The 104,239-nt window shown below is 34.3% G+C and carries 68 protein-coding genes and 1 pseudogene; 51 read left to right on the top strand and 18 right to left on the bottom strand.

Annotation, left to right across the window (positions count from 1 at the left end; translation table 11 throughout):
* The 4 genes from F0000_RS28095 to F0000_RS07400 all read right to left on the bottom strand — a co-directional run.
* Positions 1-183, bottom strand: a 183-nt coding sequence (locus tag F0000_RS28095; protein ID WP_223148884.1) for a hypothetical protein, incomplete at its 3' end; no start/stop codon positions are given.
* 424 nt (positions 184-607) lie between these two features.
* A complete protein-coding gene (locus F0000_RS07410; protein WP_149624082.1) occupies positions 608-1,501 on the bottom strand; it encodes a DUF4157 domain-containing protein in 894 nt (297 codons plus the stop codon).
* Between the two features lie 156 nt (positions 1,502-1,657).
* Entirely contained in the window at positions 1,658-2,935 is a 1,278-nt protein-coding gene (locus F0000_RS07405) for a DUF4157 domain-containing protein (RefSeq protein ID WP_149624081.1), read from the bottom strand.
* A gap of 255 nt (positions 2,936-3,190) precedes the next feature.
* Positions 3,191-6,328 carry a CRTAC1 family protein gene (locus tag F0000_RS07400; protein ID WP_149624080.1) on the bottom strand — a complete coding sequence of 1,046 codons (3,138 nt, stop codon included), beginning with the start codon at positions 6,326-6,328 and terminating at the stop codon, positions 3,191-3,193.
* Positions 6,329-6,612: 284 nt separating this feature from the next.
* Between F0000_RS07400 and F0000_RS07395 the strand changes: the two genes are divergently transcribed.
* The 26 genes from F0000_RS07395 (at position 6,613) to F0000_RS07275 (ending at position 40,143) form a co-directional block, all read left to right on the top strand.
* The gene (locus tag F0000_RS07395) at positions 6,613-8,106 is read left to right on the top strand and encodes a T9SS type A sorting domain-containing protein (protein WP_149624079.1); all 1,494 of its coding nucleotides are present in this window, start codon (positions 6,613-6,615) and stop codon (positions 8,104-8,106) included.
* A 206-nt stretch (positions 8,107-8,312) separates the two neighbouring features.
* Entirely contained in the window at positions 8,313-8,864 is a 552-nt protein-coding gene (locus tag F0000_RS07390) for a TetR/AcrR family transcriptional regulator (RefSeq protein ID WP_149624078.1), read from the top strand.
* Positions 8,865-8,918: 54 nt separating this feature from the next.
* Positions 8,919-9,779, top strand: a complete 861-nt coding sequence (locus F0000_RS07385; protein ID WP_149624077.1) for an SDR family oxidoreductase — start codon at positions 8,919-8,921, stop codon at positions 9,777-9,779.
* A 1,246-nt stretch (positions 9,780-11,025) separates the two neighbouring features.
* Positions 11,026-16,620, top strand: a complete 5,595-nt coding sequence (locus tag F0000_RS07380) for a copper oxidase (protein ID WP_149624076.1) — start codon at positions 11,026-11,028, stop codon at positions 16,618-16,620.
* Between the two features lie 18 nt (positions 16,621-16,638).
* Complete coding sequence (locus F0000_RS07375) at positions 16,639-18,555, top strand: YncE family protein (protein ID WP_149624075.1); 1,917 nt, start codon at positions 16,639-16,641, stop codon at positions 18,553-18,555.
* Positions 18,556-18,592: 37 nt separating this feature from the next.
* Positions 18,593-19,747 carry an SCO family protein gene (locus F0000_RS07370; RefSeq protein WP_188112046.1) on the top strand — a complete coding sequence of 385 codons (1,155 nt, stop codon included), beginning with the start codon at positions 18,593-18,595 and terminating at the stop codon, positions 19,745-19,747.
* A gap of 14 nt (positions 19,748-19,761) precedes the next feature.
* On the top strand, positions 19,762-21,306 hold the full coding sequence (locus tag F0000_RS07365; protein ID WP_149624073.1) for a c-type cytochrome: 1,545 nt from the start codon (positions 19,762-19,764) through the stop codon (positions 21,304-21,306).
* Between the two features lies 1 nt (position 21,307).
* On the top strand, positions 21,308-22,768 hold the full coding sequence (locus F0000_RS07360; protein ID WP_149624072.1) for a type I 3-dehydroquinate dehydratase: 1,461 nt from the start codon (positions 21,308-21,310) through the stop codon (positions 22,766-22,768).
* On the top strand, positions 22,769-23,185 hold the full coding sequence (locus F0000_RS07355; protein WP_149624071.1) for a hypothetical protein: 417 nt from the start codon (positions 22,769-22,771) through the stop codon (positions 23,183-23,185).
* Positions 23,186-23,201: 16 nt separating this feature from the next.
* Positions 23,202-23,579, top strand: a complete 378-nt coding sequence (locus tag F0000_RS07350) for a hypothetical protein (RefSeq protein WP_149624070.1) — start codon at positions 23,202-23,204, stop codon at positions 23,577-23,579.
* A gap of 3 nt (positions 23,580-23,582) precedes the next feature.
* The gene (locus F0000_RS07345) at positions 23,583-24,779 is read left to right on the top strand and encodes an acyl-CoA dehydrogenase family protein (RefSeq protein ID WP_149624069.1); all 1,197 of its coding nucleotides are present in this window, start codon (positions 23,583-23,585) and stop codon (positions 24,777-24,779) included.
* A gap of 9 nt (positions 24,780-24,788) precedes the next feature.
* Entirely contained in the window at positions 24,789-26,291 is a 1,503-nt protein-coding gene (locus tag F0000_RS07340; protein WP_149624068.1) for a hypothetical protein, read from the top strand.
* A 20-nt stretch (positions 26,292-26,311) separates the two neighbouring features.
* Positions 26,312-27,898 (top strand): glycosyltransferase, encoded by a 1,587-nt coding sequence (locus F0000_RS07335; protein ID WP_149624067.1) that lies wholly within the window; start codon positions 26,312-26,314, stop codon positions 27,896-27,898.
* Between the two features lie 19 nt (positions 27,899-27,917).
* Complete coding sequence (locus F0000_RS07330) at positions 27,918-28,874, top strand: glycosyltransferase (protein ID WP_149624066.1); 957 nt, start codon at positions 27,918-27,920, stop codon at positions 28,872-28,874.
* Positions 28,875-29,003: 129 nt separating this feature from the next.
* Positions 29,004-30,029: a hypothetical protein gene (locus tag F0000_RS07325; RefSeq protein WP_149624065.1), complete on the top strand. Its 1,026-nt coding sequence runs from the start codon at positions 29,004-29,006 to the stop codon at positions 30,027-30,029.
* Positions 30,026-30,577 (top strand): NADPH-dependent FMN reductase, encoded by a 552-nt coding sequence (locus F0000_RS07320; RefSeq protein ID WP_149624064.1) that lies wholly within the window; start codon positions 30,026-30,028, stop codon positions 30,575-30,577. The genes F0000_RS07325 and F0000_RS07320 overlap by 4 nt, the downstream gene beginning before the upstream one ends.
* Positions 30,578-30,832: 255 nt before the next feature.
* The gene (locus F0000_RS07315; protein WP_149624063.1) at positions 30,833-31,207 is read left to right on the top strand and encodes a hypothetical protein; all 375 of its coding nucleotides are present in this window, start codon (positions 30,833-30,835) and stop codon (positions 31,205-31,207) included.
* Positions 31,208-31,735: 528 nt separating this feature from the next.
* Entirely contained in the window at positions 31,736-35,302 is a 3,567-nt protein-coding gene (locus tag F0000_RS07310) for a T9SS type A sorting domain-containing protein (RefSeq protein ID WP_188112045.1), read from the top strand.
* Positions 35,303-35,444: 142 nt separating this feature from the next.
* Entirely contained in the window at positions 35,445-35,930 is a 486-nt protein-coding gene (locus tag F0000_RS07305; RefSeq protein ID WP_149624061.1) for a hypothetical protein, read from the top strand.
* A gap of 347 nt (positions 35,931-36,277) precedes the next feature.
* Positions 36,278-36,676: a hypothetical protein gene (locus F0000_RS07300; protein ID WP_149624060.1), complete on the top strand. Its 399-nt coding sequence runs from the start codon at positions 36,278-36,280 to the stop codon at positions 36,674-36,676.
* Complete coding sequence (locus F0000_RS07295; RefSeq protein ID WP_149624059.1) at positions 36,603-36,866, top strand: hypothetical protein; 264 nt, start codon at positions 36,603-36,605, stop codon at positions 36,864-36,866. The genes F0000_RS07300 and F0000_RS07295 overlap by 74 nt, the downstream gene beginning before the upstream one ends.
* A gap of 130 nt (positions 36,867-36,996) precedes the next feature.
* Entirely contained in the window at positions 36,997-37,146 is a 150-nt protein-coding gene (locus tag F0000_RS27650) for a hypothetical protein (RefSeq protein WP_188112044.1), read from the top strand.
* A gap of 69 nt (positions 37,147-37,215) precedes the next feature.
* The gene (locus F0000_RS07290) at positions 37,216-37,440 is read left to right on the top strand and encodes a hypothetical protein (protein WP_149624058.1); all 225 of its coding nucleotides are present in this window, start codon (positions 37,216-37,218) and stop codon (positions 37,438-37,440) included.
* A 45-nt stretch (positions 37,441-37,485) separates the two neighbouring features.
* Positions 37,486-38,001 carry a hypothetical protein gene (locus F0000_RS07285; protein ID WP_149624057.1) on the top strand — a complete coding sequence of 172 codons (516 nt, stop codon included), beginning with the start codon at positions 37,486-37,488 and terminating at the stop codon, positions 37,999-38,001.
* Positions 37,973-39,436 (top strand): hypothetical protein, encoded by a 1,464-nt coding sequence (locus F0000_RS07280; RefSeq protein ID WP_149624056.1) that lies wholly within the window; start codon positions 37,973-37,975, stop codon positions 39,434-39,436. Before F0000_RS07285 ends, F0000_RS07280 begins: the two co-directional genes overlap by 29 nt.
* Positions 39,437-39,636: 200 nt before the next feature.
* Complete coding sequence (locus F0000_RS07275; RefSeq protein WP_149624055.1) at positions 39,637-40,143, top strand: T9SS type A sorting domain-containing protein; 507 nt, start codon at positions 39,637-39,639, stop codon at positions 40,141-40,143.
* 342 nt (positions 40,144-40,485) lie between these two features.
* On the opposite strand, the gene F0000_RS07270 is transcribed toward F0000_RS07275, so the two are convergent.
* From F0000_RS07270 to F0000_RS07255, 4 genes are read right to left on the bottom strand one after another with little or no spacing between them, the layout of a single operon-like run.
* Positions 40,486-44,031, bottom strand: a complete 3,546-nt coding sequence (locus tag F0000_RS07270) for an efflux RND transporter permease subunit (RefSeq protein ID WP_149624054.1) — start codon at positions 44,029-44,031, stop codon at positions 40,486-40,488.
* Between the two features lie 6 nt (positions 44,032-44,037).
* Positions 44,038-45,204: an efflux RND transporter periplasmic adaptor subunit gene (locus F0000_RS07265; protein WP_149624053.1), complete on the bottom strand. Its 1,167-nt coding sequence runs from the start codon at positions 45,202-45,204 to the stop codon at positions 44,038-44,040.
* An 8-nt stretch (positions 45,205-45,212) separates the two neighbouring features.
* Entirely contained in the window at positions 45,213-46,571 is a 1,359-nt protein-coding gene (locus tag F0000_RS07260) for a TolC family protein (RefSeq protein WP_149624052.1), read from the bottom strand.
* A 2-nt stretch (positions 46,572-46,573) separates the two neighbouring features.
* Positions 46,574-47,173 carry a TetR/AcrR family transcriptional regulator gene (locus F0000_RS07255; protein ID WP_149624051.1) on the bottom strand — a complete coding sequence of 200 codons (600 nt, stop codon included), beginning with the start codon at positions 47,171-47,173 and terminating at the stop codon, positions 46,574-46,576.
* Between the two features lie 265 nt (positions 47,174-47,438).
* Here F0000_RS07255 and F0000_RS07250 point away from each other — a divergent pair, with 265 nt between their 5' ends.
* Positions 47,439-48,413: a polyprenyl synthetase family protein gene (locus F0000_RS07250; RefSeq protein WP_149624050.1), complete on the top strand. Its 975-nt coding sequence runs from the start codon at positions 47,439-47,441 to the stop codon at positions 48,411-48,413.
* A 129-nt stretch (positions 48,414-48,542) separates the two neighbouring features.
* On the top strand, positions 48,543-49,709 hold the full coding sequence (locus F0000_RS07245; RefSeq protein WP_149624049.1) for a hypothetical protein: 1,167 nt from the start codon (positions 48,543-48,545) through the stop codon (positions 49,707-49,709).
* A 456-nt stretch (positions 49,710-50,165) separates the two neighbouring features.
* Here the strand turns inward: F0000_RS07245 and F0000_RS07240 are convergent, their stop codons facing one another.
* Together F0000_RS07240 and F0000_RS07235 are read right to left on the bottom strand one after the other, a co-directional pair.
* On the bottom strand, positions 50,166-50,558 hold the full coding sequence (locus F0000_RS07240; RefSeq protein WP_149624048.1) for a hypothetical protein: 393 nt from the start codon (positions 50,556-50,558) through the stop codon (positions 50,166-50,168).
* A gap of 365 nt (positions 50,559-50,923) precedes the next feature.
* Positions 50,924-51,445, bottom strand: coding sequence for an alpha-ketoglutarate decarboxylase (locus F0000_RS07235; RefSeq protein ID WP_149624047.1), 522 nt, complete (start codon positions 51,443-51,445; stop codon positions 50,924-50,926).
* 115 nt (positions 51,446-51,560) lie between these two features.
* Here F0000_RS07235 and F0000_RS07230 point away from each other — a divergent pair, with 115 nt between their 5' ends.
* From F0000_RS07230 to lpxD, 3 genes are all read left to right on the top strand, one after another.
* Entirely contained in the window at positions 51,561-54,344 is a 2,784-nt protein-coding gene (locus F0000_RS07230) for a 2-oxoglutarate dehydrogenase E1 component (RefSeq protein ID WP_149624046.1), read from the top strand.
* Positions 54,345-54,404: 60 nt separating this feature from the next.
* Positions 54,405-55,625: a 2-oxoglutarate dehydrogenase complex dihydrolipoyllysine-residue succinyltransferase gene (gene odhB / locus F0000_RS07225; protein ID WP_149624045.1), complete on the top strand. Its 1,221-nt coding sequence runs from the start codon at positions 54,405-54,407 to the stop codon at positions 55,623-55,625.
* 400 nt (positions 55,626-56,025) lie between these two features.
* Entirely contained in the window at positions 56,026-57,015 is a 990-nt protein-coding gene (lpxD, locus tag F0000_RS07220) for a UDP-3-O-(3-hydroxymyristoyl)glucosamine N-acyltransferase (protein ID WP_149624044.1), read from the top strand.
* Positions 57,016-57,333: 318 nt separating this feature from the next.
* On the opposite strand, the gene F0000_RS07215 is transcribed toward lpxD, so the two are convergent.
* From F0000_RS07215 to F0000_RS07200, 4 genes are all read right to left on the bottom strand, one after another.
* The gene (locus F0000_RS07215; RefSeq protein ID WP_149624043.1) at positions 57,334-59,826 is read right to left on the bottom strand and encodes a glycoside hydrolase family 9 protein; all 2,493 of its coding nucleotides are present in this window, start codon (positions 59,824-59,826) and stop codon (positions 57,334-57,336) included.
* 287 nt (positions 59,827-60,113) lie between these two features.
* Positions 60,114-61,046 carry a GYDIA family GHMP kinase gene (locus F0000_RS07210; RefSeq protein ID WP_149624042.1) on the bottom strand — a complete coding sequence of 311 codons (933 nt, stop codon included), beginning with the start codon at positions 61,044-61,046 and terminating at the stop codon, positions 60,114-60,116.
* Between the two features lie 456 nt (positions 61,047-61,502).
* Positions 61,503-67,781 (bottom strand): glycosyl hydrolase family 8, encoded by a 6,279-nt coding sequence (locus tag F0000_RS07205; protein WP_149624041.1) that lies wholly within the window; start codon positions 67,779-67,781, stop codon positions 61,503-61,505.
* 467 nt (positions 67,782-68,248) lie between these two features.
* Positions 68,249-69,565, bottom strand: a complete 1,317-nt coding sequence (locus F0000_RS07200) for a hydroxymethylglutaryl-CoA reductase, degradative (protein ID WP_149624040.1) — start codon at positions 69,563-69,565, stop codon at positions 68,249-68,251.
* A 782-nt stretch (positions 69,566-70,347) separates the two neighbouring features.
* On the opposite strand from F0000_RS07200, the gene F0000_RS07195 reads away from it, so the two are divergent.
* The 4 genes from F0000_RS07195 (at position 70,348) to F0000_RS07180 (ending at position 76,320) form a co-directional block, all read left to right on the top strand.
* A complete protein-coding gene (locus F0000_RS07195) occupies positions 70,348-72,519 on the top strand; it encodes a S9 family peptidase (RefSeq protein WP_149624039.1) in 2,172 nt (723 codons plus the stop codon).
* A 16-nt stretch (positions 72,520-72,535) separates the two neighbouring features.
* Entirely contained in the window at positions 72,536-73,924 is a 1,389-nt protein-coding gene (locus F0000_RS07190; RefSeq protein WP_149624038.1) for a peptide MFS transporter, read from the top strand.
* 8 nt (positions 73,925-73,932) lie between these two features.
* On the top strand, positions 73,933-75,681 hold the full coding sequence (locus tag F0000_RS07185) for a peptide MFS transporter (protein WP_149624037.1): 1,749 nt from the start codon (positions 73,933-73,935) through the stop codon (positions 75,679-75,681).
* A gap of 99 nt (positions 75,682-75,780) precedes the next feature.
* A complete protein-coding gene (locus tag F0000_RS07180) occupies positions 75,781-76,320 on the top strand; it encodes a thioredoxin fold domain-containing protein (RefSeq protein WP_149624036.1) in 540 nt (179 codons plus the stop codon).
* 20 nt (positions 76,321-76,340) lie between these two features.
* Here the strand turns inward: F0000_RS07180 and F0000_RS28230 are convergent.
* Positions 76,341-76,523: pseudogene (locus F0000_RS28230) on the bottom strand (IS1595 family transposase); the annotation flags it as partial.
* A gap of 747 nt (positions 76,524-77,270) precedes the next feature.
* Between F0000_RS28230 and F0000_RS07175 the strand changes: the two are divergent.
* Together F0000_RS07175 and F0000_RS07170 are read left to right on the top strand one after the other, a co-directional pair.
* Positions 77,271-78,470, top strand: coding sequence for a hypothetical protein (locus F0000_RS07175; RefSeq protein WP_149624035.1), 1,200 nt, complete (start codon positions 77,271-77,273; stop codon positions 78,468-78,470).
* 580 nt (positions 78,471-79,050) lie between these two features.
* Complete coding sequence (locus F0000_RS07170; protein ID WP_149624034.1) at positions 79,051-79,389, top strand: hypothetical protein; 339 nt, start codon at positions 79,051-79,053, stop codon at positions 79,387-79,389.
* 186 nt (positions 79,390-79,575) lie between these two features.
* Here the strand turns inward: F0000_RS07170 and F0000_RS07165 are convergent, their stop codons facing one another.
* Complete coding sequence (locus F0000_RS07165; RefSeq protein ID WP_149624033.1) at positions 79,576-80,043, bottom strand: hypothetical protein; 468 nt, start codon at positions 80,041-80,043, stop codon at positions 79,576-79,578.
* Between the two features lie 329 nt (positions 80,044-80,372).
* On the opposite strand from F0000_RS07165, the gene F0000_RS07160 reads away from it, so the two are divergent.
* Complete coding sequence (locus tag F0000_RS07160) at positions 80,373-81,656, top strand: serine hydrolase (RefSeq protein WP_149624032.1); 1,284 nt, start codon at positions 80,373-80,375, stop codon at positions 81,654-81,656.
* 11 nt (positions 81,657-81,667) lie between these two features.
* Here F0000_RS07160 and F0000_RS07155 read toward each other — a convergent pair whose 3' ends face one another.
* A complete protein-coding gene (locus F0000_RS07155; RefSeq protein ID WP_149624031.1) occupies positions 81,668-83,728 on the bottom strand; it encodes a ComEC/Rec2 family competence protein in 2,061 nt (686 codons plus the stop codon).
* Positions 83,729-84,427: 699 nt separating this feature from the next.
* On the opposite strand from F0000_RS07155, the gene F0000_RS07150 reads away from it, so the two are divergent.
* The 6 genes from F0000_RS07150 (at position 84,428) to F0000_RS07125 (ending at position 96,735) form a co-directional block, all read left to right on the top strand.
* Positions 84,428-84,961 carry an OmpH family outer membrane protein gene (locus F0000_RS07150; protein ID WP_149624030.1) on the top strand — a complete coding sequence of 178 codons (534 nt, stop codon included), beginning with the start codon at positions 84,428-84,430 and terminating at the stop codon, positions 84,959-84,961.
* A 432-nt stretch (positions 84,962-85,393) separates the two neighbouring features.
* A complete protein-coding gene (locus tag F0000_RS07145; RefSeq protein WP_149624029.1) occupies positions 85,394-86,014 on the top strand; it encodes a hypothetical protein in 621 nt (206 codons plus the stop codon).
* Between the two features lie 25 nt (positions 86,015-86,039).
* A complete protein-coding gene (locus tag F0000_RS07140; RefSeq protein WP_255452659.1) occupies positions 86,040-86,741 on the top strand; it encodes a hypothetical protein in 702 nt (233 codons plus the stop codon).
* A 139-nt stretch (positions 86,742-86,880) separates the two neighbouring features.
* A complete protein-coding gene (locus F0000_RS07135; RefSeq protein ID WP_149624028.1) occupies positions 86,881-92,010 on the top strand; it encodes a hypothetical protein in 5,130 nt (1,709 codons plus the stop codon).
* A 6-nt stretch (positions 92,011-92,016) separates the two neighbouring features.
* Positions 92,017-96,393 (top strand): RHS repeat domain-containing protein, encoded by a 4,377-nt coding sequence (locus tag F0000_RS07130; protein WP_149624027.1) that lies wholly within the window; start codon positions 92,017-92,019, stop codon positions 96,391-96,393.
* Positions 96,394-96,405: 12 nt separating this feature from the next.
* Positions 96,406-96,735: a hypothetical protein gene (locus tag F0000_RS07125; protein WP_149624026.1), complete on the top strand. Its 330-nt coding sequence runs from the start codon at positions 96,406-96,408 to the stop codon at positions 96,733-96,735.
* Positions 96,736-97,230: 495 nt separating this feature from the next.
* Here the strand turns inward: F0000_RS07125 and F0000_RS07120 are convergent, their stop codons facing one another.
* Positions 97,231-97,560 (bottom strand): helix-turn-helix domain-containing protein, encoded by a 330-nt coding sequence (locus F0000_RS07120; protein ID WP_149624025.1) that lies wholly within the window; start codon positions 97,558-97,560, stop codon positions 97,231-97,233.
* Between the two features lie 133 nt (positions 97,561-97,693).
* On the opposite strand from F0000_RS07120, the gene F0000_RS07115 reads away from it, so the two are divergent.
* From F0000_RS07115 to F0000_RS28225, 7 genes are all read left to right on the top strand, one after another.
* Positions 97,694-99,304, top strand: coding sequence for a hypothetical protein (locus tag F0000_RS07115; RefSeq protein ID WP_149624024.1), 1,611 nt, complete (start codon positions 97,694-97,696; stop codon positions 99,302-99,304).
* Between the two features lie 39 nt (positions 99,305-99,343).
* Complete coding sequence (locus F0000_RS07110; RefSeq protein ID WP_149624023.1) at positions 99,344-100,300, top strand: tyrosine-type recombinase/integrase; 957 nt, start codon at positions 99,344-99,346, stop codon at positions 100,298-100,300.
* The gene (locus tag F0000_RS07105) at positions 100,293-101,174 is read left to right on the top strand and encodes a tyrosine-type recombinase/integrase (RefSeq protein WP_149624022.1); all 882 of its coding nucleotides are present in this window, start codon (positions 100,293-100,295) and stop codon (positions 101,172-101,174) included. Before F0000_RS07110 ends, F0000_RS07105 begins: the two co-directional genes overlap by 8 nt.
* A gap of 201 nt (positions 101,175-101,375) precedes the next feature.
* Positions 101,376-101,666: a hypothetical protein gene (locus tag F0000_RS07100; RefSeq protein ID WP_149624021.1), complete on the top strand. Its 291-nt coding sequence runs from the start codon at positions 101,376-101,378 to the stop codon at positions 101,664-101,666.
* A gap of 89 nt (positions 101,667-101,755) precedes the next feature.
* Positions 101,756-102,784, top strand: a complete 1,029-nt coding sequence (locus tag F0000_RS07095; RefSeq protein WP_149624020.1) for a YhcG family protein — start codon at positions 101,756-101,758, stop codon at positions 102,782-102,784.
* 7 nt (positions 102,785-102,791) lie between these two features.
* Complete coding sequence (locus F0000_RS27645; protein WP_188112043.1) at positions 102,792-102,953, top strand: hypothetical protein; 162 nt, start codon at positions 102,792-102,794, stop codon at positions 102,951-102,953.
* Positions 102,954-102,958: 5 nt separating this feature from the next.
* The gene (locus F0000_RS28225) at positions 102,959-103,081 is read left to right on the top strand and encodes a hypothetical protein (protein WP_255452658.1); all 123 of its coding nucleotides are present in this window, start codon (positions 102,959-102,961) and stop codon (positions 103,079-103,081) included.
* Positions 103,082-104,239: the final 1,158 nt, after the last annotated feature.

The raw sequence follows: 104,239 nt of genomic DNA, 5'->3' as shown, positions 1-104,239 counted from the left end.
CACAAAATCGAGTTGAAATGAAAAAATAACGATCATTTTTGAAAGTAAAAATATAGCAGAATAGATATAGAATATTTTTAAAAACCAATTAATAGAGGTCCCCATAAGATTAATTATTCCGCAAATTATTAGAATTAAATAAAGTAAACCTGCCAATCTTGCCGTCTTGTCTCTTTTGTTCATATGCTTAGTTTATAAATAGATTTCTATAAAAAAAGACACCGATTTTTTGGAATTGGTTGCCTGTCATTATTAAATACCTTAGAGTATGTTTAAAAAGAATACAAATTGAAAATCAATAGTTTGAGGTTCTGAATATACTTCAAATGGTGAGTATATCGAGATATTTACATTAATTTGAAGTAACCTCACGGTTCTTAAAATATTTGTTTTCAAGAAGTAAGGTTTTTAAACAAGCTCTTAGATTTTATTTCAAAAGAAATTAATAGTGTTTCCTTATATAGTGAATTACAGCAACGGCAAACCCAACCGTTTCTTGATCGCCTTTCTCCAGAACCTTTTTTAGATTTTAAAAAAAAAGAAGTAATATCGGTTCTTTCATATCTGGATGGGATTAGATTTTAGGTTCTGTTATCAGGGATTACTATTATTTAATAGGTTTTTTCGCCATTTGAAGGACTAAGCCGGCATTTCTTGCATTAGCAGGATCATTTAATACTTTTGAATCTCTAATATTATTAGTTGCATGGTCGAGTACTCTTTGTCTTAAATCTGCAATTAATCTAGACCTCAGTACATGTCTGAATTCATGGTGCTGTCCAGGGCTCATAGCTTGATCATGAGCAAGTACTTCTGCACGGGAGGCAGGACCTCCCGGGAGACCACCACTTGTAATTAGTTTTATCGCTTTTTTGGCTTTTCTCTTTAAATTTTTTCTATGACTAATGTTTCTTTGATTTTGAAAGACGGTTGTGCCTCCAGGTGTAACTCTTTGTAAATTTGAGTGTTTTGTACTATGTTGCTTTCCATATTTTTGAACAGCTTTAATTCCCATTACATCTGCTTCTTTTTCTAAATGAACATTATCATTAATAGCTACTCCATTTTCTTTGATGGTAGGATTTACACGACCTTGCTTTTGTTGTACTATGTGCCAGGCTTCATGAGGCAGGTGTTTTTCTTGTCCCGGTGCCAGGTGGATTTGGTTACCTTGCGCATAAGCGTGTGCTTGTAGCTGCGCAGGCTTAGAAGAATTATAATATACACGGGTATCACTCATATCCATGCCAGATAAATTTTCGATACCATTTTTTAATCGATCTGGTAACCCTGTTTTATTCTTCTTTTTTTGAACATGAGCAGTTATCGTATCTAATTGAGCACGTTGTGCAACAGATTTCGGACTTTGACCAATCAAATCCTGTAGCTGCGTGTGATAAGAATTTACAGCCCTATTATCCTTATATTGAATAGCGGGAATACTCTTTTGTTTATTTAAAGAAAAAGAATCTTTTTTATATCGTTGTAGAGAGCTATACATATTCTTACTAGATTAAAGAATTACTAAGGTACTGGAAAAGATATGTATGTGGTATGGGGAAAAGTACCTGTTTTTTAATCAAACCGTGTGATTAAAAAGTTATTAAATGCTATCCAAAATAGGCATATAATAGATAAAATGGTTGCTTTTTAGACTTTAGATATGTAAAAAATCTCCATATTTCTCATGCTCGTATGTAGAGCTTACCAACGATTTATTCCCTTGAGGAGCATATTTATTTTTGTCATACTCGCTATGTCCTTTTTTATCAGAGTCCACCTCAGAGTTAAAATACATAGCATCCATTATTTCATCTTTAGTGAATCCTTTTTTGATCATATCAACCATATGATTATACTCTGGGTGTTCGCCTCTTGCTAATGCACGATGTTGTGTCTTGGAATTCCAAACACCACCCTTTTTATAATTAGCTTTTGATATGTTATGTCTGCTACTAGAAGATTTAGATGTATTTTGGACTAAATCAATCTCATCGGCAAATGCAAGACCATGCAAGGTGATTTCGTGAGCCAATGTTTGTAGTAATTTTCCTTTTTTACCAAATACTTCTTTATTTTTATTTGGATTAATAACAATTTCAATTCTGGATTTTCCATTTGGTTTTACTTGCTTCATTTCGTCCTTGGTTAACGGAAGTTGTTCCATAGTGCCATTTTTTAACTCCACTTCGCCACTTGTTGCACCATAACCACTATCAGCTTTACCAGAAAAAACTAAGGTGTTTTTATTTAGTTTAAATTTGTTATAAAAAGATGGCCATTCATTTTTTAAAAGTGCTACTATATCACGAACAGCTTCTACTCCAGCAACTCCATCTACTTTATTAAGACTCTTCTTGATTGATATTTTTCTTTGTACTGTCCCTGCCTGTGATGATTGCTGATTATTATGTGTTTTGGTAAAAGTAGATGCTGATTGTAATGCTTTGGCTCCCATGACATCAGCTTCGTGTTCTAAACCTGCATTGTCATTAATTTTTACTTTTCCTTTCATTTGCATGGTAGGTTGTACTCTTCCTTGCTTTTGTTGTACTACGTGCCAGGCTTCATGAGGCAGGTGCTTTTCTTGTCCCGGTGCCAGGTGAATTTGGTTACCTTGCGCATAAGCATGTGCTTGTAGCTGCGCAGGCTTAGAAGAATTATAATGTACACGGGTGTCACTCATATCCATGCCAGATAAATTTTCGATACCATTTTTTAATCGGTCTGGTAACCCTGTTTTATTTTCTTTCTTTTGTATAGGAGCAGTAGAGGCATCTATTTTGGCGCGTTGTGCAACAGATTTTGGACTATGTGTAATAGATTCTTGTAGATGAGTATGATAAAAACTTATGGGTCTATTATCTCTAAACTGGATAGATGGTGTATAATTGTTTTTATCTTTAGTAAAAGTTTTTTTTGATTGTATATACATGTTTTTACTGATTAAATAAAGTACTAATATATTTAAAAAATGGGATTTTTCCCTTTTTTGAAATGACTTTATCTTTTTTATTATGTGTAAATATCCAAAGGGATTAAGGATAAAATATCATTTTAGAACTTGAAATCAGGAGCTAAAAAATTATTGAATTTTATGATAAAGTAGCGATGAAGATGAGTGTTTTTAGTTCAGTAAACTATCTTGTGGTAAGTCTCGGAGCATTCAAATCTCGATTATCTAGTAAATTTAGAGTGTAAGTGGTTTTATTATATTGGGGTAAGAAATTACATAAGAAGTATTAGCTTTCAGGTTTTTTATAGAATAAGATTCTCCATTACTCCACCTGATTTCAATATTGGTTTTAGTATCTGTGCCTAATCCAAAGTGTTGAATTTTAGGATGTACCGATAGATATCCTGTAGTACTATGAATTTCGCGCCAGATATTTTTATGATGTTTGCTATTCAAAATTAAAGAAGACCCTATTGCATCTTTATTGATTTTTGCTTCAGGGCTACCTATAAGCTTTATTTTGATCCAATTATTTGTATTTGAAGCCTTGTTTTCCAGTATATTAGCACTGTCGTGATAGTTGTTTACGATAATATCCAGATCACCATCATTGTCATAATCAAAATACGAAGCGCTTCTGGCATTGCTGTTAATAGCCACTCCGAGTTCTGAAGCTTTGTCGAGTAATTTACCACCTTCATTTACAAAAAACACATTTTTTTCTCTGTGACTTTTGGCATACACAATGGATTTTGATTGCTCCTGTCTTTCAAAATAAAATGGATTTTCACTGGAATACACACTAAAATCGTTCATTCCATTCAGGCAATATAAATCCTCATCGCCATCATTGTCATAATCAAAGAAATCTGCATCCCAGGACCAACCTGTGGCAGAATAACCTCTTCCTATATCTGTAGATAATTGATAGCCTTGTAAGCTATTCTTTTCGACCCTGGATAAAAATAAATCATTTGCTTCTATTGTTCTGATATTTGCCATTTTTTTTGGATCAAATTTCATTTCCGTATCTTCATTAGGGTTGACATATTTCTCATCCTTTTGCATCACGACAATATTAGAGATATACAAATCAGGATATAGATCCCGGTTTAAATCTGTAATCCCTACATTCATTGTATACGAAGGTTTATCAGTACCTAATTCCTTACTCGCCTCTATAAATATTCCTTCTGCTGTATTCAGGTAATATTTGTTAACACCGAAATCATTTCCTACAACGAGATCCTGTAATCCATCCTGGTTAATATCCGTGTGACCAAGTGCTTGTGTCCACCCGGAATTAGAAGCTGTATTTTTAGTAAAAGTCACTTCTTTAAAAACAAAATTTCCTAAGTTTCTGAATAATTTATTGGGCATTCCATTTTGATTGTCCCTGCTTAGCGTAGGTAAGGTACCCTTGACATAATTTCCAAAATATCCTATAAAAATATCCAATAATCCATCATTGTCATAGTCAATGGCTGTAGCAGGACCTGCCACTCCGTTTTTGCCTCCAAGGTTAGAGGAGGTACTAACATCTTTAAATCGGGCATTGCCAATATTTTTATACAACTTATGATCATCATTGACATAGGTGATAAAAATATCCTGATTTCCATCATTATTAAAGTCTGCAATAATAGGTTGCCTGGGCTCGCCATAAGAAGTAAGCGTACTGTTCCAGGAATTGATATTGCTGGTTTCTGTAATATCGGTAAAGTAGTTACCTTTTTTAGAATTAAGAAATAATTTGTTTCCGAAACCACCTAATAAAAGTACATCAATTAAGCCATCATTATTTAGATCTTCGCAAGCAACTCCGGATCCGCCAAAAGCAGGTGGAATCGCTAATTTTATTTTTTGTTCTTTATAAGAAGTAGTATAACTCCGAATGAGTCGATTGAGCCAGTCGGATGATTTATGTTCAAAATGAATCGCAGTTTCGTCATTTACTTCTTCGAATCCGGTATTAGAAATAGCATGTGATGTAGAAACGATAAAATTATTTGGTGTAAGGGGTGGGTAAGATGGATAGGAGTCTATTAAATGTTGAATTTTTTTGAATCCCTGAGTAATATCTTCTATATCCAATGTTGTTTTTTGCTGTTCGTGAGAGTGTTTTCCTGCCAATCGTAGTACCAGAACACCCATCTGAGCAATACCTTCTACCATAAGTTCAGCAGCATTTGGATCCAGAGATTGAAGTGATTTCTTTTCTATATCATTCAAAGAATAGTCCAGAATATTCCAATGAAAACCACTATCACGAAACGAATCTAGGTCATAAGACTCTATGGTTACCTTTTGATCTGTATTGTTAGGAAAAAAGGTGACATCTTCAAAGGTGTTGGTATTTGAAGGAAGAAAATCATTTAAGGCAGATTGTACATTAGCCACCCTGATTAAAGCATTTTTATTTTTAATCGCATCGTCGTGAGATCTTAGCAATACTGTATTTGAGAATTGAACCAGAGATTCTAAGTAGTAATTTTTTAAGGTCGCAGAAATGAGGGAGTCTACAGGCCACTGTTGTTTTGCAAAATATACTTGTATGTTTCTCAAAAAGACAGGAGCATTTATCTGATTGTATTTTTGATAAGAAATTAATTTTTGTTTGATAATTGCTTTGATAATGTTGTTACTGCTATTTTTTACGGGTTTATTAGCAGTGATTTTGGGGTATTCTAGTGCTGGAGCAAGACTTTTAGGTTCTTTGGACTGTTGTAATACAAGTATCCAACTATCCTTAATCAACGCTTTAGAAATGTTTTTTTTATTTTGATTGCGAGCAATATTATCAGCTATTTTGAGCGTGACCAGAGTAATCAGGTTTACATAATCATTTACCAGCGATATAGCTTTCTGATCAAAAGATAGCAAGTCAGTCTTTAGAAAAAACAAGGCGTCTTGCTCTACAGATAATAAAGATCTGTAAGTATAGGAAACGGACGAATATTGTTCAAAATCTTTTTGTAAGATTTCAATATGTTTGTTGTCAAACTGATACAGGTAATTACCGTCTTTGTTTCTGCCAAATATAGATAGTGAATCAATTGTGTTCCTGAGATGATTGGGCATAATAACTTTTGCATCGTTAGCAATGGCATTTTTAGATCCTTTTTTCTTAAGATAAAGTATTAATTCTTTTTGAATTTCAATTTTAAAATTTCGTGCTTGCTCATCAAGTGGTGTTCCATACATAAAATCTTCGAGACGACTGGCAGTAGCATAACATTTGGGGTCTTTGTCCTTTTCTAATTCCTGTATTTTTTGGATGATTTCAGAAAAACTGGTATTTTTTTGAGGAGTAACAAAAAGCGGAATAAGAATGCATAGCAGAACGGTAAAAGGTGTAATCTGATAGTGCATAGTGCTGATCTTTTAATAATGACATGTAAAAATACCAATATAAAGATTCACTGTAATAAGTTATTACAGTTTTTAATCATATCTTCCTGTATTTTATAAGAATTATAGAGTGTAATATTTTCTGACTTTAGTGGTTGATGCTTTTTTGAGTTTTTAATATAGTGATATTTTGATAAATAGAAAGTTAAGATAAATATACTCTTGAGAATTACTAAAAATAGTACGATGATATTGCGGTAATAATTGTATTTTTGTCGAGTAATTTAACCTTTTGACTTATCAATATGAAAATACAACTACTCTATGTGGCAATATCAATTGTTGCCATTTCTACAATTTCGGCACAGGAAGATGGAGATATTCTTGAAAAACAATTAATCGCAGATGATTTATTTGTGCAAGGTTCCTTAGGGATTGGTCTCAATATTGTTAATAATCAGGCTTTTGGTTCTGATACGTTCATTATGAAAGAAGATAATTTAAGAATGTTTTTTGATGACAATTCGGGAACAGGATCTTTTCCTGCGAATGATTGGCGTTTTACATTTAATGACACGACTAATGGAGGCGATAACTATTTTTCTATTGATGATGCTACTGCTGGTAATGTTCCTTTTAGAATTGATGCCGGAGCGGGTAACAATGCATTGCGTATTGAATCAGGAGGGAATGTAGGGGTTGGAACTGATAATCCTGCGGTTAAATTTCAGGTAACGGATGGTAATAGCCCTGTAATGCGATTGGAGCAGGATGGATCTGATGGATTTACCCCACAGAGCTGGGATCTGGCTGGTAATGAAGCTAATTTTTTTATCAGAGATGTAACGAATGGGTCTAAACTTTCTTTTAGAATCCAGCCTAATACACCCGAAAATACATTAACATTGAGAGCAAGTGGTACCGTAGGGATTGGAACGTTTGGGCCGAATACCAATGCTTCTATTCATATGAATTCAACATCAAAAGGACTCCTTATTAATAGAATGACCACAGATCAGCGTACTACTTTTGGAGGAACTTTGGCTGCCGGAGATAATGGGATGATGGTTTTTGATAATGAAGAAAATAAATTATATCTGTGGGATGGTACGCAGTGGATAACGAATACTGATGATCAATCACTCAGCATAGCAACCAATGTATTGGCATTAGAGGACGGGGGATCTGTGGATTTATCTTCATTTTTGGACAATACGGATAACCAGGAACTTTCATTGGCAACAAATACACTCAGTATTTCTGGTGGTACAAATACAGTGGATCTTTCTGCATTTGTAAATACAGATAATCAGGATTTAACATCAGCTACACTTACGAATAATCAGTTAACAATAGCTATTGAGAATGGTAATTCTGTTCAGGTTGACTTATCAGCAATATTGACCCCGCTTCAGACAGAGAATGCGACACAACAAGCGCAGATAGATGATTTAATTACCCGTATGGAAACTTTAGAAGCTTGTGCTTGCCAGGTTCTAAATGTTAACGAAAATGAGAATCCCGATGGAAAGGCAAATAAGTCTATTTTATATCAGAATATTCCAAACCCATTTAATGGCACGTCCTCCATTAAGTACTATGTGTCTCACCATGCTAATAAGGCAACAATAGTATTCAGTAATAATAGTGGACAGGTAATGTCTACCGTAAAATTAGAAACATTGGGAGAGGGAGAGTTACAAATTAATAGCGACGGACTTGCTACAGGAATCTATTATTATACATTATATGTCAATGGGCGAAAAGCTGCGGATACCAGAAAAATGATAATAGAATAAGCACAAAGAAATTCATAATAAAAGAGCTAAAGTAATAATGATACTTTGGATTTTTTATTAAACATTAGAGCTGTTCATTGTCTACTATCAATTAGATAGAGTGTAATAGCCTACAAAAGAAATGCTGCATAAAAAAGTGATAAATTTTGTAATAAAAAACAATACAACAATTGGAATAATCATTCCAATTGTTGTATCTTTGGGTGGTGAATAAAAAAGAATCTATATTAGTATCAGCTGTAGAGCTTCTTGCAGAAAAAGGAGTTCATAATACACCGATGTCTGCTATTGCACGTGCTGCAGGTACAGGTATGGGAACTATTTATAATTATTTCCCCAATAAAGAGTTGTTGATTAATGAAATTTATAGAAGTATTAAAGAGAAAGAAAAATCTGTATTTGCAAATTTCCGGCTAAACAAACCGATTAAGACACAGTTTGAAGATTATTTTGCATCTATAGTTACTTTTTTTATCGAAAATCCGGTTTATTTTAAATTTATGGAACAACTGCAAGCCTCCCCAATTATTAGTGACGAAAGCAGGGAAGAAGGTTTTAAATCAGTTGCTGTTGTATGTGAATTATTGGAGAAAGGAAAAGAAGACAGCATTATTAAAAGTATAGCAATTGATGAATTGTTAATGTTTATAGGCGGTGCCATATTATCTTATTTGCGATGGTATTTTAATCAACCAAAAATAAAAACCCCATCATTTACGAATCAGATAGAAATGGTTTGGGATGCGATTAAGAATTAAAAAAAATTATATAAATTATGGAATGAATATTCATTCTAATATAAAACAATGATTATGAATAAAAATGTATTAATTACTGGAACATCAACTGGGGTAGGACTAGAAAGTGCAATATTGTTTGCAAAGAATAATTATAAGGTATATGCCACGATGCGGAATCTGGAGAAGGGAGAAGCCCTTAGAAAGAAAATTGAAGAAGAAAACTTGAATATAGAACTATTACCTCTTGATGTAACAAATATTGGTTCTATTCAATCTGCGGTTAATACCGTTATAGAAAAAGACGGACGAATAGACGTGTTGGTTAATAATGCAGGAGCGGGATTTGCTAAAACAATAGAACAATCGACTGAGGAAGAAATAAGATGGGTGACAGATGTAAACTATCATGGGGTTGTGTTTTGTACACAAGCTGTTTTACCTTTTATGAGAAAACAAAAGTCAGGTCAAATAATTAGTATAACCTCTGTAGGTGGTTTAGTGGGACAACCATTCAATGAATTATATTGCGGAGCAAAATTTGCTGTAGAAGGTTTTATGGAAAGTCTTGCTACCTATGTCAGTGACGCTTTTAATATTAAAATTTCTTGTGTAGAACCAGGAGGAATAGCAACAGAATTTATGACTTCTGCCGTAGAAAAAACAGCAGTTGATGGTAAATTAGCGTCTGGAGAATACCTACCTATTTTTGAGAGATACATGGCTGGTAATCAACAACGAGCGAATGAGAGCAAAGAACAAGTATATCAAACTGGACTAGAAGTGGCTGGAATAGCTCTGGAAGTAGCGCAAAATGAGAATCCACCTTTACGGGTACGTACTTCAAAGTGGGCAGAAGATTTTTGTATGTTAAAAACGCAAGCAGATCCAGATGGGACTAAGTTAGTAAATGAGATTAAGAATAGTTTTTTGTAAAAATAGTAGTTCTAAAATAGTATTAGTGAAGGTTATATAAGCCCTAAAGTATTCAAAAAACAATGCTATCACGATTTCTTGAAGCATAACTTTTTAAATTGTAAAATTTACAATGAACTCATCTTATATTCACTATGCTACCTGATATTAAATGACATAAATCACGAATAAGCATTGTGTTTACAAATGTTATCTTATTTAATAATTGTCATTTAATATCGTGTAGCATTTACAAAGCTCGATTTGTTTTACCTGCGTTTAAAACCGGTTCTTTTATATTTGATTTGTAATCGTATACGTAATACGATTTGTGATTAAAAAATTCGTATAAATTCATTGAATTATTTTTTCTTTATACAAGACAAAAAAATCAAGCATAGCTATAGCTACGGTTTATTTTTTAAATGAAGTAGAAAGGAAAAAGAAACGATGAATATGCGAAATTTTTAGTTATAAATCGTATAAGAGATATCTTGTCCATCTAGATTGTGCAGTTTAAAGGTAAAAAAATGAAGAATTCAGACATCTTTTTACATTGCGGTCAACTATTAATCCCAATGGATTGAGGGTTAGATTCCCATTTTGATAATTTTTTTTGAAGATAGCGAAGCTTGTTGCTTAAAACCTGCATGTTTCTCGGAAAACTTCTCGCACACCCAATATACATGGTATTATATACCTTTTAATACCATGTATATTTTTAGAAAATTTATTATAGCCTGAAACCACTGTAAAATCTAACTCTTTATTATCTTTTCAAATTTCATAACCAAGTTCAAAAGGCATAAAAACGGATTTAATATTCTGTATACCTAGAATTCATCAGGTCATTAAACATTCCCTCTAAATCTTCTAATTAAAATTTTCAGAAATTGAAACTCATACACCTCTTTATTGCGGTTAACCCTTATTAAAATAAAGGATTAAAATCAATGTAAATTATTAAAAAACAGGTATTTATACGGGTGTAAATGAATTGATTTTCTGGCTATATTTAGCATAGTGAATTATGATTCTTGTTCTTTTTAAATCAAGGATTTCATATATTATTTCAGACTATTCTTAGCAGTATTTGTTAAAATAAATATACCCCAAACAAGAATTTACTATTAAATATAATTGATCAATCTAATCAAATTGTTTGATTAGATTTTCGGTCCATTCATATGATTGAAAACTTATAAAATAATCGATACATGCTATTTATAAATATTCGCAATCAATATAATAACGTAAATCAAAAATTATGGTAGTTTCAATTCTTAGACCCACCAATTTTTTAAAAGTCTGTATAATCATATTTTGTATTGGCATAACGGATCTGGCACAGGCACAAATACAAGATACGGTCTATGTAGAAATGGCTGCAATCAATCAGCCATTTATGTACAATAGATTAGGAGCAGCACAACCTACCGGGATGGTATTTGCCTTAATAAGTGATCTGGATACAGATATCACCTATCCAGTTCCTGGTACTATTCTTGGAAAAGTGCGGCTTAGATCTGATAAAAGACCACGGCCAATAGTTCTAAGGGCCAATAAAGGAAACATATTAAAGATAAAATTCACCAATTTATTAGCTCCTTATAATAGTAACGAAATTGTGAATGCATATGGAACAGCCCAACCGGGGACTGTGGATCAAAGTCAAGCAGCAGGAATTTACCCAATGACCAGAGCTGCAGGAGTCCATATCCTTGGAACAGAAATGGCTAATAACATTAGTTCTGATGGTAGCTGGTCAGGAGCTAATGATTCTAGCTTAGCTAATCCAGGAGAGACAAAGGAATATATAGTAAGAGTGCCAGAAGAAGGAACCTTTATGTTATATAGTACAGGAGCAACTGTTGCCCCTGGAGGACAAGCTGGAGGACAATTAACGAATGGTTTATTCGGTACTCTAAATGTACAACCAGAAGGGGCTGAATGGTATCGAAGTCAGGTTACTGAAGAAGATTTAGATAAAACGATTACACATTATGAACAACTTTCAGAATATGCTAACACACCAAATATCCGCGTAAAGAAAAGTGATGTATCCAATATTTATGATATGGAAAGGACATTTCCTATTATAGATTACAATAAGAAAGATGCTAATGGAAAGCCAATCTTAAAAATGTATACAGAACAGGAACATGCTGATGGTAGTGTAACCAGAACCATAGTTCATACGGATTTAACAGCGATAATTACAGGTCCAGATGCGGGAGATTTCACGGGAGAAAGCCCTTCTTTTTTTGAGGTTCCTGCTTCTCCAGACAGAAGAAGACCTTATCGTGAGTTTGGAATTCATTATCATGAATCACCGTGGACTGTACAAGCATTTCCTATATTCTATCAGGATAATAATTTTGCCAACAAATTTGGAGGAGATAGTCTGGCTCTTAAAAACACATTAGCAACCGGAAAAGATAATTTTTCCATAAATTATGGATCGGGAGGGATTGGAGCTGAGATTTATGCCAATAGAATTGGAGTAGGACCGATGGCAGATTGTGATGATTGTGCCTATGAAGAGTTCTTTCTAAGTTCCTGGTCAGTTGGAGATCCGTCTACTATCGTCGACATTCCTGCAAATTCTGCATCTATCACTGCACAGAATGTTACACAACAGAATCAGTTCCTGAAAAATTCTAATCCAGCAGATTCTATACAATTAGAACCTCTTAAAATACCTAAAGCTAAAAAAGTATTATATCCTGATGATCCGTCTAATGTGTATCATAGTTATATGAATGATCACGTAAAATTTAGAGTTACTCATGCGGGAGCAGGTCTTACGCACGTGCATCATCAGCATGCACATCAATGGTTACACTCTCCTAATAGTGATGAAGGGCATTATCTAGATAGTCAAACAATCAATCCCGGATCATCTTATACCTTAGAAATGGTATATAACGGGAGTGGAAATTTAAATAAAACCGTAGGAGATCAAATTTTTCACTGTCATTTCTATCCTCATTTTGCACAGGGTATGTGGGCCATGTGGCGAGTACACGATGTATTAGAACTAGGAACAAAATTAGATGCTAATGGAATCGCAGCATCAAATTCCAGAGCGTTACCGGATGGTGAAATATCGGCAGGAACTCCTATCCCTGGATTAGTTCCTATCCCAAAAAGAGCGATGGCTCCAGTACCTTCTAAAATTCATATAGAGGATGGAGAAATAGTCATAGATGATCTTACAAGAAATCCAGGATTTCCATTTTTTATACCAGGAGTTTCAGGAAGCAGACCACCACATCCTCCGCTGGATTTTGCAAAAGGAGCCATCTATAATGCCGTAGGAGATTCTATTGGGTATGGCCCCCTTAATGGAGGACTTCCCAGAAATGTAATCTATCAAGCAGCTGTTCCTTTTGAAAATCATACCCCTTATGACTGGACAAAAATTATAGAAGAGATTGAAATTATTGAGTTACCAGAAGATGGTACAGAAGTAGAAAAAGTAGCCATGGCAACTCATGCGATACGAAATCATGCAACGATGACTCCAGAAGGTGATAGCGCGACTTTTATCCTAAACGGTTTGCCTCCGGTATCAGGTGCTCCATTTGCTGACCCAGCAGTGGATCTTAACGGTAATAAAGTAGGTACAAAAAGAACGTATAAGGCAGCAAATATTCAACTAGATGTCGTTCTTAATAAAAAGGGTTGGCATTATCCTCAACAAAGAATTATTTCACTATGGGGAGATGTATCTTCTAATATTCAGGGTGAAAAACCTCCTGAACCATTTTATTTTAGAGCGAACTCCAGAGAATATATAGAATTTTGGCATACCAATTTAATTCCTGAGTATTATGAACTAGATGACTATCAAGTGCGTACTCCAACAGATATTATTGGACAACATATTCACTTGGTAAAATTTGATGTTACTTCTTCTGATGGAGCTGCAAACGGATGGAATTATGAAGATGGAACACTCGCTCCTGATATGGTAACACATCGTATTGATGCAATCAATGATGGAGGAAAGAGATATACCTATGTATATCAACCAGGAAAACCAATTACAGATGTAGCTTCTTACTCAGTTAATGAAAATCTATTAACCCCACATGAACCAAATCCAATATGGGGTAATGCTCCTGAGGGACAAGATTGGAAAGGAGCACAAACTACGATTCAACGATGGTATTCGGATCCATTATTAAATAACAGAGGTGAAGATCGAACACTTAGAACGGTATTTACTCATGATCATTTTGGCCCTTCAACTCATCAACAGATCGGACTGTATGCAGGGCTATTAATAGAACCTTTTAAATCAAGATGGATAAACCCGATTACAGGAGAACCTTTGGGTATCGCAAACAATGGAGTAAAACGTCCCATTACCGTAAATGGAATGCAGCGAGAAGTAAGTGATGGAGGCCCTACAAGTTGGCAAGCAAATATTATAACAGAAAACACAGAAGAGAGTTATCGAGAATTTATGTTAGAATTTCAGGATACGCAACAAGCATATTTACCAGATAGTAGAGAAACTCCTGATGTTTATCCAAAATTTCCTAAAGATTATTCTGGACAAGCAAAAGTACAATTCATTGATTCAGTTAATGCATATACGGGATGGATGGATCCTGATAAAGTTATTAGTAATCAGGCATATCCTGAATTAGTATCATTTGGTTTTAGAGGTACATATTCTATGAATTATAGAAATGAACCACTACCACTGCGAGCATCTACACCTAATGCTAGTGGCAATTATACACAGGCTCCTAACCCTGCCGGGAATTTAGCTTATGTATATAGCTCAATGACTAACAGAGCAGATCCGGCCTTTAACACACAACCAGTAGGAGGTTTTTTAATTCCGGGGAGTAATACTTTTAGGTTTCCGGTAAATCCTATAGGAGCAGGCATGCAACCAGGCGATCCATATACTCCCCTGTTTAGAGCATATGAAAATGACAAAATCCAAATCAGAACTCTAGTAGGCGCACATGTAACTTCACACTTCTTCAATGTACACGGAGTTAACTGGCTTTTTGAACCTTCTAATCAAAACTCTGGTTTACGATCTACTCAAAATATGGGGTTATCAGAACATTTCGAGATGAATTTTCAATTACCTGTAACTGATAAAACAGTCAACACTAATGAATTTACAGATTATCTATATGAAGCGAGTGCAGATGCTACGGGCAGACAGGCTGGTCTTTGGGGATTGATGCGTGCATATGATACTGCGCAAACAGATATTGTACCGCTACCAAATAATAATGTTTTAACAGATCCGATAAAATCTTTGCCTAAGAATTGCGGTTGTCCTGCTGAAGCTACTAAGAGAACTTTTAATGTAACTGCTATTTCTGTAGATCAATTAGGGGGAGTTCTTGTGTATAATGAACGATTTGGTAATAAGGAAGATGATGCGATTGTGTTTATAAAAGATGAACAACTGGCTTCCAAAACCTGGAAACAGGAGCCCTTAGTATTGAGAGCGAATGCTGGAGAATGTGTAGTTGTAAATCTTACCAATAAGATTACCAAAGGGTTCCAAACTAATCCTGGTACCTATAGTTATAAAAGTAAAAGTGGAAAAGGGATAAGTACGAGTTTAGTTGCTTCTTCTGATGTTGGATTGCACGCAGAATTGTTATCTTATGATGTTGGAAAAAATGATGGAGCCAATATAGGACTTAATCAATCTCAGACTGTATCTATTGGAAATAGCAGAACTTATGAATGGTATGCAGGAAAATGGCAAGGCAACACTCCAATTCCTGTCGAATTTGGATCAGTCGTCCTTTCCGCTCCTGATCCTCTGGAACAATATGTAAAAGGGTTGTTCGGAGCTCTCATTATAGAACCAGAAGGAACTACATGGGTAGAAGATATAAACTCATCTCATTCTGCTAATATTTATGATAGCGAGCAAAAACTATTATTCCGTGAGTTCGTAATGCAATTTCAGGATAATATTACTGTGGCTACAGATTCAACAGATACTGCAGGTTTTGGAATAGTGTCCTATGCTCTTAATTATAGATCAGAACCTATGCAAAGTAGGTTACCTGATCCAAAGAATAATAACAATCTAAATACTAATGATTTAGCAGGAATTACTTCTAATGATAGTTCTGGTGATGGTTATTACCCTGCAACTCCTCACTTTATAGCAAAAGCAGGCGTTCCGCTACGTCTTCGCCTACTACATCCTGGAGGTAATGGAAAAACAGAAACCTTTAATCTACACGGACATATATGGCAGGAAGAACCTTATACCGATAATTCTACCCAATTAGGATATAATGATACATCACAATGGTTCGGGTTTAGAGATCAAGTTGGCCCGTTAAACAGTTTTGATTTATTGATTAATAGTGCAGGAGGTGATAATAAGGTGACAGGAGATTATTTGTATAGTAGTATGCTCAATCAAAGTTTTAATGGAGGTATTTGGGGAATTATGACAGTTACCGATGATTCTGATTATCTCTATGTAGAAAACGTACAAATCAAAAAAGGAAAAACTGCTGTTTCTGGAATAGCTTCTGTTGATCCATCGACAGGAAAGTTACCAGAGTACGTTTTATTAAAAGCGAATGGAAAACAAATATCAAAAAAAGAATTGAATCCTAATGGAACTGGAAGCTGGGAATTTAAAAACATAAGTAATAAGACCATAGCAAGTGGTTTTGAGATAGTATCTTCTGAAGGAGCCATATTAAAAGCAGATAAAAAATCATTAGAACGTATAGAAAAATCTAACAGACTTATTTCTAAAGTAATACAAAAAAGGATACATCCACTTCTTCAAGAAGCTGGTGTAAAACCCGATCGTGTAGAAAGTAAGAAAGTGAAAATGAATTAATTGAAATATATACCGATGATGAATTTCAAAATAAATCAAACGAACTGGAGATATCTTGTATACTGCTTCCTGTTTTCAGAGTTGATAATAGCTCAGGGATCTTATCATAAATCAGTGGTCAAAGAAGGTATCAAAGTAGATTTTTCACTAGCACATCTTGCGAAGGATAAAGTTGATGGAGAGTTTAAGGAAGGTGATCATTTAGTATTTCAGTTTAAAATTTCTGATACCATTACAGGAAAACCACTTTCAGGCTCTTTTCCTGCCGCTTGGATGGATAAAGTGAATAAAAAGAAGTCTGTAGATTGCGGTAAAAAAATTGTTTCTTTTATAGAAGGAGGATTACTATCCCGACCAGAATTGGATCTTAATGTCTATTATGTCTTAACATTAAATGATGACAATACTATTAATGTGGTTGATCCTCTATTTAATTTTGGAGGATCACAATTATTAACCCAAATACAAATCCCCAGTACGGGATATGATTGGGTGGTAAAAGAGAATCAAACAATGGTATATGTATCCATGCCGGATACTAATCAGGTAGCATTTATAAATACTTCAGATATGAAGAATACATACAATGTTGAAATACCTGGACAACCTAAAGATATTATTTTACAAAAAGATGAACGGTACTTATGGGTAACCTATGATAATCCGGGAAAGTTTGAAACCACCTCGGGAGTAGCTGTAATTGATACTGAAAAAAAAATACTCGTAACAAATATTCAAACAGGAAGCGGAGCACACGATATTGTCACAGGTGATACTAATAAATATGTGTATATATCCAATCAAAGCAGTAGAACTATCTCTGTAATCGATATTCAATCTCTTAAAAAAGTAAAAGATATTCTGGTTCCGGATGCGCCAATATCATTAGACTATTCTCATAAAGCAGATGCATTGTATGTGGTAAATAAAATAAGTTCGATGGTCACAGTTATAGATAGTAAAACGCATCAGATTATTGAAAACATCCAAACGACAAAAGGAGTAAATAAAATAACTTTTGCACCAGACGGCAGACTTGGTTTTATTTTAAACCCAGAAAAGCATATGATACATATTTTGGATGTTGCTACGAATAGGATTGTACAATCTGCCGATGTAGATGAACAACCAGATGAGGTAAGTTTTTCTGATGAACTTGCCTATGTTAGACATTTAGGTAGTGAAACAGTATGGATGATCCCCCTGGATGTTATTGGAAAAGAAGGAACAGAAGTTCCATTAATTGATTTTAGTGGAGGACAAAACCCTCCTGCACTGGGAGCTGCTATAAATGATGCTCCAGGCATTGTGCAAGCACCTGGAGCCAATGCCGTATTGGTTTCTAATTACCTGGATAAATCCATTTACTATTATACTGAAGGAATGGCTGCCCCCAGCGGACATTTTAGCACCTACGGGAAAAGACCTAAAGCGGTATTAGCTATTGATAAAAGCATTGAAGAGGTTACACCGGGAACATATGAAACAACAGTTCAATTAAGAACCCCGGGAGATTATGAAGTAAGTCTTTTCATGGATGTTCCCTCTTTTATGGAATGTTTTCCCGTGACTGTACTACCCAATAAAGAAAAAGAAAAGGAACGTTTAAAAAATAGTTTGGGATCATTATCGATAAACTATTTATCTCCCAATACCCATCCTAAAATAGAGAATGAAGTTTCTGTAATCTTTGAATTATTTGATATCAATACACAGAAAAAAGTTTCAGAGTTGAGAGATGTTAGAATAATGACTATGAATAGTGGAGGAAGAGGACACCATTCATTGATAGTAAAAGAGTCTGAATCCAAAGGGATTTATGAGACCAGTTTAAAATTTAAAGAAGAAGGACTGCACTACATATATGTAGAATGTTTATCAAGAGGGTTGACGTATAATAACCCTCAGTTTTTGACACTTTATGCTTACAAATAAAAATATCGGATCACTAAAAAACAAATCATCATCTACTATGAAAAATTTTAAAATTAGTATACTCTTAATGATAATAATAGTATCACAACCTGTATTATCTCAGATAGCTAAAGATGGTAAAAAAGCTGCTTGTTGTGTTATGTCTGATAAAGGAGCCGAAAAAGAAAATTGTACTCAGAAGGGATCAATGAGTCCTGATATACCACTACTGAATCAATATGGAGAATCTGTAAATTTCCAGGACCTGATCAAAGAAAAAGTAGTAGCTCTTAATTTTATTTTTACCAGTTGCAAAACTATTTGTCCTCCCATGGGAGCTAATTTTGCGCAGCTTAAAAAAATAATGAGTAAACGGGTAGAAAATTCAGAATTGGTTATGCTCACAATTAGTATTGACCCCACCACTGATACCCCTGAACGCTTATTAGAATGGAGTAATAAGTTTGAAGCAGGATCGGGATGGACCTTACTTACCGGAGAAAAGAAAAACGTCAATACAGTATTAAAAGAACTGGAGGTATATACAGCCTTAAAAGAAGAACATGCACCTATTATATTATTGGGTAAAGGAGGAGAAAACAAATGGATACGAGCTAATGGATTGGCAGAACCTAAAGAGCTCGCAAAGACATTGAATACTTTTTTTGATTCTCCCACACTAGGACAAAATAATATCAAAGAAAAAAAAGAAGAAGCCTTTAATCGGGATGAGAATTATTTTACCAATGTAGAACTGATTAATCAACATGGGGATACGATGAGGTTATATACCGATTTAATGAAGGATAAAGTCGTCATTATTAATCCCTTCTTTTCCGAATGCAAAGGAGTTTGCCCATTAATGAGTAGCAACCTCGAGAAAATTCAGGAATATCTGGGAGATCGTTTAGGCAATGATGTACACATCATTTCTATGACTGTAGACTATAAAACAGATCAGGAAGAGGTTTTAAAAACATATGCAGAAGCATATAATGCTCGTGATGGTTGGTATTTTGTAACAGGAAAAAAAGAAAATATTGAATTTGCATTAAAAAAATTAGGAAAAAATGTCACTACCAGAGAAGGTCATGATTCCATTTTCCTGATTGGAAACCTAAATACTAAGCTTTGGAAAAAAGTAAATGGATTAGCATCTGTAAATGATATTATCGCTCAGGTAGATAGTGTTGTAAATGATCAAATCGATTAAGCCTTTTTTAAAAAATGAAAAAAAAACTCCTCTCATACCTGTTTTTCCTGTTTTTTGTATGTACAGCTGCTAAAAAAACAACCGTTTCGCGTATAGATCAGGAATTAACCTATCAGCAAAAAATAGGTAAGAGGATCTATACTAAAGGTATTGGTGGAACTAATATAAAAATAATGGCAGAAATGTCTGGTGTGCAAGTCCCTGCTACAATCATGCCCTGTGTCAATTGTCATAGAGCAGATGGGAGAGGAAATCCTGAAGGAGGTATTGTCCCTTCAAATATTACTTGGGCAGAGCTGACCAAAAGCTATGGTGGAGAACGTCTGGATAGTCAAAAGAGACCTCCATATACCAAACAATCTTTAAGAAAAGTAATCACAACAGGAATCGATCCTGCCGGGAATCACCTTAATACCGCCATGCCAAAATACAATATGAGTATGGAGGATATAAACAATCTGATTGAATACATAAAAATCTTAGATTCTGATAAGGATGCAGGACTCACAAATTCAAGGATTGAACTTGGTATTGTTTTACCTGAAAAAAGAACTACCGCCTATAACAAAAACAGTACTGTAAAAAAACTTGTCAATGCATATTGTATGGCAATAAATTCTACGGGAGGAATATATAATAGAAATATCATACCCCATTTTTTTGAGGTGGATGAATTACAAAATAAACAGGACTTCTTCATGATACTGGGATTCAACGATAAAAGAATAACTGAAAACATAAAACATAAAAACATTCCAACACTTTTATCATTTTCTAGTAAGAAAGCTTCTAAAGGGCTTCAAAATCCTTACACTTTTTATACATATCCAAGCTTAACAGCCCAAAGCTTATCATTAGTTGATTTTTCAAAACAAAAGAAAATTGCAAAAAAAGGGACAAAAGCAACGATCCTGTATTATAATGATCCTATCAGAAAAGAAATCGCAGAGGAAATTGCAAAATATTACTTCAAACATTTTAAAAAGCATCCAAATGCCATATCCATCACCTCAGAAAATATCATAGAAAATGTAAAGAATGCACAAATCCAATCTAACGAACCTATATATTTTATAGGACCTAGTGGGCTAGGAAATCAACTGCTCCTTACTCTAGACAATCTAAACAAATCGGCATATGTCTTAATCCCTGGGAGTCTTTCGGGGATAGATATATTTACTATGCCAGAGACATTTAAGGATAAAGTTTTTATAGGATATCCTACCTGGATTTCAGAACAAACAAATGAAGGCTTACAAGCATATGAAGAATTGGCAAAAAACTATAACCTGGATCACAAATGGCGGCGCGATCAGCTTGATATGTTATCTATGTTATTCACAACAGAAGAATGCTTAAAACGTATAGGAAGAAACCTTAGCAGAGATAAATTCATCAAAACCATGGAAAATTTCTTTGAATATTCTAATGGAATAAGCCCTTCTATTACCTATAATCTTAATAAACGCGTAGGAAATTCTAATGTATATATCATCGGTTTTGATACAGCAGAAAAAAAAATGGAACTGATAACCACAGTTCATAGCAAAGAACAATAATATGGAGAAAAAAATCAATATTGTTACAACAATTACCAGGCAAGATCAATTATATAATCTACACGACCTTCCTCTTTCTGTATCATTACTAGAGATAAGAGCAGATCTTTTATACAATACACAAGGAATTAAAAATAGCACGGCTATACCATTAGTCTATATTTTAAGAAGTAAAAAAGAGGGGGGAAAATTTGAAGGTTCTAAAACAGAAAGGCAACTCCTCCTCATAGAAGCTTCTTATATATATGATTATATAGAACTTGAAGGCGAACGTGATTTAATCCCCGAGCTATTAGATATAATCCCAGCAAAAAAAAGAAGAATTGCATGGTATGGAGCTCCTAAAAAATATACAGCCCTATATCAACAAGTATTGAAATACCTAAAAACGCCGGCAAATACGTATAAAATTGTCGTAACTGCGACTAATCATAAAGATTCTACACTGATAATACGTTTGTTAGACGCTATTAATAATAGACAAGTAATTGGATATGCTGTTGGAAAAACCGCAGAATGGACACAAATTCTGGCTCCCTTTATGGGGGCTCCAGAAGTTCCTTCAGTCATGGATTATCAAGATCAATCAACTCCTTATTTCACTCCTAACCAATTAATAGGAGATTATGGTTTGCCTAATGTTTACCGGGTAGAACAGCTTTTTGGGATTGTAGGTAATCCGGTATTAGGATCCATCTCACCCAGTCAACATAATAGTGCCTATCAAAAATTAGGTTTGCCTTATTTATATCTTCCGTTTGAAACAAGGGATTTTTCTTCTTTTATGAATGAAATTATGGAAAACAATTCTATTCCGATTCCCTTATCCGGAGTGACAGTAGTTGCCCCCTTTAAGAGAGAAGGCTATATGGCGTCAAAATATAATAAAGGAATTAATAATAAGGTGTTTGGAGTCTGTAATGGTATGATTAAAAAAGACCAGGAATGGATAAGCTTTAGCACAGATGCATCAGGAGCCATAGCAGCATTAGAACTCATCACAACAGATTGGTATCAAAAAAGCATTGCAATTATTGGGTGTGGAGGTACAGGCAGAACTATTGCAGCTTCACTTAAAAAGTTTACTTCAGAAATTACTTTAGTCAATAGAACACTTGCAAAAGGAATAGAAATTGCAGCAGCCATCAAACTGCCATTTATAGCATTGCATGAATTTAATGCTGGTAATTTTGATATAATCATCCATGCAACACCTTTAGGTAAACATGAAGAAGAAACTCCTTTTGAGCTAACTGATTTAAAATCAGATAGTATTGTTATTGACCACTCATATTCATTAAGTAAAGAAACAGCACTTGTACGATACTGTAAGTTATGTAATATCAAAGTAATTGATGGAATCGAAATAGCACGTCTTCAGATCAATCAACAATTTAAATTTTTAACGGATAAAGAAGAGTCAATTATAAACGTAACTGATCAAAACCTTAAAATTAATTAGATGCAAACAACAGATATAGCGTATACTAAAAAAGATGATATCGTATCAGAGTTCTACCATGAATGGGGAACAGAAATAGAAGCATTACTGGGTTTCTGGAAAAATGTAAACCCTAAGACAGGACAGATTGCACGTATTGAAGTAATCGATAATGATGACAACGTATCACTACACTGCTTTGGGAAATTAGATCAAGGAGAAAAAGATTGGGGAATTACTCCTTGTGAGTTATTTAGTTCTAATGTAGGATCTCCAGAAATTGAAGGTTTCATCTGTAGTTATGATTTTAATTTTATGCAGATTCAAATTGCAGGTAACATGAAATATGGCGTGATGGTGATCCAATCCTATAATACTTTCAATGATGGAAGCAATCGTAATAATTATTTCTCACGAGAATTCTTCTGTAAATACTAATAATTAAACAGCTACCATGGAACTAAAAGAACAAAAACATACAGCAACTCTTTCTTATTATCTAGGCACGTGGGCTAATTCCAATGAAAAAGCAAGATTAATAGATTCGTTTACTTTTTTTGAAACTGATGGAGAGTTGCGAATGACTATTAAAAACTCTGAAACTGGTTTTTACAAAAATGATTGGGGTACAGGACTTGTGAAGCCTCATTCTTATGGGCCTGATACTCATGATATTGTTGCTTTTCAAGCACATTTCAGCAGAGAAGATATAGATGCATTTTTGGCTATAAATGAGAATAAAGGATTGCTCATTATCGCTGGATATATCACTTTTAAAAATGATGAGGATAGATCGGACTGTTTTGTTCGGGAATTCTTTCGTAAACAATAAAATATGAGGCAGCAACTAACGATAAAACCAATCGACAAATTCAGTATTCTTAAAAAACTTACAATAGAAGAGTTTGCTCCCCGTGCCAATGAGTATGATACCACGTATACATTTCCGAAGGAAAATTTTCAGGCATTATTTCGTACAGGACTTAATGCTCCAACTATTTCTGCAGAATTTGGTGGTCTGGGATTAGGAAATAACAGAGCGAATATCCGAGACCTCTGGACTATGACGACAGAAATTGCTAAAGCAGATATGGCTACAGCTCGTTGTTGGGAAGGACACGCAAATGCTCTGATGTTGTTGGATAATCTGGCAACCTATGCGCAAAAAGAAAAATGGTTTACTGGTATAGTACAACGCGGTGATATCTGGACCGTCTGGAGTGGAGAACCCTTACTTAAGATACCTGGGCAAACTCAAAAAATAGGAACTACTGTCATTAAAACAGAGGAAGGGTATATCATCAATGGTTCCAAAGTATTTTGTTCTAGTGCATCAGGTGCAAACTGGGCTAATTTACTAGTAAATTTAGAAGGATCAGGAGGAGCCCGTCATGCGGATGGATCTCCAGAATCTGTAATTATGTTAGCTTGTGATCTTTCTGATCCTACCATTTCTTTTGATGATTCCTGGTGGAAACCTATGGGAATGAGAGGTTCTGTAAGTTACAAAGTGAATTTTAACAATACTTTTATCCCTTTTGGAAATCAAATTGGCAAACCAGGTCAGTTTTTATTAGAAGAATGGCAAACACGTTGGATTCCGCAATATGCAGCTACTTTTTTAGGAGGAGCTCAAGCGGCCTATGAATATACTCTTACCCATATAGAAAAGCAACAAAGGCAACAGGATCCATTTATCCAACATCGCATAGCAAAAATGGCTATCAATATTCAATCAGCACATATGTGGCTAGATAATGCTGCAAATTTATGGGATAAAAACAACATAGATGCTGCTCAGGCGATAGGTAATATGGTACGCTATCAAGTAGAACAGCTGGCTTCTCAAACACTGGAGCATGCTATTCATTCTTGTGGTGCCAGGTCACTAATCCAACCGAGTCCCTTAGAGCGAATCTCCAGAGATCTTACACTCTATACCAGGCATGATAATGATGATCAGCTTCTTGCTACTATAGGAAAATCAGTATTAGGAGCATCACACGACAGATCATTTTTTAAAACTAAATAAAGACAGCCTATGAAAAAAGTTACACCTAAACAAAAACTTAGCATTTGGGTCTTAGCATTAGGGTATTTTGCCTTTTATGTACCTTATAGTGGTATGACCAAAATCTTATCCAAAGGATTATTCTCTGATACTGGGATGTCCATTTCTGGAGTAAAAATATTACCTATGGTATTAGTAGGAACGGTACTTGGGTTTTTATGCATACTTTTTATCACAGGTTGGTGGAAACAAGCTGGAAGGATTCAAGTATTTGGAAAAAATATTCCATTTGCATCGAATGCATATACTTTTTTATCCGGTATTGCAACAGCGGTTATTATAGCCACTACAACTCTGGCCTACAGTTTTACAGGTATTTCTATTGTATTTGCTGCATTATTAATGAGGGGTGGTGTCCTCATTATGGCCCCCTTCATTGATACTGTATATGGTAGAAAAATACATTGGTATTCTTGGCTTGCTTTTGGTCTTACCTTATTTTCTTTATTAATCGTCTTTTCAGAAAAAGTAGGGTATACTATAGGGATTGTTGCTGGTATAAATATTGTTGCATATCTGTCAGGTTATTTTTTTAGGCTACAATTCATGACCTATACGGCCAAATCTGATGATATCTCTCATACACATAGATATTTTGTAGAAGAAATGCTTTCTGCTATGGCTGTGATCTTGTTTATTCCCCTACTTTTAGCCTTAATTGGACAAGGAGAATTCATGCTACTACTAAGATCTGGCTATACTTCATTTTTTAGTTCAGGATTTATTCTTCCAGCATTATTGATAGGGTTACTATACGCAGGTCTTTACATTTTTGGCTCCCGTATTTATCTTAATAATCGAGAAAATACTTTCTGTATCCCAATTAATCGTTGTGCAAGTTTATTAGCTGGTGTCACGGCAGCTATTGTATTATCAATAGTATTTGAAGGAAAGTTTTATACTAATATTCAAGTTATTGGTGCCCTCATTTTGCTGATGGCTATTGCTGTTCTCAGCATACCTAAAATAATTAAAATCATACAAAGAGATTCAGAGATCAAACAACGAGTATATATGTTTATTTGTCCCGGGAATACAGGAAGATCTCCTATGGCTCAGGCAATTTGCATGAATAAAATGATGAATCTTTTAAGATCAGAAGGAGAATTTACTTCTCCTAATAATGTGCAAATATTGAGCGCAGGGATCACTGCCGAAGAAGGTGTTTCTATGAGTGAAGATGCACGTACTGCCTTAGAACATTTAAAAATGAAAATAATGCCTCATAGTTCTCGAAAATTAAGGAAAAATGATATCTCTCTGGTAGATAAAATTTGGTGTATGTCATCAAAACATAAGCAATCTATTTTGGAGAAATTCCCTGAAGCTGTAGGCAAAGTAAATTGCCTTGATGTAGATGATCAGATTCCTATACCTCATGGGAGAGGTGTTAGAGCGTACATAGAATGTGCACGAAAATTAGAAATACTGATAGATGGTTTAATCCATAAAAAAGAGATAGAAATTTCTTAATTAATATAGGATTAATATTTATGGAAGATGAATATCAAATCTCGGTTATCATTCCTTCTTATAACAGAGGATATGTTATAAAGGAAGCTATTGATAGTGTTTTTCAGCAAAATATCCCTGATATTCAGGTTATTTTAATTGATGACGGTTCTACAGATAATACACAGGAAGTACTTGTCCCGTACTATGATAAGATCACCTATGTTTATCAGGAAAATCAGGGGCAATCTGTAGCAAGGAATCTTGGGATTGATCTGGCACGAGGAAAGTATATTTGTTTTCTGGATTCTGATGATGTATTTACAAAGGGAAAATTTAAAAAAGAATTAGCGCTATTTGAGCAATATCCAGAAGTAGATTCTATTATTACAGATGCAAAATTCTGGTTACTGAACAAATATTCTGAACGATCAGGTTTGCATCCTAAATTGAAATCCCATGCACATCCGGTTTTACTATCTGATTTTCCTGCCTATTGGCATTACGGGATTATTGCCGCGACTTCCTGTCATAATTTTAAACGGAAAATACTGAGCAATCTAGCCCATCCTTTTTTTGATCCCAGATTACCAACCTGGGAAGATTGGGATTTTTTTGCTAAAATATACCATCATTCTAATACATTAGTAGTTCCAGAAATAACTGCAGAAGTACGGCGTTTTTCTGATAATACCAGAAAAGAGCGTCATATCCCAGGTATAAAATGCACTATAGATCAAGAAATATTCATGCATACCTATAGAGATATTGTAACCAAAAAAGTAGCCACTATGGTAGGAATAGATTATACGAAATCATCAAATATCGAATCAGCCATCTCTGTAAAGTATCAACAGAATGGTTATTACTCTCCAATAAAAGTACTATCCGAGAAAGAACTGAATTACTATCGCAAGGCATTCTTACATCAAAAAGAAATGCTAGGAGAAAACATGGCTCATAATCAACTTGTTCAATTACACTTACACTTTTCCTGGGCTTATAAACTGGTGACACATCCTGTTATTCTCCAATATTTAGAGCCAATACTCGGGCCTAATATTTTGATACATGGATCTACTCTTTTTTATAAAAAACCCAATACCAAAAAATATGTTTCATGGCATCAGGATGGATATTTCATGAAATTTTCATCACCAAAATATACCACTGCTTGGATTGCCTTTGAAGATAGTACAAAAGAAAACGGCTGCCTTCAGGTAATCCCGGAATCACATCAGCGTTTATATACCCATGATTCTATCCCCTCAGAAAATAGTATGCTACCCTCTGGATTATCCGTTGTTGAGGCATTCAATAAAGAAACTGCCGTAAATATAGAATTAAAGGCAGGAGAAATGTCTCTTCATCACGTAAATATTATTCATGGGTCAACCCCAAATATTAGCAAAAAACCGAGAATAGGCTTTGCTATCAGATATATTTCTGCAGAAGTTACGCAAGAGTTATATCATCATGAAGTCTTACTGGCAAAGGGTAAATATGATGGAAACCATTATAAATTATTAAAGAACCCTCCAAAGCACAATAACCTGTTTTCTGTTGAAAGTCAAAAGGAAGCACACATCGAATATGTCAGGAAACGAAATGCTAGTCAAGTTACATAAAATCAATAGTTAAAACCGTATGCAAAAAACTACTATTAATGTATATGCAAAACCCGGAATCACTCCCTGGCTTTTTGATGATCTTAAAACACATTTTAAAAAACTAAAGTTAAAAGATATCCAAATCGTCACTAGCGAATATCCTGACCAAAATGCAGATGCCTGGATTGCAATCAGAACTGCTGAAGCAATCTTAGCTCCTGATTTAGAAAAAACAGTTGCCTGTATCCATGATCTCTATGCACATGACAATATGTACCAAGCTGATGGATTGAGAGCCATTGTGAAAAAAGTAAGAGGACTTGTTTTGTGTCATCCAAAACAGAGAAAAATTCTTTATCAGGCTGGAATTGATCTAACAGAGAAGAAAATTCTTGAACGCCCACTAGGAGCATTATCAGGTTTCTCTCCTGGCGATAAAATACCTGAAAAATTCACAATTGCCTGGATAGGCAGAAATCATTGGAGAAAACGTATCACATGGTTTATCGAAGCAATACAGAAATTAGCACTACCTAAAAATCAATTTAACATAGTATTACTTGGAAAAGGGATTAGTGAAAGTGCCAAATTATTACAATCCTTAGGTTTTGCGTGCACCGCATATCCTAAAGATACGTATACGATAGCATCATATCCCGAATTATATCGTGCGATGAGTTGTCTGGTGATAACCAGTATCACAGAAGCAGGTCCTCTTACACTATTTGAATCTCTTGCAACAGGAAATCCTGTAATTTCAACAAAAGTAGGGTGGAGCCCATTAATAAAAACGGATGCGATTACCTTGGTTGATAATCCAGATGAAATTAGCAGTGCCTTATTACAATTATACAGAAAACAAGAAGATAATTTCCTAAAACGATATAGAATTAGTAAACTTGTTACACACGTTACACTAGAAAGTTGGATTGAAGAAGTTGTACAATTAGCATATTCATTAATCAATTATAAAAAAAATGTGTCGTTATCCTAATTATTACTCTAAATCTAATGAACGCATCTTTACTCGATAATCCAGATTTAAATGCTCCGAGGCTTGCCTCGAAATCAAAATGAGGTTCAATAACAGCATACAGTCAAAAAAATATAATTAAACATATTTATGAGCCATATTTTTATAAAATATTACAGATCCTTTATACCACATAATAAAAAAACTGTTGGAGATGATGATTGGGCTACTTTTGAGGATCTATTGAAGTATTGTCTGCAAAAATTGGGATATGATTTTAATTCAGAAGTAAGTACTTCGCCTAAAAATGGAATGCCTGATGCTATAATGAGTGCACATCATAGTAAACTAACAGATGCTACTTCTGATATTTTTTATAAACAAATGCATTTAAGTCATCTCTTTACGATTGATACTAATGGATGGGGTCCTCAACATTCTTTGATGCAAAGTATTCCCTCTTTTCACACCGTTAATAAACAAAAAGCAACTCAATTTTGTAAAAATCTTAGTTTGGATTTTCTCACTAAAGGATATTCTAAACAAAAACAGCCTCCGATAAATTCGCTTCTTCCTACTCCAGATGATTTTATTTTTGTTCCGCTGCAACGACCAACAGATGTAATGATTAAAAACAATTCTCCTATCTCTGTTCGGGATTTTATTACTACAGTAAGTATTTGGGCAGAAAAGAACCAACGACATATAGTGTTTAAATTACATCCTGGGAATTATATGGATCCAGAAATTGTAGTTCAAGTAGAAGACTGTTGTCAAAACAGTGCATATGTGCGTGTATTAGACGGAAATATTCACGGTTTGATAAAAAAAAGTAAAGGAATTATGTGTATAAATTCTGGCAGTGGTTTTGAAAGTCTAATTCATGGAAAACCTGTTGTTACTTTTGGGAATTGTGATTATCGATGGGTTACTTTTAATGCAACTACAGAACTATTACAAGAAGCTAGTAGGTATATTGACACTTATACAAAAACAGCCAGTGTTATAGGATATCAACTGGTCTATTATTACTATCATCATCACGCATATTCTATAAAAGAAGAGGAGCGAACTGAATCGATTGAACGGCTATTAAATTATTTAAAAAATACACTTAAGCTTATCATTTCTGATAGAGAGATCTATGACATAACCAAAGAAAAGAATATCATATGAAAAAAATCACTGTCATATCCGGATCGATAAGGGAAGGACGGAAGAGTCATTTTGTAGCACAGTTTGTGAATAAAAGACTGAATGATATTGACGAGGTTAACTCACATCTCCTTGATTTAAAAGAATATCCTTTTCCTATTATGGAAATCCGAATGAATCTTGCTGAAAGTCCACCGCATAGAATGAAAGAGTTCAGTGATTTATTATCAGAATCAGATGGTATTATAATCGTAAGTCCAGAATACAAAAATGGTATTCCCGGAGCATTAAAAAATGCTTTAGATTACCTCAATCCACAAATTTTCAAACACATCCCACTTGGTTTTGTTACTGTATCATCCGGAGGTTTTGGTGGATTATATTGCTTGTCACAATTACGACTGGTAGGATTAGCACTAGGAGGTATACCCATTCCCGAAAAATTATGTGTTTCTATAGTTCAAGAGGTATTTGACACCTCAGGAATGCTAAGAGATAAGTCTTTTTCAGAAAAAACAGTTAAATTTCTACATGATTTTTTGTGGTATGTACAGCGCTTATCTACTTGAACTTTTCTTGGGTTGTTATGTTTTCCTGAAGATTTAAACGCCTTATAGTGATTCAATTTTAAAAAGATTAAATATTGGCTTATTTCATTAACAAACTTATAATACAGGCGTTCTAACAATCTTAAATCTTGAGTTACTATATGAGCAGTACCCAGGTATTACCCATAGTTTTTAGAGAATATTTATCTTTGTCAAAATCCATACGCAACCAAGAACCAAGAACCGCATCTAAGAAATAAATATGATAAGAGAATAATGAAGAGAGTACTTTTTATACTAATGATGTGTGTTGCTGCCTGCAACCTGTCTGAAGATGAAACTATAGATCCTGTTTTCTGCACAGAAGAAGCTGTTGCAGGGTTAGAAATTACTGTGAGATCCAGTGCTTCCAGTGATTTTCTGATTGATGGAATTACAGTAGTTGCCAGAGATAATGATTATATAGAAACCTTGAAGAATATTATAAATACTACTACTTTTTCGGGAGCAATTGAGAGAACAGGAATATATACAATAACAGTGCAAGGTATAGATTATGAGTCTTTTACCTTTCCAGAACCTATTGTAGTAGAAAGTGATGAATGTCATGTAATTACAGAAAGCAGGGAAATAAAATTAGCTTCTGATTAATTTTTTGCGTGATTCTTATTTATGGCACCCGATCATTCACCAGTTATAGGAATTAGCTGTATTTTTGAGGCTCACTTCATAGGATTTTTTGTTTGAATTCTCAAATATTCATCTTTCAGGATATAAAAAATTTATTGAAAAGAGCGCTATTATCTATTTTAGAGTGAGGCTTCACTGCATTGTTGTAATCATACTTTTAAATTTTGTTATATCATAACTATAGCATAAGGATCAATATTGATCCGTAAGTTAACACAAAATCATACTGAATTGTCTATTTTTTCTTACGTAAAACTGAGGTTTGTAAGGTTTTTTTCAAAAGTTTAACACAACTTCTTGTTTTTTAATTTATTTTTGGGATTCACACAAAATTAAACTAAAACTATGCATTCGTCATTATCCAAATTTAGAGGCAGTTTCTGCACTCTTGCTTTGTTGGCTTTATGTTTTTCGGTCAACTCGCAAACACTCAAAACACAAGTACAAAACACAAAAATCAAAAAAAATCAAGTCTACAAAAATCAAAAAATGTTTGATAGTAAGACTGGATCTACGGACTCAAAAACACCCATAGAACGGCAGGCAGATAATGCTGTCGAGCGAGCAGCTTTTGAATTCATGAGGTTAAAAGATCCTAATTCAGGAAAAATACCGACTGGTATCAGAAAAGCAGAACTTCAATTCACGAGTAAGATTGCAGCAGGAGATGATTCGAGAAAATCACTTAGTACAGCTGCAAAATCTTCAAAATCAAATAGCTTCTCTTATTGGAAAAATAGAGGGCCATTTAATGTTGGAGGAAGAACCAGAGCTTTAGCCATTGATAGCAGAAATGAAAACATAATTCTTGCCGGAGGGGTCTCTGGTGGATTATGGAGAACAGAAAACGGAGGAGCTAGCTGGAGAAAAGTAACAAGATCTTTTCAAAATCCGAGTATTACCGGAATAATACAAGATCCCAGACCAGGAAAAAGTTTTACCTGGTATTATATTTCTGGAGAACGCTTAGGAAATTCTGCAGGAGCAAGAGGAGCTTTTTATTCAGGATCGGGAGTTTATAAATCTCAGGATGGAGGACGTACTTTCGAATTGTTACGCGCAACTGCTGATGGAAGTCTTCAATTTGCATCGCCTTTCGATATTGTTAACTCAATTGCAATAAACCCTGTAAATGGAGATGTATATGTGGCTACTTTTAATGGAATTCATAGATCTCAGGATGGAGGTAATTCATTTACAGAAGTTTTAGAAGGGGGATTTGATAACATTACAGAGATTGTAATTAGTGCTACAGGACGTTTATATGCTACCATAGATTCTGGTGGAGTTCCTAATGCAGGCTTTTTTACATCTATAGATGGAGATACCTGGACAAACATTACGCCAGAAGGATTTATACCTGCATATGGAAGAACTGTGATGGGAATTGACCCTTCTAATGAAGATACAGTGTATTTCCTTACACGTGATCTAAGCCAAACAAATGAAGCTGTTTTGTATAGATATAATGCATCAGCAACAACGCAAGAAGAGGCCTGGACAGATTTAACAATTAATTTGCCGTTAGCATCAATTGGAGGGCGCGTTGGAAATCTTAATTTACAAACAGGGTATAATATGTTTGTAAAAGTACACCCTACAGATAGTAATACTGTGTTTGTTGCAGGAACTAATGTATATAGATCAACCACAGGCTTTACTACTCCGGCAGGACAAGAAAGCTGGGTTGCTGGATATTCTCCATTAAACAATGTAAGCTTATATACCAATCAGCATCCTGATCAGCACGCATTGGTGTTTTTTCCTTCAAACCCTAACAAGGCACTATCAGCAAATGATGGAGGTGTTTTTGTAACAGAAGATATTACGGCTACAAATGAAGGTATTGAACCTGTGAGTTGGACATCTTTGAATAATGGATATCTCACTACGCAACCTTATCATGTAGCATTTGATCCAGAACCGAATACAGATGATTTGGTAGCTGGTTTTCAGGATAATGGTACCTGGTTTACAAACTCTACTGATTCTAATGCTACCTGGGAAGATGATTTTGGGGGAGATGGTGCTTATAGTGCTATTGCTGATAATGGTAGAACACGTTATGTCTCTTCTCAACGAGGGAATGTTTTTCGTCTTAATTTTGATGAGGAAGGAAGTTTTGAATCTTTTACATCTGTAAGACCTGCGGGACCTGCGAATAATGATTTTTCTTTTATTAATCCATTTATTTTAGATCCTAATAATGATAATGTAATGTATCTGCCAGTTCAGAATAGAATATGGAGAAACAGGAATTTGGATGAGGTACCGTTATTTTCTAATGCTCCGGCAACTGTAAATTGGACAAATATAGAAAGTTCGTCTACTCCTGATGGATCTACAATTAGCTCTTTAGGTATTTCTGAATTTCCTGTTGCTAATCGATTGTATTATGGAACTAGTTCCGGGATTGTACTTAGAATGGAAAATGCCAATATTGATAACCAGCCAGCAGTCGATATTACGACAGGAAAAGGATTGCCTACAGGGTTTGTCAATGATATTAATGTAGATCCTTCTAATGCAGATCGTGTAATTATCACGTATTCTAACTATGGAATTCCAAGTGTATTTATTACCGAAGACGCAGGAGATACTTGGACCAATATTAGTGGTAATTTAGAAGAAAATGTAGATGGAACTGGTAACGGTCCTTCTGTAAGAAGCACAGCATTTCTTGGAGGTAGTCAGGGAAGACTTGGTGCCAGGTTACAGAGAATATTTGCTGCAACCAGTACAGGATTATATTCTACTAATAGATTAAATGGACAAAATACGGTTTGGAGAAAAGAAAATTTTGCTATTGGTAACTCTGTTACGGATGAAGTAGTCACCAGAAAAGATGGATTTATTGCAGTAGCAGCTCACGGTAATGGATTATTTAGTGCCCGTTTCCCGATAATCGGAAACCCATTGCCTGAGTCTACATTAAGTACAGCATTTTTATTAGGAGATCTTAGAGTATTTGAGAATACTCAGGAAACTACAGAAATAGATATAACAGGGTTATTTGTGCACTCAGAAGGAGCACCGATTACCATTGAATTAACAAATTCTAACCCTGAATTAGTAACAGCGACATTGACAGATAATATAATATCATTGTCCTATGCTTCGGATTCTCTGGGGGCAGCATCTATAGCACTAATAGCTACTTCTGGTGAAGAGCAGGTAGCCGAAGGTTTTACAGTGACTGTAGCTGAACCTTCTGTTTATGAACAAATAAATCCGCAGGTAACTACATTACCTTCTCAAAATTTTATAGATTTTAATGGATTGGCACAAGTAGCAGATGACTTTACGATACCAGAGGGTAATACCTGGAATATTGAGAGAGTAGTAGCCTTTGGAGGAGCTAATGGTACACGTTCTTTTAGTAATGTAACTATAGCAATTTTTGAAAATAATGCAGGAGCGCCAGAAGAAGAAATATATAACAGTGGCGAGATTGCACCTATATCAGAATTAGATGATTCAAACTTAAATATTGTACTACCAGAAATTCTAACCTTAGAAAGTGGGACATACTGGATATCGGTTTATGTGAATTTAGCATTTAATCCAGGAGGTAATCAATGGCTCTGGCAATCACAGACAAATGTTGCCGGAGAAGAAAGTCATTTTAAGGATGAGGCAGATCTTTTTGGTTCAGGAGCAATAGATTGGACTGCCGCTTCTGTTGCCTTTAGTGATAGAGATCCTTTGGATCAAAGATATCAGATTTTTGGTGATATTATAGGAGTAGAAACGCAATCTGATGATACAGAATCTGTTCAGAATGAACCTTTAATTACATTAAACTCTGGAATTAATTCTCTAATATGGCCTAATCCATCTTCAGGTCAATTCAATTTTAATTTAAAAACATTATCATTGGATAAAGAAGCATCTCTTTCTATATTTGATATATCTGGTAAACTGGTACATCAAAATGCAAACATTGCCTCAGATGCTAATTATATTTGGGATGCGTCAGATATGACGTCAGGTTTTTATTTTGTAAGTATTGACGGAGCAACTGTTTCCAAACGTTTTAAAATCGTAAAACAATAAAGGAGTAAATTAAAAAAATAACCTATAAGGTGGTCTAAATAAGTTTTTTTAAATTTAGATCACCTTATTTATTTTAGTATGATTCATATTTACGGTCTCAAGTAAGAATTGATGTTACCAGAATTTCTTAAAATTAAGTTATATGTATTCTATAAAATATTATGTATCATATATATATTGTTTTTTATTAGTATTTCTTTTTGTTTCCTGTAAACCAACATTAGTGGCACAAGAAAATATGGAGAAAAAGAATGAAAAACCAAAGGTAGAGAAACCTAAATTTACAGGTTTGGATAGTCATACGCCTATAGGGGAGGATCCTAATACAATTCGGTTCATAGGAAAGGTAGTAGACGTTGTAAAGTCTCAAAATGTATGCAATATATCACGTTCTACAGCGATAATTAAAGTCGAAAAAACAGAAGGTTCAGGTTCAGGTATTGTCAATATGATCAATACAGGACAAACCATAATATTAGTACTAAATACGGCGTTTGCACTGGATATTGAGAATTCAAAAATTAATATGGAAAAAGGAATCAAAGGTTCTTTTCTCATTAAAGAAGGTCTATGCCAGGATATGGCTCAGACTATTTATGAAATGCTAACGTTTACTCCTGTAAATTAGCTACTATTAATTTGATGAGTACAGTGTGCTATATAATTATATTTAATAAACTTAGATTACACATTTTTTCTATCCTGCTATTTTTTTTAATGAATGTCAAATTGTTATAGATATTTAAGCACATCTCTCAATTAGCCATAACGGTATCATTTTCTTTCCTCACACCGTAGAATTTTTTTTGAGAAATTTTGGTTGTAACTCGTAAAATATGAGTTGAAAATAACTCTAAAATTTAATAGAAAAGGCACTATACATTGAACTTGTAGTATTCCTGAAAATATTTACTATATAAAACCTAAACATATTTTTTGGGATAAGTTCTAAAAAATTTTCAAAACAATCATATTATGAAAAATTCAGTATCATTCAAACTCAGAGTCAGTCTTTGCACTTTGGTTTTGGTTGCTATGTGCTTTTCGGTAAACTCTCAAACACCTGTAACACCAGCACAAAACGCTACAACCAGCAAAAAACAGATCTATAAAAAACAACAAATGTTTGATAGTAAGACCGGGGTTACAGATTCAAAATCAAAATTACAACATCTTACGGATAATGCTATCATGAGAGCAGCGTATGAGCATAGGAGATTAAAAAACCCTACTACAGGAAAGATCCCTGACAATATCAGAAATGAAGAGCTTCAATTTTCAAGTAAGATTGCGGTAGGAGTTGACTCAAAAAAATCACTTTCCAGAGCTTCAAAATCAAAAAAAATCAGGAGATTATTACTATTGGAGGAATAGAGCCCCCTTTAATATAGGAGGCAGAACGAGAGCTCTGGCAATAGATCGTGTAAATGAAAATGTAATACTTGCAGGAGGAGTTTCTGGAGGATTATGGCGAACAGAGGATGGAGGAGTCAACTGGAGAGAAGTAACCAGATCTTTTCAGAGCCCAAGTGTGATACGATTTGTGATTAAAAAATTCGTATAAATTCATTGAATTATTTTTTCTTTATGCAAGGCAAAAAAATCAAGCATAGCTATAGCTACGGTTTATTTTTTAAACGAAGTAGAAAGGAAAAAGAAACGATGAATATGCGAAATTTTTAGTTATAAATCGTATGACTGCTATTGTTCAGGATCCAAGACCAGGGAATAGTCATATCTGGTATTATGGTTCTGGAGAAATTTTTTGGGGTAGTACTTCTGCAGGAGGTGCAATTTATCAGGGCAACGGAGTCTATAAATCACAAGATGGTGGTCGTACCTAGGAACAGCTGAGCGCTACAGAAAACACAAATGTAATAGAATTTAACTCGGATTTTGACTTTGTTAATTCTATGGTTATCGATCCGACTAATGGAAGTTTATATGTTGCAACATACAATGGTCTTTTCAGAACAAAGTATGGAGGAAACTCGTTTGCCAAAGTACTTCATTTTCAGGGAGGAGAAGATAAGCTTGTTGAAGTTAGTATCACCTCTACAGGTAGGATTTATGTTACCTTTCCAACAGATGGAGAACCCAGTAAAGGTTTTTTTACCTCTGCTGATGGAGATATCTGAACGAATATTACCCCTTCTTTTATATCAAAATATAGTAGAGCCTTGATGGGGATTGACCCTTCTAATGAAAATATAGTATATTTTTTTACTAATGAGAGTTCAAAAGGTGCTGCACTCTACAGATATGATGCTTCTGCTATATCAATAGAAGAAGCCTGGGTAGATCTGACTGCTAATTTACCATTTTCATTTGGAGAATTATTTCTGGGGAATCTGGAACTACAGAGAGGGTATAATATGTTAGTAAAGGTACATCCTACAGACTCAAATATTGTATTTATAGGAGGTACTAATTTATATAGATCTACAACAGGGTTTACAACACCAGCAGGAAAAGAAAGCTGGGTAGCTGGATTTTCTCCTTTGAATAATTTTAATTTTTATACTAATCAGCATCCTGATATGCATACATTAGTATTTTATCCTTCAAATCTTGATAAGGCACTATCGGGAAATGATGGAGGTGTTTTTGAAACAGAAGATATTACAGCTACAAATGGTATAGAACCTGTGAGTTGGGCATCACTAAATAATGGGTATATCACAACACAGCCCTTTTGATCCAGAACCTAATACGGATGATTTAATTGCAGGATTTCAGGATAATGATACCTGGTCTACTAATTCGTCAGATTCTAATGCTTTCTGGGTAGATGAATTAGGAGGAGATGGAGCCTATAGTGCGATTGCTGACAATGGTAGAACGCAGTATATGTCTGCACAAGGAGCAGCTATTATAAGGCAAAATTATGATGATGACGGAAATTCTGAATCTTTTTCATTTGTGAAACCTGCAGAACCTTCACTTTTAGATTTTTCTTTTATTAACCCTTTTATTTTAGATTCTAATAATGATAATATAATGTATCTGCCAGTAAAAAATAATATCTGGAGAAACAGGAATTTGGATGAGATACCAGTATTTACTTCCGGTACTGGTCGGGCAACTGTAAATTGGAAAAAATTAGAGAACTCCTCGACACCGGACGAATCTATAGTAACTCCTTTAGGGACTTCTAAATTTCCTATAGCTAATCGATTGTATTATGGGACTGATTCTGGGGTGGTTTTTAGAATGGATAATGCAAATATGGATGATCAACCGGCAGTAGATGTTACTACAGGAAAAGGATTGCCAACAGGATTTATCAATGACATTAATGTAGATCCTTCTGATGCAGATCGTGTAATTATCACCTATTCTAATTATGGACTTCCAAGTGTATTTATTACAGAAAACGGCGGGGAAACCTGGACAGATATTAGTGGTAATCTAGAAGAAAGTACAGATGGAACCGGTAATGGACCTTCTGTAAGAAGTACTGCATTTCATGGCGGGAGTAAAGGGAAAGGAGGTTTCCCGAAAAGAATATTTGCTGCTACCAGTACCGGACTTTATTATACATTTAGATTGAATGGGCAAAATACGGTTTGGACAAAAGAAAATTTTGCTATCGCTAACTCCGTTACAGATGAAGTGGTGACTAGAAAAGATGGACTTGTCGCAGTAGCAGCACATGGTGCCGGAGTATTTAGTGTCCGTTTTCCAATAGATAAAAGTTCACTACCTGAGTCTACATTAAGTACAGCATTTTTATTAGATGATTTTGAACTACTTAAAAATACCCAGCAAACTAAGGAAATTGATATTACGGGGTTGTTTATACAATCACAAGGATTGCCCATAGATATCGAAATGATAAATTCTAATCCCGAATTAGTAACAGTTACATTGTCTGGTACTATGGTAAAATTAGCATACACTCCTGATGCTAGTGGAACTGCTTCTATCGGTTTTATTGCTACCTCTGGAGAAGAGCAGGTATCAGAAGGGTTTACAGTAAGCATTTTAGAGCCGTCAATTTATGAACAAACAATTATTGGACCAGGCAGAGTACCTTCTCAAAATTTTATAGATTCTAATGCATTGGCACAAGCGGCAGATGACTTTACTATACCAGAAAAGGGGATATTTGGAATATTGAGAGCGTATTAGCTTTTGGAGTAGCTAATGGAAGACCTTCTTTTACTAATGCGACGATTGCAATTTATAAGAACAATGGGGGAGTACCAGGAGAAGAAATATATAATAGCGGAGAAATTGTACCCATATCAGAATTAGATGATTCAAACCTAAATATTGCCCTACCAGAGACCCTGACCTTAGAAAGCGGTACTTACTGGATATCGGTTTATGTGAATTTAGCAATTACTTCGGGAAAGAACAAAAAAGAATGGTTTTGGAAATCACATAATAATGTTATCGGAGAAGAAACCCAATTCAAGGATGAGGCAGACTTTTTTAATATGGGTGCTATAGACTGGACTGCTGCTTCTGTTGTATTTCGTAATAGAGGTATAGGTCCTTTAGATCAAAGGTTTCGAATTTTTGGGAATGTTATTGGTACTGATATTCAGTCCGATGAGAATGAAACGTTAGCAATTTTGGATTCAGAAATTAGTTCTCTTGCCTGGCCAAATCCGTCTTCAGCTCAGTTTAATTTTAATTTAGAAACACAGGCATTAGGTAAAAAGGTAACACTTTCTATATTTGATATATCTGGTAAAATAGTGCATCAACATGTAGATCTTGTGGCAAAGAATAATTATGTATGGGATGCATCTGCTATGACACCAGGTTTTTATTTTGTTAAAATAGATGGAGAAAATACTTCCAAACGTTTTAAGATTATAAAACAATAATATCATAGAATCAGAAATTGAAAATCTATTAATACCAGCTTTAGATAAAATCACCGTAAACAGAGTCAAAAAGAACTGGTAACCTGAGTTCGATTAATACAAAATGCGTCAGTTTGAGTAAAATTCTGATAAGAATTTTGTATAGAAAACAAGCATTTTGGGATCAAAAACCTATTCTCGATACACTTTTCCTTCGTCAAAGCACTCGAATTGAAGGTTTTGAATGATCTGTCATAATAATTGAACTCAGGTTGGCATAATTTAGTTTGTAGTATATAGACAAAAACCATCTGACAGTATACTGCCAGATGGTTTTTAATTATCAGTATGTTAGTAAAAATTTTATGTTGCTGAAGGAATAGCCAATTCATCATCATTAATTTCTGTATTGGTATCCAGATCCGATGCTATCTGATTTTTTACAGTTTTTTTTCTTCCAAACCATGCCTTAATTCTATGTACGATATAGAATAGACAAGGTACAATAATTAGTGTAAGGAAAGTGGCAATGATTAATCCATAAATAACCGCCCAGGCCAAAGGCCCCCAGAAAATTACATTATCTCCTCCTATATATATTTTAGGATCAAAATTAGAGAATAGTGAAAAGAAATCAATATTAAAACCGATCGCTAATGGAATCAAACCTAGTACTGTAGTAATCGCGGTAAGGATTACAGGTCTTAAACGTGCTCTACCTCCTTTTATGATAAGTTCTATAACATCCTCGTGTGCCAGTAGTGCGTCTTCGGGTACATTGAGGGCTACTTTTTTACGATCTATGAGTAGCTGTGTATAATCCAGAAGTACCACTCCATTATTTACTACAATTCCAGCTAATGAAATAATCCCCATCATAGTCATCATAATTACAAATGGTGCTCCCGTAATTAATATACCTCCAAACACTCCAATAAAACTTAGGAATATAGCAATCATAATAATAGTAGGTTTAGAGATAGAACCGAATTGAAATATAAGAATGAGCATGATTAATCCAAGTCCGGCAAAGAAAGCTCCCATCAAAAACTGCATTTGTTTACCCTGTTCCTCGATCTGACCAGTATAATCAATTTTTATACCTCTTGGCAACTCAATAAAACTAGCCATTTCTGTTTGGATCTGAGATACAATTGCTCCTGCATCGGTATACCCTGGTTGCAAACCGGAGTATACAGTAACGACTCTTTTGGTGTCTTTATGTTTTATAGCGCTAAAAGAAGAGGTATTCTTTTTTGAGGCTACGGCTGCTACCGGGACTTCTTTTAATCTGCCTGTTGCCTGATCTCTAAAGGTGATGTTCTGGTTAAATAATGAACTGGTATTATACCTGTTATTTTCATCAAAACGGACATAGATATCATAATCTTCTCCAGCTTTTTTATAAACTCCGGCTTTTTCTCCAAAAATTGATCTACGCAACTGATTTCCTACTTGTCCAGCGGCAACACCAAGTTCTCCGGCTTTTTCACGATCCACAACGACTTGCATAGCAGGTTTTCCTTTGTTAACATCAATTTTTAATTCTTCAATACCTGGAATGTTCTTTTCATTAATGAAATTACGCATTTGTTCTCCAATAGCAATCAATTCATTATAATCAGAACCTTCTATTTCTATATTGATAGGGTATCCGGCAGGTGGTCCTACAGCATCTTTTTCTACAGAAATAGCAACACCGGGATATATCCCTTTTAATGCATCCTGTACTTTTTGTCGCAATTCTTCAGAATCTTTTCCTTTTCTGAATTTATATTCTCTCATAGCAGAAACGATCTTGGCACGATGTGGCATTTCTGCACTACTACCTCCATCTGTCTGTGGATTAAATGCCCCTTCACCTACCTGAGAAACTGCGGCTTCTACTAAGAAATTGTAATCTTTACCTTCTATGTATTCTTCATCATTTAGGACCGCATATACGCGATTTTCGATTTCCTTGGTAATTTTATTTGTTTTTTCAATATCTGTTCCTTGAGGATATTCAATATAGACAATAATTTGATTGGGTTTGTTGTCTGGGAAAAATTCAATTTTGGTTCGCTGACTGCCTACAGACGCCCCAAACATCATAAAAACTAATATTAGTAAAAACCCTGTTCCTAGAGAAAACACTACAGATCTCCACCCTTTTAAGGCAAATTTTAAAAACCGCTGGTAGGTATTCTCCAGCCATAGTAAAATTTTTCTCTGGAAAAGATTAGCAGCTTTTTTTAGTAGATATTTGTAGATCCAGAACATAATCGCCGTAAATATCATCAAACTACCGAGTCCGCTTACAGGACCTCCAACAATTAAGATAAATACCCCAAATCCTACCAGAATAATACTTAATCTGATAAGTTGTTTTACTGTCAATACTTTTTCTCCTACTTCCATAAACCTGGAAACGAGCATAGAGTTAATAAAAATAGCAACAAATAAAGAAGAACCTAATACTACAGAGAGTGTGATGGGGAAATAAATCATGAACTGCCCCATAACTCCCGGCCACATTCCTAGCGGGACAAAAGCAGCTACCGTAGTTGCAGTAGAGATAATAATAGGAAAAGCAATCTCTCCGATTCCTTTTTTAGCAGCTTCGATACGAGACATACCTTCTTCTTCCATCAATCGATATACATTTTCTACAACGACAATTCCATTATCGACAAGCATTCCTAATCCCATAATCAGGGCAAAAAGAATCATTGTATTCATCGTATAGCCTAACAGGGATAATATCATAAACGACATGAACATAGACATAGGAATTGCAAACCCTACAAACAATGCATTTCTGAATCCTAAAAAGAACATGAGAACACCCACTACTAATATAATCCCAAAGATGATATTATTTACCAGATCGTCTACCTGATTAATAGTTTTGGAAGATTGATCATTGGCAATACTAATTTTGAGATCAGTAGGGAATACATTTTCTTCTGCATCTGCTACAATCAGGTTTATTTTTTCTGCAGCCTCTACCATGTTTTTTCCCGAACGTTTTTTAACCTCTAGCATAACTACATTATCTCCAAACTCTCTTGCATAGGTAGTTTTGTCTTCTTCCTTAAACGTTATTTTGGCGATATCACGCAGGTATATGGCTCCGTTTTCAGATTTTACTACAAAATTGTCTAATTCTGATGGTTTGTCAATTTCTCCCAGAATTCTAATGGTTCTTCGTTGTCCACTACTAATCATATTTCCGGCAGACATTGTGACATTTCCATTTTTGATCGTATTGATCACATCATCAAAACTTACTTTTGCTGCCATCATTTTATAAATATCGACTGCAACCTCTACTTCTTTTTCTTGAGCTCCTCGTATATCTACTCCTTTAATTTCTTTTAGATCTTCAATCTCTTCCTCGAGGTGCTCACCAAATAATTTTAGTTTTTCTACAGGATAATCTCCGGTAATATTGATATTCATTATCGGAGTTTCTTCAGAAATACTAAGATCAAATACATTAGGTTCTACTTTGGCTCCATTAAAAGTAGGCCAATCTTCATTGGATTTTTCAGAATCTACTTCATCTTTTACTTTTTGTTTTGCTTCTGCTACAGAAAGATCTTCATCAAACTCTACTGTAATAATACCATAATCTTCTTGAGAGGTAGAGACTATTTCGACAACATTACTAACGTTTTTTAATTTATCTTCTAATGGATCTATAATCAGTCGTTCTATATCTTCTGCTGTATTACCTGGGTAAGGAACACTGATATAGATTTTGGTTTCGTTAATTTCGGGGAAATTTTCCCTAGGCATAGAGAAATATGCTGATAAACCCAATACCAAAAATATGCCAATCATGACATAGATTGTGGTGTGATTGTTTATCGCCCAGGAAGATAATCCGAATTCTTTATCTACTTTTTTATTATTGACTTCCATAAGACTTTAGTTTATGATTTCTACCTTTTGACCATCTTTTACACTTCTGGCACCTTCACTAATCAATGCATCACCATTTTTGATTCCCTCAAGGATCTCAATAAAATCTCCTTGTGTTTTTCCTGTTTTTATTATGACTCTTTTAGCTTCAGCAATATTTTTTGCATCCTTACCAGAGGTGACATAAGTATATTGATCTCCTTCAGAGTTTTCTGATATAATACTTTGCGGAATCAAAATCGCTTTCTGACTGGTATAGTCATTGATTTTTACTTTTGCTGTTAAGTTAGGCTTGATAAGACCATCTTTATTAGGGACTGCTACTTCTACTGTAAAAGAACGATTATTTGGATTTATATAGTTTCCAACCTGTCGAATTTTAGTATCGATAGTAGTTCCTAGTACAGGGAAATGTACTTTTGCTTCTTTGCCTTTTATTATATTAGAAATATAACTTTCCGGGACTTCTACTTCTATATACATATCATCCAGATTAATAATGCGAATTAATTGTGTTTGTCCCGGTGATACGACACTACCTTGTTCTGCAATAATATCATCAACAATTCCCGAAAAAGGAGCAGTAACAGTAGCTTTGGCTAATTGTCGTTTCATTTGATTTACTGCATTTTCCTGAGATTCATAGCCGGCTTTTGCCTGTAGATACTGGATTTCAGAGCCTATTTTTTGATTCCAAAGTTTTTGCTGTCTTTCAAAAGTAGTTTTGGCCAATGCAGCCTGAACTTCCATCTGGGCAACCTGTTGCCCCAGACCACCATCATCAATTCTGGCGAGTACCTGACCTTTAGATACTTTTTGACCTTCTTTAACATACACTTTGAACAATGTCCCGCTTGTTTCAGGATACAATACAATATTCTTTTTTGTTTCTACACTTCCTTGTAGCTCTAAGTAATGATTAAATAATGAATCTTTTGCTAAAATGGTAGTTACTAATGGAAGTTTTTTAACGCTGTCTAAGGATGCAATTGCTTTATCCAACTGTTTTAACTTGTCTGCAATTGTTTGTTGTTCTGCTACAATTTCACTTCTTTTAGAGCGTATAGCTTGTAGATCACCCTTTTCAATGATCTTATCTATAGATTTTGCGCCTTCTTGCCCACAAGAAATTATAAGAAGGGATACGGATAATATGGTAAGTATCTTTTTCATGGGTTTAATTAATTATTAGGTGTATTTAAGATGGTTTCTAATTCTGCTTTTTTGGTAATAATATTGAGCATAGCTTGTAATGTTTCTTGCTGTACGCCATATAGCTGTAATTGAGCTTGTCTTAATTCTAAACTGCTGGCAAGTCCTTCGGTGAATTTGACTTGATTTTTCTTTTCAATCCTTTCTGCCAATGCAAGATTTTGTTTGGAAGTTTCATAGGTTTCTATAGAAAACTGATAATCATTGATAGCAGTATTGTACTGGAGTTGGATTTGTTGTTGCGTCTCAATAAAAGTGGTGTTAGCTTGCTCAAAAGCAATTCTGGCCTGTTTTGTTTTTGCACTTCTTCCCAAAGAGCTAAAAATTGGAATATTTAAATTAACTCCCAAGATAGAAGACTGAAACCAAAGCTGATCATTTTCTAAAAAAGAGAAGGAATCACTATTTGCCTGTGTACCATAATTTACAAAGGCTGAAAGCGTAGGCAATGCCTTGGATTTTTCCAGTTTTAGTTCTAATCTTCTTTGTTCTGTTAATAAATAGCCTAATCTATAATCCACATTATTTTCTATGGTAAAAGGTTTATTCGCCATAGAGGAGTCAAGATTTTTCATCGTTAAGCTATCAAGATCATCTGATAGTGTGGTAGAAGAATTCACATCTATACCAATTGCCAAATTAAGCATTTGTGATGCTATTTTTTGTTGTCGAATCGCATTATTGAGCTGATTTGTCGTCTGTAATAAGGTGATCTGTAATTGCTCTACATTTTCTTCTTCATTCAATCCAGCTTCAAATGTCTTTTTTGCTTCCTGATAATTTTTTTCAAGTGCTGCTTTATTGCTCTGCTGTATGCTTACATTTTCCTGAGCTACGAGAACACTTCCGTAGGCATTGATTACAGTTTTACGTACTTCTAATTTGGTTTTTTCCTCAGAATCATTATTGAATTGTAAGAAACTCTTTGCGGCCTCTAATCCTACCAGATATGATCCGTCAAATAAGAGTTGAGATAAGGTGGCAGTTGCAGAGGCTTGTTCTTTTGTTCCAAAAACTACAGGGACAAATGTACCAGGAGTTCCTCCAGAAAATTCACCTGGAATAAGAGTTACGGGTTGTTTTAATTGATTTTGATAAGCTATGGCAGCATCAATTTGCGGAAGTCCTGTGGCTGTAGCTTCCCACTTTCTTTTTAATGCCTTAGCAACATCACGTCTTGCATTGATGGATTGATAATTGTTCTCTAATGCAAATTCTATTGCCTCATCCAATGTAAATGAATATTGAGAGGAAACAGGAGTCTGCTGAGCAAAGGCAAGCAAGCTGAATAAGCAACAGAAACATAAAGAGCAAAAGTTGTTTCTCATAATTATTGTTCTTTGATTAAATTGTTTAAAATGGTTTGTCCTTTTTCAGTGACAATACCTCTAACATGATATTCGAGATATTCAGTCATTAATTTTGAAACAGGGAATGATTGCCTAGGAAACATTTCCTGATCTTTGATTCCCATCATTCCTATAAAGTATATTCTTGATATGATTTCGATATTAATATCTGCTCTAAAAACTCCTTTTTTTATGCCCCTTACCAGATTTTCGATCACACATTCCTGCATAGCTTCAAATTGCTTTACTTTAAGAGTGTTATGTATTTTTGGATAGTATTTTTGAAGCTGATATTGAGGAGAGGTTTTTTCATCTTTTAGGTGATACATCAAGAAGGCTTTTATAGCATATAATTCTTCAATAGGTTCTTTGTTCTCTTCTAGAATTGAATCAATTCCATCACACACACAGCAAAATAAAAAATCTGTAGTTGCTTCAACTAATTTTGTTTTATTCTGAAAATGCGTATAGATTGTTTTTTTTGAAATTCCCATTTCTGAAGCAAGGTCATCCATGGTCACACTTTTGAAACCAAAGTTTAAAAACATATCATTCGCTTTTTCAATAATTTTCTCTTTCATTTAACGAAGTTAATTTTCGAGTGCAAATGTATAGCAGGAAACTATAAAAACATTAAAAGTTTCCCAAGTTTCACAATTATTTAACATTGTTTTTAGATTCATAAAAAAATAGAAGCCGTTATTTTATATCAGGCTGATAGCATTATTTCTTAGTGCGTAAAATTATAATTGTCTATGGTGAGACGAATATGGATTCTTTATTAGGACATATTAGAAGAGGTATGCTTCGTAAATTTTATTTTACCTTAGCAAAAAAAAATTGACAGTGCATACAGTTTCAGATTATCAAAATTATTTTTTAGAATATCTTTCAGAAAAAGCAATAGTAAAAGAACCGAGAAATTTATATGAGCCTATTTCGTATATATTACATCTGGGAGGGAAACGATTAAGACCTGTATTGGTTTTAATGACTTCAGAGATTTTTGGAACTTCTCATAAAGAGGCACTTGATGCCGCGCTGGCGATAGAGGTTTTTCATAATTTCTCTTTAGTTCATGATGATATTATGGATGATGCACCATTGCGAAGAGGAAGCGAAACCGTTCATGAGAAATGGGATGTTAATACAGGTATACTTTCTGGAGATGCCATGTTGATTAATGCCTATCAGTTGTTTGAAAATTATGACGGAAGCATTTTTAAGGAATTGGCAAAATTATTCACTAAAACTGCGATTGAGGTATGCGAGGGGCAACAATATGATATTGATTTTGAAACTAGAGATAATGTAACAATTCCGGAATACCTGAAAATGATAGAGTATAAAACAGCTGTACTGGTAGGAGCTGCTATGCAAATGGGGGCAATTGTAGCCGGGGCATCAGAAACTTGTAAATCTTCTATTTATGATTTTGGTAGATTGCTTGGTATTGCTTTTCAATTACAGGATGATTATTTGGATGCTTTTGGAAATCCGGAAACTTTTGGAAAACAACTAGGAGGTGATATTATAGAGAATAAAAAAACCTTTTTATATCTTAAAGCTTTAGAGTATACTGACACGGATCATAAAAAGCAACTAGAAAGTCTTTTCTCTCTGAATCCAGAGAATCCATCAGAGAAAATAAATACAGTAAAGCATATTTTTGAAACTACAGGAGCAAAAGAAAGAACCAGGTCAGAGATCAAAAAATATACAGAACAAGCTTTTAAGGTTCTGGATAATTTATCTATCTCAGAAGAGAAAAAGAAAGTTTTACAAGATTTTGGAAATCAATTAATGAATAGAGATGTATAGTGATTTATGGTAAATTTGATACGCTGTTATATCAGAAATCAGGGGATACAAATTCACTGAAAGCAGGGTGATATTTCTCCTCTTCTACATCTAATTTTGAGTTATTATTAATTCAAAATTATTTTAATTATGACTATTTCTAAAACAATAACCAGATTGTGTTTAGGACTCATTACTGGTCTATTTATTTTTTCTTGCGAAAAAGAAGAATTTCAAACAGAAACTCTTGATGCCTCTCAATCCACAATAATACCAGCTCCGATCTCCTTTGATGAATTAGAACGTAAGGCACTTGGTGCAAAAGAATGGATAGAGACCAAGACCGCTTCTGATACTGTGATTACCTGGGCAAGTGTTGATGGCTTTTATTATGAAAGATTTGGCAATACTATTAACGGTAATCCTGATACAGGAGTTGGTGAAACATACAGTATATGGTTCGAAGATGCCAATTATATCTATGTTATAAAGGATGCAGATGGCGAAAATGTAGCATTGCCAAAATGGGATATCAATACGTTGAGGTTTTCATTTGTATATAATTTTACAGAGAGTAGATGGATAAGAAGTAAAGAAGTACGGTATACGCGCTATGCTTCAAGCTCAGATTTTGTTATTAATATTATAAATATACCTTCATCTCATATCAATTTTGCCTGGTTTGTAAACTCTCGGGAGTTTTATGATGATTATCGGTATGATATATTTGTAGATAACGAAAAAGTAGTAGAAAATTTAACATATACTAGTTATAGAAATCACATTGTGTCGGGACTAGAACCAGATACTAATTATGATATTAAAGTTATAGCAAAGAGTCAAAGAAGTGATGCAGGTTTACGAATAAAAAACTTTAGTATAAAAACAGATACAAGGACGTTAATATCTAAATTTGAAGTTCGATTAGTAGAAGTAACACAACATAGTGTAACACTAGGTTATAATATTCCAGAAGTAACAAACTCGCCTACAGTAAACGAAATTGAAAGATTTGAATTTCGTTATCTTTCTGGTAGTACCAATATTCGTTTAGGATATGCTGATGGTGATAATACAGAAGTAACTTTTGAGTTTATAAGAAATGCTAATGGAGATATTACCGCGATATATTCTCCTGAAACAAGATCGAGTTGGTTAGGGACAGTCTATGGGGTGTCTCGTGTATTTGACACTCCAATACCTAGTACAGAAGAGATGAGAGTACATCCATCTGCTTTGGTTCGTACTAATGATCCTGATGAGTCGACATTTACTAATAGTAGAAGTGGCAATACTATTAACTTTCAGTTGTTGTAAAATTTAGAGAGGTATATCAAATTATACCATTTTAGCTTTAAAATTACCCAAATAAAATACAGTTGTTTTTCTTTAGGCAAAAAAGAAAAGTTCAGTATAACCTAGTCTATGGTTAATTTTTATTTTGAAGCATAAGGGGAAAAGAACAAGTTTTGGTGGGTGATTTTAAGGTAGAAATGGTATTATCTAGTCCTAAAAAAGAGGATATCTGATTTTTTAGATTTCCTCTTTTTCTTTAAAATAAAAAAACCATTTGATCTATTGATAGCCAATAGATCAAATGGTTTATATGTAATGATACATGTATTTTTTAACGCATAAGAATAGCAAGCAAAAAATTAAAAGAGTTTTACAAGATCTTTGAAAACAATTAATGAATAGAACAGATAAGATTTCTATTAAAATTCAATACACAGTAATTAACAAATAGAGATTTCTATAGCTCTATTATATCAATCATAAATTCGTAATTATTTTCTTGCTTTCTTTTGGTTTTTCATAAATGTTTACGGCTTCAAATTTGTGATTTGCAGTGGCAATATAATTTTTACCAGTTTTGACATTCGCAAACCTCCAATGATAGCCACTTTTGGTTTTTGTAATCTTAGATAAAGCAATGTCATTCATATCACTTGTTGTATGTTTTTGGATAACATTATATGCTTTTAATACAATCTCTTTAGAGTTGACATGTCCAGTAACAGCTTTTTGATTCTTTTTTTTGACCTTATAATACTTATAAGTGGCATCCGCATCTGCCGAAGGAATCTCTTTTGATCCAGAACAGGAGTAGAAGCAAATAGTGCAAGTAAAAATTCCTAAATAAGCTAAGAGTGTAAAGTTTTTCATAGTATATACTTTTATGTGTTTCCATTGTATTATTTAATCAAAAAAATAACCAAACACTCTTTTTCCTTTACAGCTGGAACTTAGAATATCCATTATTTATAGAACTTTTCTTAAATAATCATTAGGGTAGAAATGGATGTATATTTAGTAACTATATAGGTTTATCTAAATAAAAGTTAATTTGTGTGTTTCTAAACGTATATAACGAACCTCCCTACCTTTTATTATATAAATTTATCCCAAATATAGCTTTTATCCTCTTAAATTACTTTTTATGCTTTATTTTTTTACGGTTTTTAACTCGACACTTAATTGTTCTAAAAACGATAATAACATTAAAAAAGTCCTGTCAAGAAGTAATACTATTAAAAAAATATCCTTACAAAAGGGGCATAAGCACTAGTATATATACTCGTATTCTCATCATACAATGTGTCATATCTAAGCCCTACACTTATAAAGCCTACTCTGTAACCAACACCGATGAACAATGCGGGATACCAATAATCTTCATTAAAATCAGATCCATTAAGATCAAAACTTCTACTCACTCCCATCTCTTCAAACTCTGCCGAGAGCTGTAAGCTCGGAAAAGGGTTGTATAAAGTAATGATACTAGCTCCATAATTGGTCGCAGTGAAGTTTTGACCATCTGTATATCCAAAATTAAGTCCTAAACCTGCACTGAATTGATTACTAAAATTATAGATAGCCGCAGGAGCAACTACAGCACTAAAGGAGTTATTAGAAAATCCAATTCCGATATTTCCCCCAATACTAATGTGCGACCAAAAATTTTCATCTTGACTATAATTTTTTTGTAAGGAACATAAAATTATAGAAACTAAGATGAGTGATTTGATATTCTGAATAAGAATCATTTTCATTGTTAAATTTCTAAAAAAACGTCATAATAAATATATATAATTCGATACTCAATATACTGTAATTGTTGTATTTTTGTATCGTTTTGTCAATAAAAAAACGATTGAGGACATATATATGGATAAATATTCATTTTTAAATGCGGCTAATACCGCATTTTTTGCAGATTTATACGACCAATATTTGCAAAATCCCGATGGTGTAGAACCAAGTTGGAGAGCATTTTTTCAAGGGTTTGATTTCGGTATAGAAAATACCGATGGCTCAATAGAAACAGTCTACGTTGAAAAATCATCAGGAGAAACAGTTGCTGTTCCAGAGAATGTACAAAAAGAATTTCAGGTAGTAAGACTTATCGATGCATATAGAACACGAGGACATTTATTTACGAAGACAAACCCGGTTAGGGATCGAAGAAAATATAATCCTACCTTATCATTAGAGAATTTTGGGCTGAGTCAGGCAGATCTCAATACTATTTTTAATGCTGGTGAAATTATTGGGTTAGGACCAGATACATTGAGTAATATTATTGTTCATCTGGAACATATATATTGTGATGCTACAGGTATAGAATATATGTATATCCGTAATCCTGAAGAAAGAAAATGGATACAGGGGCGTATAAATTTTAATACTAATAAAACTAAGTTTTCTGGAGAGCAGAAAAAACATATTCTTAAAAAACTAAATCAGGCAGTTGCTTTTGAGAGTTTTTTACATACCAAATACGTAGGACAAAAACGTTTTTCTCTGGAAGGAGGAGAATCATTAATTCCAGCTTTGGATGCTTTGGTAGAAAAAGCTGCTACAATGGGCGTTAAAGAATTTGTCATGGGGATGGCGCATCGGGGTCGTCTCAGTACATTAACAAATATATTTGGTAAAAGCCCAAAAGATATCTTTAACGAATTTGATGGTAAAGATTATGAAGAAACGGTATTTGATGGGGATGTGAAATATCATTTGGGGTGGACCTCAAAAAGAGAGACAGATTCTGGGAAAGCGATTAATATGAACATTGCACCCAATCCCTCTCATTTAGAAACAGTAGGAGCTGTTGTAGAAGGAATCACCAGGGCAAAACAAGATACGCATTATAAAGATAATATTTCTCAGGTTTTACCAATAGTTGTGCATGGAGATGCTGCAGTTGCTGGGCAAGGTTTAGTCTATGAAATTGTACAGATGGCTCAATTAGATGGATATAAAACCGGAGGGACCATACATATAGTAGTAAATAATCAAATTGGTTTTACTACTAATTATCTGGATGCACGTTCGTCTACCTATTGTACAGATGTTGGTAAAGTAACATTGTCTCCTGTATTACATGTTAATGCAGATGATGCAGAAGCAGTAGTACATGCAGCTAATTTTGCCTTAGATTTTAGAATGAATTTTGGGAGAGATGTATTTATTGATCTCTTAGGGTATCGCAAATATGGTCATAATGAAGGAGATGAACCTCGTTTTACACAACCGAAATTATATAAAGCAATTGCTAAACATAAAAACCCGAGAGATATTTATGCAGAGAAATTAATTGCAGAAGGAATTATAGATAAAAATTATGTAGCTACCTTAGAGCAAGAATACAAAGCTTCTCTTGAAGAGGAACTAGAAGATTCTCGTAAGCAAGAGAAGACTGTTATAACCCCGTTTATGCAGGATGAATGGGCAGGTTTTGTTAGAGTACAGGAAGATGAAATGATGGAAGTGGTAGATACTACCTATTCAAAAGAAGGACTTACAGAAATTGCAAAAGTCATAACGAAACTTCCGGAAGAGAAAAAATTTCTACGAAAAATACAAAAAATTGTAGAGAAACGACATGAAATGTTTTTTGAGACTGATAAATTAGATTGGTCGATGGGAGAATTACTGGCGTATGGTTCTTTGCTTAAAGAAGGATATGATGTAAGGATGTCTGGGCAAGATGTGGAAAGAGGGACTTTCTCCCACAGGCATGCTGTTATAAAAGTAGAAGATAGCGAAGAAGAAGTTTTATTACTTAATAATCTAAAAGGAGATCAAGGGGATTTTTATATTTATAATTCATTACTTTCTGAGTATGCAGTCGTTGGTTTTGATTATGGATATGCCATGGCAAGTCCTCAGACATTGGCTATATGGGAAGCACAATTTGGAGATTTTAGTAATGGTGCTCAAATTATGATTGATCAGTATATATCTTCTGCAGAGGATAAGTGGAAATTACAAAATGGACTGGTGATGTTATTACCTCATGGGTATGAAGGACAGGGGGCAGAACATTCGTCAGCTCGTATGGAGCGTTATCTGCAACTATGTGCAAAGGATAACATGTTTGTGGCAGATGTCACTACTCCTGCTAATATGTTTCACCTGCTCCGTAGACAAATGAAAGCATCGTACCGTAAACCATTGGTTGTTTTTACTCCCAAAAGTTTATTGAGAGATGAAGAAGTGGTTTCTACGGTAGAAGAGTTTGCTAATGGTAGTTTTCAAACCATAATTGATGATACTAACGTAAAAAAAGCAGATGTCAAAACTTTAGTTTTTTGTACAGGTAAGTTTTATTATGATTTATTAAAAGAAAGAAGAAAAACTGAACGAAAAGATGTTGCTTTGGTACGTATAGAGCAATTGTTCCCGCTGCCTGCTCGAGAGATGGATACATTGATTAAGAAGTATAAGGCTGATGAAGTTGTTTGGGCTCAGGAAGAACCTAGGAATATGGGTGCATTAAGTCATATTCTAATGCATTATGATAATGCTAAAACATTTAGATTTGCAAGTAGGAGACCATACGGTGCCCCTGCTGCAGGTAGTGCTACCAGGTCTAAAAGAAGGCATCAGGAGGTAATTGACTATGTGTTTGATAAAACAAAAGATAATCAAAGACGTAAAAAGAAATAGTAAAGTAAGTATAAATAGAAGATTTTCACGAAAGTGTGATATATATATAAAATTAGAATTATGGCTTTAGAAATGAAAGTCCCTTCTCCGGGAGAATCCATTACAGAAGTAGAAATTGCTCAATGGCTCGTAGAAGATGGTGATTATGTAACAAAAGATCAGGCTATTGCAGAAGTAGATAGTGATAAAGCAACATTAGAATTACCCGCAGAAGAAAGCGGTATTATTACCTTAAAAGCTGAAGAAGGGGATGCTGTAGCTGTTGGTCAGGTAGTATGCCTTATTGATACAGATGCAGCTAAGCCAGAAGGAGGAGGTGATGAACCGGTAGAAAAAACTCCTAAGGTAGAAGAAAAGAAAGCTGTAGTAGCTACACCAGCTACACCTGCCAAGACAGAAACATATGCTACCGGAACGGCTTCGCCGGCTGCAAAAAAGGTGTTGGCAGAAAAAGGAATCAATACTTCTCAGGTGCAAGGTACTGGTCGAGACGGACGTATTACTAAAGAAGATGCAATAAAAGCTACTCCTTCTATGGGGACTCCTGGTCCCGGACAGAGAGGAGAATCACGTTCTAAATTATCAATGCTTCGCCGTAAAGTAGCAGAACGCTTAGTTTCGGTTAAAAATGAAACGGCAATGTTAACTACTTTTAATGAAGTAGATATGCAACCAATTTTTGATCTTAGAAAGCAGTATAAAGAAAACTTTAAAAGTAAGCATGGGGTAGGTCTTGGATTTATGTCTTTCTTTACATTGGCTTGTGTGAGAGCATTAAAAATGTACCCTTCTGTAAATTCTATGATTGATGGTAAAGAAATGATTTCTTATGATTTTCAGGATATTAGTATTGCAGTTTCCGGGCCTAAAGGTTTGATGGTGCCAGTTATACGAAATGCTGAGAATCTAAGTTTCAGAGGTGTAGAATCCGAAGTGAAAAGATTAGCAATAAGAGCTCGTGAAGGTCAGATTACAGTTGATGAAATGACAGGAGGAACTTTTACAATTACTAATGGAGGGGTTTTTGGAAGTATGTTATCAACCCCTATTATCAACCCTCCTCAAAGTGCAATTTTGGGGATGCATAATATTGTAGAACGACCAATAGTAAGAGAAGGTCAGATTGTTGTCGCTCCTATTATGTATGTGGCATTATCATATGATCATAGAATTATTGATGGTAAAGAATCAGTAGGATTTTTGGTTGCTGTTAAAGAAGCGTTGGAAAACCCGGAAGAACTACTAATGAATAATAATATAAATAAAGCATTAGAGATGTAATACGTACTTTCTTTAAAGTGCTAACAAAACCTCAATTCCTTGTGAGTTGAGGTTTTATTTTTTACGAAACTTTTTAAAATATTTGTTAGACAAGCAACTTTCTGGGAAAAATAACGTTGATGCCTTGTATAACAGATCAAAAACTGCGTTATGTCAGTGCTTATATGAAACGGCTATGATATAAAATTGAATTATTTTGATTTTAGATAAAGAATGATATTAATTGACAACATCTAATAATAATAAAAGAGGATTTGTTAAAAATTAACTAGATTGATTCTTTTGTATAGTTTTTAATACTTCATTACTTCTTATAGCATTATTATTTACAATGACTGTGTAAGTTTTGCAAAAAAAAATGATAGATCAAATATATTCAATAATTACTTAATAAAAAATAATGAAATCGTTTACTATAGAAGAAATCAATACTATTTTGAAAGGAAAGTTAGTAGGTAGTACTAATAAAAAAATAACAGGTCTAGATCAATTGAAGAATGCTAAAAATGATCAGGTCACCTTTATTGGAAGTTCAAAATATGCACGTTTATGGGAAACCTCTGGCGCCTGTGCTGCCATTGTTAATGAAAACTTAACTATTGAGCCTGGTGCTGACCGAGCATTTATTATGGTAAAAAATGCAGATTTAGCAATGTCCAAATTGTTAGAATTATTTCGTCCTGAAGACCCGGTTTTTGATACAGATATTCATCCTACGGCCGTAATTCATAAATCAGCAGTTATCGGAGTTGGGTGCAAAATTGGAGCAGGTTGTTATATTGGAAAAGATGTTGTTTTAGGAGAAGGTGTTGTGTTTTATCCCAATGTAACTGTTTTTGACGATTCTGTAGTAGGGAATCATAGTGTTATTTGGTCGGGGACAGTAATTCGAGAACGTTCTAAAATTGGGAGTCATTGTATTTTTCATAATAATGTGAGTATTGGAGCTGATGGTTTTGGCTATCGTCCTAGCGAAGACGGCCGAGGACTTGTGAAAATACCGCATATCGGAAATGTCGTTATTGGAAATGGTGTTGAAATAGGAGCAAATTCTTGTGTGGATCGCGCTAAATTTAGTTCTACTATATTAGGTGATGGTTGTAAAATTGATAATTTGGTACAGATCGGTCATAATTCTGTGTTGGGACGTTTTTGTATTATGGCAGGTAGCAGCGGTTTAGCAGGTTCGGTTACCCTGGGTGATGGAGTTGTTATTGGAGGCAGTGCTTCTATAAAAGATCATACAACAATTCATTCGGGTGCTGTGGTCGGAGCAGGGTCAGGTGTTATGAATGATGTTCCGGCAGGAAAAACAGTTCTAGGATATCCTGCTTGCGATTCCAGAGATATGCTTAAGCAATGGGTGGCTTTGCGTAAGCTTGGTAGATAATATGTCTTCTTTTAAATTAGATGTTTTTTGATTCAGACGCCAAAGAAAATTCAGCAATAGCAGCGAGCGCTATTGATATTTTTTATTCTGAAACTGGGTGAAAAAAAGGATATTTTATTCCAGTAAATTCAAAAGATGAATAAGGCATATCTATAGCTAAGACCTCTTTTTGTTTTTAAGTATAAATGAAAAGAACCAATTTGAATTATAATTTTAAATCAGCAGTAGTAAATTAAAATATAAAACCTCTAAGCTTACACTGTGTTATTTTTCAGAATTAAGCTTAAAGGTTCTTGAATTGTTAAAGCGAATAGATACTTATTTCTTTAAGATTTTTGCTGTATACTTATGGGTTTTAGTAGTTATTTTTGCTAAATAGAGTCCTGGTGACAGATTGGTAATGTCTATTGCAGAATCAGTATCCTTAAGCTGTTTTGAAAATATTTTTTTACCCAGTATAGAATACAATTCAATATTTGGAGAAGTATTAGTAATAGCTGTTTTTATATGTAATACTTTATTTGCAGGATTGGGATAAACTTCAAATATATTTTCTAAAGTTTCGTCAAAATTATCAGTAACAGATAGTACAGATGATTCATTTTGATAGTTGTATAAAGCATGTATTGAGTATACTAATGGAGCATTCCAGTTAATGGTTATTTCGTTTGTAGAATAAGAGCAGTAATTATCAACAAAAGAAGAAGCTGGATTTGCATTAGGATATCCACTACAAGAATCTTGTTGACCAGGATGAGGTCCTCCTACAATCATTCCTGGTACTGGTTGAGCAATACCATCAGAAACAGATATTCTATGGTGTGGATCAATTACTTTTCTATTTCCAAAACCGGTCACATAGCAATATCCTGTGCCGTTACGACCAAAGATATAATCCATAGATTTATAAGTAGCACTTAGATAAGATTCATCACCTGTCAATTCATATGCTCTTATTAAAACAAATAATTGATTTCCTATCTGCCCATTACTTCCCCAAACATAATCTGGGGTAGTCATCGTAATATTCATAGGAGAGCTGTCAACATTGTTTTTTAATACATTGGCGGTTTCTAAAAGCTTGTTATTAGCTGCTGAGACATTAATATCACCCGATAGTTCTGAAGCATGATGCGCTATAGAAAACAGAGCAAGCATGGATGAACTTGACCAGGTAGGTACTTGAGCGTTAATATTGGCAATATTAATATCATTTTTATATTGAATATCTTTAGTAGAGATAAATAATTCTACCGCCGCCCACTGAAACTCATCTGTTACATTGTTATCTCCATATTCCCCAGTTTTAACATCCGATGGTTGTACATAATACACAGTAGGATTTGCTTTTGCCCAGGAATATGCATCTTTTGAAGCCTGAAGTAGTGTTGCACTATATCCAGGTTTTTCTGCTTCAAAATCTGCAAATATTCTAGAAGCTACTGCTGTTACCGCGGCAAAATTTAGAGCGGCAGCTGTGGTCTTCTGAACGACATAGCGATCAAAGGTATATTGATCAGGCATTATATTTCCAGAAAAATTCAGTCCTGTCAATTTATGATAGACTCCACCGTCATTAGGATCTTGCATAGCTAGCATCCAATCCAGATTCCAAATGGTTTCGTCCAGAATATCGGGAATGGCATTTCCTTTTTCCGGGATATTAAATTCTAAGTTTTTATAATAGGTGTCATAATGTTCATAAGCTGCCAATAATGTGTAAGTGCTAATCCCGCTATTCACTATATATTTATTATAATCTCCCGCATCATACCAGCCTTTTGGAGCAGCTATTTTGGTTCCTGCAGGTCTTGCTGGAGAAGCAGCAGATGCGTGTATAATTACATCTGTGTCTGGATGACCGGCATTTCTGGCATATATACCTGCATAGTCAGCAGTCAATGAGGTTGACGCTCTATTGTAATAATAATACTTAAAAGCTTGCTCTCTGATTTCCTGATATCCATCGTTGTTTATAGTAAAGTTGATCTCAAGCTCATCAATAACAAATCTATAAGTTCCTTCTGTGTCAATTGAGGATACATCAACTGTAGCAACATATTCTCCAGAATCACTCCAGAGTACTGATGTATCTGTTGTACCAGAAATGATAGCATTATCAGCACTGTCGTAAACAGTGTAAGATTTGCTGGAAAAACTATTAATACTGACGATATTGATCAATTTATCCCGTCCTTTTAGATAAGATACCTGGTTGTATCTTATATCAAATTCTGGAGCAGAAGGGATATCTTCCAGCGGTGCTCCAAGAGAAATCCATTCTATTTCTATGGTTCCATTATATCCACCTACTCCCGGGTTTATAAACATTTCCAAATTAGAAATTTGTGTTGCATCTACAGGGCAAGGAGCATCTGCTGGAAGGCAAGGTCCTCCATATCCACCATCCAGTAGCTTACCTTCATAGTTTAATTCATAAATTTTGAATTCATCAATAAGAACCGTAGACTGTCCAGAGAAATTTGTAACATATCCATTAGCATCTCTTAGATCAATTCTTAGGTTAGGAAGGTCAGTGCCTTTTGCTTTTATATATAATTTAGGAACTGCAGAAGCATCAGTATTCGAATCAACACCATCCATATGTATTTTGTAGGATAGAGATTCCCATAGATCAGCTGATCCATTTGCTGTTAGTAATAACATGTTATTTGATAAAGATGGAGTATATCCAGGAGAGGAATTAATGCTTAATATGCCCTTGTCAAAGTCATCACTATATGTGATTTGGGCTTTGATGCTTGATCCAGCTAGCAAAGCTAAAGATAAGAATGATAATAATGTTTTCATTAAGAATAGTTTTAATAAAGTATTAAGGGTTTAATAAATAGATAACTGGGGTTATACAGGTATATTTTATGCCTGAACCTTAACATTATATATACTGTGGAATATTGAAATTTTAAAAAGGCAAAAATTATTATTAAATACCTGAAAATAAATATATTAAGATTTTTTAGAAATATTCTTTAGAAAACCATATTGTATAGATTATATATATAACAGATATAGCCTGTTTTTGCAACTTGATTTGGGATATAACTTGCGTTTATTCTTTGTGAAATTTTTAGAAAACGCTATGAAAAAGCCATTTCTGAGTACGGGATAATGGTAGTGTACCCCTTGTTCCTAAAATAATTCATATCTGTAAAAGTTCCTGTAGCTAAAATAAAATCACCACCCCAACCACCAAGACTTTTGATACTATTTGTATAATCTTCAAATAATCTGGATTTTACAGTGGGAGTTTTAATAATGTCAGATATAATTTGTTCGTGACTGTCAATTAATTTTTCGAATTCATTTAATTCTTGACTGACTATTATTTTTTCTGTGATCGCGTTAATTGATTTTTCGGCTTTATCAAAATCTTTTAATGATAGAGATTGATAATGCTTAATTGATTCTTTACTGTTTTGTTTCTGATTAAGATATATGAAGAATATGTCATTCTTAAATGGAGGATTAAATAAAGCTTTATTTATAATAGGAGTATTTCCGTTTCGGGTGTATCGTATTGGAGTTTCATGTTGAGCACACGCAATATCATATCCGCTACCACCAAAACTTTTTTCTAATAGTGTAAAAGGGTTTACTTCTGCCCATTGAGCAATGTTGTTAATTAATGTAGATGATGATCCCAAACCCCATTGTTGATCAAACTCTAATCGGGTCTCAATAGTATATCCTTGATGCGATAAGAATTTTGAGTTTAATGCTCTGGCAGAAGAGAATATTTTTAGCAATGTTTTTGTAACTTCTGGTGAAGTTTGTGTGTTATTTTCTGAAAGGGGATGAAATTCTTTGTCGTTTATTTCAAAATTTGATTGAAACCAGCAATTTCCGTGTGCATCCAGACTTCTCCAGCTAATCATATTGCTATTGTTCTCTTCAACTGTTAAATATTGTCCTTTTCTGGTAGGTATAGCCAAAGCAGTTACACCATCAAGAACGAGGTATTCGCCAGTAATTAAAAGTTTACCATGACTGTAGAAAGTTTTTTTTGGCATATGTTGTATAATAAAACTATGATAAAAGTAATTATTTTCTGTTAATTCTATTAAGAACTTATCTAAAGTAGTGCTTTTGCCTGCAAAATTCGCCTATCTTTTTACTTCAATCAAAAAAGTGTAAACTAATGGTAGTATAAATTAAAGAATATTAGCCTTTTCTACAAATGTATTGTGTCTTTTTAATATAAATCCCAACCTGAATTTACTCGATAATCGAGATTTAAATGCTAAAGGAGGGCATGCCTCTAAATCAAAATGTTTTTTTCAATAAATGCCTCGCGGACTTGCCCCGAGGTAGTTTGTTTACTCGATAATCGAGATTTAAATACTAAAGGTGGACTTGCCTCCGAAGTAGTTTACTTTTTAAGAAAGCAAAATGTTTTCGTCTATTGCAAAAAATCCAGTTTTATCAAGTAAACTTACGTTGGAAAAGAGATATCAAAGTCTGAGGTATTATCGTATCAGACTAAAATGTCCCTGTTGGTAGGTTCCGTCCTGTAATTCAGCTTTAAACCAATACTCAGTAGATGGTAATAATTTTCCATTAAATTCGCCATTCCAACCAGTACCTTGGGGGGATAATTGTTTTAATAATTTTCCCTGACGATCAAATATCCAAATAGATAATATCTGATCCCTGAAGTTGGCATTTGCGTGCCAATCGTCATGAAAGCTATCTCCATTTGGAGTAAAATATGGAGGAAATAGCGGAGGTGTATTTCCTGCAGAATCATTATCGAAAATAGTACCAATCCCAGCATCAGAGTGTGTCGCTACTGTACCTGATAGAACCTCTGCCACTTCTAATCTAAAAGTTTCATCAGATTCTTCCTGATCATCATCACGGGTGGTAATTGGAACAAAAACAGTTACTTCACCCGCAGGAATCGTAATTTCTGTAAGTATAATTTCATAATCCAGAGCGGTAGTCGTTTCATTAATGTATGAAAAAGATATTGTAATATCTTCTGATGACGGTCTTGATAATGTAATAGAAAATTCTAAATCAGTACCTTCTTCTGCACTTTCATCTGATATAAAAATTTCTATAGAGTCATTATCAATGATGGTTGCAATTCCTTCATCTGTACTATCACTAACAGTCCCATTGTCAACAGATATAACGCTTACGACAAAGGTTTCAGGATTTTCTAATAGCAAGTCATCTGTAGTTTGTATAGAGAGTATTGTGTCTGTAGTTCCTGCCAGGATAGTGATAGTTTGATTTGTGGTATCATAGTCGGTATCATCTGTTTCTACATTTGTATATCCAATAGATAAGGTAATGTCATCAATTGCAGGACGACTGAGGGATATTGGTATTTGTAATATTCCGCCTTCTGTAATAGATGCATCATCGATTATAATGCTTGGACCTGCATCATTATCAGTGATTGTAGCGATCCCTTCATCTGCACTTACACCAACAGTTCCGGTATCGACTGAAGCAACTCCTATACGGAAGGTTTCGTCATTTTCTATTAACGCATCATCCGTTGTTTGGATAGAAAGTATGGCATTGATGTTTCCTGTAGCAAAAGTAACAGTCTGAACAACTGAATCATAATCAGTGTTGTCTGTGTCTACATTAGTGTATACCATAGTAAGTGTGATATCATCTATGGCAGGAGAGGTTAAGGTAACAGGGACTTCTAAAATTCCTCCTTCTTCTATTGTGGCATCTCCAATAATAATGCCTGGTAATCCATCATCATCAAAAATGGTTGCGATCGCTGTATCAGAAATGTCTCCTATAGTACCTGATACTATGCCAGCTATTGAAACTTCGACAGTTTCACTATTTTCCATAATAACATCTTCGGTTGTATCTCTAAAAAAGCTAACTGTTGTATCTCCTGCAAGTATTGTAATGTTTTGAGTAGCAAGGCTTAGATCATTTTCATCAGCACTAATCCCTGTAAAGTCAATAATAAGCTCAATATTAGTGACAAAAGGTTCACTTAAGGTAAGAGTTATCTCTATGCGATCTCCTTCTACTACAGAAGTAGCATCAATTTGGACAGAAGGAAGAGGATTTACTGTGACGGATAGTTCAAAACGATTATTACTACAGGTACTTGTAGTAGTTGGAGTAATAATATAGGTTACTACCTGTGGCACATCAGTAGTGTTTATTAGTATATCATCAATAACAGAAGTTGCAGTATCTGTAGTCGTTTCTCCGTCTACTATATTGTTTGCCAGAGCCGACCATATAAAATCACCTGCTGTTAATCCAAAACCGAGCGGAATATCATATTGTACAGATTCGCTACTTAGGATGGTAATAGCATCAGTGATCGCCGTACTGGAGTCAATTACCTCCACAAGGAAGGGAATGCGTATGCTCTCGCATCCATTACCATCTTCCTGACTTATATAATAGGTAGTACTGGAAGATACAGAGGTGTCAACTGTAGGTTTTATAATTGGAGGACTGGTAGGGGTATCACTCATGTACCATATAACGGTCTCCGTAGCAGTGATAAAAGTGTCCAGGTCTATTACGGTAGGATCATTCAAACAAAAAGATGCATTTGTCGAAGAAGGAGGTAGTGTTTCAATAACTTCTACTATGATGGGGATACGGTTACTTTCGCATCCATTACTATCTTGTTGAGTTATATAATATGTAGTATTGGATGCTACAGTCGTGTCTACAATCGGTTTTGTAATAGGTATTACCGAGGTGTTACCTGCATACCATACAATAGTTTCTGTTGCGGTAATAAAGGTGTCCAGATCTGTTGCAGTATCATTTAAGCAGAAGGTCGCATCAGTAGCTACAGGATCTGCAATTGTTATTGTCGCACAAATATCTACTCCAGAACAATCAAAAAGTGCTTGTGCAGCAATACTATTCGTAGGAACTCCCAGAATATTGGTATAGCCTATATTCACAATTTGAGAAGTACTTGCCGGGCAACTATCGATTGTCGCGGTCCAGGAATACGTTATAATTTCTCCTGCCAAAACTGGTCCGGGAATTAAAGGGTAGGTAACAATTCCAGAAGTATCAACGCCAGAATCAGAAGCCGAAACAAAAGAGACTTCTGTAGGTATTGGATCTGTAATTTGCAAATTGAATGCAGAATCCATACTGGTTTTAAATCGTGATACGGTATGTGTTCCAAAAGAATCACTACCATCAGGGAATGCATTTATAAAACCGTAATTGCCAACTCGTACTGGTAATCCGGTTACTGACCACGTAGGTGTTGGATTTGTCGTATTGCCCAACCAGACGTTTAGCTGATCACCATTTAATAATAGTTTAATATCCATTGGGTTTCCGGGAAAACCTAAAATAGTTTGATCTATCTGTGTAGTTCCATCAAATACTCTGGTATCAACAGATCCACCTCCCGGATTAGGTTTAAAAACAATGTATAATCCATTTCCAATATTTCCTCCTGTATGACGCAATGCGAATCCAAAGGCAGCACTTGGAGTAAAATCTATAGTTGCTTCTAGAGTCCCGTTTGTACCGTGAGAGAAATTATAAGTAGACACACTTGAATTATTAGAAACCGAAGTCAGAGATCCTCCAGTAACAGGCATGGCTGTACCGCTTTGTGAAGTCCAGTCACTGGCATTTGTGAGTCCTACTTCTATAGGAGAGCCATCTGTATTCTCGTAAGATAAGGTATAGATAACCTGATCTCCTACATCACCAGATGCGGGAGTAGCAATTTTTGTCATTGAAGATGGTGGTGGTGGTAAAATTATAGGGTCACAGGTAACCGTAACATCAACAGAACTGATAATAGGAGATTCGTTTAGAGCTTCTATAGAGGCTAAATTGGTTTGAATCTCATCAGTTCTCTCACACGTACCACTGCTAAAATCTGCTCGCGCCCGATAGCTAATGATGCCACCTTGACTAATTTGTAATCTAGGAACTTCCCATCTGATTTCTGTTCGCCCGTCAGGAAGGGTAGAGGTTGTAGGGGCAATACCAAGTGGATCAGTACCTACAAAATCAACAAAGGTGAATCCAAGAGGTAGAATATCCGTGATGACCACATTTTCTACATCTCGTCCAGGTACAGGACCTGTACCAAACACTCTTCTCCATACATATCCGTCCCATTCTTCGACTAAAATATTATTTACTGTCTTTGTAGGTGTTTCACAAGCTTCATTGTGGTATCTATCCACAATTATGGGGTTATCGGGATCTGTCCAGTCATCAGTAATTGGATAAAACAAACCATCATCTCCATCAGTAGCATTTGCATCCCAGGACCAATCATCAGACCAATCTGCATTTCCAAAATTACTCGTGAATAAATCCCATACAGCTCTCAGTGGTTGATCACCTCCTTCGTGAATTCTAGGGAGCCCGAAGTAACGTAATAGATGAGGTGTTGGTCCGCATAGTTGATCCGAAAACTGTAATATAACTCTTTGGTTCCAGGCACCATTGGCATCTGATCCGGGAACAATACTTTCATGAGAAACCTGGACACCACCGGCAGCTCCTCCTTCATAGATATTATTTCTTATTCCCCAGCCAATACCACAACCAGGTTCGCCGGAGAGACAGGTATACGTATTATCATTAAGAAACAATGAAATTCGGTAATTTTCATAATTAATATAAGGTTCTGCGGCTCCATGATATAGTCTTACTTTGATTCCCTGAGTAGTTCCATTAGCAGCATTCGCGGAACGCGCATAGGCAACATTGATTCCTGAGCGACCACCGTTTATATAACCTCCTCTTGAAGAATTTTTAAAATCAATAGAATAGGTAACAATATCGCCAGGATTTACCGTGTCGAAATCAACAGTTTTTTCGATTTCCAAAGCTTTTTCAATGATATCTACACAATTACGTTGCATTACCGGGGATACTTCATTTGGAAAGTCATTTGAAGTCCACCCTTTACCACTGCTAGTCGCAATGGTTACTGGATTACAGACACGACCAGAGACCCCTGGTTTTACTTTGCAGGTTACTTTTACTTCACCTGTAGTTGGAGGAATACCGCCAGAAGATGTAAAACCAGATACCGTTCCTATATCCCAGGTTACAGTACCTCCTGCATTAACACCTCCATCTGTAGCAGATACAAATTCTAATTCTGCCGGAATCACATCAGTTATTATTACGTTTTGAGCCGCTACTGATCCATAATTTCTATAGGAAATCGTAAAGGTCACTTCATCACCTGTAAAAGCAGCCGTTTTATCAACAGATGTATATACTTTTATATTTGCTTCGGGTTCGATATTCATTGGAGATTGAAAGTTACCGGTACTTACCAGCATTCCTAATAATCTAAAAAAACCATGAAAATATCTTGGATTAGAATCCAGATTTTGTCCTGTTGCCTGATCCCACTCTATTGCGCATTGACGATAGAGTTTTCCCATTAAGTCAAAATCCTGTGCAGATACCGCTGATGGTGTTCCAGTTCCTACTAACCAGTTGATAGGAAATGCTCCAAGTGGTTGAGCTGTAATAGGGTTATATTGTTGTACTATCTGAGAAGGCCCCTGAAACGTTAGTGCAATACTACCTGGTTTTACACAAGTATTCCCGGCGATCGTGGGGTCGGCAAGAAATTTGCTAAAGCGCACACCCATATCTTTGTTAAATGTGTTTCCTCCAGGGATTACCTGATGTGTTGTCGGGTTCCAAGAATTCTCAGGATCTCCATGCCAGGTATGATTGAGAATAGTTCTCCAGGCGTATCTAAAATCTTCTCCTTCATTAAAATTTGTAAAAGTTGCGTTATTAGCACTATCCAGTCCTACCCAACCAGCCACAGGTATCGTATTCGGTCCTTGATTATATAATTCTCCCATAAACCAATCCGAAGAAGCTTCAGCTCTGCGCAATTGAGGTATATTCCAGGCAACATCGGTAGCATCTCCTTCGGTTTCCAGAAAATCAGCAAACGCTTTACAATAGGCGGGAGCTACATAATCTACGTGTAATTGCTGAGGTCCTGCAAATTCTGGACAGGGATCCATGCCGCTTGCCCAATTTGTGACTTCTGTCCAGGTATTTCCGTTTTTAAAGTAACCATCAAGACCAACCACGCCTGATACACTTCGACAATCACCAAATCCCTGATTCTGAAATTCTACAAGCCCTCTGATTACATTAAGGGCTTCTTGCTTATAACTAATCATATTTCCGCTGGAATCCAGATAGCCAGAATCATCTCCCCACTGTTTCCACGCCATTAATAGACCCAAAGCAATATCAACATCTCCATCTGTAGCAGAGTCTCCTCCTGGTTCTGCCAGTGCATTTTCACCATATAAATATCCAGGTCTTGGTACGACACCGTCTCTATACCTGGGATGTTTTACTAATCGGATATCATGCTCACGAAACCAAATCCCATCAAATGATGTTTTATCTGCCATATAGGCCGCGGCTATCATAGCATATCCAGCACCTTCACTACAATCATAAGGACATCCTAAATTACTTTGTATATATTGTACCCCAGCATGAGAGTCTCCATCATAGGCAAATCGATTAGACATAATTAACCAGGCTTCTCGTATTCTTTTTTCCATTTCGGCATGAACCAATCCATCAGCATTTTGATTGGCTAAATTCTCTAATATATGACCTCCATCATATTCATATGCTAAAAATTGAGGAAAGGGAAAATCCGGATCTCCAGAATTAATATCTACACCTACTTGTGAATATATAAGAATTGGAGATAAAATGAGTAATACTGAGAAGTAAAGGAGCTTCATTGTGGTGACGATTTTGCGTTGGTGTTTAGGCAATTTAGTTATGCAATAAACGTAAAATTTACGTATAAATTATAAAGAGAAATTGATTATATGATTTTGTTTGAAAAAAAACAATAAATAATTATATTATGCTAAAAAAACTTTAATTTTTTAAAATATTAAAGCCGTTTTTTTATAAAAAAAATCAAAAATAATAATAGGGTAATGTATAGCAGTATAAAAATAAAATTTGAATCATGCCATTTCTTAGATGAAATTAACTGTTAAAGTCATTTCTTTTTGTTTTAGACTTCGAAATAAAAAGCATCTAAAGCACCGCTATCTATGAATTTTCTTTCTCGTCTGAATTAAAAAATAAAATGGTTCAGTTTACGATGATTTCATCTAAGAACTGGTGTTACTTCAAAATAGCAATTGTCAGTATATTTTTATGAGCGATTTTTATTATTGAATAGTTGTGTGATATTTTATTTTCTAAGCTTTTCTATTTGCTCTACCACTTTATTATGGGTTGCTGTATTGGTTTTAAAGTAGGTTATTAGTTCCTTTTTTTCATCTTCTGTTGCATTAAATTGATTAAGAATATTCATTAAATGCATTTTCATATGCCCTTGTTGTATTCCTGTTGTAATTAGGGAGTTAATTGCAGCGAAGTTTTGTGCAAGACCCGCAACAGCAGTTATTTCCATTAGTTTTTTGGCACTAGGGTTTCCTAGTAATTGTAGGGCTAGTTTTACAAGCGGATGTAATGTGGTTAGCCCTCCTACAGTTCCCAGGGCTAATGGTAGTTTGATAGAAAAAGAAAAAACGTCATTTTTGATGGTAGCATCTGTAAGGCTTGTATATTTTCCGTCCTTTGAAGCATATGCATGTGCTCCCGATTCAACAGCTCTAAAATCATTTCCAGTTGCCAGCACTACCGCATCAATTCCATTCATAATTCCTTTATTATGAGTAACAGCTCTATAGGGTTCTGCTTTAGCAATTTGAACTGCTCTTACAAATTTTTCTGCATATTCGATAGAAGATAATTCAGACGTATTCGGAAGATCTTTTATCGGGCAAGATACTGAGGCAGTAACCAGGCAGTCAGGAACATAATTGGAAAGGATACTCATAATGATATCAATATTTTGCTCCTCTTTAGAAAAATCCTGGTAAGAAACTGCTTTGGACTTAAAAAATGATGCAAATTGTTCTAAACAAGAGTTAATAAAATTAGCACCCATAGCATCAACTGTTTGAAAAGTACAGTGCAATTGATAATAGTGATCAATTTCAGTGGTTTTATCACGCAATTCTATATCGACAATTCCACCACCTCGTTTTTCCATATTTTTGGTTATCTGAGATGCAGAAGCAATGAGTTCTGATTTAATGTCTTTAAAGAAACTTTCTAAGTTTTCCTTTTTTCCTCTATAATTAAAATGCACCTGTCCTACCTTAAGCGTAGAAATTACTTGAGTTTTGAATCCACCACGGGTTTGCCAAAATTTTGCAGCTTTACTTGCAGCAGCTACTACAGAACTTTCTTCGATTGCCATAGGAATGGTGTATCGTAGGTTATTAATCAAAAAATTCGGAGCAACAGAGAAAGGTAAATAGTAATTAGAAATTGTATTTTCTGTAAACTCATCGTGTAATTGTTGTAGTTTATTGTCAGAATTCCAGTATGTTGTAAGCGTGTTGATTGCATTTTGATCGTTCTGAAAATGGTGCTTAATCAGCCATTTTATTTTATCGGATTTAGAAAGTTTAGAGAATCCGGATACAATTGGTGTCATATTGTTTTTTTACTATCAGAGGGCAAAGATACTATTCTGTTTTTATGATGAACTCATCTTGACTTTTTCTATTTCCTAAAAAATGGCTGAAATTCATCTGTATTTCGTTATTTTTTTCACCTGTAGTGCTGCTATTGACTACAAAAAATGGCTCATCTGGTCAAATTTCAATTCATTTTCAGTTAAAAATAAAAAATCAAGATGATTTATATGATAAGCCTGCTATGATTTTAGTTGATCATTTTGATGTTTGAAAAACAAAACTTATGCAAGGAAGCTATTCCTATGAGCAAAGCAATCATATAGGTCTATAAAACAGGCTTTAAATTGAAAATAAACGAATCTGGGGAAGTAAAGAGTAACTTATACGATTTATAACTAAAAATTTTGCATATTCATCGTTTCTTTTTCCTTTCTACTTCGTTTAAAAAATAAACCGTAGCTATAGCTATGCTTGATTTTTTTGCCTTGCATAAAGAAAAAATAATTCAATGAATTTATACGAATTTTTTAATCACAAATCGTATTAAAAGTAAAGAATAGAATCTGTAATTTTATATGTTATATCATTGGTTTTGATGAAAAATTCTCAATGATTACGCTCTTTGATATGGTATTTAACATCATTTGTTGTATTTTTCGAAGATTTTTTAGTATTCTTGGCCGTGACAATTACATATGTTAAAGAGGTATAAGATACTAAAACAATCATTTTTATGCGAATAGAAAGTATTGTTTGATAATTCTCTATCCAATAAAAAAAAATAAATAAATCACTATACATGAAACTTACCTACGTATCGTTTGTTATAGCACTTTTTCTGGGAGCTGTAACCGTTGCACAAAATCAAATTTTTACACTTAATGAAATATGGGGAGGTGCTTTTGGAACAGAAAGGTTGCAATCCTTACATTCTATGAATAATGGCACTCAATATTCTGTTTTGGAGCGAGAGGATCTTTCTGGTCATACATCTATCGAAGTTTATAATTATGCCGACGGAAAAAGAGAGAGAAGTATTATTAGTTCTTCTTTTCTTGCGGATCTCAATTCTTTTCAGGGGTATACCTTTAGTAAAGATGAAAAAAGAATTTTGTTATCCAGTGAAGTAGAACAGATCTACCGCCGCTCATCCAGAGGGATTTATCATATTTTTGATGTTCCTTCTAATAGCAGTTTTAAAATCAGTGATAAGAAAATACAATCGCCCACCTTATCTCCAGATGGAAATAAGGTAGCTTATGTATTAGATAATAATATATATGTGTTGAATTTTGCGACTGGAGAAGAAGTTCAATTAACCAATGATGGGAAAAAGAACGAAATAATCAATGGGATTACTGATTGGGTATACGAGGAGGAGTTTTCTTTTGTAAGAGCCTTTGATTGGAGTGCTGATAGTAATAAGGTAGCTTTTATAAGGTTTGATGAAAAAAATGTTCCGGAATTTTCTATGGATATCTATGGTAATGCCTTATATCAAAAGCAAGAAGTTTTTAAGTACCCAAAAGCGGGAGAGAAGAATGCAGAAGTTTCACTACATATTGCAGATCTCGGATCTATGGCATTGGATAAAGTGAATCTTGGAGATTATAAGGATTATTACATACCCAGAATACAATGGACCAAGAATCCGGATATCCTGAGTGTACAGGTATTAAATAGACATCAAAATAATCTGGACTTGATTTTTGTAGACGCTAAAACAAAGAAGTCAAAAGTTGTATTAAATGAAAAAGATGAAGCGTATATTGATATAACAGACAATCTAACGTTTCTGGAGGACAATAGCTTTATCTGGACTAGTGAAAAAGATGGTTATAATCATATCTATCATTACAAGGAAACAGGAGAATTGATAAATCAAATAACATCAGGTGATTGGGAAATAACGGATTATTATGGATATGATGCTAAAAACAGGACTATTTTTTACCAAAGTGTTGAATATAAAAATATTAATAGAGACATCTATTCTATTGGATTAGATGGAAAGAATAAAAAAAGATTAAGTTCTAAAGAAGGGACAAACGATGCTGAGTTTAGTGCGGATTTCAGCCAGTATATCAACTATTTTTCAAGTACTGCGACCCCTTATGAATCTACACTGAATACTGCGACTACTGGAGCTGTGATTCGTGAAATAAAAAATAATAAAACGTTGGTTGATAAACTAAGCAAATATGATGTGAGACCTAAAGAGTTTTCTACTATTGATATTAATGGTGAATCATTAAATATGTGGACGATTAAACCAAAAGATTTTGATGCTGGCAAAAAATATCCGCTGTTTATGTTCCAGTATTCTGGTCCTGGATCGCAGATGGTTAAAAATTCCTGGAATAGTGCGAATGATTACTGGTATATGATGTTAGCACAACAAGGATATATTGTGGTCTGTGTAGATGGAAGAGGCACAGGTTTTAAAGGAGCTAAATTCAAAAAGGCAACACAAAATGATCTGGGTAATCTGGAGGTGCAGGATCAGATATCCGCTGCCAAAAAATTAGGAACTTTACCCTATATAGATGCTTCAAGAATTGGGATTTGGGGATGGAGTTATGGGGGTTTTATGTCTAGTAACTGTTTATTTAAAGGAGGGGATACCTTTAAAATGGGAATTGCAGTAGCTCCGGTAACGAGTTGGAGATTCTATGATACCATTTATACAGAACGATATTTAAAGACCCCTCAGGAGAATGCAAAAGGATATGATGATAATTCTCCAATTAATTATGTAGATGGATTAAAAGGTAAATTTTTATTGGTACATGGTAGTGCAGATGATAATGTACACGTACAGAATACGATGCGATTAATAGAAGCGCTAGTGCAAGCCAATAAGGATTTTGATTGGGCTATATATCCTGATAAGAACCACGGGATTTATGGAGGTAATACCCGATTACATCTGTATAATAAGATGACTAATTTTATTAAAACGAATTTATAATAATCAAACGAACATAATGACAAATTCAGTTAAAGCAGCTCATCAAAAAGAGCTTTTTGGGCATCCGGTAGGATTGTATATACTATTTTTTACAGAAATGTGGGAACGTTTTTCTTATTATGGAATGCGAGCTCTTTTTGTATTATACCTTACCACCAAGACTGTAGATGGAAATCCAGGTTTAGGATGGTCATCAGGAGAGGCGTTAGCATTATATGGTTGGTACACTATGTTAGTTTATGTAGCATCTATCCCCGGAGGTTGGATCGCCGATAAGTTTTTAGGACAAAAAAAATCAGTACTGGTTGGAGGGATTTTATTAGTTGCAGGTCATAGCATTCTGGCGATAGAAGAAATGTGGGCCTGGTACTCAGGACTTGGTTTAATCATAGCTGGTGTTGGAATGTTAAAACCAAATATCTCTACGATGGTTGGTGGATTGTATAAACAAGGAGATATACGCAGAGATAAAGGATTCACTATTTTCTATATTGGAATTAATTTAGGGGCATTTCTTTCTAGTTTAATAGTAGGATATGTTGGTGAAGTTCATGGATGGCATTACGGTTTTGGGCTGGCAGGAATAGGGATGACTCTTGGGTTGATACAATATATCCTGGGTCAGAAGTATCTGAAAAATGTAGGTAATTTTTTAGGAACTTCAGAAAAAGAAGAGGATAAAGAAACAATGGAGAAACCCTTAACTAAAATAGAAAAAGACAGAATTGTTGTTTTATTAATTTCGTTTTTACTGGTGATCGTATTTTGGGGAGCTTTTGAACAAGCGGGCGGATTAATGAATATTTATGCAAAGGAAAAAACAAATCGCCTGTTGATGGGGTGGGAGGTTCCAGCTTCTTGGTTCCAATCGTTAAATGCAATGTTTATAATTTTCCTTGGGACTTCTGTAGCCTGGTATTGGGCAAAAAGAAAGTTGAATGGTAAAGTTTCGACCTCATTGTTTAAAATGATTATAGGTCTTGTCATTATGGGGGCTGGATTCTTTTTTATGACAGCAGCTTCTATGGAGTTTAATACAAATGGTTCTTCTGCTATGTATTGGCTGGTATTGGCATATTTATTTCATACAATTGGTGAGCTCTGTATTTCTCCGGTCGCATTATCATTTATCACAAAATTAGCACCTGTAAAATATGGAGCTTTGATGATGGGAATCTATTTTGCAATGACAGGATTTGGTAACAAATTAGCAGGCTTATTGGGTGAATCTGCAGAAAGTTTAGGAGAGTTTACCATTTTTACTGGTATTGCCGTATTTTGTGTTGTTTTTGGACTTTTGGTCATGTTATTTAGGAAAAAATTAGAAGTACTAACCCATGGAGTCGAAGATAAAGAAGGAACTATCCATGATGAAGCAGAAGGTTTTGAATTAGCAGATAACTAAAACATTCTATGAATGCAGATATAGAAAATTTATTTAAAGATAAGGTTTTAGGACATCCCGGAGGATTATTTGTACTTTTCTTTACTGAGATGTGGGAACGATTCTCGTTTTATGGAATGAGAGTTCTTTTAGTCATTTTCCTTACAGCACCTTTATTTGGGGATAATCCCGGCTGGGCAAACTGGCCAAGAGAACATGCATTAGCTTTGTTTGGAACCTATGCTTCTCTATTATATTTAACTCCGATTCTTGGAGGATATATAGCTGATAAGATCATAGGGTATAGATGGGCTATTGTAATAGGGTGTTTATTTATGACACTAGGACATGTTTCTATGGCTTTTGAGACAGAAACTACACTATATATTGGTTTAGGATTATTAGTAATAGGTACTGGATTATTTAAACCCAATATCACTTCTATTATTTCTGAAATGTACAAAGGGAATGATGCTAAAAAGGATGGAGCGTATACCATTTTTTACATGGGAGTGAATGCAGGAGCTTTCTTTGGTATTATGCTTTGTGGATATTTGGGAGAAAATTATAGCTGGGCTTTAGGTTTTGGATTAGCAGGAATTTTTATGTTTTTAGGAATGATCCAATTTTGGCTAGCCAAAAATCTATTTGGAGAAATAGGAGCAAAACCTAATGTGAAAATAAAAAAAGAAATTGTGCTTGAAGAAGGAGATAAACTGAATCCCTTTACAGGTATTGACAAGATACTTATTGTAATAACTTCACTAGTAGGATTCACTTGGTTGATTAATGATCCAATGTCTAAAATTAGAGATGTTAATCTTTTTGATTTTACCTTGGGTAATTATGAGGGAGCTACGGTAGTTATAGTCTTTGCTGTTATCTTGTTTTTGTTTCTTATTATAGCTCGTATTGCGCGATATAGTGCTAAAGTAAGAGATAGAATGATTGCTGTTTCTATTTTTGCGTTCTTTACCATATTTTTTTGGGCAGCGTTTGAGCAGGCGGCTGGATCCTTGAATATTTTTGCAAGAGATTATACTGCCAGAGATTTATCTGGATCATCGGCATTAATTTTTAAGAGTATTGATGCAATCCTTACGGTCGTTCCTTTATTGATTATTACCTGGGTGCTGTATTTATTGTTCAAAAAAACATTCTCTAAAATAGGCATGTCTAATGTCGTTTTATCTATATCTTTTTTAATTATTTGGGGGATAGTTATCTGGAAACTTAATAATGAATTTAGCAAAGATACTACCGAGGTTGGAGCAACCTGGTTTGGGATTTTAAATTCATTTTTTATTATTGCTTTGGCGCCACTGTTTTCTAAATGGTGGGAGAGTAAATATAATCCAAGTGCTGCATTCAAATATGGTTTTGGACTCGTTTTATTAGGTTTAGGATTTGCTTTATTAGCTTATGGGTCTTCCGGAATTCCGCAAGGAGCCAAAACGGCTTCTGTAAGTATGATCTGGTTAATTCTAGCGTATTTATTCCATACACTTGGAGAGTTGTGTTTGTCACCTGTAGGATTGTCTTATTTGAGTAAATTAGTTCCGGGACGAATGATTGCTTTTATGTTTGGAATCTGGTATCTGGCTATAGCTATTGGACAAAAGGCAGCTGGAACATTGGGGGGAATGATTGATGAAGTAACAGCGAATTATAATTTGTCAACATTTTTTCTGATATTTACAATAGTTCCGATAGTAGCAGGAGTGGTAATCATATTTTTGAACCCCTTGCTCAAAAAACTAATGCACGGAATTCGCTAATACTAAAAATATAGTTTTACCCGTTACCCAGATCAATGGAATTTTTAATTAAGGAACAGTTTTTGCTCCGACTAATATAAAAATGTAAATATTGAACATATGAAAAACCTACTTTTTCTACTTGGATTTCTATTCATTTTGCCTTTGCAGGCACAAGAAATCAATTGGATGTCCATGAATGAAGCGCTAGAAGCTCAAAAAAAGAACCCAAAGAAAATATTCATGGATGCATATACAGATTGGTGCGGTCCATGCAAATTGCTTGATAAAAAAACGTTTCATAATACAGATGTGGTAAATTATGTAAACACTAATTATTATGCCGTAAAATTTAATGCAGAAGGGACCGAGGAGATTAAATATAATGATTTTACGTATACCAACCCTAATTATAACCCAAATAGAAAAGGTAGAAACAGTCAGCATTTTTTTGCAAATGCATTGAAGATAAGTGGCTACCCAAGTATCGTTTTCTTTGATGAAACTGGTAAGGTGATTACGCCTGTTGTAGGATATAAAACGCCGCAACAATTAGAAATTTTTCTCAAAATGATTGTTAATGATGATTATAAAAAGTTAACTACCGCAGATGCCTGGAAAAATTATGAACAATCTTTTGTAAGTACATTCGAGAATTAACTATTATTTTTTATATACTATCAGGTAGTTGGTATAATGTTTTTTTTACTTGCTACTACTGTTCTGATAGCTTTATTGAATATTGATTCAAGGAATCTTCTATTGAATTTGTAGTAATATTCATCCAGATAGCTTTGTGAATATCAATACCAGTAGAATGATGTGTCCAACAATAATCTTTTAGTATTACTGATAGCAATATGTGCTCAAGTCAGCGTATTTCTGAGGTTTTGGTTTTATCTTTTAGTAAGACACTTTATGGTCTTCTAAATACTCCTTGATATCATTATAATTATTAGCTCTGTCTGTAGGTAACAGATGCTTCTGTATCGATGATATCTTTGATCTGTTGTTATTCTAGTAAATTCAAATGGTAAATGGTATAAGTAACATACTAAAAAAATACGAACAGTAATAGGGTAATTATGGTCGTATAATAAGTTTCCACTACATACAATGTTTCTGAACCTAAGGTTTTTATATTGATATTGGTTCTGTGTAGAGATCCAATAACGTTCTATACTTGAATAACACCTTGTTTATCTCTTTCTGCTTTAAAATGAGGTTTGTAACTCTCCCTATCTGTGAATTTTTTGAAAAAACCTGTAGACTTTTTTTAGAGTGTAACCATCTTTCAAACAAAGACATACAATAATTAATGGCTTTATGTAATACGATTTGTGATTAAAAAATTCGTATAAATTCATTGAATTATTTTTTCTTTATGCAAGGCAAAAAAATCAAGCATAGCTATAGCTACGGTTTATTTTTTAAACGAAGTAGAAAGGAAAAAGAAACGATGAATATGCGAAATTTTTAGTTATAAATCGTATAAGACATCAGATAGTCATATTAATTTAATACTCTAGCATCAGAGAAATTCAATTTATTTAGTTACTTTAGAATTGCCTCATTTTTTTAAAGATAGATAATAACCAATTATATCACATATGAAAAAAGTCGTTTTTAGTTTAGGAACTTTATTAAGTGCAGCAATCATGGTTGCACAATCTAGCACAGCTAATCTTGATCAATCTGGGGATCTGAATATTGCCAACATCACACAAGAGGGGCGGTTTACAAGTACTACAGTACAAGTAGGAACAGGAAATAACGCTGAAGTTATTCAAGAACTGGAACTTGCTCAAGGAAACGATCCAGATTTTCCTTATATCTATGGACCAGCAACCGGGACAATTACCCAAACGCAAAAAGGAGATTATAATTCAGTTTTTGCGCATCAAGGACCAGGATTTGACAGCAAAATAGATCAGGTGCAGAGAGGAAATAAAAATTTCGCTTCTTCATCTCAGAACACAATAGATCATGGATCTTATCAACGATCAATGCAGCTTCAGGAAGGAAATAATAATTATGCTACTAGTTCTCAATGGGACGGAAACGATCCATTTAATTATGTTAGGCAAAAACAGTTTGGAGATTATAATAACGCTACTGCTTCTCAAAAAGGTGAAGAAAATATTATTTCAATAACGCAGACAGGTTCTTTTAATACAGCATCCTCGTCTCAATCAGGAGCTTTTATCACAGGATCTATAACTCAGTTTGGAAACAGTAATAGTGCACATCAAATACAAGGTGATTTTAATTATGCAGTTATAAGACAATGGGGGGATAACAATACAGTGCTACAAGAACAATCACGTAGTGTTAATGACCTTGTAGCGCTTCAAGGAAGTAGTTCTTTTAACTCAAGTGGTAGTTTTATCAGTCAGATTCAAGAAGGACATTCTAACAGTGCTTCTGCCGAGCAGAATATACTGTCTGAAGGAGGAGAAAATATAATAAATCAACGACAATTAGGGTTTGATAATAATGCCAAAGCTACTCAAGAAGGAATTGTTGGAGTTTTAGAGGGAAATAATGCTATGATTCAACAACAAATTGGGGATGGAAATGAAATAAGCTCTTCTCAAAACGGAGCTGAAAACCTGAGTGATATTTTACAAGAAGGAAATCTAAATACTGTACTGAATACTCAAACAGGAACAGGAAATTATACACTAGTAAAACAAACTAACCAATTAAATACGAGTACAATTTTACAAAACGGAACAAATAATACTGCTATAGCATTACAGAATGGAATGAATAATACTGTTATTATTAATCAAGGTGGTAGTCTGTGAGCATTATGATATACAATGTAGTACCATTTTTTAAAATTATCTTATTCTAAAATAGGTGTATACGACAAGTTATAAACCTATATCTTGTTAAGAGACAACTCATAAGAACAGTCATATTATATTAAATACCATATTAAACTCCGATTTTATATAGATAGATAAAATCGGAGTTTAATATGGTATTAGATAAATTTTTAGGGAAATAATAATGTAAAACAACTTGGAATTATTCCATTTTTTATATCTTTGTATTGGAATTATTCCAATATTATAATAAAGTTAAACTCCATTAAAAGAATCTTAAAAAAATACTTTTGGAGAGCTTTTTGACATTTACTAATTAAAATCTAAACCAATGATACCATTTTAGATCAGAAATGGTATTATATAATTATTTAGCAAACCCAAACCTATAAAGTGAACATATGAATACCAAATGAAACATGAGTTCGTCCTAGTAAAAATACTTAGAAAATAGCATCATACTGAGTTGATTTTTCTAAATGTTTATCGAGTCTATAGTTAGATAAGAGAAGAAAACGGTATCGAAAACATGGGTTAATTTAATATCAGCTGCCTTATGAGTGGAATTAATTATGAAATACAGAGTCGTAAACGTAGATCATATAAGCATACGTTTGATTATAACTTTTGTAAGATGAAATATAATGAGTATGCGTTTATGGAATTAGATGAGTTTAAGAAATGTTTAATGAATCCTGTTAAGTTGGGAGAAATAGGACACTTATGTTCGTTTATTTTATGGGTAAAAAATAAAGAACGTCACGAGTATCGTGATAGTCTGGGAGATTATGGCTTAATTCATTTACTTTTTCATTGCTTAGAAAGTAAAGAAGATGCCAAGCAACACGCAGAATATATTCACACCTTGTTTAAGGAAGATATTAAACTTGTATAGTGGTAATAAGCAGAATCTGGTATGCCAATTCTGATTTGGATTAGAACATCAGAAAAGAAAATTTTTCTGTTTTGTATAAAAAACAAAAATTAAGTATATCCAATAGGTGATTTACTGGTGAGCTTTAATCTGAATGCTTAGGTTAAAAGACAATCTTAACTAGATGAATGTAACTTGAAAATAATATTATTTATCCTTTTGATCGATGAAAACATTTTGCTTCCAGAGCCCTTGTTTAATTATTTTACCAGTATCGTCATATAGTTTTCCTTTACCATTTTTTTGATTATTTTTCCATTTTCCAGAATATTTTGTTCCATCTTTATAGTGCATAGATCCTTTTCCGTGACGCTGATTGTTTTTAAAATTACCTTCGTAATATTCTCCATTGATCCAGGTAAAGGTACCTTTACCACCAATCTTATTACCATAAAACGTACCTGAATACTTGGCTCCGTCAAACCAGGTGACATTTCCTTTTACTAAAACACCATCACGTATCTCAACATCCAGAAGTGCTCCTTGAGAAGAAAGTTTATGCCAACCATCATTGAGTTTGTTGACTTTATTAACAGGAACTAACCTTATTTGTTGAGCAGGACAAAAAAATATACCTCCTATGATTAATGCTATTAAAAAAATACTTTGGCGCATAGTTTTTGTATTAATCGTCGTAAAAGTAAGTAAAAACTTACTATTTTATGAAATTAATAAAATTGTCTAGAATATACTATCAAATCATCAATATTTTTTTAGAATTAAAATTAAATTATATACAATTTTATCGTGAAATAACGTTAGTATTACAGTAGAATTTCATATTTATGAAATTTAAACGATAGTTTAAAAGTAAAATTATGTATTATAACGAAGATATTTGCATATAATCGTTATATTTGTGTAGAATTAATAAACCTATAACCCAAATTATACTACAAGTATATGCCAACTTGCTTGTTCTTTTTTTAAAGCCTAAACCTACTATGAAAAAATGTTTGATAATTATTGCGCCATTAGTGCTACTAACCGCATTGTTATTTCCACCTATCTCAGAAAGCCAAATTGAAAAGCCTCAAATAGCACAAACAATACAAACAATTATCAAAGAAAAGCCATTCCAGGAAGATATCAATATTGGAGATCTTTATAAAGAGCGTTTGGCAGAAGCTATAGAAGATTATTTTAATAAAGCGCTTAGGCAAAATAAAATAGTAGGAGCTTCTGTAGGGATTGTAAAGTGTGATTCTACTATATATCTTGGAGGTTTTGGCAAAAGAAATACTAGATTGATGGATAGAGTTTCAGAAGAGACAATATTTAGAGTTGGGTCAGTATCCAAAGGATTTGGAGGAATTCTAGCAGGAATCCATGTAGAAGAAGGATTGTTATCGTGGGATGATAAAATTGTTGATTATATTCCTAATTTCGAATTGAGGAATAAGAATAGAACAAATGAGATTACATTATCACACGTACTTTCTCATTCTGCCGGGTTGCCCTATCATAGTTATACGAATCTGGTTGAAGACGGAGTATCGTTGGATGAAATTGCAGGGAGTTTCAAAAATATTAAATCTACAAGAAAACCTGGAACAATATACAGTTATCAAAATGCAGCCTTTGCGCTTAGTGGTGAAGTTATAGAGAGAGTAACCGGAAAGTCTTTTGGAGAAGTAATGCAAGAAAAAATATTTACCCCTTTAGAAATGGTGTCTGCATCTACAGATTATGAAACTTTAAAAAATGCTGATAATGTTGCCCAGCCACATCAAAAACGATATGGAAGATGGAGAAAAGTACCGATGAATACTAAATATTTTAATGCTATTGCTGCGGGCGGAGTAAATGCGAGTGTAGTAGATATGGCAAAATGGATGAAGTTTTTGTTAGGTCACAATCCAGAGGTGATGAAATCTGCTTCAATTAATGATGTGTTTACCCCAAGAATTAAGGTAGAAGGTAAGAGTAAATATTATCAAAGATGGGCTGGACATAAATCTTCATATTATGGATTAGGATGGAGAATACATAATTTTGTGGATCGTACCACAGGAGCGTCTAGTAAATTGATTCATCACGGAGGTCATGTGAATAGTTACAGAAGTGAGATTGCTCTATATCCACAGGAAGATATTGGAATTACTGTACTTTTTAATAGCCCTACAAAACTTGCCAGAAATGTGATTCCTGATATTCATAAAATCATTAAAGAGGTAATGAATATAAAAGAGGATGAGTTGTTGTCTGATGAGATTGCACAATTGTAATACATAAAACATTAGTTTTTTAATATAAAAGCTCCCTTTTTGTCTGTTCGATGAAAAGGGATTTCTAATTTTTGACAACTTATTTCCCATTGATCTAAATAACTGGTATAATTGCTTGCATCAGCGATGACCTTTGTCGGTTTTAACTTTTTTATTATTCTTTCTAAATGAACTTTTGGAGAATTAGAAAGAATAATAATATCTGGCTGTAATCTTTCAATATTATATATTCCTGTACTGTCAATAATCAGTATCACTTTTTTCTTGTAGGTATATACATTTTTTAGTTTTTGAGAAGAAATAATATTGCTGTTTTTGTTTGTGATATAGTTCTGTAGTATATAATTTTTGTTCATTTCGGAAAAATTACTGCTACTGTATGTTTTAAAAGAGCGTTGTTGTAGAATCCCTATGATCGTATTGCGGTGACTATGAAAAACTATAAATTCTTCATTTTTAATATGATAATATTTTTCAAAATTCATAATTAATAGCAATACAATAGTACTTACTCCTACTAGAATCAGTTTTTTAATAGCATATTTTTTGCAGAGTAATACGATACAAATTAAAAGTATATAGCTAATGATAAGGATTTCTCGCGAAAAAGAAATTTTTGTAATCAAAAAAGCTTCCTGATGTGAAACCCATTGCACAATACTATTCATAGTATCAATACATTTTCCATAAGCCGTAACAATGGAGTTGAATAGGAGATTCAGTTTTGCCAAAATAATGCAAAAGATTCCAGCACCAAGAATAATACCTAACAAGGGTACGATGAGAAGATTGGCAATAAAGAATAACAAAGGAAATTGATGAAAATAGAATAATGTCAATGGCAATATGCCCAATTGTGCAGCCATAGTAGTTGTGAAGGTTTCCCAAAGTTTTCTATCTATATAGAATCTGGGGTTATAGAATTTTGTTATAAAAGGTTGTATCCATATAATTGAGAAAACAGCGACGTAGCTAAGTTGAAATCCAATAGAAAATAGTAATAATGGATTGCAACAGATTAAAATAAAGAAAGAGATAAATAAAGCATTGTATATGCTGGTTTTGGTTCTGAGCTGTTGACCAATTGCAATAAAAGAAAACATCGTTACGGCTCGTAATACAGATGGAGATAATCCTGCAATGATCGCAAAGCTCCAAAGAAGTGATATGATTATAACTGTCTTTATGATAATCCCTTTTTTTCTAAAACGATTTAAGGGTGCAAGAATAAAATTCAATATCCCTAAAAGAATACCAACGTGTAACCCAGATACCGCTAGCATGTGAGCAGCTCCTGCATTTCTGTAGGCGGTCATGATATCTTTGTCAATATCTTGGCGCTGACCCAAAACTAGTGCATTGATGATTGACAACTGTTTTTGAGTAAATCCATGGGTAGTAAGTTGGTCATGAATAGCTGTTCTAATATTGTCTGCTACCCGATATAATGACCATTTAATAGTATTGAGATGTGTTAATTGATTTTTTGAGAGTGTTAATTGATGATATATGTATTGCTTGCTTAGATATTTTGCATAATCAAATTGATGAGGATTAAGTGGTTTTGCTATTGGTTTTAATACAGCATAAGTTAAGTAGCTATCTCCAATGGATAAGTTTTTTGTATTACTACTATCTCTTGGTATTCTTAATAAAATATCTCCACTAGCTATTTTGTTTTTTAAGATTTGTACAGAAATAATATATTTATGATAATATGAAGTAGGTTTTAATCTCTCTTTTATATAAAACTGTATTCCCAGAGGTTCCCGGAGAGATTCTTTTGTAGGTATTAACTGTGAGTAATGACCTAAATCGTTTTTGGGATTATAAATTGTAACTAAGCCAATGCCCAAATGTATAAACACAAGGATCGTAAGAATGCTAAATGAATAACTTTTGTTGAACATTCTTTTTGCATACCACCAGGATACATACAGGCATATTATTAATATACATACTATAGATAGAATTAGATTTAAGTCTAACGGTATGTAGTATCCTAGTAATATCCCAATGGTGACTGAGATTGTAAGAATAAAAAAAGGAACATTAAAAAGTTTATATACCATACTAAAATTAAAAGAGGATAAAAAGCCTCCTTATTATATAGTGTTGGTTCATAGGGTTATGTTACCCCTGATTCTTATGTTTTTTTGCTTTTATGTGTTAGAGTGGATACTATACTAAGGCTAATTTCCGCAATAAAAGCTATGAAAAAGGTATTTACATTTATTGGGATTAAGTTTGTGTAGCTTTTATTTAAGGAACTGCCGTATAGTACGATTTCTCAAAAAACAAAGTGATTATTCGATAGTCGAGATTTAAATGCTCCGAGGCTAGTCTCGAAATCGAACTATTTTTTCTTATAAATTCCTCTTGGACATACCCACAGATAGTTTATTGCTATTTTTTTATCTCTGAAAAATGGGTAGATACTACCGGAAAATCAGTGCTTTTCGTTTATACGTCAAAATAAAAAGAACTCGCTTTTATTTGACAGTCATTATCATAAAAATGTTTTTGCACACACTTTTTGATCCTGTTTTCTTGGCTTACTTCTAATAAAAATAAAAAAAAATGCTTTTCGGGGGTAACATAATCTGCTCCAATGACACTTACTTATACAAAATATAATAAACGTTGAATTATCTAAAGCCAGAGGATGAAGTTTGGAACTAATTTTAAGAGGTTAATCTCTTGATTTTTAAATAAATATGTAAAAGCATATATGTTCAATTCCTGACTTTGATCATCATAAACAAAAAGAAATGAATAAACTATCATTACCCATTGCCCTAATTGCCCTTATCGCTTCAGTAGGATCCTTTTTCTATTTTCAATCTTCCTCAGAATTGGTATACGTAGATGTCAATAAACTATTAGAAGGTTATAAAAGAACCAAAATAGTAAAAACAGATTTTGATGAAAAGGCAAAAACCATGAAATCTAATGTGGATAGTCTCTTATCAGACTGGCAAAAAGAATTAAAAACGTACGAAAAAGAACGCAGTAGTCTAAGTAAAAAAGAGCTTGAATTAAAACAAGAATTATTAAGTAATAAACAACAACAGATCAATAACTATCAGCAAGCGGTGCAGAAGCAATTGCAAGAAGAAGACAAAAAAGTAACCCAGACCGTAATCAATGATATTAATGATTTTGTTAAAGAATATGGTAAAAAAAATGGATATAAGGTGATTTTTGGCGCTACAGGAAGCGGAACGATTATGTATGGAGAAGAAACTGCGGATTTAACAGATAAGGTTTTAGAAAAATTAAATGCTGAGTTCGAAGGGAATTAAATAAGCATAACTAATAGAGGAAAAAAATCATACTAAGCTGAGTGATTTTCTATAGGAAATTGTAGTGAAGGGGAGTGAGTTTTCACTATGTAAAATTTCTCAATACGGTTTTTATTTAAAAATTACTTAAAGTGACACCCTTTGTGTGTGTCTCTTTTAGAGTATGTTTAAAAAGAATACAAATTGAAAATCAATAGTTTGAGGTTCTGAGGACACTTCAAATGATGAGAATATCGAGATATTTTAATTATTTGAAGTAAGCTCACGGTTCTTAAAACATTTGTTTTCAAGAAGTAAGGTTTTTAAACAAGCTCTTATCCACTATTCACCTTACAAAGAATTTAACAATAAAAGAACAAAAATCAAATATCCTCCATCTATTCATTGGACATAGAATCAATAATAAAATAATTAAAAAAATAGGAAGTAAACATGACAAAAGTTATACAATTATTAGGAATACTACTCATATACATTATGATGGTGAGCTGTGCTTCTGGCTATAGAACTATTAAACCTAGTCAAGTTAGATATAACTCATCTAGTGTCAATAAAGCAGTATCCATAAAATACAAATACAATATTTTAAACAAGCGATATACCAAAAAAGAAAATAAAAAAGGAATTAAGCTAGTCGCGGTACAAATTAATAACAACGCATCGAATGATTTAGTATTTGGAAAAGACCTTATACTCCAAAATCAAAATGGTACAGCACTGAACATTTTGGAAACAGAACAGGTATTCAAAAAATTAAGGCAATCCGTTCCTTCGTACTTATGGTATTTGTTATTAACACCGCTAAACCTACAAACCACTACAGTAGATAATCAAGGGGTTGAAAATAGAAGTTTTCCATTAGGTCTAATAGTAGGGCCCGGTATTGCCGGAGGAAATATGATAGCTGCTGGCGCTGCCAATAAAAAATTTAAAACGGATTTGTTCAACTATGACCTTCACGGAGCTACTATAGCAAAAGAAACTACAGTATACGGATTGGTAGGAATCAGGTCAGAGACATATGATGCAATTGAAATCAAAATAGTAGAATAAAACACGGTATCAAAGTAAATTCTATATGCAAAGTACTAAACTAAACCCTCAACCCAGAGTAGTTCCTCTCATGAAAGAGATCAGAGGTTTACTTAAAACAGGAATTAAAAACATATATATGTGTGTCATTATATTGTTTTTTGGAGTATTATTCACCTCCTGCACCAATAAAACTTTTGAGAGTACAGAACAGTTATGGGACTATCTTAATGATCCTGAAAATGGATATCTGCATACCAAAACGGTAAACGGAGTAGATTTCTCAATTGTATACAAACCTACAGATCTGCTAGTAGAGCAAGAATTAAGTGGTAAAGCGACAGCATCAAAAATTGATAGTCTGCGCAAAAAATATGACCAATACCTCTATTTCAACCTATCGATGGCAAGAAATAATCAGGAATTATTAAGCAATGTCGCTGGAAAAAAACAAAAATTTGGAGGGATGGTCAATCAATTAGCCTTTGGGATGGAAGAGAAAATACATTTGTATACACCGCAAAAAGATACCATTGTTATGGCAGATTATATCTATCCCAGAATGTATGGTATGAGTGGAGCTACTACCCTTCTGCTAGTATATCCAAAAGAAAAAAAGGTAACAAATGCAGAAGAAATGACATTAACTATAGAAGATCTTGGTTTTTATACTGGAGAAGTGAAGTTTAAGATCCCTACAAAGATTTTTAAAAATGAACCGAAACTAGAGTTTCAAGACAGGGAATAAAAGTTAGAAGATGGTTGTACTAAAGTTCTACTTTAAAAAAACTCTAATTTTTATCTGACATAAAGATTAAAAAAATAAACTATTGAACCTAATATCCATTATCACGCTTAGCTTTTCTAAGCGGAAAACATAATTACGTATGAGGAATAAACATAGAAACAAAGAACTCAAAAAAGTAAAGAGAATCAAAAATGTTTTGAATCAAAAACTAAGAACTCTGATCTCTCGGCTACGGCTTTCTGCCCTCGGACTTCAGACTTCGGATTACAAACCATCGCATCGCATCATTGCCTTGTTTTTTACGATTATTTTTTTACAAACATTGATTCCTTATAATCAATTATGGGCAAACAACAATGGACCCACAGCTCCAGAAGCAGCAGCCTTTGAGCCTGTAGATGCTACGGACATGGTAAATCTAGTAACAGGAGATTTTTCGTACGTATTACCATTACTCAATGTACCATCCCCAGAAGGAGGATATCCATTAGCATTATCCTACCATGCAGGGATTGCGATGGATCAGGAAGCTTCCTGGGTAGGATTGGGGTGGTCTTTGAATCCAGGAGCTATTAATAGAAGTGTTGTCAAATCTCCTGATGATTGGTATGATGCAAAAACATATAATATTATTACTTCTGGAGTCAATAAAACTTCTAGGTTTGGTTTTTCTGCAGGTATTGGTTTTGGTGATGGTTTTGGAGGGTCGATAGGTTTTTACATAAGTAATACTGAAAACCGAGCTTTTACAGGAGAAACTGAATATCGTAGAGATTTTGGATTAACAGGAAGTGTTGGTTTAGGAGAAAATTCTCCTATTTCAATTAACGGAAGTATTGGAACTGATGCTGTAAGTGCTGGAGTAAGTTTAGGTCGTAATGGGGTTAGTGCCAATTTAAATGTATCTCAATCCTTTATAAATGGAAGTACTACAGCTTCATTATCTTCATCTGATGGTACAGGTGTTTCTTTAAACTCTAAGCAAGGCTTAAGTGCTACATATCTTGGAGCAGGTATAGGGCTCAACAATAGTATCAGTGGAAATATTACTCCAAATATTACTAAGAGAAATATAGCAGCAAACCTCTTTGTGTTCGGTCTCAGTTATTCTGAAAGAAAATTTTGGGTTTTTGAAGCCGATTATACAATTAATCAGGGTTCTTTATATGCAGGAGCTATGGATGAGGTTCTTCAAAAATCAATCTTCGAAACCAAAGTTGATTTTGACAGTTATGAATCAAAAAATCCTTTTCTTGATGACACTGAAAGAGGTAGTTTCTCTTTTACGGGGTATGACAATTATAATGTGTCGGGACAAGGTATTTCAGGTACTATGAGTCCTTTAGTAATAGAACCTGGATATTTACATACAAAGCAAGATGTAATCAGTTCTGCTTCTGGAGAAGATGCATATATGGTGAGTCAGTATCCTAAATCTTTAAGGAGATTTAACAACAGGATTGATGCTTCGAATGGAAATGATATTCACTTTTATTTTCAAAATGAGCTTTCCTCCTATCTCAATTTGGATACTGGTAATTGGACACCAAACTTATCTAATCTCCCCACCGATATTTTCGATTATGATATCTTAGATAATACAGTAGTTTCTAATTTAAATGGTGAAACCATGTATGTTGCCAATAAAAATCGATTAAAAAAAGGTAAATATGTTGAGACCTATACGAATGAACAAATAAGTGCTAATCCAAATCTTATTTTTTTAAATAATCAAATTGATAGAAATGACCCTAAATTAATACCCTCTAAAGGGATAGGAGCTTTTCAGATAACTGCAATTGATGGAAAAACCTATCATTACACAATACCTGTATATCAAAGAGAACAAGTTACACGTAGTTCTAATGAAGAGTATAATATTGAAGAAAACTATAATGAAAGTCAACAATTTGAACCCTATGCAACACATTGGTTATTAACTGCCATTACTGGGCCAGATTATATTGATAAAAATGCGGATAATCTTATTGACAAAAACGATTATGGATATTGGGTTACATTTGATTATGGTAAGTGGAGTGATGGATATAGCTGGAGAAACCCAACTGATGGAGAATCAGTCACTGAAAAAACAAAAATATATTCCTGGGGAATCAAAGACATATATTATTTAGATAAAATAAAAACAAGAACACATACGGCACTTTTTATTAAAGAAGATAGAAAGGATGATAAATCTTCTAAAATAGACTTTCCCAAAGGATCGAATGATTTGAAGTGGTTACAGGACATTCATCACGGTAAGCGTGTAAAAGGAAATGATGGGGAAATTTATTTGAACGGAATTTACGGGACTAATGATTATGCCCATAATGTAAATATCGCAAATACTTACCATGGCTATAAGTATAAGTCTAAAATTCACAAATCACTACGCCTTGATAAAATAGTGATACTAAAAAACAAAGACCTCCCTTCGAACTTATCTAAATCAAATAATAATGAACCCGCTTCAGTACACATAGGTGATATTGAGATAAGGGAACGGATAGAGGGTTTTGATTCGGCAGGCAGAGTAATTATTGATAAACCAGCAATAATTCATCAGAGATCCTGGAATGGAGAGTTTTATAATAATGTTCTAGATAAGGATGATATAGAAGCCCTAAGTGCTGATATCATAGAAAAAGCAACTGAGGTAATAGATTTTAATTTTGATGAAACATATCCACTTGCTAAAGGGTCATTTAATTCTGATGCAAGTAGTAAAGGAAGACTAACCCTTAAGTCTCTTTCTATAAAAGGTAAACAAGGAAATAAATTAATACCTGATTATAATTTTTCTTACAATAAAGCTCAAATAGGTTTTAATAAAGATGAAATTGATCCATGGGGATATCAAAAAATACATCCTGATGCTTGGAGTCTATCAAGTATTCAAATGCCGACAGGAGGAAAGATAAATATCAAATACCAATCAGATGAAATTAGCAAAGAAATAGTAAAAGGACTACGTGTTTTTTATCAAGATTTGCAGTTTTCTTTTTCCACAGATATTTCAGGAAATAAAAATGTAATGGTCAGGAATAATCCAGAAATCACGGATAAAATTGATTTTAGAAATTATTTTGAAGTCGGAAAAAATGCATTTTTAGATGCACTATATTGGAGACATCCTCCTGGAAACACATCCCATAGGATCGGAGATGTTGCGGGATATTATCCTATAATTAATGTTACTGCTGATCAAATTACTTTTCAGATTCCAAATACACATTTGAATCAAAATGTAAGAAGAGGTAGTAACTGTATTAAAAATCAATGGTCATATTACAATCAATTAGAAAGTATAACAGGACAGTGGTTTGGATCAATCGATGGTGGAAACTGTGGAGACCCGAGAACAACAAGCAATGGGACTAGAAGCAAATACACATTCATTGCTAATAAAGCGTCTTTAGAAAATAATAAACAAGGTGGAATTAGAGTATCTGAATTAACAACTACACAGAATAATAATTCATATAAATCTATATATGATTATAATAAAACTCCAAACCAGAGTTCAGGAGTTACAATACACACTCCTTCTGATTTTAGAAAAAGTATTGGTTTTATAAATGAATTACCATCGCCACAGGTAATGTATGGACAGGTAAAAGTCTCTAAGTATGGTAATGATGATCTACTACAAAGTAGTACTATATATCGTTTTAAAACTTTCGATAATATAACTTATAATAATGCTGGATTTAGTTTAGATGATATACTATCACTTACAAAATCACAAGATCAAAATATTACTAACCTTGATATCGAAGTCAAACCTGGAAGTATAGAAAGAGTAGATATTAATTTTTCTAGACATAAATTAACAAATAACCTCACTTCATTAGGAGCTTTACTTTCTATAACAGATCTTAATTCAAAAGGACAGTTGATATCAAAAGTCGAAAATGAATATGATCTCTTAAATAACAAACTCGGATCAACTAAAGAGTCTTTTAAAACTATAAAGCTAAATGTAAAATCAGGTAAGAAAAAATATTTTCTTAACACTTCGACAAAAGAAATGCAAATTGCAACATTAAGAAGTACAAAGACTACCAGAGGAGGTATTTCACAGACTGTTGAATTTGTAAACTTTGATAATTTAACAGGTAAAACGATTGAAACCGAACAGACTCTTGGTGATGGACAATTAGTTAGAACAAAAGAATTCTTAGCAAAAGATGTTAATTCCTATAGTCCTTCTACCGGTTATAGCATGGGCTCCAAGGTAGACAATCCGACCAATAAAAATATGCTTACCCAGACAGCTGCTAATCTCACACAGATAAAAGGCAGCAATGGAGATTGGAAAACCATCAACGCGGATATTACTACCTGGAATAACAATTGGACCTATTATAATCAGAACGGTACTACGACAACTCCAGCAAATGCAAGTGAAAAAATCTGGAGAAAACACAAAACCTTTGCCTGGAAAGGGCAAGTAGACGATGATGGCGCCTATATTGGATATACAGGAGCACTTGATGATTTTGATTGGAGTGATGATGGTACACAAGCCAATACTAAATGGATAAATACAAGTACTGTAAGTTTATATGATCATTATTCGATGCCATTAGAAGCTATTGATATTAATGGAAATAAAGCCAGTACTAAAATGACAGATGATCAATCCAAAATTATTGCTGTCTCCAATGCTGGATATCAAGAAATGTTTTATTCCGGAGCAGAATACAGAGATGGTAATTATCTGGAAGATCAGATGCTGGGAGGGCAATATCAAAAATCAGATGTGGCGCATACAGGAACACAATCGCTATTGCTTGATTCTGGTAATCAAGGATTCAAAATCACGCTTCCTTCAGGGAAACACCGCGAAGGAAAGTATAAAACTTCGGTATGGGTTCGCAAAAGTGATTTAGGCAAAATACGTATCAATATCAAAGGCACTACGAAAACCTTTAATGGAGAGCGTGCAGATGCTGGTGATTGGACACAATTAAATCATTATGAGGATCTGGGATCAGGAAATGAGACTGTATATATCACTGCAGCTGGAGGGAGCATTTATGTAGATGATTTTAGAATATGCCCTATAGAATCCTCAATGACCTCTTATGTGTATAACCAATGGGATGAACTGAGCTATATCATAGGAGCAAACAATCTGGCAACTCATTATATATATGATGATGCGGGGAGATTGATCGAAACTCAATCAGAAGTTATCGATAATGAGACTACTGATGGAGGGTTTAAAAAAACACAACGTACTATTTATAACTATAAATAATGAGAGATGAATACTAAGACATTAAAAATATACATATATTGCTTATTACTGATAGGTATTCAGAAAAATAGAGCAACGACTATTTGTGATTTAGAAAATTTACTACCAAAAGAAACGCAAATCAATAATTGTAATAATATTACATTTGAGTCTAATGCCCCCTTTCAACTTAATGTAACAAATACAGGTGGAGTTTCTACTGTGGGATATATACTGAATCCATCTCAATGCTCTATTCCAACACCAAGTGCTGAGATTTCTATTAGTTCTGATTGGATAACAAGAGTTGACCATCTTTCTCAGATTGGAAAAGGGTTGCTTCATATTTATGTAAATCCCAATAGAAATTTATTTCCCAGGCAAACTGCCGTGACACTAAAATATCATAATCCTGATAATGGTGGAAGTGGAATTGATATCTATTTTACAGTAATCATAACACAAGCAGCAGGAGTTGCATACTATGTAGATTCTGATGGTGATGGCTGGGGAGATTATAGTGAAACACCTTTTTATGGTACGGATTTTGACACACCTCCCCCAGGATGGGTATCCAGAGCAGGAGACATCTGTCCTACTGTTCCTGGTCCCAACAAAGGCTGCCCCTTCTCTATCCCAGCAGATGACAAAAACTGGATAAACACCCGATCTTTTGATATTACAGGAAAAGCAATCGGGCAGACACACGCCTATTTTGATGAACTGGGCAAAGCTACCCAAACCTTTTCCTGGGATTTTAAAAGCAAAAAAATCTGGGCTAATGAAACCCGCTATGACCATCAGGGAAGACCTGCACTCCATACCCTAAGTGCTCCTATTGGAGAATCTCCCTGGTTATCAGGTGAGACAACACCAGAACCAGGCTATCAGGATGATTTTATCAAAAAATCAAACGGAGATCCTTATCTAATCTCTGACTACGAAAAAACAGATATAGAAAACCCATCTCCAGTAGGAGCGCAAGCCAATTCACTAGGGTGGTATTATAGTAATAACAATAGTAGTGATCGTTTTCAGGATGTAACCAACAGACCCTACTCCCGAACAATTTATAGCGAACTTAACCCCGGAACAGTCTTAAAAACCATTGGCGGTAATAAAATGGATGACCAATGGAAAAATGAATACGTGTTTTCTATGCCAGCTGGACAGGAACTATCAAAACCCGGAGCTTTTGGGGATAATGCATATAATGATTATAAAGTTATCAAAACCGTAGCAAGGGATGTACACGGGGTAGAGAGTGTCGTTTTTACCGATACCGATGGTCGTACATTGGCAGCAGCTCGTAGTGGTAATGAACAAGGAAATCCTGATAATACACGCACAGCATCTGTAAAAATTGGAGAACAGGGATATGTTGATATACACATTCCTGTAGGGCGTATTGGAATTACGGTTACTGGGCGATATGCCTCTGGGACACAGGTTTTTGATTTAATTACAGAAAAACTGGTAACTATAAATAAACAAGACTTACCTCCTGGCTTTTATCGCATTGCATTTCCTAATCCAGAATCTTATATCCCGGATAGTGTAACTGTAACCTATCCAGAAAACTACTATGACTACAGCCTTAATGAGTATGATAAAGCAGGTAGATTACTAAGCAGTAAGCAACCTTTGCAGCATCTGGAAAGTATCTTTGAGTATAATGCCCTAGGGCAATTGACCCATACACACAGTCCTGATGAAGGGGATGCCTGGTTTAAGTATCGCAGTGATGGACAAATACGTTTTTCTCAGAATAGTAAACAAAAGATCACGGTAAGTGAATTTAATGGCACTGAAGAGTTTTCATATACTAATTATGATGATAAAGGCAGGCCTATAGAAAGTGGTGTTTTTTATGGAGCTCCAAAAAGAGTATTATTTGATGACTTAAATCCAGATGATTTTATTCCTATTGGATTTCGTAAAGAGGTTCATAAAACCACCTATGATTTTATATCAGAAACAGATAAAGACTTTTTATCAGGGATACACAGTAGGTATGCCAATCCTTCGTTTTTAGCAGGTAATGTGGCTAAAACAGAGAACGATAATACGACTACTTATTATAGTTATGATATCTATGGCAGGGTGCAATGGATCATACAGGATATCGCCGGATTAGGCGCTAAAACTATTGATTATGTGTATGATCCTGTGAGTAGTCAGGTAAATCAGGTACTATATCAAAAAGGGAAAGAAGATCAGTTTATACACAGGTACACCTATGATCCCGATGATTATAGGCTGACCAAAGTAGAAACCTCTACGAGTGGAACCAACTATACGGAGCATGCCAGCTATGAGTATACCGAGACAGGGCAGTTAAAAACCCTAAACCTTGCAAAAGGGCTGCAAGAGATAGATTATGTATATACCCTTAATGGAGCCTTAAAAAGTATCAACCATCCTAGTCTTGATGCCAATGGCGACCCTGGTAATGACAGCAATGATCTTTTTGGGATGACCTTACACTATTATAATAATGACTATGCCCGCCCTAATGCTATCCCTAAAACAAGCGCAGGTATAAATCAATATAATGGAAATATCAAAGCCATTACCTGGAACACCAATAGACCAGATATGGCGACCACACCAAGCACATATTATTATGAATATAATAAAAATAACTGGCTACAAGGTGCTAGTTTTAATAAAGCGATTACCGAAGGAGAAGGAAATATAGCACCCACAGCAACCAGAAACCAGCAGGTCACAACCAGTGAAACTGTAGAAGTAAGTGAAGCTATCACCTTAGCTCCGGGGTTTAGTGTTACAGCGACAACCGCTCTTAGCTTTGAAGCAAAAATAAGGTATCCCGGTAGTGTAAGTGATGAAGAGGATTATAATGTATATGGCATTACCTATGATGCTAATGGAAATATCCAAACCCTCAATCGTAATAAAAATAATGCTCATGGTAGCAATGCTATGGATAAGCTATCGTATGCGTATAAAACAGCTAAACCCAATCAATTATTACGGGTAGATGATGCTGTAGGTACTATAACTGATGCAGATGATATCGAAGATCAGGATGGAGATAATTATATATATAACGAAATAGGTCAATTAATAGAAAACAAAGAAGAAAAGATTACCTATCTTTACAACGCCAGTGGATTGGTGACCGAGGTGCGTAAAAATAACAACCCCTTGGTGAAGTTCTTTTACAATGATAAAAATCATAGAGTTCGCAAAGAGTCTTATAATCCTACAAATGGTAACTTAAGCTATACAGAACATTATGTACGTGATGCAGGAGGTACAACTATAGCAATTTATAGAGATCAACTACCCATACACCTTACTATCTACGGAGCTAGCAGATTAGGGATTTATAATAGGGTAGATGGTTCCAGCAAGTATGAGCTTACCGATCATTTGGGGAATGTACGTGCTGTAGTGGGTAGAGATAGACAAGGTATTTCTTTACAGCAATATGGACAAACTGATTACTATCCCTTTGGCATGCCAATGCCTAACAGAAACCTAAAAGGAGATTACAGATACGCATACCAAGGACAAGAAGTAGATCCCGAAACTGGAAAAGAAGCATTCCAACTTAGATTATGGGATAGTAGAATTGGTCGATGGTTGACGACCGATCCTGCAGGGCAGTATAACTCACCTTATCTAGGAATGGGTAATAACCCAATAACAATGGTTGATCCTGATGGTGGTTTTAGTTGTCCTGATCCTCCTTGTAATGGTGGTAATTTACCTCCTGGATCTCATACTTTAATCGGTGATGATGGTTTTGTTTCTGGTGACACCTTTTATGGTGGTGATTTAGGGGAAGTTTTAATAACTGCTAATACTAACTTAGCAGGTGCACCTAGATTAATACCACAAGCACCAATGCGTGTGATTCCTGGCGGTGGTGGATTACAGAATCCAAGCCCACTACCTGGTTTTTTTGCTACTTTATATATGGGTAAACAAATGATTGATTTATTTTCGTCATTTGAAAATCCTATATATAATATGCCTAAATCTGATTATGATAAACCAGAAGATGAAAGTAAATTATATCTTTATAGAGCTATGCGAATGTCCAATGGCATGCCTGAAATAGGAGATGAATCTCTTGCTCAATTAGGTATAAGAACAAAAGATGTTAATGGAGCAGGACCTAATACACATATATTCCCAAGTGAACTTATGGGTATGTCAGTCACTCCGTGGAACGGAGCTATTACTTATCCTCCTCCAACAGCTAATAAGCCACTATGGAGAATTCATATAGTTAAATTACAAATCCATGGTTTAAGCTTTTTTCAAGATGGTCCTACACATGGAGTTGTAATCCCATCAAATCATACCAGTTTGACAAATTTTAGAACACGTGTACATTCAACAGCTCCTTACTGGGAAAGAGCCAACTAATAATTATAAAAAATGTTAAATTATAAATTAAATATTGATGATTTTTTTAAATCCGTTTTTAATTCAATATTAAAACAAGAATATAACTATCGAGATAGCTTATTGAATGGAGTTCCTTTATTATTAGAAATAAGAAAAAAAGGAATATCAAAGGAAGAAATTCAAGAATATATAAATGAGTATTATCAAACGTTTTGCTCAAAAGAAACAGACTACAATAGACACTTTGATGATTTTTTAGTAGATTTTGTAGCAGATATTAAAGGTCCTCCTTGGTCTAGAAACTTAGACTTTTGGGACTCTAAAATATCATTTGAAGACTATAAAAAAAGTGTCTTATAAATTACCCTGCTCTACGAAGTATGGTGTGCTGCGCCCAAGCTGGTGCGAGCGAAATTAAGTAACGGCTAGCGCGATGGCTCTGGCTCGTGCCATATCAGATTGTCAGATAAGAGTAAGAAATAGTAAAAGCAGTCACGTTTGTATATCAGATGTGGCTGTTTTATTTGTGGGTTATAGGGTTTTTAGTTTTGCTGCTTTTACTAGATTATCGATAAGGTAAAAGATATGTTGTTTGTCTTCTTCTGGTAGATGCTCGATATCATTAATACGTTTTAAAATATCTTTATTGTAAGTAGAAAGTTGTCCTTCACCAATTAGATAATCTACAGATACATCAAAGGTTTTTGCAACTCGCTCTCCGAAGAATGATTAAATAAAAAAAGGAGTGCTGCGCGAATGTCTGTGACTTCGTGCCGTATCAGATTGGTAGATAAGAGTAAGAAAATAAAGTAAGAACAGTCACGATCTATAAAAAGAATGTGGCTGTTTTTGTTTTTAAGAATATGCCAATCGAGCTTTTGCATCACGGATCATTGCATCAAGAGCAAATAGGATATGTTCTCTATCTTTTTCGGGTAGTTTTTGTATGGTCAGTATTTTGTTGGTGATTGATTCATCAACGAGTAGTTCTGTTTTGCCAACCAAATAATCCAATGATACGGTAAGTGCATCAGCCAGTTTGGTAGCTACTTCAATAGAAGGGTTAGAATCTCCACGCTCATATCTTCCCAATACATTAACGTGTATATCTACCTGTTTAGCCAGTTCTTCTTGTGAGAACTTGTTCTTTTTTCGTAATTCCTGTAACCGTTCTGCAAACTTCATAATCGTAAATCTACCTTAAATAGTGTGTTTTCACAAATGTAAAGGACTTATTTAGGTTTAAAAACAATTGATTGAGTTGTTTTTTAAAACGTTTTAGGTATATTTGAACCTAAATAGTAAGATTTAGGGAGTTATGAACAAATTGCAGATTGATAACACAGACCAACTCATTTACGAAAATGACATTCTAGAACTAACAGTCTTAGGAGGTATACGATTAGAAGGATTGGATAGAATGCGTATCACAGTCAAAGTACAATTACAAGAAAGCAGTAGACCACCAGTTCGTCATAACCTAGATTTATATAATGATACACAATTAGAAAAGTTCATACGTAAATGTGCTGAAAAACTAGAAATCGGTACAAATGTTATTGCAGCCAACTTATCAGAACTCACAGAAGAACTAGAAAAATACAAGTTAAACCTGATTAAGCAAAAAGAGGAAAACCTAAAACCTAAAGTAAAACAATTAAATATAGCAGAAAAAGAAGTCGCAGAAACCTTCCTAACACAACCAGACTTACTACAAACGACTAATGATTTGATCGGTAAAAGCGGCGTAATCGGAGAAGAAACCAATAGATTATTAATGTATCTAATCTTTACATCAAGAAAACGACAACAACCGCTACACGTCATAAGTCTAGGAAGTTCAGGAACAGGGAAAACACATTTGCAATCATCTGTGGGAGAACTTATCCCAGAAGAAGAACGGGTAAGTATCACAACCTTATCAGAAAACGCATTCTATTACTTTGGTAAACAAGAACTCAAACACAAAGTCATATTAATAGAGGATTTAGACGGTGCAGAAAATGCACTCTATCCATTACGAGAGCTACAAACTAAAAAACGTATTGTAAAAACCATTGCCAGTAAAAATCATAAAGGAGAAACCCAAACAAAATATCTTGTGGTAGAAGGCCCTGTTTGTGTTGCAGGTTGTACCACCAAAGAACATATTTATGAAGATAATGCAAATCGTAGTTTTTTAATATATCTCGATGAAAGCACCATACAGGATGAGAAAATAATGGGGTATCAACGTCAATTATCTGCCGGCGAAATAAATACTTACGAACAAAAAGAAATACAAGAGTTTTTACAGAACACTCAAAGAATACTTAAACCTATTACAGTAAGAAATCCATATGCCAATAAACTCAATCTTCCACAATCAGTATTTAAACCACGAAGAACCAACAATCACTATTTACAATTTATAGAAGCGATTACCTTTTACTATCAATACCAACGAGAGCAACAGACAGATAAGGAAACGGGTGAAATGTATATTGAAACCACCTTAGAGGATATTGAAAATGCAAATATGTTACTCAAAGAAGTATTACTACGTAAAAGTGATGAACTTACGGGAAGTTGTAGAAATTATCTTGAAAATCTAAAAGAGTATCTAAAAACGAAGAAGAAAAAGGACTTTACAGCATTAGAAGTCCGTAAGCAATTACGATTACCAAAAACTACGCAATGGCGGTATCACAAGCAATTAATAGATAGTTATTTAATACAGCTAATCAAACAAAAAGGAAAACAAACCAATCGCTATAAACTGACCAATGAGAAGGAATACCAAGAGTTAGAAGCACAAATACAAACGGTTTTAGATGATTGTCTAAGTAAGATTAAAAATACTGTCTGTGGCGACTCGCTACGTTCCAGTGTTCCAAAGCGTTCCAAATCTAAAATGGAACGGTTAAACAAAACAAAAACAGCCAATTAGACTAACTGTTCCTGTGTTCCTTCAAAAGATATAAGTGCAATGAGAAAATTAACCTTAAAAAATGAAAGTTACCAATACTTAGAAGCTTCTTTTAAGGAATGGTTGGATATTTTAGGTTATGCAGAAAGTACCGTTTATAATCTGCCAAATCATATACGGGAATTACTCTACTACTTAGAACAAAAGAATATTCCTCATATCAAAGAACTAGATAACCTGATTATCAAAGAATATTATAACCATCTAAAATTACGTAGTAATGATAGAAAAGGTGGAGCACTAAGCAATGGCAGTCTGAACAAACATTTACAAGCACTTTACAAGTTTACAGACTATTTACGCCAAAATGGTAGAATAACCTTACCTAAATTATCCATTGATTGGGAGCAAGACGACACAGGAACAATCGAAACCTTAACTATACAAGAAATTAGGCATCTATACAAAGCTACAAGACATTATCCCAGAAATATAAAACACACCAAACCCCAATACTTTTTTGAAGCGATTGCGCTGCGTGACTGTGCTATACTAACCATATTTTACGGTTGTGGATTACGCAGAAATGAAGGGTATCATTTACAAGTAGAGGATATTAATTTTGATCGGCAGATACTCCACGTCAGAAAAGGAAAAGCTAATAAAGAACGGTTTGTACCCATCAACAAAGCCAACCTAAACTACTTGCAAGAATATGTATACGATGGCAGACCAATACTGATAAAAGACAAAACAGAAAGTGCATTTTTCATAGGTGAACGTGGCAAACAACTTACGGCACAATCCATTGCCATACGATTAAAAATATTACAACAAAGAACTGATGATATTGTATTACAAGAGAAAAATGTACGCCTGCACGTATTACGACATAGTATCGCTACACACCTACTTCAAAATGGAATGCCATTAGAAAATATCAGCAGGTTTTTAGGACATACCAGCCTAGAAAGCACACAAATTTACACTCACTTAATAGCTCAACAAGATGAATGATTTTAAAAGCTACTTGTTATCAAAAGGTTTTAGTTCTCAAACCACAGCTACCTATCAAAAGAACTTACTCGCCTTTATCACTTGGACAGATGCACAGCAAATAGAATCTGAACAAGCAACTTACAGGGAATTGCTAGGTTATATCCAACATCTACGAAACAAAAATGTAGGTAGTCGTGCCATACAATCCTATATCAACAGCTTAAACCATTATTATAAATGGGTCGTGAAACGAAACTTACGAAATGATAATCCAACCACAAATATTGATATTAAAGGCATCAAACGTAGAAACTTATATCATATCCTTAGTAAGCAAGAACTCCAAAAATTATATTACGATTATAAAGAATTATCAAGTCAAAGCCCATCTGAAAAGCGTAATGAAATTATCGTTAGTTTATTGGTATATCAAGGTCTTACTACTACAGAACTCAAAAAACTAACGATCCAAGATGTAAAACTACGGGAAGGAAACATTTACATCGCAGCGACAAGAAGAAGTAACGAAAGAACCCTAAAACTGGAATCCCACCAAATACTAGATATTATGGAATATACCTTACAAACTAGGCAAGCCATATTATCGGAAACCCAAAAAGAGACCGATCTATTTTTAGTCAGTACAGGAAATAGCTTACAACTAGGTAATGTCCTTCAAAAACTAATGCAGCAACTACGTAAGCAAAGCAGAAAAATAGAAAGCCTTAAACAAATACGAACTTCGGTTATTACCCATTGGCTCAAAAATTACAACCTACGGGAAACCCAATATATGGCAGGACACCGTTTTGTAAGTTCTACGGAAGCGTATCTAATCAATGACTTAGAAGATTTACAAACTGATATCGATAAATATCATCCAATAGGATAAAATAATACATTATGAAAACACAAAATAGAAGCCCTTAAACAGGAAAAACATAGTATTTTTATTCCTTAAAACTGTAACCACGAAAACAGTGTCTTAAAAATTATGCCCGTCACGTCTGCAAGTAGGGAAACCCTTGCGCTGTATGTTACAGTACAGAAGGAAGGCTAAAACGGGTTCTTTCACTCCTTAAAAACTGTAACAATGAATTTACAAGAATTTACGGCAAAGTATGCCAATACGGTACATATCGATACCAAAACCCAAGAAACATATATTAGAATCCCTGTAACTGACTTGGGTGAACTAAGTTTTATGCAACATACCTTATTAGAAAACCTGAATTTATTAAGTCAGTTAAATGATGATCTAGAAACTAACAGGGATATGAAAGACTGTATGTTTTGGATATCAAAAATCCTACTAGCCAGTTATCCTTCTGATGAACTTGAAGGAATAGCAAAACTAATACAATCAGCATCTAAATTAATGTAGACAACTAATACTAATAAATCTCGAATCGTAAGGTTCGGGATTTATTAATGAATACGATCTAAACAAGATAAAATAATAACTTTGTAATTATGAGTAAAATAAACAAAACAACTTACACTACTTTTTTACAAGAAATTAAAGAACAGGTATATCAATCTCAATACGAAGCTTTAAAACAGGTAAACAAGCAATTAATCAAATTATACTGGGCAATAGGTAAATCTATTGTTGAAAAGCAAGAACAATTTGGTTGGGGAAAATCAGTAGTAGAAACCTTATCAAAAGATTTACAAAAAGAGTTTGTTGGAGTAAAAGGTTTTTCTACGGATAACCTTTGGAGGATGCGTAAGTTTTACATAAAATATTCTGAAAACTCAAAACTTGCACCATTGGTGCAAGAAATAGGATGGAGTCATAATATTTTAATAATGGAGAAATGTAAAGATGATTTAGAACGTGAATTTTACATCCAAATGGTTAAAAAGTATGGTTGGACAAAAAATGTATTGATCCATCAAATAGAAAGTAAATCTTATGAACGTTTTTTATTGAATCAAACCAACTTTGACAAGACTTTAGAAGAGAAATATAGACATCAGGCAAAATTAGCAGTCAAGGATAGTTATAGCTTTGATTTTTTGGGAATGAGTGAAAATTATGGAGAGCGGGAAATGGAACTCGGACTTATAAAAAACATACGTTCTTTTTTAATGGAAATGGGATCTGATTTTGCTTTTATAGGTAATCAATATAAAGTAACTGTTGGAGAAGATGATTTTTATGTTGACTTGTTGTTATATCACAGGAGATTAAAGAGTTTAGTGGTTATCGAATTAAAGACGACAAAATTTAAGCCAGAACACGCAGGACAGATGCAATTTTATCTAACCGCATTAGATGAGCAAGAAAAAGGAGAAGACGAAAACCCATCCATAGGAATCATCATTTGTAAAGGAAAAAATAGAACCGTTGTAGAATATGCTTTAAAACGTGTGAATGCTCCAATGGGTGTTGCAGATTATAGAATTACAGAAGAACTACCAGAAGACATGCAAGAACTATTACCGTCAGCAGAAGAAATTGTAGAACATTTACAGAAGTTCATAGATAAGAAATAGTAGGTAAATGGATATAGAAAAAGAAATAACAGCAATACAAGAAGAGATAAGTACTATCAAAGACCCGTTATTCATTAAGGTGATTAAAAGTATATTGGTATATAGAAAGAAAATGGTGCAGCCAGAATGGTGGAATGCATTAACAGAAGAAGAAAAACAAAAGTTTTAAAAGATATGGAAGATGAAACAGAAAAAATGAGAGCAGAATTACTAGAGTTCATATCAACTTGTGAGGACGAAGTATTGTTAGAACAAATATTAGAAGCTGCTAAAAAATACCATAATGAAAATGAATGAATCAGAGATTATAAAGCTAAAGTTAGAAATCATCCAATTTATACTAGATTGTAATGATGAAGCCATTTTAGCTGAAATGGAGAAAATTTTACGGGAAGGGTAAACCTTTCTTTGAAAAATCGCACATATCCCGAATCGTAAAGGTTCGGGATTTTTGTTTCATAGGATAAAAGCCAAGTGAGTCGGCTATCGCCTCCGATTTACTATTATCACATCAGCCCGAAAAGGGCTTTTGTAATAAGCTGTTATAAGGAGTTCCTTCGTCACGCCGCAAGCTATTTTTTGTTATTCCACAAATGCAGAAAAAGCATTTGTTCCATACCGCTCCAACTTCCTCACCTTCGGTCGTCAGTCTCCACTACAAACAAATAGCCTTGCTCTGTTCCTCTATCACCCGCAGCTACTTTTTTGCTTAAAAACAATAAGGTACGCTAACGCTGAATATTAATTTAAGCAAAACCGCTACTTCATTGGCTACGCCGCTTGGTCGCAGCCTAGCCGATTATTTATGTTGAAGTTTATATTTTGATAAATAGGAAAACATAAAAATCGTCTGGCACACAAAACCACTACGTTCTCTTTTGTGTGTCGGCTGCTCCTCTCCGCTACGGCTTCGCCAGTTTTGCGTGCAACGCAGCTTCGTTCAATCGCCACTAGGCTATGATTATTATTAAAGTTGAAGCTCGGCAACTAACTGCCTTTGCGCACTTCAACTTTAATAATAATCGTTCTTACTCATACGGAAAAACGCTTCAAAAGTGGAAGATTGAAAAGGATAATGCGGTTGTGATCTTCCACTTTTGAAGTGTTAGGCAAAGTGCCGATTGAACGTCACGTAAACAAGCTCAAAACCATTAAAAATGCCACTAGAACCGTCCAAATCACGTCTACGACACAATTATACCGCTATAATATTATAATATCTTCCGTAAAAATCGTGCCTTAAACATCAAATCTTCAATATTAGCAGTCTGTGCGCGCCTATTTTACATAGTTGTATTATGGGGCGCGGGTGTAGTGTTGGCATAAGAAAGTACCCATAATGCCCAATTATGTAAAGATAGGTTTGGTGATGTGGCTGGCAATACAAAGACGGAATTTTACTATATTTACAAGGTCGATAAGACATACGTTCTTTTAAAAAAAGTGTAGAAGGAA

Source organism: Aquimarina sp. RZ0 (assembly GCF_008370685.1).
Taxonomy (GTDB): Bacteria; Bacteroidota; Bacteroidia; order Flavobacteriales; family Flavobacteriaceae; genus Aquimarina.
Note: the sequence above shows the minus strand (reverse complement) of the source record. Positions and strands in the feature narration are given on the sequence as shown.

What these genes read in the sequence shown, in the direction of transcription:
- F0000_RS07410 (WP_149624082.1), bottom strand. Translation starts at nt 1,501, where the DNA reads ATGTATAGCTCTCTACAACGATATAAAAAAGATTCTTTTTCTTTAAAT.
- F0000_RS07405 (WP_149624081.1), bottom strand. Translation starts at nt 2,935, where the DNA reads ATGTATATACAATCAAAAAAAACTTTTACTAAAGATAAAAACAATTAT.
- F0000_RS07400 (WP_149624080.1), bottom strand. Translation starts at nt 6,328, where the DNA reads ATGCACTATCAGATTACACCTTTTACCGTTCTGCTATGCATTCTTATT.
- F0000_RS07395 (WP_149624079.1), top strand. Translation starts at nt 6,613, where the DNA reads ATGAAAATACAACTACTCTATGTGGCAATATCAATTGTTGCCATTTCT.
- F0000_RS07385 (WP_149624077.1), top strand. Translation starts at nt 8,919, where the DNA reads ATGAATAAAAATGTATTAATTACTGGAACATCAACTGGGGTAGGACTA.
- F0000_RS07380 (WP_149624076.1), top strand. Translation starts at nt 11,026, where the DNA reads ATGGTAGTTTCAATTCTTAGACCCACCAATTTTTTAAAAGTCTGTATA.
- F0000_RS07375 (WP_149624075.1), top strand. Translation starts at nt 16,639, where the DNA reads ATGAATTTCAAAATAAATCAAACGAACTGGAGATATCTTGTATACTGC.
- F0000_RS07370 (WP_188112046.1), top strand. Translation starts at nt 18,593, where the DNA reads ATGAAAAATTTTAAAATTAGTATACTCTTAATGATAATAATAGTATCA.
- F0000_RS07365 (WP_149624073.1), top strand. Translation starts at nt 19,762, where the DNA reads ATGAAAAAAAAACTCCTCTCATACCTGTTTTTCCTGTTTTTTGTATGT.
- F0000_RS07360 (WP_149624072.1), top strand. Translation starts at nt 21,308, where the DNA reads ATGGAGAAAAAAATCAATATTGTTACAACAATTACCAGGCAAGATCAA.
- F0000_RS07355 (WP_149624071.1), top strand. Translation starts at nt 22,769, where the DNA reads ATGCAAACAACAGATATAGCGTATACTAAAAAAGATGATATCGTATCA.
- F0000_RS07350 (WP_149624070.1), top strand. Translation starts at nt 23,202, where the DNA reads ATGGAACTAAAAGAACAAAAACATACAGCAACTCTTTCTTATTATCTA.
- F0000_RS07345 (WP_149624069.1), top strand. Translation starts at nt 23,583, where the DNA reads ATGAGGCAGCAACTAACGATAAAACCAATCGACAAATTCAGTATTCTT.
- F0000_RS07340 (WP_149624068.1), top strand. Translation starts at nt 24,789, where the DNA reads ATGAAAAAAGTTACACCTAAACAAAAACTTAGCATTTGGGTCTTAGCA.
- F0000_RS07335 (WP_149624067.1), top strand. Translation starts at nt 26,312, where the DNA reads ATGGAAGATGAATATCAAATCTCGGTTATCATTCCTTCTTATAACAGA.
- F0000_RS07330 (WP_149624066.1), top strand. Translation starts at nt 27,918, where the DNA reads ATGCAAAAAACTACTATTAATGTATATGCAAAACCCGGAATCACTCCC.
- F0000_RS07325 (WP_149624065.1), top strand. Translation starts at nt 29,004, where the DNA reads ATGAGCCATATTTTTATAAAATATTACAGATCCTTTATACCACATAAT.
- F0000_RS07320 (WP_149624064.1), top strand. Translation starts at nt 30,026, where the DNA reads ATGAAAAAAATCACTGTCATATCCGGATCGATAAGGGAAGGACGGAAG.
- F0000_RS07315 (WP_149624063.1), top strand. Translation starts at nt 30,833, where the DNA reads ATGAAGAGAGTACTTTTTATACTAATGATGTGTGTTGCTGCCTGCAAC.
- F0000_RS07310 (WP_188112045.1), top strand. Translation starts at nt 31,736, where the DNA reads ATGTTTGATAGTAAGACTGGATCTACGGACTCAAAAACACCCATAGAA.
- F0000_RS07305 (WP_149624061.1), top strand. Translation starts at nt 35,445, where the DNA reads ATGTATTCTATAAAATATTATGTATCATATATATATTGTTTTTTATTA.
- F0000_RS07300 (WP_149624060.1), top strand. Translation starts at nt 36,278, where the DNA reads ATGAAAAATTCAGTATCATTCAAACTCAGAGTCAGTCTTTGCACTTTG.
- F0000_RS27650 (WP_188112044.1), top strand. Translation starts at nt 36,997, where the DNA reads ATGACTGCTATTGTTCAGGATCCAAGACCAGGGAATAGTCATATCTGG.
- F0000_RS07290 (WP_149624058.1), top strand. Translation starts at nt 37,216, where the DNA reads ATGGTTATCGATCCGACTAATGGAAGTTTATATGTTGCAACATACAAT.
- F0000_RS07285 (WP_149624057.1), top strand. Translation starts at nt 37,486, where the DNA reads ATGGGGATTGACCCTTCTAATGAAAATATAGTATATTTTTTTACTAAT.
- F0000_RS07280 (WP_149624056.1), top strand. Translation starts at nt 37,973, where the DNA reads ATGGGTATATCACAACACAGCCCTTTTGATCCAGAACCTAATACGGAT.
- F0000_RS07270 (WP_149624054.1), bottom strand. Translation starts at nt 44,031, where the DNA reads ATGGAAGTCAATAATAAAAAAGTAGATAAAGAATTCGGATTATCTTCC.
- F0000_RS07265 (WP_149624053.1), bottom strand. Translation starts at nt 45,204, where the DNA reads ATGAAAAAGATACTTACCATATTATCCGTATCCCTTCTTATAATTTCT.
- F0000_RS07260 (WP_149624052.1), bottom strand. Translation starts at nt 46,571, where the DNA reads ATGAGAAACAACTTTTGCTCTTTATGTTTCTGTTGCTTATTCAGCTTG.
- F0000_RS07255 (WP_149624051.1), bottom strand. Translation starts at nt 47,173, where the DNA reads ATGAAAGAGAAAATTATTGAAAAAGCGAATGATATGTTTTTAAACTTT.
- F0000_RS07245 (WP_149624049.1), top strand. Translation starts at nt 48,543, where the DNA reads ATGACTATTTCTAAAACAATAACCAGATTGTGTTTAGGACTCATTACT.
- F0000_RS07240 (WP_149624048.1), bottom strand. Translation starts at nt 50,558, where the DNA reads ATGAAAAACTTTACACTCTTAGCTTATTTAGGAATTTTTACTTGCACT.
- F0000_RS07235 (WP_149624047.1), bottom strand. Translation starts at nt 51,445, where the DNA reads ATGAAAATGATTCTTATTCAGAATATCAAATCACTCATCTTAGTTTCT.
- F0000_RS07230 (WP_149624046.1), top strand. Translation starts at nt 51,561, where the DNA reads ATGGATAAATATTCATTTTTAAATGCGGCTAATACCGCATTTTTTGCA.
- odhB (WP_149624045.1), top strand. Translation starts at nt 54,405, where the DNA reads ATGGCTTTAGAAATGAAAGTCCCTTCTCCGGGAGAATCCATTACAGAA.
- lpxD (WP_149624044.1), top strand. Translation starts at nt 56,026, where the DNA reads ATGAAATCGTTTACTATAGAAGAAATCAATACTATTTTGAAAGGAAAG.
- F0000_RS07215 (WP_149624043.1), bottom strand. Translation starts at nt 59,826, where the DNA reads ATGAAAACATTATTATCATTCTTATCTTTAGCTTTGCTAGCTGGATCA.
- F0000_RS07210 (WP_149624042.1), bottom strand. Translation starts at nt 61,046, where the DNA reads ATGCCAAAAAAAACTTTCTACAGTCATGGTAAACTTTTAATTACTGGC.
- F0000_RS07205 (WP_149624041.1), bottom strand. Translation starts at nt 67,781, where the DNA reads ATGAAGCTCCTTTACTTCTCAGTATTACTCATTTTATCTCCAATTCTT.
- F0000_RS07200 (WP_149624040.1), bottom strand. Translation starts at nt 69,565, where the DNA reads ATGACACCAATTGTATCCGGATTCTCTAAACTTTCTAAATCCGATAAA.
- F0000_RS07195 (WP_149624039.1), top strand. Translation starts at nt 70,348, where the DNA reads ATGAAACTTACCTACGTATCGTTTGTTATAGCACTTTTTCTGGGAGCT.
- F0000_RS07190 (WP_149624038.1), top strand. Translation starts at nt 72,536, where the DNA reads ATGACAAATTCAGTTAAAGCAGCTCATCAAAAAGAGCTTTTTGGGCAT.
- F0000_RS07185 (WP_149624037.1), top strand. Translation starts at nt 73,933, where the DNA reads ATGAATGCAGATATAGAAAATTTATTTAAAGATAAGGTTTTAGGACAT.
- F0000_RS07180 (WP_149624036.1), top strand. Translation starts at nt 75,781, where the DNA reads ATGAAAAACCTACTTTTTCTACTTGGATTTCTATTCATTTTGCCTTTG.
- F0000_RS07175 (WP_149624035.1), top strand. Translation starts at nt 77,271, where the DNA reads ATGAAAAAAGTCGTTTTTAGTTTAGGAACTTTATTAAGTGCAGCAATC.
- F0000_RS07170 (WP_149624034.1), top strand. Translation starts at nt 79,051, where the DNA reads ATGAGTGGAATTAATTATGAAATACAGAGTCGTAAACGTAGATCATAT.
- F0000_RS07165 (WP_149624033.1), bottom strand. Translation starts at nt 80,043, where the DNA reads ATGCGCCAAAGTATTTTTTTAATAGCATTAATCATAGGAGGTATATTT.
- F0000_RS07160 (WP_149624032.1), top strand. Translation starts at nt 80,373, where the DNA reads ATGAAAAAATGTTTGATAATTATTGCGCCATTAGTGCTACTAACCGCA.
- F0000_RS07155 (WP_149624031.1), bottom strand. Translation starts at nt 83,728, where the DNA reads ATGGTATATAAACTTTTTAATGTTCCTTTTTTTATTCTTACAATCTCA.
- F0000_RS07150 (WP_149624030.1), top strand. Translation starts at nt 84,428, where the DNA reads ATGAATAAACTATCATTACCCATTGCCCTAATTGCCCTTATCGCTTCA.
- F0000_RS07145 (WP_149624029.1), top strand. Translation starts at nt 85,394, where the DNA reads ATGACAAAAGTTATACAATTATTAGGAATACTACTCATATACATTATG.
- F0000_RS07140 (WP_255452659.1), top strand. Translation starts at nt 86,040, where the DNA reads ATGCAAAGTACTAAACTAAACCCTCAACCCAGAGTAGTTCCTCTCATG.
- F0000_RS07135 (WP_149624028.1), top strand. Translation starts at nt 86,881, where the DNA reads ATGAGGAATAAACATAGAAACAAAGAACTCAAAAAAGTAAAGAGAATC.
- F0000_RS07130 (WP_149624027.1), top strand. Translation starts at nt 92,017, where the DNA reads ATGAATACTAAGACATTAAAAATATACATATATTGCTTATTACTGATA.
- F0000_RS07125 (WP_149624026.1), top strand. Translation starts at nt 96,406, where the DNA reads ATGTTAAATTATAAATTAAATATTGATGATTTTTTTAAATCCGTTTTT.
- F0000_RS07120 (WP_149624025.1), bottom strand. Translation starts at nt 97,560, where the DNA reads ATGAAGTTTGCAGAACGGTTACAGGAATTACGAAAAAAGAACAAGTTC.
- F0000_RS07115 (WP_149624024.1), top strand. Translation starts at nt 97,694, where the DNA reads ATGAACAAATTGCAGATTGATAACACAGACCAACTCATTTACGAAAAT.
- F0000_RS07110 (WP_149624023.1), top strand. Translation starts at nt 99,344, where the DNA reads ATGAGAAAATTAACCTTAAAAAATGAAAGTTACCAATACTTAGAAGCT.
- F0000_RS07105 (WP_149624022.1), top strand. Translation starts at nt 100,293, where the DNA reads ATGAATGATTTTAAAAGCTACTTGTTATCAAAAGGTTTTAGTTCTCAA.
- F0000_RS07100 (WP_149624021.1), top strand. Translation starts at nt 101,376, where the DNA reads ATGAATTTACAAGAATTTACGGCAAAGTATGCCAATACGGTACATATC.
- F0000_RS07095 (WP_149624020.1), top strand. Translation starts at nt 101,756, where the DNA reads ATGAGTAAAATAAACAAAACAACTTACACTACTTTTTTACAAGAAATT.
- F0000_RS27645 (WP_188112043.1), top strand. Translation starts at nt 102,792, where the DNA reads ATGGATATAGAAAAAGAAATAACAGCAATACAAGAAGAGATAAGTACT.
- F0000_RS28225 (WP_255452658.1), top strand. Translation starts at nt 102,959, where the DNA reads ATGGAAGATGAAACAGAAAAAATGAGAGCAGAATTACTAGAGTTCATA.